The organism is Micromonospora sp. NPDC003197 (assembly GCF_053590565.1).
This window is the reverse complement of the sequence record NZ_JBSFTE010000007.1, coordinates 55,595-170,937: the sequence shown is the minus strand read 5'-3', so window position 1 is coordinate 170,937 and position 115,343 is coordinate 55,595. Positions and strand designations below refer to the sequence as shown.

The following is a 115,343-nucleotide window of genomic DNA, read 5'->3' as shown; positions in this document are numbered from 1 at the left end:
CCCTGCGGCACCGATTGCCCATCGGGCCGCTGCTGCTGCGGGTGCTGCGGGGAAAGTCACTGATGTTCGTCGGCAACGTGCTGGTTGGCCTCGCCGTGGTCACCCTGGTCGATCTCGACCCCCGCTGGCTGCTGCTCCTGCCCCCCGCACTGTGGGTGCTCCAGCAGACCTACCGCCACCAGCTACGGGCCGACGACGAACGTCGGACCTGGCGAGCCTTTGCCGAGGCCACCAGGGCGCTCAACCAGCTCGATGAACGCGGCGTTGCCACCGCCGGTATCGGCGGCGCGTTGGTTCTGTTCGGAGCGGAACTGGTCGACATCGACGTGCTGCGCCGAGACGGACGCTGGTGGCGCTATCGGGGCGACGCCAGCGGCCGAGTGGTGGACCGGGAATTGCCGGTGCCACCCCACCCGGAGGGCAGTGACCACGAACTGACCCGATCCCTGATGGTGGGTGCCGTGCACGTCGGGGAGCTGCGGGCGCGCTTCCCCCGCTCGATCCGGCCGGACGAGCGGGAGCAGGACGCCCTGTCGGCGTACGGGGATGCCCTCGGTGCCGCCCTGCACGATGCCGCCACCCATCGCGAACTGCGGAGGGTAACGGCCCGCTCCTCCTACGAGGCGTTGCACGATCCGCTCACCAACCTGGTCAATCGGGGAGCGATGCTCAGCAAGGGCGACCTGGCCCTGCACCAGCTCGGTCACGACCATCCGGTGGCGTTGCTGCTGCTGGACATCAACCACTTCAAGGAAGTCAACGACACGCTGGGGCACGCCGCCGGTGACGAACTGCTCCAGGTGGCCGGGGCCCGGCTGGCGGCGCTGGCCCGACCCGGGGAGTTGCTCGGACGACTCGGCGGGGACGAATTCGCCCTGCTGATTACCGGCCTGCCGATGCTCGGCGAGCCCGCATCCGGGGCCGATCGGTCCCCGCTGGCGTTGCCCGCATTGCGTCGGGCCCGGGAGATCGTGGACCGGCTCGCCGATCCGTCCGAGGTGGCCGGAGTACGGATGTCGGTGGAGGCCTCGGTGGGCGTGGTGGTGGCCGGTGCGGGCACCGCCGACATGACCGAGCTGCTGCGGCGGGCCGACATCGCCATGTACCAGGCAAAGGAGGGCGGCAGCAGCGTTGCTGCGTACGACAGCAGCCGGGACGCTGCCAGCACCGATCAGCTTGCGTTGCTCGCCGAACTCCGGGAGGCGCTGGAGAGCGACGACCAGCTCATCCTGGCCCTGCAACCGGCGGTCGACCTGACCACCGGGGCACCGACCGGGGTGGAGGCGCTGATCCGTTGGCAGCATCCCCGCCGGGGCTGGCTCAACCCGGCCGACTTCGTACGGCCGGTCGAAGGCAGTGAGCTACTGGGGGCGTTCACCCGCTACGTCATCGACAAGGCGCTCGCGGTGGCCGCCGAGTGGGCCCGGCACGGCCTCGACGTACCGATCTCGATCAACCTGTCGGCCCGCAGTCTGCTCGACCCCCGGCTGCCCGCCGAGGTGGCCGACACGCTGCGCCGCCACCAGGTGCCGCCGCACCGGCTCGTCCTGGAGATCACCGAGACGGTGATGATGAGCGAGCTGGAGGTCATCGACGATGTGCTCGCCGCCCTCCGGGCAATGGGCGTACAGCTCGCTGTGGACGACTTCGGCACCGGATTCTCGTCGTTGACCTTCCTGACCCGTATCACCGTGGACGAGTTGAAGGTGGACCGGTCGTTCGTAATGCGGATGGCCGAGTCGCCGGAGGCTGCCGCGATCGTCCGGACCACCGTGGAGTTGGGCCGGGAGCTGGGACTACGGGTGGTCGCCGAAGGCGTGGAGACGGCCGACCAGCGGGCGGTCCTGGCCGAGTTGGGCTGCACAGCAGCCCAGGGCTACCACTTCTTCAAGCCGATGCCGTCCGACAAGATCGTGATAGTGCTGCGTTCGCTGGTCGACTCCAGCCCGGCCCGGGTCTTCCCACTGCGCGCCGACGGAGCGTCTTAGTCGTACCCGGGAACCGGGGCTCCGCCCGCGCCGGACGCTGATCCCACGCCGGCCAGGCCGTGGTTGTTGATCCCACGCCGGGCGGCCTTCCCAGGGCGGACCGTGCGCGGGGCGGCTCGGGGCTGGATATGGTCGTCGGGTGAATCGACTGGCCAGCGCGACCAGCCCATATCTGCAACAGCACGCCGACAACCCGGTCGACTGGTGGCCGTGGTGTGACGAAGCCTTCGCCGAGGCCCGGCGGCGGGACCTACCGGTGCTGATCTCTGTCGGCTACTCCGCCTGCCACTGGTGCCACGTCATGGCGCACGAATCGTTCGAGGATGAGGCCGTCGGCCGGCTGCTCAACGAGAACTTCGTGTCGATCAAAGTGGACCGGGAGGAACGCCCGGACGTCGACGCCGTCTACATGACCGCCACCCAGGCGATGAGCGGGCAGGGCGGCTGGCCGATGACCGTCTTCGCCACCCCGGACGGCACCCCGTTCTTCTGTGGCACCTACTTCCCCCGCGCCAACTTCGTACGGTTGCTGGAATCGGTGACCACGGCGTGGCGTGACCAGCGCGAAGAGGTGCTGCGGCAGGGGGCCGCGGTGGTCGAGGCGATCGGCGGCGCGCAGGCCGTCGGCGGACCCACCGCCCCGCTCACCGCCGAACTGCTCGACGCCGCCGCCGACCAGCTCGCCAAGGAGTACGACTCGACGAACGGCGGCTTCGGCGGGGCACCGAAGTTCCCACCGCACATGAACCTGCTCTTCCTGCTGCGGCACTACCAGCGCACCGGCTCTGCTGAGGCACTGGAGATCGTCCGGCACACCTGCGAGGCGATGGCCAGGGGTGGCCTCTACGACCAGCTGGCCGGCGGCTTTGCCCGCTACTCGGTGGACGGGCACTGGACCGTGCCGCACTTCGAGAAGATGCTCTACGACAACGCGCTGCTGCTGCGGGTCTACACCCAGCTGTGGCGGCTGACCGGTGACCCGCTGGCCCGCCGGGTCGCCCAGGACACCGCCTGGTTCCTCGCCAACGATCTCCACCAGTCGGGGGGCGGGTTCGCGTCGGCGCTGGACGCCGACGCCGAGGGGGTGGAAGGGCTGACCTACGCCTGGACGCCGGCCCAACTGGTCGAGGTGCTCGGCGAGGAGGATGGGGCCTGGGCCGCGGACCTGTTCGGGGTGACATCCGACGGCACGTTCGAGCACGGCACCAGCGTGCTGCGGTTGGCTCGGGACATCGACGACGCGGACGCGGCGATCCAGCAGCGTTGGTGGAACGTCACCCACCGGCTGTTGGCGGCTCGGCTCAACCGCCCGCAGCCGATGCGGGACGACAAGGTGGTGGCCGCCTGGAACGGGCTGGCGATCACCGCCATCGCCGAGTTCAGCCAGTACGCCGACACGTTCGGCCCGGCAGGGCCCGACGACTCGTCGCAGACGCTGGAGAGCGTCGCCGAGGCGGCCTGGGGGGCGATGCGGAAGGCCGCCGAGGAACTGGCCAACGTGCACATCGTCGACGGTCGGCTGCGGCGGGTGTCCCGGGACGGGGTGGTGGGCGAGCCGGCCGGGGTGCTGGACGACTATGGCTGTGTGGCCGAGGCGTTCTGCGCCATGCACCAGATCACCGGCGAGGGCCGCTGGCTGGAGCTGGCCGGGCAGTTGCTCGACACGGCGCTGGCCCGGTTCGCCACCGGCAACGGTGGGTTCTACGACACCGCCGACGACGCCGAGCAACTGGTCACCCGGCCGGCCGACCCAACCGACAACGCCACCCCGTCCGGGCTGTCGTCGCTGGTTGCCGCGCTGGTGACGTACTCGGCGTTGACCGGGGAGCCGAGCTATCGGGAGGCCGCCGAGTTGGCGCTCGGCACGGTCGCGCCGATCGTCGGGCGGCACCCCCGGTTCACCGGTTACGCCGCCACCGTGGGCGAGGCGCTGCTCTCCGGCCCGTACGAGATCGCGATCGTCACCGTCGACCCGACCGAGGAGCCGCTGCTGCGGGCCGCCCACCGGCATGCCCCACCCGGGGCGGTGATCGTGGCGGGTACCGCTGACCAGGCCGGGGTGCCGCTGCTGCGGGACCGGCCGATGCTCGACGGGGCCCCGACGGCGTACGTCTGCCGTGGCTTCGTCTGCGACCGGCCGGTCACCTCAGCGGAGGAGTTGACCGCCCAGCTCAGCTAGCTCCGGCTGTTAGGGGTGTTAGGAAGGGCCCCTTCCTATGCAAAAAGCGATAAGAAGGGGCCCTTCCTAACACCTCAGGGCCAGAGCAGCTCGCGCACCCAGTCGCCGGTGTCGGCGGCCCGCCGGTAGCGCAGCCGAATGTGTTCACGCTGCCGATCGGCCTGCCAGAACTCGACGGTGTCGGGGTGTACGGCGTACACCACGTGGGTGTCGGGGGCCACGGTCGGGTCAGCGGCGGTCCTGGTCCGGGCCGCTGCCAGCGCCCCGGTCAGCTCCGCCCGGTCGGTCAGCACCTCACTCTGCCGGCCGACCAGGCTGGCGACCCGGGAGCCCTCCGGCCGGGCCAGGAAGTCCTGCCGGGAGACGGCCGGGTCGGCGCGCCGGGCGATGCCGCGTACCCGGATCTGCCGGCCCTGCTCCCGCCAGTGGAAGCTGAGCGCCACCCGGGGATTCGCGGCGACGTGCCGGCCCTTGACGCTGGTCGAGGTGGTCGCGAAGGAGAGGTTCCCCTCGGCGTCCAGGTCCTTGAGGATCAGCACCCGCGCGTCGGGCTGCCCGTCGGCGTCCACGGTCGAGAGGGTCATCGCATGCGGCTCGGCCACCCCGGCGGCGATCGCCTCGGTCAGCCAGTTGGTGAACAGTTCCGCCGGCTCCGGCGGGGCGGCCTCGACGTCGAAGTCCGGCATCGAATGGGCGAGTACGGGAAGACCGCGGAGAAGGTCACGCACCGGGTGCTCACTTTCTGGGCCAGCGATTGGGGGCGACTGCCTGGTCGACGCTACGCTGATCGCCGTTATGGATCCTCGTACCGGTCTTCCCGTAGTCGGCATGGTGGGCGGTGGCCAGCTGGCCCGGATGACCCACCAGGCCGCGATCGCCCTCGGCCAGTCGCTGCGTGTCCTCGCGCTCACCCCGGAGGACGGTGCCGCGCTGGTTGCCGCCGACGTCCGGTACGGCGAGCACACCGACCTCGCCGCCCTGCGTACCTTTGCCAAGGGCTGTGACGTGGTCACCTTCGACCACGAACATGTTCCTACCGAGTACGTCCACGCGCTGGCCGCCGAAGGCGTACCGGTCCACCCGGGCGCAGACGCGTTGATCTACGCGCAGGACAAGCGGGCCATGCGGGAACGGCTGTCGACGCTGGCACCGATGCCAGCCTGGCAGCCGGTGAACCTGCCCGAGGACGTGGTCGAGTTCGGCGACCGGGTCGGTTGGCCGGTGGTGCTCAAGGCGGCCCGGGGCGGCTACGACGGCCGGGGGGTGTGGCTGGTCGCCGACGCCCAGGAGGCGAACACGCTGGTCGCCGAGCTGATCGAGGCCGGCACTCCGCTGCTCGTCGAGGAACGGGTGGCGCTGCGTCGGGAGCTGGCCGTGCAGGTGGCCCGCTCACCGTTCGGCCAGGTGGCCGCGTACCCGGTGGTGGAGACCGTGCAGCGCGACGGCATCTGCATCGAGGTGCTCGCCCCGGCCCCGGCGCTACCCGAGGCACTGGCCCTGCGCGCCCAGCAGCTCGCCATCGACATCGCCAACGCGCTCGGCGTGGTCGGCGTGCTCGCCGTCGAACTCTTCGAGGTCGGGCCTCGAAGCGGCCAGCTCAGCGAGGTCGGGCCTCGAAGCGGCCAGCTCAGCGATGCCGAGACTGGCGGGAACGGCGAGTCGAAGTTGGTGGTCAACGAGTTGGCCATGCGACCACACAACTCCGGGCACTGGACCATCGAAGGGGCCCGGACGTCGCAGTTCGAGCAGCATCTGCGCGCGGTGCTCGACTACCCGATGGGGGATACCACGCTGACCGCGCCGGCTGTGGTGATGGCCAACGTGCTCGGCGGCCCGGACGGCGGGATGTCGATCGACGAGCGGCTGCACCACCTCTTCGCCGCCGATCCCGGGGCCAAGGTGCATCTCTACGGCAAGCAGGTCCGCCCCGGGCGGAAGATCGGGCACGTCACGGTGCTCGGTGACGACATGGAAGACGTACGGGCGCGTGCTGCGCGCGCCGCGCGGTGGCTGCGGGAGGGCAAGTGAGCCTGGTCGGCGTGATCATGGGTAGCGACTCGGACTGGGCCACCATGAAGGCGGCCGCCGAGGCGCTCGACGAGTTCGGCGTCGACTATGAGGTGGGCGTCGTGTCGGCGCACCGCACCCCGGTCAAGATGATCGAGTACGGCCGCGAGGCAGCCGACCGGGGGATCCGGGTGATCATCGCCGGGGCGGGCGGGGCGGCGCACCTGCCCGGCATGGTCGCGTCGGTCACCCCGTTGCCGGTGATCGGGGTGCCGGTGCCGCTCAAGTACCTGGACGGGATGGACTCGCTGCTGTCGATCGTGCAGATGCCGGCCGGGGTGCCGGTGGCCACCGTGTCGATCGGTGGTGCGCGCAACGCCGGCCTGCTGGCCGTCCGCATCCTGGCCACCAGCGACGACAAGCTGCGTACTCGGATGGCCGGCTTCCAGGCGGACCTGGAGACGTTGGTCGGCGAGAAGGACGCCGCCCTACGGGCCTCGCTGGCCTGAGCTGCGCGGCTGGATCCGGCTGAACCACCACGGCCCGGGACCGGCCGGCGGCGGGTGCCGCGCGACCTGTCCTGGGACCGAGGCTCAACGCATGCCGCGTAGTGCGCCCCGAAGGCGTTCCTGGGTACGCCGACGCCGCTCGTTGCTCGCCCCCAGCACCAGCAGCACGACGCCGACCGGGATCAGCACCAGCCACGGGCCGACCGTGGCGAGCGCGTGCAGCGCGGCGATCGCGGTGACCGTCGCGCCAACCACCACCGGTGCCTGCTGGCGACGCATCGACCCGAAGATGAGCGTGGCCACCGCACCGAGTAGCAGCAGCACCTGACGCAACGTGCTGGTGCTGGTGCTGATCACGATGACCAGGGTGGGCACGAACGCCGCGACCAGCGCCGGGCCGTACGCCACCCAACTGCTCAGGTCGGTCCGGTGACGCAGTTCCAGCACCCCGACGAGCAGGGCGAGCGCCGCGAACGGCAGCGTGTAGGCCTCCGGTAGAGCCACGTCGGAGACGGCCATCAGCAGCCACCAGCCAGTGATCTCGCAACCGACGGCGGCCCAGAACAGGATCCGCCGTTCCACGGCGCGCCGGCCGGGACGCGTCGCCGAGATGCCGAGCACCGCACCCCAGGCGGCCAGTAGCGCGGCGATGTGCCGAGGGGAGTCGAAGGCCAACGCCCCGGCGATCAGCGCGGCGGCGTACCCGCTCCATTCCACCGTCGCCGCCTCGCGGGTCGCCGCCGGGTCCCGGAGTCGGGGCAGGGTCGCGGCGGCCACCAGCAGCGCCGCCCCGACCGCCAGTACGCCGAACGCGGACCAGACCGGGGCCAGGCCGGCGACCAGACCGGCGGTGAGTACGAAGAGCTGCGCCATGATGGCGGCGAACAGCCAGCCGAGGATCCGGGCGGACTGGGTACGGCCGGCCAGCGCCGCCACCGCACCGACGCCCACCGCCGCGCCGAGGGTGAAGAGGGTGAGGTTCCGGGCGGCCAGGGCACCGGCGAGCCCCGCACCACCGGCGGCGAGTCCGATGGCGAAGACCAGCACCCGGGCGACGCGGAGCGAGCGGGCCCGCTCGGCGGGCGGTGGGGGTGGGGTGAGGGCCAGCCCGAGCATCGAGATCGTGAAGACGGCGAGCGCCGCCATGGTGCTGCTGGGCCAGCCGAAGCCCAGCGCGATCGGGGCGATGAGCAGGGTGATCGCCGCGCCGGGCAGGACCACCGGAACGGCCCGGGCCGGTCGGCCACCGGCGAGCCCCACCGCAGCGAGCGCGGCAGTGATGGTGAGCAGCAGCGCGGCCAGCACATTTGTGCCGTCCACCGCGTCAGCCGGCGGGTCGAGTAGTTGTGGCGGCGCTCCCTGCCAGATCCGGCCGAGTGTCCGGTACGGATCGAACAACGCGGCGACCAACGTCGGTGCGATGGCGAGGACGGCGAGGGCGATCGGCACCACGGCGGCAGCCAGTGCACCGGCGGCCGGGCTCACCGACCACTGGCCGCGTGACGACCGGCGAGGCATCCGACGCATCGCCTCGTCGAGCAGCATCGACCAGCGGCGGCTCGACCGGTGGGTTACGGCCGGCGGTGTCGTGGTGGACCGGATCAGTTCGGCGAGCACCCCCAGCAGGGCCGCCGCTGCGGCGTACACCCCGGTGGGCAGGCCGGCGGGCAGTGAGGCGATGGCGGTGATCGTCGCCCCGGCGGCGATGCCGAAGGTGGCGTACGGCAGGAACTGCGGCACCTGCCGACGGACCAGGGCCAGTACGGCGACACCCAGGCTCGATCCGGCGAGTCCACTGGTGACCACGATCCCGGCGGGCCAGCCGAGGGTGGCGGCCAGCGCGGCGACCGCGCCCGGTAGGGCCAGGAGTGCTCCGGCGGTGGCCGCCCCGCCGACCTGGGCCAGGTGGGCGGGCACCTCTTCCTCGTCCAGCCGGTCCGGTGGGCCGGCCAGTGACCGGGCGACCCCCGCGACGACCACCCCGACCAGCGCCACGGTACCGAGCGCGGCGGCGGTCGTACCGGGCCGGACCAGACTGACCCCGATCGCGTGCAGTGCGATGGCGACCGCCCCCGCAGCCCGGGCCAGCCCGGCCCGGGGATCGACGGCGGCGACGGCGGCGAGGCCGTACCCGGTGGCGACCGCGATACCGAGGACGATCGGCGACCACCAGGGCAGGCCGAGGGCGGCCGGGGCGCCGATGGTGGCGAGTCCCACCGCGACCACGGCGATGTCGTACTTCCACGGGCGGGGGAGCACGATCGCGGCGGCGGCGGCGAGCAGGAGCAGCGCCAGCGGGACCTGCCACGCGGTCGCGTCCGGGGAGCCGGTTGGCCAGTTGCCGAGGTCCGCTTCCCACAGCCGGCCCGGTGCGGTCAGCGCCCGGACTCCGTCGGGTAGTGCCGTGTAGGCGGCGATCAGGGCGATGACACCACCGCTGATCGACAGGCCGAGGATCGGGCCACGTCGCCACTCGACCGGCATCGCCCGTACTCCGGCGGCGATGACCAGGACGATCAGGGCAGCTGCGGCCAGTTTGGAGCCGGGTGCCAGGATCGTCGCGATCCGGGCGAGCGTGCCGACCAGGCCGGCGGTCGCCGCTGCGGCTGCGAAGTCGGAGCCGTCGAGCAGCCGGTCGGCTCGCCGGCCTGCGTCGATGGACGGGGCGAGGAAGAGCAGCACCGCCGCGACCAGTAGCAGCGCCCCCACCCAGGCGTCGGCGATGGTGGCTCCGGGGGCACCGAAGGCGGCAGCGGTCACCGTCAGGGCACCGAAGCCGGTGCCCAGGGCCAGTGGCAGGCTGATCTGCCGGTGCGAAACCTGGGCGACCGCGGCGAAGCCGAGGGTCGCGCAGACCGCCAGGAAGCTGGCGGCCAGCACCGGAGCGGTGGCGTCCTGTAGTGACGTGACGGTCGGCGTGGATTCGGCCGGCATGGTCGCCGCCACGAACGCGGCGACCGCCCCGGGCAGGGCGAACGCCGCCCCGCCGGCCGCCCAGGCCGCGATCAGCCCAGCCTGCTCCGGTGCGGTACGGATCGTCGGCAGCAACGAGATGAGTATTCCGGCGGCGGCCAGGGTGAACAGGACCGCTGCGGTGAGGCCGGGGCGGGCCAGCGCCGCACCGGCCCCGGCGAGGCCGACCAGGGCGGCGGCGATGGCATGGGTGAGCGCGACCCGGTCGGTCCGGGCCGACAGACCGATCACTCCGATACCGATGGCGGCCAGCACCGGCGGCCACGGCGCGAGGCTCCAGGCGAGCCCGAAGGAGGCGGGGATGGCGAGCGCGGTGAGGGCGGTACCGGTGATGGCGAACTCGCGCCGGATCTCCGACGGGAGGGCGAGCACTGCGGCGATGGTCAACAGGAAGGCGGTGGTGGCGAGCTGCCAGCCGGCCGTACCGACTGCGGCCTCGAGCTTGTCGGCGTAGAAGACGAGGTCGGCGTCCCAGGCCGGCAGAGCGGCCCGGATCGGGGCCAGCCCCGCCCGCAGGGCCCCACCGGCGACGACCAGACCAGTGACGCTGAGCGCCACGGCCGCCGCCAGTTGCGGCCCGCGTCGGGCGATCTCCGGCAGCGCTCGTACGCCGAGCCCGGCGAGGGCGATGACGGCGGCGACGACCAGCAGGGCCCGGCCGGGTAGGGCGACCGCCGCCATCCGACCGACGGCACCGATGACGGCCAGGGTCAGCACCCCGGCGGCGAGGTCGATCAGCGCCGCCCGCCCAAGGCCCAGCGCCCCGGCGAGCCCCACCCCGGCGGCAAACACCAGGGCGAAACCGGCCTGGGCAGCGGTGGGTACGGCGTCGGCACGGAGCAGGGCAGCGATGGCGAAGCCGAGGGCCACGACCACGGCGAGACCATGCAGCGCCCCGGTCAGGTCGATCAGCCAGCGGGTGATCCCCGGATCTGCCTGGACGCCGGCTCGTGGCGGCCCGCCGCGCGAGGGCCGGCCGATGGGCTCGGCGATGAGGACCGCGTCGTCTTCCTCCCGAGCGGCCTCTGGCCGATCGTTAGCGGCAGGCTTGCCGGGCGGATCGTCAGCATCAGGCTTGCCGGGCCGGTCGTCAGCGGTAACTCGATCCGGTCGACCCTGATCGGGGATGTGGCTCGGCCGGTCACGGTGGAGCAGGTGGACGAGATAGAGGTCGATCGCGGCGACCGCAGCCAGTACGAAGGCCCAGCCGACCGGACCGCTGATCCAGTTGTAGGCCAGCAGAGGCAGGATCGGCTGTACGGCGAGCACGCCGGCGAAGCGGGGCACGTTCAAGCCGGTCACGCGCGCGTAGCCACCAGCGATCACCGCGGTGACCAGGAAGGTGAGACTGGCGAGTACGTGGCCGGAGGCGCCGATGTCGCGTACCTGGTCGACGGTCCACAGGGCATAGCCGTCCAACGGCACCAGGAGCAGACCGACGGCGGCGATCGTCTCGGCGGTGGCCGTGAGTCCTCGTCGGGCCACCGCGAGCGGGGCGGCGAGCATCAGGGCGGTGGCGGTGACCAGGATCCCCAGTCGACTGAAGTCGTCGAGCGAGCTGAGCGCCATCGCGGCGAACACGACGGCGGCCACCCCGAGTAGCAGCGCGCCGAGGCCGAGCAGGATGTTCTGCACCTCGCGGGTGGAGGCCTCGGGGCGGGGCTGCGGGGCGTCCGGGTCCAGGAAGGCCGACTCATCGGACGGGATGAAGGGTGGTGGTGGACGATCTCGGCCGCCGGTGTGGATGGGGCCTTGTCGGGGGACACGGGGTCGGGCCCCGGGATCGGTGCCGGGGCGTACCCCCGGGGTGGTGACCGATCGCGTTCCGCCCTCGGCGGTTGGTGGGCGTTGCCCGGCCCGGCGGCGCAGCACCCGGCGCGGTCGGGTGGCCTGCCGGGCCCGCTCCTCGCCGGCGTGGGTCAGGATGTCGCGTTGGAAGAGCGCCGCCTGCATCTGCGCCGCGATCTGTCGCTGCTCGTTGCCGAGCGCCGCCTCGCGGGCCTTCATGTCGGCGATGGAGCGTTCGAGGCGGCCCAGGTCCTCGTACCACTCAGGTTGTTCGGCGTGACAGTGTGGACATTTTGGCGCCGAGGTGATCTCGCGACCGCACGACGAGCACTGGTACGTACTCATGGCACCTCCCGGACCCGGCCAACCCGCGGTATGGACTCTTCCCGAAGCATGCCGAAACTAAGCAACTCTTCGATAGTCCCTCGCCGGGGCGAGATCGGAAAAAGGCCGGCCGCCGACCCCGGAGAACGGGGCGGCGGCCGGCCGAGGTGTCAGTGGATCAGGGGCGGCCCATGCCCCGGTATTCCCAGCCGGCCTGGGTCCAGAGCGCCGCGTCCAGGCAGTTGCGACCGTCGACGACCCGTCGGCCGGCGACGAGTTCGCCCAGGGCGGCCGGGTCGGCGTTGCGGAAGTCGGCCCACTCGGTGAGCACGCAGACCAGGTCGGCGTCGCGTACCGCGTCGGTCATCGTGGGCTGGTAGGTCGGGGTGGGCAGCGTACGCCGTGCGTTCTCCATCCCCTGCGGGTCGTAGATGTGCACGTCCGCGCCGGCCTTGACCAGCAGCGCGGCGACGGCCAGCGCCGGGGCGTCCCGTACGTCGTCGGTGTTGGGCTTGAAGGTCGCGCCGAGCACGGCGATCCGGGTGCCGGAGAGGTCGGGGCCGGCCGGGCCGTAGCGGCGGCCGAGCAGGTCGGCGGCGAGCTGCAACACCCGGGTACGCCGACGCAGGTTGATCAGGTCGACCTCGTGCAGGAAGCGCAGCGCCTCGCCGGCGCCCAGTTCCTGGGCGCGGGCCTGGAAGGCCCGGATGTCCTTGGGCAGGCAGGCCCCGCCGAAGCCGAGACCGGCCTGGAGGAAGCGGTTGCCGATGCGCGGGTCGTAGCCGATGGCGCGGGACAGCTGGGTGACGTCACCGCCGGCGACCTCGCACACCTCGGCCATCGCGTTCACGAAGGAGATCTTGGTGGCGAGGAAGGCGTTCGCGGCGACCTTGACCAACTCGGCGGTGGCGAAGTCGGTGACCACCACAGGCACCTCGCGGTCCTCGGTGGTGGCCAGGTCGAACACGCCCTTGTGCGCGCTGTAGAGCATCGCGTGCGACCACTCGCTCTTGACCCCGACCACGATCCGGTTGGGGCGCAGCACGTCCTCGACGGCGAAGCCCTCCTGGAGGAACTCGGGGCTCCAGGCCACCTCGACCCCGAGGTCGGCCGAGGCGTACTTTCCGACCAGCTGCTCGACCCACTCCGCGGTGCCGACCGGAACGGTCGACTTGCCCACGATCAGGGCCTTGCGGGTCAGGTGCTGGGCGAGCCCGCTGACCGACGCCTCGACGTAGGAGAGGTCCGCGCCCATTCCGTCGGCCCGCTGCGGGGTGCCGACGCAGATGAAGTGGACGTCGCCGAAGTCGGCGGTCTCGGCGATGTCGGTGCTGAACCGCAGCCGCCCGGCGGCCAGGTTGCGCTTGAGCAGCTCGTCGAGGCCAGGCTCGTGGAAGGGAACCTCGCCACTGGCCAACTTGGCGATCTTGTCGGCATCGACGTCGAAGCCGATCACCTCGTAGCCGAGCTCGGCGAAGCAGATGGCGTACGTCGCACCCAGGTAGCCGGTGCCGAGGAAAGTCAGCCGGGGGCGGGACGCGCCGGACGGTGGGTTGACCGTTGGGATCGCCGACACGGGTTGGGTGTTCGGGTACGGGATCGTCACGCCTGTGTTCTCCGCTCGCACTGGGCGGCGCATCTTCGCGTCGCGTTTTGCTGCGGCGCCTCGGCCGGGCACCGAACAGGATCTTTCTGTATGTATCTGCCGCCGGGTTCGCAGGGCGACGATAGTTCGTGACCCTACGCGCCGGTAGGGATGCCTAAAGCTTGGTCGGTATCCTCACATCCACGCGGCAGGCCACGAGCAGACGCTACAGACACGCATGATAATCGGCGAGGGCCGACAACTCGCCAGGGGAGGGCCATAATGACGACAGAATCGGCGTTCGACGCCTACCGGCTTCCGGAGGAGCACGACGAGATCCGGGCAGCCGTACGAGCGGTGTGTGAGGCGCGGGTCGCGCCGAACGCCGCTGAGGCGGACGAGACGGGCGAATTCCCCAAGGCCTCGTACGACGCGCTGCGCGCCGCCGACTTCCACGCCCCCCACATCCCCGTCGAGTACGGCGGGGCGGGCGCGGACGCCCTCGCCACCGCCATCGTGATCGAGGAGGTGGCCCGGTCCTGCGCCTCCTCGTCGCTGATTCCCGCGGTCAACAAGCTGGGCACCATGCCGCTGCTGCTGGCCGCCTCGGACGAGCTGAAGCAGCGCTACCTGTCGCCGGTGGCCCGGGGCGAGGCGATGTTCTCGTACTGCCTCTCCGAGCCGGAGGCGGGCAGCGACGCCGCCGCCATGACCACCCGCGCGGTACGTGACGGGGACCACTACGTGCTCAACGGGGTCAAGCGGTGGATCACCAACGCGGGTGTCTCGGAGTACTACACGGTCTTCGCGGTGACCGACCCGAGCGCCCGGTCCCGGGGCATTTCGGCCTTCGTGGTCGAGAAGTCCGACCCGGGGGTGAGCTTTGGCGCGCCGGAGAAGAAGCTGGGCATCAAGGGTTCCCCGACCCGGGAGGTCTACTTCGACAACGTCCGGATTCCGGCCGACCGGATGATCGGTGAGCCGGGCACCGGCTTCGTCACCGCGATGCGCACCCTGGACCACACCCGGGTCACCATCGCCGCCCAGGCGGTGGGCATCGCCCAGGGGGCGCTCGACTACGCCCGGGGTTACATCCAGGAGCGCAAGCAGTTCGGCAAGGCGGTCGCCCAGTTCCAGGGCGTCCAGTTCATGCTCGCCGACATGGGCATGAAGCTGGAGGCGGCCCGACAGCTGACCTACGTCGCGGCGGGCAAGTCGGAACGGGGCGACGCCGACCTCACCTACTTCGGCGCGGCGGCCAAGTGCTTCGCCTCCGACGCCGCCATGGAGATCACCACCGATGCGGTCCAGCTCCTCGGCGGCTACGGCTACACCCGCGACTACCCGGTCGAGCGGATGATGCGGGACGCGAAGATCACCCAGATCTACGAGGGCACCAACCAGGTCCAGCGCATCGTCATGGCCCGGGAGCTGCTGAAGAACGCCGGACAGTAGGTCGGGGGACGTCAGGGCCGTCCCGAGCCGCCAGGGCGCGGCGAGGCCTCGTTCCGGGCCGGGGGGCCGGTCCGCGGCAGACTCTCGTCGTGGCAGGCCGGGTGGTCGTCGTAGCGGGCCTGGTGCTCTTCGGTCCACCGCTGGGCGATGGCCACGACACGGGCCGGCAGCCGTTCCCCCTGCCACTCGGCCAGCGTCCGCCGGGCCCCCTGGACCAGGTGCCGGCCTATCCGGCTCAGCCGTCCGGTGGTCAGGAGCAGGTCGGCGACCTCCCGGCAGGCCTCGCGCCAGCGGGCGTACTCCACCTGGGCGCGTAGGACGTGGTCGGCGTCGGACTCGTGCCGTGCCTGACGCCGCCAGAACGCGGCGACGCCCAGATGCGCGTACAGGCCCTGCAACAGGCCGGCCAGCGGGCGGCGGTCGGTCCGCCACGGCGCGTGGAAGCGGTCGTCCGGTCCGGGTTCGATGAGCGGGAAGAGGTTCATCAACGCGGACAGCTTGGTGTGTTGCAGCTCATGGACGAGGGTGACGGCCGCCGACCGGTGATCGGCGGGGCGGGACATCGCCACGCAACCGACCGCGTTGCGGAAGGTGCCGCTGACCTGGCCCCGGTCCGGGGTACGCAGCGGCGCGACCATGGTGATGGCGGCAGCGATCTCCTCCGCGTACGGGCGGTGCCCCTCGACGAGCAGCCGCCAGCCCGAGCCGATGAGCCGCTGCCATTCGCCCAGCTCGGCCCGGCTCATCGGCTCCGGGTTGGTCTCGCCAATCCCGGAGAACGCCCCCAGTTCGTCGAGCCGGAGGCGTAGGGCCAGGCCATCGTGGACGGTCGAGAGGTGGGGCACCGGCTGCCACAGCTTCTCGTCCGGCCCGGCCAGGCCTTCGTACGCGGTCGAACCGGCCGATCGAGCCGGGCTGCCCGCCACAGTCACCGCAACGCTCGCCCCGTCGATGGTGAGGGTCGCCCCATCGGCTCCGATGCAGGCCAGGACCGTCGCTGCCTCGGGTTGAGGTAGGCGCACCCGCCCCAGGGACGGTAGGGCGAGAACACCACCCGACCAACTCGTTCCCGGCAGGGTGATGGTCGCCGGCATCCGGGCCTGTAGGGCGACGGCGGTGGCGAGGGTGCCGATGCGACCGGGGTGCGTCGTGGCCACACCGTTGCTGAGCTGCACCATGGTGCTCATCGCCCAGGCGCTGACCGAGGGGTAGGTCAACACCGTTCGGGCGGCCTGCGGCGCGCACCGGCGGATTTCCTGGATGGACGAGTAGGCCTGACCGATCGCCACCAGATCACGGTGCCCGACTTCTGTCGCCAACTCGACTATCGCCCGCAGTAGCAGCAGGTTCTTACTGTATTGCCCGGCGAGTAACGACCGGATGACGGCGGGCCCTCCGCCGCCCCGGCTGAACTCGGCGAAGGCGTTGCCGGCTAGCTGGTGAAAAGGCGATTCCACTCAGGATTCTCCCGCGACTCGGCCGGATGAAGGTGGGCAATGGCGGGCCCTGGGCGGGCGGTGTCGGCGTTGGGGCGTACGCGCAGAGGCGGGCCATCGCATCGACGGACGCTACGATAAGCCATCGAGGCGGCGCATGTCCCGTTCGCCCCTGGAAACGGGGGTATCGCCGATAGGGACGAAAGTGGGGCCGGTCATGGGGAAACCTGTGGAACAGGACGAGACACGTTTTGTCTCCGAGCTGATCGACGCATCCGGGATGGGTACGGAAGAACTCGACGCGGTTCCGCGTACCGCCCTTCTGCGTTCCCTGCGTCGGCTCATTGCCGAAAGCCCGACCCCGGCCGAGGATTACGCCAGTTGGCAGAACTACGTGGACGTGGAGAATTTTGTCAAACCAGCTGCCGAGCGATGAGCTGATCGATATGTATGGGGCGGCGATGGGGCTGGGAAACAATGCTGGCGGCACCCCTGTTCACGGGCCGACCCGGGTGGTCTCGTTCGTGGCCGCGACCGGTAACACCGGACGCACCAGCATCGTGACCAACCTGGCCTGGATCCTGGCCAGCGCCGGCCAACGGGTGCTGGTACTCGACTCGGACCTCGAAGGCATGCGGGTACACCAGTACCTGCAGATGTACCACGTCGACGAGGGACGGACCGTCGACCTGCTACCGGCGAAGCTGGCCCAGGTGCTGGACATGCTGATGCTCCGCTCGATCGGCGTATCACCGCTGGACGGGGCCACTGCCCGGCCGTTGGTTCGCCGGTACGCCGCGCTCACCGGCGACGCCGGCCGGTTGGACGTGGTGTGGCTGCCCGTACCGCCGGCCGCCGGAGCACCATCCGGCACCAGCGAGGTCCCCCCGCCCGACCTGCCGCTGAGCGAGCTGCGCCGACAACTCCGCTCGGCCGACTACGACTACGTGCTGATGGACGAGCCGGCCGGGGTGAGCAACGCGGCGGTCACCCGGATCGCGACGGTCTGCGACGCGGTCGCGATCTGTTTCACGAGCCAGCGCGCTCGGCTCGACGGCGCGACCGAACTCGCCCGCCGGGTGCACCGGGAGGCCCCGGTCGGGGTGCAGGTCATGGTCGTGGCCACGCAGTTCGACGACAGTGACAGTCCGGAGGGCGAACGCAGCCGCAGTGACATCCGCCGGGCCTTCCTCGACGCCCTCGCCGACAACGGTGACGGCGCCGCTGACGACCTGGTCCAGGTCGAGCTGCCGCACCGGCCGTACGACCAGGTGCTGGCCCCGCTGATGGAGGACTCGCCGAGCCGGCACCGGCTGCTGACGGCGTACCAGCGGCTCACCCACGCGATCTCCAACGGTGCCGTCGACACCGTGCCGCTGGTCTCGGACGCCATGCGTCGCCGCTACCAGCGCAGTCTGGGGTTGCAGTCCGGCGACGGGCCGGAACAGATCTACCTCGTCTATCCCCCGGCCCAACGGCCCTGGGCGGACTGGATTCGGGCCCAGCTCGACGGTGCTGGCACCCGGGTCCGCCCGCTACCTGCGGACTGGCTCTGGGCCGACGTCGCCGAGCGGGCCACGGTGATGGTCGTGGCCCCGGCAGACACCCCGGACGCGTCGGCGGAGCTGGCCCGGTTGTTGCCGGCCGAACCAGCCTCCGGGCAGTCGCCCGACATCGTCGTCATCCGGACCGCTGCCGAGCCGGCGCCCCGATTCCGGTCCGGATATCGCAGCGCGGATATCGGCAACTGCGCGGAGGCGTTGGCACACAAACGGCTGCGGGCCGCGCTCGGCATGGCGGGCGTGCCGGCGATCCCGGCCGGCCCCGGGTGGCGGCCCCGCTTCCCGGCCGGCCCGCCGCCGTGGCAGCTCCGCTTCGAGCTGCCGCCCCGCCCGCTCACCTTCGTCGGCCGGGCCCAGGAACTCGAAGCGGTCCGCGATCATTTGCTGGCCTCCACCGAGGCACGGGAAGTCACCCTGTACGGCGAGCCGGCCGTCGGCAAGAGCGACATCGCCCGGGAGTACGCGCACCGGTTCGGCTACGACTACGAGCTGATCGCCTGGATTCCGGCCGAGGACCGGCACAGTGTCCGTACCGCCCTGAGCCGGTTGGCCGAGGAGTTGGGGGTCGAGCCGAAGGGCAATCCGGCGCAGGAGGTACTCAAGGAGCTTCGTCGACGGCGTACCCCGTGGTTGCTGATCTACGACGGGGCGGGCGCGGAGAAGCTGACCGACCTGCTTCCGGTGGGCGGTACGGGGCACGTGCTGGTGACCCGGGGACCGGCCCCGACCGAGGCGGCCAACGGCATCCGGTCGGATCTCACGGTTACCCCGTTGAGTCGGGCCGACAGCATCGCGGTCCTGCTGGCCCAGACCCCGAACCTTTCCGCCGACCGGGCCGCCGAGGTGGCCGAGGCGGTCGGCGGCATGCCGTTGGCGTTGCGGGCCACCGCCGGGGTGCTCTGGCAGGCCGGGATCCTGCTGCACGCCCGGCACGGGGTGGCCCGCTCGCAGGCCACCGACGTCGCAGTTCCCGCCTTTCTGGCCACCGTACGACCAGCGGCAGAGCCGGAGACATCGTCGGCCTCGGCCCGACCCGAGGCACTGGTCGGCCTGGGCGACATTCTGCGGGCGTCGTTCCAGTTGATGCGGGAGGACTTCGCTGGCCGGGTCGCCCACGCCCTCGCCCAGATGTGTGTCTTCGTGGCCACCGAGGGCATCACCCTGCGGGTGGTGCGCTCCCGCGAACTGCTCGCGCAGCTCGCTGACGCGGTGGACGAGGTAGCCGGTGCCGTCGACGACGCCGCCGGTGCCGTGGATGGGGAGCCCACCGGCGATACCGGCGGGGAGTTGCTGCGCCAGGACGGCTGGGAGGTCGAGCGGGGGTTGGCGGCCGGGGTACGCTTCGGCCTCTTCACCGTCGACTGGGGAGCCGACTCACGGCTGATCATGCACCCGGCGATGCAGGCCGCAGTAGCCGCGACGATGACCGCCGACGAGCGGCAGCGCCGCCAGCGACAGTTGCTCCTCGGACTGGCCCTGTTCGCCCCCGGCGCCGGCCTGGCCGAAGCGGGTGACCGCCGGACGGGTGACCTCGTCGAGCTACACCGGCACCTGCTGCGCTCCGGTGCGTTGGAAGCCGACGAACCCCCAGCGGTACGCCAGTGGGTGGTCACCCAGTTCGGCTACCTGAGCACGTCGACCCGGGGGGAAGCCCTGGCCGAGGGGGTACGCCTCGGGCAGCCGGTGCTGGACCGGTGGGTGGCCGTACACGGGTGGCGGGATCGGCTCACCCTTCGGCTGGCGACCGCCCTGGCCGACCTACGCCGTCTGCTCGGTCAGGAGGCCACCGCCTACGAACTGGACACCGTGGCGTTGGACGCCTCCTCGGCACTGCTCGGCCCCGACCACCTACGGACCCTGGTCACCCGCCGGGGCATGGCCGCCGACCAACGTGGACTGGGCCAGTTCCGGGCGGCGTTGATCGAGGACCGGGCCACCTGGCGGGGCTTCCGGGACGCACTCGGCAACGACCATCCGCAGACCCTGCGGGCCGCACACAACCTGGCGTTGGCGTCGTACCTGGCCGGGTTCACCGAGGAGGCGCTGGAACGGGAACGGGACACCCTGCACCGCCGGATCCGGCTCTTCGGCGAGGAGGACCCATACACCTGGTGGTCCGCCTCCGACGTTGGCACCTACGAGCGTGAGCTGGGACAACTCGACGCGGCCTATCGGACCCTGACCCGGGCGTACGCCCGGATGCTGCGCATCGGCGGCGACGACCATCCGGACACCCTGCGGATCATTCGCGCGCTGGCGGTCACCGAGCGGCGTCGGGGGGAACACAGCCGGGCCAAGGACCTCAACAGTCGGGCGCTGCTGGCGTACCGCCGGACGGTCGGCGAGCACCATCCGCGGACCCGGTCCTGCACGTTGAGCCTGGCGGCGGACTACCACCTGGCCGGTGAGACGGTGACGGCGGTGGAGATGGCGAGCCGGTGTCTGCGTGGCTACCGCGACGAGTACGACGACGCGCACCCGTTCACCCAGATCTGCCGGGTCAACCTCGCGGTCTTCCTGCGGGGTTGTGGCCGGGACGACGAGGCGGTCATCGCCGGCCAGGAAGGGCTGGACGGGCTGCGCGCCGGGCTCGGCGAGGAGGCGCATCCGTGGGCCCTGGCCGCCGCGATCAACCAGGCCGGAAACCTGGTCGCCGCCGGGGACCTGACCGCCGCCGCGACGCTGCTGCGTACCACCCTGGAGATCAGCCGGGATCTGCTCGGCACCGAGCACCGGTACGTGGAGGTAGCCGAGCGGGCACTCGGTGCGCTCGTCAGCCGGCGCGACGGGCTGGAGACGACCGGTGAGCGCGGCCTCTCCGTCGACTACCTCGATCTTGAGGTGCCGGGCACATGAACGATCGTCAGCCGGTGGACCGGAGCGAGGGGGAGTGGCCGGTGGACCGGAGCGAGGGGGAGAAGGTGGGCGTGGACACGGTCGGGCACGTCGATGGGCCGGACTCGGCGCGGTTCGTCGAATACCTGGGTGCCCACTACGGGTCGGGCCACCAGCGGGCGTTCGACCTGTGCCGTCAGTCGCTGGGCGACAGCCGGGACCTGGTGCACCTCGCGCAGTACACGGCCGGGGTCTGTGACTTCACGGTGGACCGGGTCGACGGATCCGACGACGGTGGCCCAGCGGAGAGGACGCTCGACGGCTACCGATCCGCCGGGCGAAACCTGGTGCACGACATGGCCGATCTGGACGAGGAACTGCAACAGGTGCAGAGCGGTGACCTGATCCGGCTGGTGGTGCACGCCGACCAGGCAGCGTTGTTCAGTTTCTCCGTACTCCGGAATCGGTTTCTGGTCGGACTGGCCCACCCCCCGCCACCCGGTGCGGAGCCCGGCCTGGCCCCCCGGGTGCCGGCCATCCGGGCGGCGGACATCGAGGTTTCGGCGCTGGTCAACCGGCTGCGGGCGGTGGTCAGCCAACGCCCCACCGATTACGGCGGCTGGCTGTGGCTCAGCGAGCGGGATTCGATCGACCCCGCCACGCTGGCCGCGCCGAACGGTTCGCCGGACACCCCGCCCACCCAGGTACGGGATCCGGACCTTCCGGAGGACGACGAGGACGTCCAGCGTCGGATCGAGCTGTGCCGGGACGCTCTGGACGTCCAGGACCTGCACTTCGTGGCGGTGTGCCGGTACGGGACGGTCAGCTTCTCCGTCGACGTGCTGGGCGACGACCGGTTGAGCCCCTTCTTCGGCAGCATCACCGTGGCCCAGCGGCGACGGTTCTACCGGGACTTCGGTGCCCGGGTCGAGTCCCGGGTACGAGCCCTGCTGCGCAGCGTCTACCCGGCGGTGGGGCGGCGACTGGCCCGAGCGGTCTTCGACGTCGAGCAGGGAGCGCTGTACTGCTATCCGATCCGTCCCGGGGAGTTCCTGCTCGGGGTGACCCTCGACCAGAACCGGGTCGGGCCCGCCGACGACAAGGCCGCCCGACTCGCCCGCGACCTCGGGGCCTGAACCGCGATGGCCGGCTCGACGGGGATATACCGCGCCGGAGCCGGCGCGTGGCGGTTCGGGCCGCTGTTGCCACCCCGGGTCGCGGAGGTGGTGTGGCCCGCCGCCCGGCGGATGTTGCTGTTCCTCACGGTGCTGGTCGGTGGATGGTTGGTCGCCCGGATCGGCGGGCTGACCGGGGTCCATCGGGAACCGGGTTACCTGTTGCTGGCCACCGCGTTGCTGGCCGTCGGCCTCTTCGCCAGCACGTACGGCATCGACCTGCGGGCGGCTCGGGGCAACGTACGGCTGGTGGCGGTCGCGGTCAGCCTCGGGGTGCTGGTCAAGGCCCTGCTGATCTCGGGCGTCCTCTACCTGGTCTTTCGTCGTCCCGAGTATCTGGTGCTGGGCGTGGCGGTGGCGCAGATCGACCCGCTCAGCTTCGCGGCGGCGCGTCTACAGAGCCGGATGTCGGAGCGGGCGAAGGCGATCCTGTCGGCCTGGGCATCGTTCGACGATCCGATCACCATCCTGCTCACCGTCTACGTCTCGGCCTGGGTACTGCCGATGCTCGACCCGATCGGCGGGCCGGTGGGGCAGTCGGAGCCGAGCGGCATCGCCGTCTTCGGTCTGTCCATCGCACAGAACCTGATCTTCGCGGCGGTCGCCTGTGGACTCTGGTGGCTGACCAGGTTGCCGACCAGCCCCCATGCCCGGTTGGCCGGGGGCACCATTCGGCGACCGGGCAGGTCAGGACGAGTCCGGCTGGCAGTCCAGTTGCTACTGCTGGTGGGGCTGGTCAGTTTCGCGGTGTGGCAGTTTCTGCTGCTGGGCTTGGCCATCGCCGGCCTCTTCTACCGGCCGCCGATCGAGCGAGTGCTGAACCGGCTCACCCAGGCGGCGTTCCTGTTGGCGACCTTCGCGCTCGGCCTGGTGTTGGTCGGTGGCATTCAGCCCGTACCGGGGATCGTGCTCGGGGCCGCCGCCTTCGTCGCCCATGTGCTGGTCGCCGCCGTGATCGGGGCCCGCCTACCCCGGCCGGACCGGATCGACTTGCTACTCGGTCAACAGAACGGCATCACCGCGATCATCCTGGCCCTGTTGCTGGAACCGAGTTTTCCCGGCACGGTGGCGGTGGTGGCACCCGCCGTGGTGACGATCAACCTGCTGCACGCGGTGAGTAACGGGATCCGCGAGGCCCTTCGGCGGCCAAGCGGCTCGGTCGGGCCGTCTGGCTCAGCTGGCAGTGGCGAAGGGGGTGAGGATCGTGTTTCGGACTCGTGAGCTGAGCCCACCGAGGACCTCTTGCGGATCTTGTGCGGTCCGCCCCGATGACAGGCCATCCGATTCGGTGCGGCCGGTGGCCTCCACGAAGTCCTGCAAGGTCTCCAGACGGTAGACCGGCAGGTGTTCGCAGGCTGCGTCGAAGAGCTGGCAGAGCGCATCCAGCTGGTCGCGATCGTGCGGGCGCAGTCGGGGCGGCTGCTCGGCCACGACCGACCGGTACCACTCGCTGACCGCGTCGCCGAACGTCTCGACCAGGGCGGTCAGCAACGTGGCCACCCCGGCGGCCTGCTGGACGTCGTCGCGGGGCAGCCGGGCCCGGACGGTCATCCGGGCATCGGTACCGACGTCGTCATCGTCCGGGTCGAACGCGTTGTGCAACACCGCCGCCACCGGCGTCAGTACGTCCACTGAGGCCAGCGCCTGGTCGAACAGGGCGGAGACCGCGTCTGGCAGGGGCGGTACGGTCGGCGCGGCACCGCTGCCCTGACCCGCTGCGGCGGGGAAGGAACGCCGAAGCACGTGCAGCTCGTGGTGGATGGCGGCGAGTTGCTGATCGGAGGCGGAGCGCAGCGAGTCCAGGTGCCCGGCCAGTCGGCCGAGGAGGTTCTGGGTGTTGGACTGTTGCCGGCCGAACCGCTCCAGCCGTTGCCGGAGGGTGTCCAGCAGGTCGTCACCGGGCAACTCCGCCAGCCGGTCCACCATCGCCTTGATCTCGACGCTGAACTGGTCGGCGAACGATCTTCGGGTGTAGCTCAACGGTTCCCGGCCGATCGCCGTGGTCAGCTCGCGCAGATATTTGTCGGGCAGCCGGCCCACGACCACCAGCAGCAGTTCACACTCGCGTAGTGCTCGGATGGCCAGCGCCCGGTCCCGGATCGTCTCCACGTCGGCGTCGTAGAGCAGTGACTCGGTCAGCAGTACGGCGCAGCCCCGGTCCGGGCCGCCAACCGGAAGCCAGTAGTCGACCTCCGTCTCCCGGGTGTCGCCGAGCAGGTGGGCGGTCCAGTATTCCCGGCCTTCGGCGACCAGCACCTGCCGGATGTCGGCGTGCGCGTCCTGGGCGTTGCCCGCGTCGTAGACGTCCCGGGCCACCTGCCGCACCATCGCGTGGGTGACCTGGCTGCGCTGTTCCCGGGCCCGGCGATAGAGGTGGTAGCAGAGCGAGATGATGCCGCGCGGCGAACCGTTCACCACCTCGACCAGGTAGCGGATGGTCTCGTCGGTGAAGGGCGCCAGTCGTCCGTTCTGTCGGGCGAGGATGTAGTCCCGGGCGTCGCCGGCGGTCAGCCGGGACATCCGGATCTGCGTCCCGATGCGTTCGCGTACGTCCCGACGGAGCACGTTCAGCAGGTCCGGCAGCCCGGCGAGAACGAGGAAGGCACCGGAGGCGGCGAAGACCGCCAGCAACTGCTTGAACGCCTCGATGGCCTCGCCCTCGCGCCGCCCGGCCGCCGTGAGCAGCTGGTCGAGTTCGTCGATCACCAGCACGAAGCGGTGTCGGCGGTGCCCGATCAGCAGGGCGAACACCCCCATTGCCTCCAGCGCGGTGGCCTCGCTGTCCACGATCGAGCTGGCGATGCCGCGTTCCCGCAGGATGTCGGCGGGCGGTCGACCGCTGAACCATTCCCAGACCGCGTCCTCGAAGCCGACCCGCAGCAGCAGGGTGAGGGCCTGGCTGAATGCGGCGTTGTCGGTCACGCCGCGCAGCTGTTCCTGGAGTTGTTGCAGGAACACGCTCTCCATCAGGCCGAATTCGCGGACGACCTGGACCGGGTCGATCTCTCCGGCACTGAGTTGCCGGGCCAGCTCGGCGGTCGCCTCGGAGCGGCCGAGGGTCTCGGCGACGATGTCGGCGTAGTACTGCCGGACCCGGGTGAGGACGATCTCCCGGCGTTGCTGGAGCTTGTCGATGAAGGTCTTGTAGAGGGAGACGAAGGTGTCCGGTGGGGCGTTCAGGTAGAGCGACTGGACCGAACTGCCCCTGCGGCGGGTGGCATAGCGCATGAGGTGGGTGGCCAGGTGGGTCTTGCCGGTGCCGAAGTCGCCGACCACGGCGATCACCTGGCCGCGTGGGGGATGACTCTCATCGTCATGGTCGTCCCGGGAGAGGTAGTGCTCCATCGCGGCGACCGCCTCGCGAATGGCGGGGGTCTGGATGGTTACCGAGGTCGAGCCGAATTCAGCGAGTTGGGCGACCGCGCTCGACGGATACGGGTTGACCTCACCGGTCATGCGTACGCTCTCGAAGCGGTCCATCAGTAACGGTTCCCTAAGAGTCTGGCTTTACGCAGATAGAACTCGCTGATGTATTGGTAGGTCACCTCTTCGGTGAGGTCCGGCTGCAGTCGGAGCTCCTCGTACAGACCGTAGAGTAACGTCTGCAACTCACCGATGGACATAGGTCGTTTCTCGGTTACCCGGTCCAGGGTGTCGGCGGTGACCGGGGGCAGTCGCGGACCCGCCGGTGACCTGCGCAACCGGTCGTGTGCGAAGCGCCCGGCGTCCTGCTTGGTCAGTGATCCGACGGTGAGATGGATCGGTGGGGCGGACCCGGCCTGCTCCAGTTCCGGCCGGACCGTATCCACGTACGACTCGTAGGAACTCTCCCCGAAGAACAGGATCTTGCTGTAGGCGTCCCGGGCGTACTGGACGAGTTCCCGGGCCAGTTCCCCGGAGGGGGGTAGGAGCACGATGGCGACGAACTTCTCCTGCACCGCACCGGCGAGGTAGAGGTACGCCTCGTCGGGCTGCCCGCGTAGCTCCAACAGGCGTTGATCGGTCACCGCCCCGGCCTGCCAGAGTCGGTCGATCAGCGCTCGGCAGACGCTTCGGCGGCGGTCCGCCTTGGTCTCGGTCAGCTCGACCAGCCGGGTCATGTCGAACACCAGCGCGCTGTGCCGCGAGCCGAGTAACCGTTCCTGCACCCAGTGGGCGCACCGGTTGATCAGTGCCGACTTGCCACACTGCTCCGGCCCGGCGACGATCACCAGCCGGCCGTCGGTGACCAGGCTGGTGGGATCGCTCAGCCGGTCCTGGAACAGGCGAAACGCCGCCGCCGTGTTGTCCACGTCGACGTAGTAGCTGATGTGTTTTCTTTCCCGTACCGGGTTGAGCGGATCGGCGGGCCGGTTCAACCCGGGTACGGCAAACGGGTTCATTGACATGTCGCTACCGCGCCCCACCTTGTCGCTCACCGTCGCCACATCCGGGTACGCGGCAGACCGGAACTCTGCACCGCTCGGGCCACCTGCTCCACCTCGGCGGCGAACCGGCCGAGCGCCGATCTGAGGGCCGTTGCCCGGCTGGCCCGGTCAGCGGTGTCGAGTGGGAACCAGTCCTCGGTCATCGCCGGGCCCAGGGGGGTGCCGGAGAGCGTTTCGCTGAGCCGTTGGGGCATTCGCCACCAGCGGCGCGCCGAGGCGACCTGGTCCAGCGCTGCGGCCAGCTCGACGCGACGGGTGTGCACCGTCTCGTCGTCGGGGGGTAGGCCGGCCTGCGCCGTCTGCTGCTGGCGGAGAAACGCCTCACCGGCGTCGACGAATGCTCGACTCGCCGTACGCAGCCCGTCGGCCTGCACCCGACGGGCTCCCGCCGTGGCCAGTTGGGCGCTGAAGAACCAGCCCACCGCGCCGCTGAGCAGCGCCGGCACCAGCAGGGCGAACAGGCCGTTCGACTGCTCGGTCGACGATCCGGTCTCGTGTCGCTGGGCTCCGATGAGGGCGGCACAGGCCCGGTCGAAGTCGGCCCGGTGGCCACTGCGCCACTGTTCGATGCTCCGGTCCTGGCCGTTGGTGGTCAGCCGGTCCGGGGCCGAGCCGGGGTGGGTCAGACCCAGGACCACGGCCGCCTCGACCAGGTGTGGACGCTGGTCTGCGGAGAGACAGAAGACGAGTGCGGCGTCCGCCCGGTCGTCGGCGGAGGCTGGTGTCGGTAGCGGGCCGACGGCGAGCAGGGCCGCTGCGGTGAGCGGAAGCAGGCCGCGTACGCCCGACCACCATCGATCCGTCGCCCCCGATCGCATAGACCGACACTGTAGTGTGCCGCCGCCAGGGTGCGGGACCCGGCGATCGGTCACCCGGTCCCGCACCCCCTTCGGTGTGGGCGGCTATTCGGTGTCGGTTCGGGTCGTACCGCGCGGCGGCGAGGACCAGGGCGAGGTGTTGCCTTCCCGGCGGGGCAACGGTGAGGTGGTGTCGGCGTCCGGGTAACCCAACGTCGGCGCAGCGATGTCGGGGTCGTAGGTTTCCGCGTTCAGCGCCGACCAGTCCGGCCGGGTCGGTTCGTCGTCATCGGTGGAAGTCGACGACGATGACGATGATGATGACGCCGGCGCGGGTGCCGGAACGGCGGCCTCGGCGCGCGCCGGCCACCGCCGCCAGCGCTGCCCGCTGAAGGTGGCGATCAGCAACAGCGCACCGATCAGGAACAGGGTGCCGTTCTGTACGGGCAGGAACAGCGGAAGCGGATCACCGCGGAACCGCAGATCGTCCGGGATCGCCTCCTGGAGTTTGAACGGGTCGATCAACAGGTTGACGTACGGGGTGACGAGCAGTAGCCCGGCGACCAGCGGCCCGAGTGGCGAGACCCGCAGTGTGCCGAGCAGACCGAGCAGGATGCCGGCGACCGCGAGGTAGACGGCTGGCTCGATCAGGTTTGCCGTGGTGAAGGTTCCGAGCTCCACCCAGCGGTCGACTGTCCGGCTTGACCCGTCTTGCCCCAGTGTGAGTAGCACCCAGGTGAGCGGCGCCACCACGATCCCGGCGAGAAAGCTCCAGAGATGTCGCATTCCGGCACCGTACCGTTTCCGGCATGACCGAGCAGCCAGCGCCCGACCTCTTGGGCAAGCCGACCTCGTATTCCCGGGTCACCCTGAGTCGCATCATGACGGCTGTCGATGTAAACCTGTACGGGACGGTACACGGTGGCGTACTGATGAAGTTCGTCGACGACGTGGCCGGAGCCGCCGCCGCACGACACTGCGGGGGCACGGCGGTGACCGCGGCCATCGACGAGATCGTGTTCTCCGAGCCGGTACGCGTCGGTGACCTGGTGCACGCGCACGCCCAGGTCAACTGGACCGGATACACCTCGATGGAGGTGGGGGTGAAGGTACTCGCCGAGCGCTGGGACACCGCCGGGGAGGAACCGGTCCGGGTGGCCACCGCATATCTGGTCTTCGTCGGGGTGGACGTGGCCGGCGGGCCACGGGCGGTCCGGCCGGTGTTGCCGGAGACCCCGGAGGACGAGCGACGCTACCGGGAAGCGGAGATCCGTCGGGCACACCGGCTGGCCAAACGCCAGGCCATCCAGGCGCACCGGGAAGTCACGACACCGGGCACGCAGGACAGCACGTCCGGGTAGGGCAAGATGTCGCCACGGGCCGGCACGGCGTGGTGCCGGACCAGGGGAGGGGTGGACTGTGGGTGAGCTGCTGTGGACGCCGCCGGCCGACGTCCGGGAGAAGTCGCGCATCGGTGACTATCTGCGCTGGCTGCGGGTCGAGCGGGGCCTCGACTTCGCCGACTACGACGAACTCTGGCAGTGGTCGGTGTCCGACCTGGCCGGCTTCTGGCGCTCGATCTGGGACTACTTCGACGTCCGGGCGTACGACCAGCCGACCGCGACACTGAGCGACGCCACGATGCCCGGCGCCCGCTGGTTCCCCGGCGCGACGCTCAACTACGCCGAGCACGTGCTGCGCATGCCCGGCCGCGCCGACACCGATTCCATCGTCATCGCCCACAGCCAGACCCGGGCACCGGTCACCCTCACCGTGGCTGAGCTGCGCGAACAGGTCCGCCGGGTGCGCGCCGGACTGCGCCGGCTCGGGGTCGGCCCGGGCGACCGGGTGGCGGCGTACGCACCCAACATCCCCGAGACGTTCGTGTTGCTGCTCGCCACCACCAGCCTCGGCGCGGTCTTCTCCTCCTGCGCCCCGGAGTTCGGCACCCGCAGCGTCACCGACCGGTGGCAGCAGATCGAGCCGAAGGTGCTGGTCGCGGTCGACGGCTACCGCTACGGGGACAAGTCGATCGACCGGCGCGCCGAAGTGGCCGCGATCCGTACGGCGCTGCCGTCGGTCGTACACACGGTGATGTTGCCCTACCTGGACCCGGACGCCGCGCTGCCGGCCGGCACCTCGACCTGGGCGGAGCTGGCGGGTCAGACGGACGAGGCCCTGGAGTTCGAGCCGGTGCCGTTCAACCATCCGCTCTACGTGCTCTACTCCTCCGGCACCACCGGCCTGCCCAAGCCGATCGTGCACGGGCACGGTGGCATCCTGCTCGAACACCTCAAGATGCTGGCCCTGCACCACGACCTCGGCCCGGCCGACCGGTTCTTCTGGTTCAGCACCACCGGCTGGATGATGTGGAACTTCCTGGTCTCCGGCCCGGCGGTGGGTGCGACGATCGTGCTCTTCGACGGCAACCCCGCCGTCCGGACCGAGCCCGGACAGCCGGCCGAGCCGGACCTGGACACGTTGTGGCGGCTCGCCGCCGACACCGGCACCACCTACTTCGGCACCTCGGCACCGTTCCTGCTGGCCTGCCGTAAGGCCGACCTGCGCCCCGGCGAGACGGTGGACCTCGCCGCGCTGCGCGGCCTCGGCTCCACCGGTGCGCCGCTGCCGGCCGAGGGCTTCACCTGGGTGTACGACGCGGTCGGCCGGAACCTCCAGCTCCAGTCGCTCTCCGGCGGCACCGATGTCTGCACCGGCTTCGTCGGCGGTGTGCCACTGCTGCCGGTGTACGCCGGGGAGATCGCCTGCCGGGCGCTGGGTGCCCGGGTCGAGGCCCGCTCGGCCGAGGGGAAGGCGGTCGTCGGCGAACTCGGCGAACTGGTCATCACCGCGCCGATGCCGAGCATGCCGGTGGGCTTCTGGAACGACCCGGACGGGCGGCGCTACCGGGAGGCGTACTTCGACGTCTACCCGGGCGTGTGGCGGCACGGCGACTGGATCACCATCAGCGAACGGGGCGGTTGCGTCATCACCGGCCGCTCCGACGCGACGCTCAACCGGGGCGGGGTACGCCTCGGCACCGCCGAGTTCTACTCGGTCGTCGAGGCGCTCGACGAGGTGGTCGACTCGGTCGTGGTGCACCTGGAAGATGCTGAGGGTGGGGCCGGTGACCTGCTGCTCTTCGTGGTTCTGGCGGACGGGCTCGAACTCGACGCGGCGCTGCGGACCCGGATCACCCGGGAACTGCGTACCGCGCTCTCGCCCCGGCACGTGCCGGACGAGATCCACCAGGTCCGGGCGGTGCCCCGGACGCTGTCGGCGAAGAAACTGGAGGTGCCGGTGAAGAAGATCCTGACCGGCACGCCGGTGGAGTCGGCGGCGGCCACCGGCGCGCTGGCCAACCCGGAGTCACTGGTCGCCTTCGAGCGGTTCGCCCGCGAGCGCACCGCCGACTGAACTGACGGCGGGACCGCCGAGGCGCCCTGCGTCTTCATCGGCCGGGCAGCTCAGTCGGCCCGGCCGCGGCCGGCTCAGTCGGCTCAGTCGGCTCAGTCGGCTCAGTCGGCCTGGGACAGGTCCACGGTCACCCGTTCGGTGGTCAACCGGTCGGCGAGCTTGGCTGGGTCGAGGTGTGCACACAGTACGACGCTCGCCCCGACGGCCAGCGGGGCGAGCAGCCAGTCCACCGGATCCGGGTGGCGGGCCGCGTCGACCAGCACCCGGTCCCCGGCGGCGATGCCGAGCGCGGTGGCCCGGTCGGCGGCGCGGGCACACAGCTCGGCGTCCTGCGGGCCGCCCGTCGGGTACGGCGTGAAGTGGTCGCCGTGACCGCGTACCTCCACCACGTAGTCGGCGAAGCCGGCGGGCACCGTACGCAGTGGCGCGGCGAGCGGGGCCAGAGCCAGGGCGTACCGCTCGCCGGCCGGCCAGTCGGCCACCGTGCCGATTCGGTCGGCGGCGGCGAAGAGCACCTCCACCGGCGCGCCCGGTACGGCCGTCACCTCCGCGCCCGCCGACCAACTACCGAGCAGCACGGCGGCGGACTGCCAGTGCGGCGGGAGCGACACGCCGACGAGGTCGCCGGAGGCCAGTCCCGCCGAGTCGACCAACAGGTTGGCGGTCTTGGCCACCCAGTTGTCCAGGGTCGCGCCGGACAGTTCGGTACGGTCGCCGGTCGCGTCGTCGTACCAGGTGAGCAGGGGTCGAGCCGGGTCGGGCGCGATCGCGGCGGCGAGCATCCGGGCAATGTTGTCGGCCATCGCGGGCACCATACCCGGTGTCGTCGGCGAGTGGTGCCGCCGGAAAGACAACCAACCGTCGGGTCGCAGTCGGCACGGCGAGAGCGGTCCAGCGTAGGCTTGGCCCGAGTGTTGTTTCACACAGTTCCTGCGAATTGAGGAGTTGCCCCGTGACCGCCGGCCGTCCGCCCCGCGTGCTCATCGACGCCACGAGCGTCCCCGCTGATCGTGGCGGTGTCGGTCGATACGTCGACGGCCTACTCGGCGCTCTCGGCAAGGTCGCCGGGACCGCAGTCGAGCTGGTCGTGGTCGGCCTGCGGACCGACACCGAGCGATACACCCGAATGCTGCCCACCGCCGAGGTGATCTCCGCCCCAGCCGCGTTGGCGCACCGGCCAGCCCGGTTGGCGTGGGAACAGACCGGCCTGCCGCTGCTGGCCCAGCAGGTGGGGGCCGAGGTGCTGCACTCGCCGTTCTACACCTGTCCGCTGCGGGCGGGCTGTCCGGTGACGGTGACCGTGCACGACGCCACCTTCTTCACCGAGCCGGAGCACTACGACAAGTCCCGCCGTACCTTCTTCCGCAGCGCGATCAAGACCTCGCTGCGCCGGGCCGACCGGGTGATCGTGCCCAGCAAGGCCACCCGCGACGAGCTGATCCGCCTGCTGGACGCCGACCCGACCCGCATCGACGTGGCCTACCACGGCGTCGACCAGGCGGCCTTCCACGCACCGACCGAGGAGGAAAAGGCCCGGGTACGCGCCCGGCTTGGTCTCGGCGGCGGCAGCTACATCGCGTTCCTCGGGGCCAAGGAACCCCGCAAGAACGTGCCGAACCTGATCCGTGGCTGGGTGCTCGCCGTCCAGGATCGACCCAACCCGCCGGCCCTGGTGATCGCCGGTGGGCAGGGCCAGGACGACGAGATCGACCGTGCCGTCGCTGAGGTCCCCGCCCACCTGCGGCTGCTGCGCCCCGGTTACCTGCGCTACGCCGACCTGCCCGGCTTCCTGGGCGGTGCCCTGGTCGCTGCCTACCCGTCGTACGGGGAGGGGTTCGGGCTGCCGATCCTGGAGGCGATGGCCTGCGCGGCTCCGGTGCTCACCACGCCCCGGTTGTCCCTGCCCGAGGTCGGCGGCGACGCGGTGGCCTACACCAGCGAGGATCCGGAGCGGATCGGTGCCGACCTCGGCGCGCTGCTCGACGACGAGACGCGCCGGTTGGCGCTGGCGAAGGCGGGCTTCGATCGGGCCAAGGAATTCACCTGGGAGTCCAGCGCAGAGGTGCACATCGCCGCTTGGACCCGGGCCCGCGCGTGACCGGGTCGGTGGTAACCGAACGTACTGATGTCGGTCCGTCCGGCATGATGTGCTGATGTTCTTCGCCGTCATCCCGGCCGGCGGTAGCGGTACCCGACTGTGGCCGCTGTCCCGCGCCGGACATCCCAAGTTCCTCCATCCGCTCACCGGCACCTCCTCGTCCCTGCTACAGGCGACGGTCGAGCGGGTCGCGCCGTTGACCACGCCGGACCGGACCATGGTGGTGACCGGCGTGGCCCATGTCGCCGCGGTGGCGCGGCAACTGACCGGCCTGCCGGAGGAGAACATCCTGGTGGAGCCCTCGCCGCGGGACTCCTGCGCGGCGATCGCGCTGGCCGCTGCGGTGATCGCGCTGCGCGAGCCCGAGGCGGTGATGGGCTCGTTCGCGGCGGACCACCTGATCGGTGACCCGGCACGCTGGGCGGAGACGGTACGGCAGGCCGTGGTGGGCGCGGAAGAGGGCCTGCTGATGACGGTGGGGATCACGCCCACCCGGGCCGAGACCGGGTACGGCTACCTGGAGTGCGGCGATCTGATCGACTCCGGTCCGCTGCGCCGGGTCCGGGAGTTCAAGGAGAAGCCGGCTGCCGAGGTGGCGGAGGGCTACCTGCGGTCCGGGCAGCACCTGTGGAACGCGAGCATGTTCGTCTGGCGGGTCGACGTGTTCCTGGCCGAGCTGGCCCGGCAGCAGCCGGCGCTGCACGCCGGGTTGACCGCCATCGCGCAGGCGTGGGGCACTCCGGAGCAGGACGATGTGCTGGGGACGGTCTGGCCGACCCTGCCCAAGATCTCGGTCGACTACGCCGTGATGGAGGGGGCTGCCGCCGCCGGCCGGGTGGCCACCGTACCGGGCGACTTCGGCTGGAACGACGTGGGCGACTTCCACACCCTCGGTGACGTGCTACCCGGTGACGACGCGGGCAACGTCGTCCTGGGCACCGAGGAGAGCGACAAGCCGGCGGTCCTGCTGCGGGACAGCGCCGGCCTGGTGGTGGTGCCGCACTCCGGGCGGCTGGTCGCCGCGCTCGGCGTACAGGACCTGGTCGTGGTGGACACCCCGGACGTGGTGATGGTCTGTCCCCGCGACCGGGCACAGGACGTCAAGAAGCTGGTGGACGAGCTCAAGACCCAGGGCGAAGAAGGGTACGTCTGACCGGGCCGGGGCCGCCGTCAGATACGTTCCGGCATCCCGACCCTGCGATAGCGGGTTCAGATCGCGACGATGGCGCTCTCGGCGCTGCCGGTGGGGGGCACCAGCAGGGACGATGACAGCCCCTCGGCGGCCAGCGCCACCCGGAGCCGGTGCACGTCGGCACCGAACCGGACCAGGGCGGCCGGATCGGTGCGGGCCGCCAGGCCACACCGGATCATGCCGGTGGCGGCCGGCGGCCACTCCGGCAGTGCGGTCGCGATCCGGTCCCGTACCTCGGGGTCGGTGACCGGGGTGAAGACCGTGCCGGGCGCGATCACGCCGGCCACCGTGGCGATCGCCCGGGTGACGGCAGCCAGGTCGGGGCTGACGGCGGCCGGATCCGGGTTGGCGTTGGCCGGATCCGAGGTGACCGGCACCGATCCGGTGGCCGGGTCCAGTTCGCCGAGGGTGGCCGCCGTCCGTAGGCCAGCGACCCGGGCCTCGGCGGTACCCAGGGAGAAGAGGTCGTGCTCGGCGTCCCGGACCAGTGCCGTGGCCCCGGCACCGTCCTCCGGGGTGGGCAGGCCGGGATAGCCGCGTACCACCGCCACCGGCACCTGGTCGCACTTGCCCTTGACCAGCTCGCCCGCGCCGGCCAGCTCGTCGACCACCGCCATCTGGGTGATGCTCAGCTCGTTGCCGTACGGGTCGACCTCGCCCCGGTGGTCGCGGACCGCGTCCATGCCGGCGACGCCGAGCGCGACATCGGTCAGCCCGTTGCGCCACGGCCGGCCCATCGTGTCGGAGACGATCACCGCGACGTCGGCACCGTGCCGCTCGCGCAGGGCGGCCCGTAGGGCGCGCGCCGAGGCGTCCGGGTCCTTCGGCAGCAGTACCAGTTGGGAACGGTCCACGTTGGAGGCATCGATGCCGGCCGACGCCATGACGAAGCCGTGATGGGTCTGCACGATCCGGGTCGCGCCCCGGGTGGCCACCGGCCGCGCGGTCTCGGCGACCAGGACCTCCTCGCGGGCCGCCGCCCGCTCCGGCCCGTCAGCCGGCACGTCGACCAGCTGGCCCTCCGCCTTCGAGACGATCTTGCTGGTGACCACCAGTACGTCGCCGTTGCGCAGCCAGGGTGCGGCGGTGGCGATCAGCTCCGCCAGGTCATCTCCGGGTACCACGTCACCAATGCCGAGCACCGGCAGGATTTCCAGCCTCATACCAGCCTCACCGCGGCGCGTACCATCTCGGCCGTCGCCGCCTCGTCGGTCATCCACAGCGGAGCGGCCCCCACCGTCACACCCGGGACTTCGGTCCCCGCGTCGGTGGTGTCCACCAGCCAGGCGTCCAGAATGCCAGCGTTGGACCGGGCACCATAGAGCGCGCCGACCCCGGCCGCGTCGCAGGGTACGCCGAGCACCGCCAGACACCGGTCGGCCATCCCGCGCACCGGAGCACCCCCGATGATCGGGGAGACCCCGACCACCGGTGCCCGACCGGCGACCAGCGCGTCCCGCAGCGGTGCCACGGCCAGGATCGGAGCGATGCTCACCACCGGGTTACTCGGGGCCACCAGCACCAGATCCGCCTCGGCGAGGGCGTCGAGGACACCGGCCGCCGGGGTCGCCGCGTCGGCACCGACGAAGACGAAGCGGTGGGTGGGCAGCTCGCCCCGGTGGCGTACCCACCACTCCTGGAAGTGGATGGCCCGCTGTTCACCGTCGACATTGGCTGTGCTGGCTTGGTTCGCGACTGCGGGGCTCTCTCGCTCCGCTCGTTCACTCCTCACGCTCACGATGGCGTGGGTCTCCAGGCGGTCGTCGCTGGCCGGCAGCAGCCGGATTCCGGGCTGCCAGCGGGCGCAGAGCGCCTCGGTCACCGCCGACAGCGGGTAGCCGGCGTTGAGCATCGTGGTCCGCACCAGATGGGTGGCGATGTCCTTGTCGCCCAGACCGAACCAGGTCGGCTCCGCGCCGTACGCGGCCAGCTCCTCCTTCACCGTCCAGGTCTCGCCGGCCCGTCCCCAGCCCCGCTCCGGGTCCGCCCCGCCACCCAGGGTGTAGAGCACACTGTCCAGGTCGGGGGAGATCCGCAACCCGTGTAGTACGACGTCGTCGCCGACGTTGACCACGGCGGTCACCTCGGCGCCCACCTCGCGGGCGTACGCACGTACCCCGACCAGGAAACGAGCCCCACCAATTCCGCCGGTCAGCACCACGATCCGCATCCGACCATCCTCGCCCATGCGATCCGGGCCGGCTCTCGCCGGGTTGGCAGACTAGGCTCTTCGTCGCCAATGTCCACCATTGCCCACAGGGGGAGACTTGACCAGCCCACCCGAGCCCACGCCGACCGGTGAGGCGCAGGCCAGTCAGCTAACCAAACCGCTCCGCGAACTCGCTGCCCTGATCCTGGTCGGGGCGAACGCCCTGATGCTCTTCGTCGCGTTGATCAACATGATGATCCCGCAGTTCGAGGGGTCGACCTTCACCAGCCGGGCTGGCAGCGCCTCCTTCGACTTCGTCGGCCTGCTGGCGATCGTGCTTCCGCTGTTGGCCGTACTGCTCGTCACCCACATCCAGCCGGCCACCGCCAAGGCCAAGCTGATCACGATCATCGCGCTGGTCGAGTACGCGGTGTCCGCGTTCTTCGGAGTGATCGCGCTACTCAGCTGGCTGATCGGCACGTTGGCCGACGTCGAACTCCGGGCCGCCTTCACCGGTCTACTGGTCCGGGTCGCCTACCTGGGGATCTTCGGAATCGCGGCGTTCGCGATCTTCAAGATCTGGCGGACCCTCTACTACGTGCCCAAGCCGAAGCCGCAGCCCGGCATGTACGGCCAGCCCCAGGCGTACGGCCAGCCGCAGCAGGGCTACCCGGCGGGTTACCCGCAGCAGCCCTACGGTCAGCCGCAGGAATACGGGCAGCAGCAGCCCTACGGCCAGCAGCAGGGTTACGGCCAGGGTTCGGTGTACGGTCAGCCGGGCGTGTACGGCCAGCCCGCCGCCGGGCAGGACGCTGGCGCGACGCAGTACGTCCCGCAGTACGGGGCAAACGCGCCGCAGTCGGCCCCGCCCGCCCCGCAGTCGGCCCCGCCGGCTCCGGCCTCCGCGCCTCCGGCCCCGCCGCAGTCCGCGCCCCCGGCCCAGCAGTCGGCACCGCCGGCCCCGGAAGTCACCCAGGTGCTCGGCCAGTCGGGCGGCGGGTCCGACGGCAGCGACCGTACCCAGTACCTCAACCCGGGTGGGCAGCCGCCGGCACCCGGATCGGGCTACGAACCGGGGTCCTACCCCCGGTGACCGTCCATCGGCCGGGGAAGGCGTCATACCGATGCCCTCCCCGGCCGATGTGTCGGTGGGCTCGGAGCCGGTCTGGGCTGACCGCCTAGGCTTTACAGATGTCCGATCACAATGTCTCCTCGCCCAGCCTGGCCAGCCTGCGGCGCGCGCTGCGTCGCGCGGCCGATGGTCGGGCTATCGACGCTGATGAGGCCGTGGCGCTGCTGGCCGCCCGCGGCGAACTCCTCGATGAGCTGCTCGCGATCGCCGGTGCGGTCCGGGACGCCGGACTACGCGACGCCGGCCGGCCCGGCGTGGTCACCTTCTCCAAGAAGGTCTTCATCCCGCTGACCCGGCTCTGCCGGGACCGGTGCCACTACTGCACCTTCGCCACCGTCCCGCATCGGCTTCCCGCTGCCTACCTCGACCGGGACGAAGTGTTGGCCATCGCCGCCGAGGGCGCGGCCCAGGGGTGCAAGGAAGCCCTGTTCACGCTGGGAGACCGGCCGGAGGAGCGCTGGCCGGCGGCCCGACAGTGGCTGGACGAGCGCGGCTACGACTCCACGGTGGACTATCTGCGGGCCTGCGCTGTGGCGGTGCTGGAGGAGACCGGCCTGCTGCCGCACCTTAATCCCGGTGTGCTCAGCTGGGCCGAGTTGCAGCGGCTCAAGCCGGTGGCACCGAGCATGGGCATGATGCTGGAGACCACCGCGACCCGGCTCTGGTCGGAGCCGGGTGGACCGCACTACGGCTCGCCGGACAAGGAGCCGGCGGTGCGGCTACGGGTGCTCCAGGATGCCGGCCGGGTGGGCGTACCGTTCACCACCGGCATTCTGATCGGCATCGGGGAGACCCCCGCCGAACGCATCGACGCGATCTTCGCGATCCGCCGGGCCCAACGGGAGTACGGGCACATCCAGGAAGTCATCGTGCAGAACTTCCGGGCCAAGCCGGATACGGCGATGCGGGGCATGCCCGACGCCGAGTTGCACGACCTCGCCGCCACGGTGGCGGTGGCCCGGATCCTGCTCGGCCCCGGGGTCCGGCTCCAGGCCCCGCCGAACCTGATCGACGGCGAGTACGACCTGCTGCTGCGCGCCGGGATCGACGACTGGGGCGGGGTGTCCCCGTTGACGCCTGACCACGTCAACCCGGAACGGCCCTGGCCGCAGTTGGACGAACTCGCCCGGCGCACAGCCGCTGCCGGCTTCACCTTGCGGGAGCGGTTGACCGTCTATCCCGGGTACGTCCGGCGCGGCGATCCCTGGCTGGACCCGCGCCTGCTGCCGCACGTGTCCGCGTTGGCCGATCCGGAGACCGGGCTGGCCGTCGAGGCGGCCCGTCCGACCGGCCGGCCCTGGCAGGAGCCGGACGACGCGTACGTGCCGGGTGGTCGTACCGATCTGCACGCAAGCATCGACACGACGGGGCGTACCGGCGACCGGCGTGGGGACTTCGACAGTGTCTACGGTGACTGGGCCGAGGTCGCCACCAAGATCCCGAGGAGCCGAACGGCGGAAGCCTCGATCGGTGACGCGGGAGTCCCCGCCAGCGCGGCGCTGGTCGGCTCGGCCGATGCCGCAGCCGGCCCGACTCAGTCCGTGCCGGCTGATGCCGCAGCCGGCTCGACTCAGTCCGTGCCGGCCGATGCGGACCTGCGTGCCGGCCTGCGGCTGGCCGCCGACGATCCGGCCGCGCTGCTGGAGCCGAAGCACGAGGCGGCGGCGTTGGCGCTCTTCGCCGCCGATGGCGTGGCCCTGGACGAGCTGTGTCGCATCGCCGACGACGTCCGGCGGGACGCGGTCGGTGACGACGTCACCTACGTCGTCAATCGCAACATCAACTTCACCAACGTCTGCTACGTGGGCTGCCGGTTCTGCGCCTTCGCGCAGCGGGAACGGGATGCCGACGCGTTCCGGCTCTCCGCCGAGCAGGTCGCCGACCGGGCCGAGGAGGCGTGGCAGGCCGGGGCGACCGAGGTCTGCATGCAGGGCGGGATCGACCCGAAACTGCCGGTGACCGCGTACGCCGAACTGGTGCGGGCGGTCAAGGACCGGGTCCCCGGGATGCACGTACACGCCTTCTCCCCGATGGAGATCGTCACGGCGGCGGCGAAGGCCGGAGTCCCGGTACGGGACTGGCTCACCCTGATGCGGGACGCGGGACTGGACACCATTCCGGGTACCGCAGCCGAGATCCTCGACGACGACGTGCGCTGGGTGCTCACCAAGGGCAAACTGCCGGCTGCCACCTGGGTCGAGGTGGTGACCACGGCACACGAACTGGGCATTCGATCCAGCTCCACGATGATGTACGGCCATGTCGACCATCCCGGCCAGTGGCTGGGACATTTCCGGGTGCTGGCCGGAGTGCAAGATCGTACGGGTGGGTTCACCGAGTTCGTGGCGTTGCCGTTCGTGCACACCAACGCCCCGATCTATCTTGCCGGTATTGCCCGACCCGGCCCCACGTGGCGGGAGAATCGCGTCGTACATGCCATGGCTCGGTTGCTGTTGCATGGCCGGATCCCCAACATTCAGTGCTCGTGGGTAAAACTCGGCGACGAGGGGGCCGCCGAGATGCTGCGTACCGGGTGCAATGACCTGGGCGGCACGCTGATGGAGGAGACCATTTCCCGAATGGCCGGTTCCGCTAACGGATCGGTGCGTACCGAGGCGCAGTTGGCGCGGATTGCGGAGCTGGCCGGGCGGTCGGCGCGGCAGCGGAGTACGGCCTACGGCACGACCGGCTGACCGGGAGCGTGTATACCCGGACATCGGCGTGGCGCCCCCGCGACACGCCGCTATCGCGGCAACTCGCCGGGGTGGGCGTTACCCCCGCCAGGGCTGAATCGATAGGGCAGGTTGCGAGGCTGTGCGGCTTTCCGAAGCCGTTGCAGGCGCACCGCGCGGGCGACCCCGCTTACCACGGTTCGGCTTGACGGCGCACGCATTACACGCGTGTAATTTCCGATGGGGTCGTTCGAACGGAGCGCATCAAATTGCCACCGGACGGACAAAAACACGCCTTCCGCGTGGGGGGTTGCAGCGGCGCTTGACGCCGATGCGCGATAAGGAGGCATCTGATGGACGGCCGACTTGAGGTGGCCGACCTGCTCGGGAATGCGCCAGAGTGGCAGGAGCGAGCGCTGTGCTCGCAGACTGACCCGGAGGCGTTTTTCCCAGAGAAGGGCGGCTCGACTCGCGAGGCGAAGCGAATCTGCTCTCGCTGCGAGGTCAAGGCCGAGTGCCTGGAATACGCGCTCGGGCACGACGAGCGGTTCGGCATCTGGGGCGGGTTGTCCGAACGCGAGCGGCGCAAGCTCAAGCGTCGGGCTGCCTGATCCGAGCGTGACGTGTGGGCGGACCGGAGGTTGGGGGCCTCCGGATCCGGCCCGCGTAACGCTGCGTAACGCTGTCGGCTCTGTTCGAGGCTCTGTCGGCTCTGTTCGAGGCTGTCAGCTCAGCGCGACGTTGTCAGCTCAGTTCGTCGGGATCCACTCCGAGCAGGTTGGCCACCTGTTCGATGATCACGTCGTGGATCAGATCCGCCAGATCGTCGTGGTCCGTTGCCCGGAATTCGAGCGGTCGGCGGTAGAGCACGATCCGGGGCGGGATCTCCTGCCGGCCGGGCCGGCCCGGAAGCAGTCGGGCGAGGGGCACCTCACCGTCCTCCAGGACGTCCGAGTCGTACACGTTGAGGTCTGGCGGCACGTCCTCGACGGCGAACTCGACCCCGGCCAACTCTCGGGCGAACCGTCGTTCCAGGGTCTCGACGGTGTCCAGCACAAGATCATCGAACACCTCGGCCTTGGTGCGAGCCAACGGCACGGTGGCCGGTACGAGTCGCCCGCGTAACCCTCGACCGTGACGGTCCCGTCGGGTGCGGCGTCCGGGGCTGGGCCGGCGGTGGTTCGGGCTGGTCATGGGCCCAGGGTATCCCCGCTTCATGGCGTCGACCGTCCGTGGGACCGCTCGTGTCGCGAGCGCCGTCATGCGAATTGTGATCTCCGTCTTCGGCGTGTCGGATCGGGAAGGCGGGCGCGGGAGCCGGTAATGGAGATACCGTGCCGCCGTGAGGTCAACCCGGCGTTGCTCCCGCAACGGCTGCCCCCGACAAGCCGTCGCTACGTTGACCTATGTCTACAACGAGTCGACAGCCGTTGTCGGGCCCCTCGCGGCGTTCGCCGAGCCACACACCTACGACCTGTGTGAGCCGCATGCCCGGAATCTGACCGCGCCCCGGGGCTGGGAGGTGGTCCGGCACGAGGGTGAGTTCCAGCCGCCGCCGCCGAGCACCGACGATCTGGTGGCGCTCGCCGAGGCGGTACGCGAAGCCGCCCGTCCGGTGCAGCGGCACGAGGAGATCGAACCCGAGTCGAACCCGGGGCAGCAGACCGGACGCCGAGGCCATCTCCGGGTGATCCCACCTTCGCGCTGACCCCATCCCACCTTCGCGCTGATCCCACCTCTGCGGTGACCGGGCTCGGCCTCAGGTGTTAGGAAGGGCCCCTTCCTATGCAAAAAGCGATAACAAGGGGCCCTTCCTTGCCGTTGACCGCATCGGCGATAGTTCGAGGGGACGCGCGACATCGTCGATCCCCGGGGGTCCACATTGCACGAAGAAGTAGGCCGTGCCGACCAGTTGGTCGCGCTGGCCGAGGATGACGCCCGCCCGATCCGGCGTTGGCTCACCCGGCAGCTGTGTGCGCCCACCGGACCCCTGGCCGAAGCCGACTTCGGGCTGCTCGACCGGATAGCGGTCTGGAGCGCCGAGGAGAACGACCCGAATCTGCACGGCCAGATCCTGACCACGCTCGACCGGATGTTGACGGCGGCGACCCGGGTCCCGGATGCCGCCCCACTGCTGGTGCTCTACCTGAAGTACCTGTGCGACCAGGCGTGGGAGCGGGCCTGGGACGTCGCTCCGATCCTGGACACCATGCGGTACGCCGCCCGTACCTGGACCGGCATCGTCGCCACCGGAACAGCCGTCGACGCGGAACTGACCACGCTGACCGTACGGATGCTCGATCTGCTCGACAGCGAAATGGCCACCTTCAACGCCGGGACCTGCGGCACCCTGGCCGCCTGGGCCAGGAGCGCCGCTGCGACGGCGGCCCGGGCCGAAGAGGTGGTGGCCGCGGCGGCCCGGGGCAAGCCGTCGCCGATAGCCGAGGCGGTGGCGGCCGAGGCGCACGGGGACCACGTCTACTACGCCGCGCTGGCCCGCGCCTCGCAGGCCGTACACGATCACTTCGCGGTCGGTGGCAGCGACCTGGTCGGCGCGGCCACGGCGCTGCGGGCAGCCGAGGAGTTCTTCCCGGACGGCATCCCACGCAGCGAACTGCGTGCCCATCGGTACAGCGTCGAGGCACTCATCGAGGTGGCCGATCAGCCGTGGCTCCTGCTGGACCAGGCGAGGTTCGTCTACCTCTATCCGTTCGGGCTGTACGAGGACCTGCGGCAGGTGCCAGCCGGCGCCGCCCCGGACCGCGCCGCCCCGGACAGCGTCGGGCCGGACGAAGATTCGGCCGCGTTCGCCGTACGGATGGTCGAGGTGGCTCGGCGGACGGCGGACCGGTGGCGGATCGCCGGCTGGGACATCGCCACCCACCCGGATGCTCTGGTGGCGGCGGAACTCCCACTCGACGACGTGTGGAAGGGCTCCGACCCACTCGGTCGGCAGTACCGGGGGATGGCGGTGACCCTGCCGGACGTCGAGCTGGTCGACCCCGATCGGCCCGACCATGATCCAATCACCTTCAGCGTCCAGGTGCGCCTGTCGGAGCTCGGCAACCACTACCTTCGCCTGGAGTGCGAGCTGTCCGAGGTGACACCGCAACAGGTGTACGCCGCTATGGCGCGGGTCGCGCCGGAGTTCGGCGATCTCGTCCACCTCGGTACGCCGCTACGCCCAGCCGACGCCGACGCCGACGACACGGAGTCGGAGAACGTCTGGCCGCGCCTCGCCGACTTCGCCACCGAGCTGACCGGTGACGTGTCGGTCGAGTTGGCCCGGCACAGCGGTCGGCAGGTTCGGCACAGCAGCCGGCCGGGCATGTACCACGTCCTGGTGTCGGTGGACCGGGCCACCCTGGTGGCCGCCGACGGCAGTCGTACGCCGGTCACCGACGCCGTCGACACGGCGAAGGCGGTCGGGGCGCAGCCGCTGTGCCATCCGGTCCGGCACGGGCTCAGTGCGTTGGCGGAGTGGCTCCGCTATCCGGTCGACGTCCCGGCGCTACCGGTCGTGGACGTGCCCGGCCTCGCCGGAGACCTGCTGCTGCGTACCTGCAACAGCACACTGATGGTGATCCCCGCCTCGCCGGAATACACGGTCAACACCGTGCAGGAGGCGGCGGAGTTCGTAGCCGCGCTGGAGGGCATGTTCGCCGGCTGGCAGGACCAGATCGCCGAGTACTACGACCACCTCCAGGTCCAGCTGGCCACCATGATCGTACGGCTGGAGCGGGGCGGGACGGCGCCCGATCCGGCGAATTTACGGTCGGCCGAGTACGAGCGGGTCACCCAGGAACTGGTCGAGATGCAGGGTGCCCTGGAGGCGCAGCATCTCCGGCTGCACCGGTTCGTCATGGCGAGCCGGCTCAGCCTGATGTTCGTCACCTCGCCGTCGCTGATGACCTCGCCGGTCGCGCGGCTGATCATCGACCGGCTCCTGGCAGCGGCGAAGTTCGACACCCTGCGGGGCGAGTTCGAGGGCATGATTGACAAGGTGCTCGGCGACCGGATCGGTGACCTGGTGGACGCCTCCGTACGTCGGCAGCAGGAACGCAACGACGCCTTGGCTCGGGCGGTCCGGGAGGAGCAGACCCGACTGGCGCAGATCGAGCGGGAGCGGCTGGCGCAGGAGGAACGGGACCGGGTGCTGCGGGAGAAGGAGGCAGCTGCCCGGCAGGAACGGCGGGACCGGGCCAACCAGCGCCGCAACGACGCGTTGCTGGGCGGTATCGCTGCCGTTGGCCTCTCAGGCCTGATGCAGATCGTCCAGGCTGGGTACGATCTGCGGCAGCTTGCCGCCATGGCCCTGGTCATGACGGTGCTGCTGACGGCCGGAGTGGTGGGCTGGATTCTGCACCGGCTGCACCCGGACAGTGTCGTTCGAGTGCTGGAGAAGCGGCAGCGACGTCGAGCCCCAATGGGTGGATCGGTCACGGAAGGGAACGCCAAGTGAGGATAGTCGATGTCATTGCTGGGCAGACCCTGAGTCGGATCTATACCGAGGTGCTGGAGCCGGCCTTCCCGCCGGACGAACTGGTGTCGTTGGAGGGCCTGCGGCGGGGCGTGGCCAGCGGGACGACCCAGGTATCGGCCGTGCTGGCCGACGACAGTCGGATCCTCGGTGCCGCCGTCGGCGACTGGTCACGGCCGTCCCGGGTGATGCTGTTGAGCTACCTGGCGGTCACGTCCGATGGCCGCGGCACCGGGATCGGCAGTCGACTGCTGACCACCCTCGTCACGCAGTGGCGGGAGCGCTACCAGCCCTGTTTGGTTTTGGCCGAGGTGGAACACCCTGGCCACCATGCCGGCAACCACGCGCACGGCGACCCGGTGGCGCGGCTGCGGTTCTACGGGCGACACGACGCCCGGGTGCTGGACCTGCCCTACTTCCAACCGGCGCTCGGTCCGGGCCGGTCGCGGGTGCCCGGCATGCTGCTGCTGGCGCTCTGGGCTGACCCGCAGTTTGCTGGCCCGGGCGGCGCGGACACCGTGGACGCGGGGCGACTGCGGGCGTTCCTCACCGAATACCTCCAGGAATCCGAGGGGCGGGTCGCCACTGACGACCAGACCGCCGCCCTCTGGCGGGCGCTGGACGTCCCCGGTGGGGTTCCGACCTGGCCGGTCACCGAGTACGCCAAGGTCGCGGTCTCCCAGCCCATCGGTTGACCACGAGCGGACAATCCTGCCCCACGACCAGACAATCGGGCCCCGAGGCCGGACTAGGCTGCGGGCGTGGAGCAGGTTTCGTTCTGGGTCGCGGGTCAGGCAGCCGACGGCGACGATGTGGTGACCATTCGGAATCCGTACGACGGTCGGGTGGTCGGTCGGACCACGAACGCCCGCCCGGAGCAGGTGGAGCAGGCCGTGGCTGCCGCCGTGGCGGTGGTCGACGAGGCCGCCGCACTGTCGGCGCAAGTCCGGGCGGCGGCGCTGGACCACGTGTCGCGTCGGCTGGCTGAGCGGGGCGAGGAGATCGCCCATCTGATCACCGGCGAGAACGGTAAGCCGCTCAAATGGGCCCGGGCGGAGGTCACCCGAGGTGTCTCCACGTTCCGCTGGGCGGCCGAGGAGGCCCGGCGCTACTCCGGCGAGTTGCAGCGACTCGACACCGATCCGACGGCGCTCGGCCGGCTCGCCCTGATCCGCCGGGTGCCCCGGGGCCCGGTGCTGGGCATCGCCCCGTTCAACTTCCCGCTCAACCTGGTGGCCCACAAGGTGGCTCCGGCGCTGGCGGTCGGCGCCCCGATCGTGGTGAAGCCGGCACCGACCACCCCGCTGACCGCGCTACTGCTCGGCGAGATCCTGGCCGAGACCGACCTGCCGGCCGGCATGTTCTCCGTACTGCCGATGACCAACGACCGCAGCGCCGAACTGGTCCAGGACCCCCGGCTGCCGGTGGTGTCCTTCACCGGCTCGGGACCGGTCGGGGCGAGCATCCGCCGGTCCGTGCCGGACAAGCACGTCACGCTCGAACTCGGCGGGAACGCCGCCGCGCTGATCTGCGCCGACTGGGCCTCGGACGAGGACCTCAACCGGGCCGCCGAGCGGATTGCCACCTTCGCCAACTATCAGGCTGGGCAGAGTTGCATCGCCGTGCAGCGGGTCTACGTATACGAGTGGCTCTACGACGGGTTCCTGCCCCGGTTGGTCGACGCCGTACAGGCGCAGCGGGTCGGGGACCCGTTCGACGAGGCCACCGACGTCGGGCCGCTGATCGACGAGAACGCTGCCCGCCGGGTGGAGCAGTGGGTGGACGAGGCGGTGACGGCGGGGGCCCACATCCTGGTGGGCGGCCGGCGCGAGGGAGCCACTTACCCGCCCACCGTGCTCACCGATGTACCGGCCGGGGCGAAGGTGGTCAGTGATGAGGTCTTCGGGCCGGTCCTGGTTGTCGAGCCGGTCGCCGACGACGCTGCCGGGTTCGCCGCCATCAACGACTCGGCGTACGGCCTCCAGGCGGGAGTCTTCACTCACGACATCGCCACCGCGTTCGCCGCGCACCGCACCCTCCAGGTCGGTGGCGTGATCGTCGGGGACGTGCCGTCGTTCCGTGCCGAACAGATGCCGTACGGCGGGGTGAAGGGCAGCGGCGTCGGCCGGGAAGGGCTACGCAGCGCCATGGACGACTACACCGAACCCCGCGTCCTGGTCCTCACCGGCATTGAGGTGTAAGGAATTGCGGTGTTAGGAAGGGCCCCTTCTTATCGTTTTTTGTATAAGAAGGGGCCCTTCCTAACACCCCCACCGCGCCGCACCCGCACCCGCGCTGTGCCGCGCTCTAGGGCCTCACCAGGAGCCGTCGTCGCGTACCCGGGCCGGTGCTCGTCCGACGAGCAGATTCGTCAGCGCCTCGTCGATATTGGCCCCGAGGAACCACTCGCCGGCCTGGTCCAGGGCGAAGATCCGCCCGTACTCGTCCACGGCGAGGATGCTCTCCCCACCCTCGGTGCCGATCGGAAACAGCCGTACGCCGATGATCGCCGCGAACGCGGCCAGGGTGTCGGCGGTGTGTGCCACCGCCACCGGATCGATCTCGAACCGGCTGATCCACACCTGCTCACCCGGCCCGCGCCGCCCACAGATCAGCCCCGGGAACGACCGCAGGGTCCGTTCGGCGGCCGGGAACACCTCGTGTCGATGGTGCCGGCCGGCCACCGCGCACACCCGGTCGATGATGTCGCTGGCCGTTGCCGAATCGGTACGGCTCGGCCGCCAGCCCGCATCCACCAGGGCGTCGGCCACCTGAGCCGGAAACCGGTGCGGGTCGGGCACCGGTTGCGGTGCGGGACGCCACTGCTCGGTGAAGGCCAGTTCCGACCAGGGCAGTACGCCGAAGTGGATCAGGGCGGTGAGGCAGGAGGCACATGGCCGTTCGACGATGCCGCCGAACGGGTCACCCGGCTCACGGGTTCGGATTACGTCGAGCTGGGCGGTGCCGAGCAGTTCCTGGGCCGCCTCTATGGCCAGCGCGGGTCGTTCGTTGGCTGCCTGACGCCGGTCGTACTCGTGCAGCACGTCGGAGAGGACGACCAGCTCGGCATGCCGTTCGCCGCCTCGGACGAGATGCCCCGTTGGCTGGTTGGCGAGGTGCTTCCGGACCAGCGGGTGGTGCCGGAACTTCGGGTCGCCCTTGACGCTGTGGGCGATGTGCAGCTCATGTTGGACGGTCAGGTACGCGATGGTGCCGGGTGCCGTCGGTGCACCAACAGCGCTACCGGGCGTCCATTCCACCTCCTGGCGGCTGATCATGTGCAAGTCTCCCCGTTCCCTGCCCAGCCGGCCTCTGCTGGCGACTATTGGTCACTGTCGTCAATTGGTCGCCCCACCGGCGCCGAAAGTACCCCACTTCGGGTGTGGTCATGGGGGCGCGCACTGCCCGGCATGGTGCGTGATGATCGTCCTGGCATGGTGCGTGATGATCGTCCGGTACGAGGTCGGGCAGAATGCCGGAGACCCATTGGCCCTATATGGCACCGGGTGGCTGTGCTCGGGCCGTACCGGCGAGGAGTGGATGTCGACGTGGCGGATTCGGCAGCGGACCGGCTGATGGCCGCTCCGCGTACGGTGGCCGAGGCGGAAGCCGTACAGGATCAGTTGCGTCCGATGGTCGATCTGGTCGGACCCGGGCCGACCAGCCCCCGTACCGTGGCCGGCCTCGACGTGGCGTACGCCGAGGACGGGCAGCGCCTCGTCGCGGCCGTGGTCGTGTTGGACGCGCGGACGTTGGCGGTGGTCGACTCGGCGGTGGTCGCCGGGCGGGTCGCCTTCGACTACGTACCCGGTCTGTTTGCCTTCCGCGAGCTGCCCACCCTGCTGGAGGCGTTGGATCAGCTCACCGTTGAGCCCGATCTGCTGGTCTGTGACGGGCACGGGCTCGCCCACCCGCGTCGGTTCGGGCTGGCCTGCCATCTGGGGGTGCTGACCGGCCGACCGGCGATCGGGGTGGGCAAGACACTGCTGGTCGGGGAGTGGGACGCCCCCGCAGGACAGCGGGGATCCTGGTCTCCGTTGCGGGACGGTCCCGAGACGGTCGGCCGGGTGCTGCGTACCCAGGACGGGGTGAAGCCGGTCTTCGTCTCGGTGGGACATCGGATGGACCTGGACAATGCCTGCGCGCAGGTGCTGGCGTTGAGCCCGAAGTACCGGTTACCCGAGACGACCCGGCAGGCCGACCAGTTGTGCCGGGTGGCGCTCGCCGAAAGAATCGTCGACGGCCTGGACTGACATCCCGGCCGCGCCGGAAGACGGCACAGAGTCCCGGCCGCTCCGGAAGGTGGCACAGGGGCGCGTATCGGAAGGCGTCACAGTCCGACTCCCAGGTTCGTGGCGAGCGCAGCGACCGGCGGCGGTGGTGTGCCAGGTAGGCCACGCAGCACATCACGCAGGACATCTCGGGCGACCGGACGGTGCCGGATCTCTCCCGGTGCCAACCGATCACCGTCCACCAGACACGTCCCGGCCTCGGTCATCGCTCCGAGTTGGGCGTGTGCCAGCGCCAGGGTGAGATGGTGGTTCGCTCGCCGTTCGGCGGGAAGGGCGCAAAGTACGTCGGCTGGAATCTGCCGACCTACCTCCACCGCCCGATCGGGCTGGCCCAGCACCACCAGTGCGGCGGCCTGGTGCAGTCGTACGTTGGTCGGGCCGAAGCTGGTCCAGTAGTGGTTCTGGTCCGAGCCGAGCTGGTCGGCAACAGCCTCGGCCCGGCTGATTAGCTCCCGGGTGGTCGGCTGGTCGTGGAGGTGCGCCGCCGACATCGCGCTGTGCAGCAGCAGGTGCCCGTACACGGAGATCTGTTCGGGGTGGGCGTGATGGCCGGTGTCCGGGGCGAGCCGGGTGGCGACCGCGATCTGTGCCGCAAGCGCAGGTCGTGGCCGGTCCATCGCGACCAACACCGCCCCCGCCTGGCCGGTGGCAGTCCCCGCCAGCAGGTTGTCTGCGGCGCGTTGTGCAGCCGCCACCGCTCGGTCGGCGGCCAGCCACGCCAGGTCGTGTTCGCCCAGCTTCCGGAGCACCGCCGCAGTGACCTGGTATACCTGCCCCACCAGGTGCGCGGCCTCTCGGGCGCGAGCGTCGGCGATTCGGTACGTCGTGTCGGCGACCTGCGCATCACGCAGCAGCGTCGGTAATGCCCGTACCAGCACGCCGTATCGGCCGTGTTGGAAGGTCAGCCAGGCGTGCCGCACCGACTTGCGTACCTCGCTGATCGGGGGCGGGTCGGCGGACAGGGCGAACGCCGGCAGACCGCCGCACTCCATCGCCGCCCGGATCGTTTCGGCATCGACCCGGTCGATGCAGTCGAGTGCACCGGTACGACGTGGCGGGCCGTCGCCGAGGAGGAGTTGGACGTCGATCCGTAACGCCTCGGCGATCTCGTGTAGTACGGAGAGCCGGTCCAGGCGGCGCTGTCCGCCCTCGATCTTCTCTACCCAGCTCGTGGACCGGCCGAGCCGGTCGGCGAACACCTGCTGCGACAGATGGCGACGCTTGCGCCAATAGGCCACCCGGCGTCCGGTGCTGATTTCGTCGACTCTCACGGCTGTGGTCCTGCTCCGATAGCCCGACGGAGGGCGGCCACCTTGACCCGCAGCTCGACACAGGGCGGATGATCGTCGGCTGACGGCCAGATGCATTCGAGGCCGTGTCCGGTGACCCAGACGGAGGTTCCGGTGGCGGTCGCGCTCTCCGAGTAGACCTTCACGACCACGACGATGTCGCGGAAGTAGTCGCCGTCTGCCCCGGTGGGGTGGTACCAGTCGCCGGAGCGCAGGTAGAGGCGGGTGCCCGGTGGAATCAGGGGTAGGCCGGTGGCGCTCACCGTCGGCTCCCCGCGTTCGGTATGCGCCGCTGCTGGGCGTAGGTGAGCGCCGGACCGATGAGTACGGTCGGGGCGTTCCAGGCGGGATTACGGTCGGAGTTGTTGGCCACCCTGTCCTCACGACGGTGCCGGCCCCGATAGTCGAGGCTGCTCCGGCGGCGGATCACTGTAGGTCTCCGCACATCCGAACCGGGCCGGGTGGCTCCGGTGGGTCCTCGCCGTCGTCGATCGGTCTGAACGGCGAGTGAGAAAGCGGCGGGGTGGGCGGCGGTGGCTCGTCCCGACCGTCGTCATCCTCATCGTGGGCCTTCAACCACCACTTCGCCATCGCACCCTCCCAGGTTTGGGGAGGGTGCGGCGGCCGTTCCCGTGACGTCAGCCGCCGCACCCGACGGGGGCGCGGCGGCGACAGTGGGGGAGAACGCAACGCCACGCCTGTGATTGCGACGCTACTGAGGGCGAGGGATGGTGCTGGAACACTTACGCACCACTGTTACTCGGCGACCCCCAACCGCTCGCACAGGCCACGGATCTCCGACCCGCTCTTGCCCCGCCGCAGCAACCCTCGCGCCGTTTCCCGGGCCGACGTAGCCGACCGGGTGTGCTGGGGGCCTACGCGCTCAGCAGCAAGCAGCATTCGTACCGCGTCACGGTCTTTTCCGAGCGCGGTCAACCCTCGGGCCATGTCCATGTAGCAGTACACCTGCCGTACCGGTGGAAGTCCCGCGAGCCGGATGCGGTCGGCGGTCGCCATGGCCTCTCCGGGGCGTCCCGAGTCCAGCAGGAAGGCCATCTGCCAGAGGGCGACGTTTCTCGGCCCCCACGTCATGTCGTAGTTGTCGGTCTCCCCGGTTCGTTCGGCGATCCGAGCGGCCTCTGCGAGGTGCGCCTCGGCGGTGACGACATCGTGCAGGCCGGCGCAGTGGTGGGCGCGGGTGAGATGGTGGAACCCGAGGAGATCCAGCGCGGCCGGCTCGGACAGGTGGGCTTGTAGGTCGAGTTCAGCCCGCTCACACAGTGACCGAGCCGGCCCGTACGCCCCGGAGTAGGCCATGACTCGAGCACGGTTCGTGGCGGCCACCGCGAGGGCGACCGCCGAATCGAGTTCTTGGGCGGCCTCCACGCATCGGTCGACCGCCAACCATGCCTGCGCGGCGTATCCGACGTTGATCAGGCAGCCCATCGCAGCTCCGTACACCGGCACCATCTGCTCAAGCGCGGCGCATTCCCTCTTGTTGCGATGCAGGACGGGGATCAGGCCGACCAAACGGTGCAGTGCCCCGGCGTAGTCGCATCGGGCATACAGGTCTCGTACCAGCATGGACTCTTGGACGAGTGCCTCGACCGGTGTCGGCGGTCCTGACGTGGCCTCTGTCAATGGGTGGGCCATCAACATGCGCCATACCCGTTCCGCGTCAATCCTGGCAGCCTCCAATTGCCGGTCAGCGGGCGCGTACGGCTGGCCCGTCAGTTCCGTCACGGAGCATTCGAGGGCGGCGGCGAGGTCGTTGACCATGTATCGGTCAGTACGTTGCGTACCGCGTTCGATACGTGACCACGAGGTGTGAGAAATGCCGGCGCGGGAGGCCGCATAGCGGACACTCCATCCACGTAGCTCTCGGCGGGCGCGTATTCGTTCCCCGATGGACGGGTCGGCAGGCACAGGACGTCGAGGCATAGACACCATCCGAGGTGGAGGATCGAGCGGCGGTCTGTCGTTCGCTGCCCGAGCGGTTCACCGCTTTGGACGCTACAGGATGTGGCTTCTTGGTCACGATTGTCCGCACCGACAGTCAGGACCTTGATGCCGCTGTCGGCCCTTGACCCGGTAGTTGATCAGCCCGCGGTCATGTAGGCACGCCAGGTGCTTCGATACCGTCGACTGCGCCAGCCCCAACTCGTCATGTCACCGCAAGCTTTATCGGTACGTACGGATCGTGCACGAGCGCCATTGCAGGATGATCACTCTCTACGGTTCGTGGTCTTCCGCCAGGTACTTGATGTGGGCTGCCCGCTGTCTCAACAGTCGGCGCAGGTACGGCACGATCAGTGCCCGGGTCACCACCGCGCCCAGCAGCCCTAAGGGGGCGGCGACGGTCATGCGGTCGGTCATTTTCGTTCCTGTGCCGTTGATGTCCTGGAACAGGTGCTCGTGATGCAGGACGCGGAAGGGCCCCGTGTCTGCTCGTCAACGAAGCGATATGGATGTTCGTAGAGGGTGATTCGACTGGTCATGCGCCAACGCAGCCCGAAGTGGCGGGCGCGGAAGGTGACCTCGTCCCCAAGTGCGAGTTGGCGTCGACCGCTGCTGGTAGTGGCTGTCTCTTGGCTGGTGTGCACGGACGCGGTGTGAACGTCCACATCAAGTTTCAAGTCGAACACTACGCTCGGGGCAGCATCAATGACGGACACGATCTCGATCAGCGCCGGCACATCGGGAGCCTAGCGTTACGCAAAACCGCCAGCCATCCGCTCATCAAGCAGATCCGCGCAGGTGACTCGGGCTTATCGCGTCCTACGGCGTGGCAGGCCGCTCAGCTGCAAGTGATCTACTCGGTGGGTGAGCAACCTGAGAGATCTCATCGTCCGTTGGCAGCGCGGCTGGGGCGCGGCGCGCGGGCTGCCCGTCGCCGAGGACGTGGGCGGCGCGTTGCGGGTCCGGTGCATGCAGCCCGGTCGCGACATCGAGTATGTCGCGCTCGATGCCGGCGAAGACCCCGCGTCGCTCGCCACGCTGGCTGAGCTAGTCGCTGGCGAGGATGCCGTCACCTGGCTGACCGTGCCCACCACCGACCCGGCGAAGGCGTCCTCGGCGCTGACCGCCGCCGGTCTGATCGTGCTCAAACACTCGGAACTGCTGATGACAGCGGCCGATCTTCGCGGGCATCCGCAGAACATTCCGCTGGCACCGTACCGGCTGCTGACCGAGGTCGAATCGCACGGAGGCGACAGCGTGGTTACGGCCACGGTATGGCACGAGTCGGGAGAGGCCGGTGCGCGCGGGACGATGGGACTGGCTGGTACGGATGCCGTCGCAGACCGGATCGAAACCATGCCGGCTCATCGCCGCAAGGGCCTGGCCAGCGCGGTCATGGGTGCACTGGCCCGTACCGCGACTGAAGAAGGTGCCGAAGAGGGCATTCTCGTCGCCAGCGAGGACGGTCAGCGTCTGTACCTGACGCTCGGCTGGCAGCCGGTGGCTGATGTGCTGATCGCAACGACGCCTGGCCACGCGTACCCCTCCTGAGCGGCGCAGATGGCCGCAGCCGACCTACCTGGGTTCCACGGCCGGCCATTTGTGCTGATCTGGCAGGATGCCCGGTCATGAGTCATCACGATCAATTCCGTCGTGTGGCGGTCGAACGTGGTATTTCGGAGGATGAGGTCGGCAGGTTCGCCGAGTTCCTCCGGTTCGCGATCTGGGCGAACGGGCGTCCCAACGGCGTTCCCGTCGGGCAACGCGGCGGGTTGCCCCGGCTTCCGGTGGGCGTGGAGTGGCCGACCAGCGAGAATGGGCGGCCGTTGCCGTTCATCGCCTCCTTCGACTGTGCGGCCCTTCCCCGAGTCGACGGCCTCGCCTTGCCGGTGGATGGCTCGCTGCTCTTCTTTCTGAACCGCGAGTTTGCCTTCAATGCCCGTACCACCAAAGGTTCTGTCGCCGCCGAGCAGCAGTACGCGCGGGTGGTGTATGTGCCTTCCGGTATCGACACCGCCTTGGTGGAGGCGCCCGCCAACCTTGGCTCCGTCGACCCGGAGCAGGACCTCTTCGGCATGGTCACCGTCGATCTGCCCTACTGGCTCGACGACTTCGATGACTTTGACCTCGACCCTTCCCGGACCGACAACGGGGAACACCTGGCTCGCGATCTGCCCCACCTGGAGGAACTCTGTGCGCTGGCCAGGGAGCTCTGGCCGCGGAGTAACTACGCCGACGTCTACCTCGGCGGGTATACCGGGGGCGCTGGTGGGCTTGTCACCGACTACATGGAAGAGACCCCGGAGCTCATCATGGCGGGCGACAACCTCGAGGCACGCCAGAAGGCCGGCGAAATCGTGATTCCGCCGGCCGAGTGGAGTCTGCGCTTGGAGGAGGAGACGCTTCGGGTGATGCGCGAGTGGGTACCGCTTGCCCAATTCGCGAAGGTAGACGCCTACTGGGGGTGTTTCCTCATCCGTTACGACGATCTCGCCGCCGGCCGATTCGGCAAGGCCGTCTCCCGTACGGAATTCACCGAATAGGCCGTCGCCGCCGTCGGCGTACGTCCCGCGGGGTACGTCCCGCGGCGTACGCCGACAGCCGCGCCAGACGGAGTCCGGGCAGGCGCAGCGCCGCTGCCCAATGGGGCCAGCCAGGGTTAGCGGCATCCCGGGGGGCCTTGGTGATCTGAACAGCAGAGGCGCTACGCGGGCCTCGTAACGCCTCTGGTGTTCAGATCACCTTTGTTGGCACCGTGTGCGGAACCGTGATCGGGCCGTACGGTGCCCCGCGACGTGCCGAGGGCCCGGTGTTGCGCTGGTGATGGCCCATCCCGGGTCTCGACGAGGTGCCAGTACGGCTCATGCCGGTGGGTGGGAAAGCTGCGAGTCCTTCGCGCTCGGGGCAGATCAGCCGCGAACTCCGCTCTAATTCTAAGAGCGTCGATGCCCCAAGTGGCTTGAGAAGATGAGACTTCCCGCAGGGGGCCTCGTAGGCGACGGGCCGAGCCGGTGGCGGCGGGCAGAGTAGCCTGTCGGCCGGATATGTTCCGGGAAACGGCGAGGTGATCATGCTGGTACGGCGTGTCGGGGCGCGACTCGCGGTGGTCGCCGGGCTGTCAGCCGGCCTGCTCGGGCTCGGTACGGCTCCAGCGGTGGCCGCCGACGACAAGGTGAAGGTCAGCGTCTCCAGCAGCATTGTTGCTGGTTCCTCCGCAGGTGCGGCGAACGTCTCGATGAGCCGCCGGGAGGACGGATGCGTGGACGTCCGGATCGGGCTGTCGATCAAGCTGTCGGGCCTCGAAGCGGACCAGGTGCGGGTGGCGATCGCGGTGGGCGGGGACTGGCAGCTGGTGGGGGTCTCCGGTGGTGGGGATGGCGTGGTCGCCGTCACGCCGACGGCCCCGAGTAAGCCCCGGGTCTGCAAGGGTAAGAGCGCCTCGCTCCGGTTCCGGCTGGCCTTCCTGCCCGGAGCGCCGGCCGGGCGAGCGACCGTGGTGGCGGAGGCGTACGACGAGGACGGGAGCGAGCTCGGCCGCGCTTCCGACACGACCAAGGTGGTCTCGACGGCGGTCAGCATCCCGACTAGTTCGCCCACCGCCTCGCCCACTCCGCCGCCGGTCGAGTCGCCGGACGCCGCTTCGGCCGATACCGAGGCGCCGACGACGCAACCGGCGCTGGCCGGTACGGCCGACAAGCAGGATGGCGGCGGTTCCGGCGTGGGCACCGTGGTGATGGTCCTGGGTGTGGCCATGGTCGGGATCGGAGTCGCCCTACTGGTGGTGCTGTTGCGCCGACGGAATCGGGAGGCGACTGCGGAGGCCCCGACGGGTGGTTCGGGCGTGTACCAGTCCGGCAGCCACCGACCCGGCGGTCACGGTCCCAGCGGTCACGGTCCCGGCGGTCACGGTCCCGGCGGTCACGGTCCTGGCGGCCAGCATTACCCGAACTACCCGCCACCAGCCGGCTCGAACTACCCGCCCCCACCTGGCCAGAGCTATCCGCCACCAGCGGGCCAGGGTTACCCGCCCCCACCTGGGCAGGGTTACCCGCCACCGGGCGGTCCGGGCTATCCACCACCAGCGGGGGGCGGCGACTCGACCGTGATCATGCCGAGGATGCCGCGCTGACCGAGGGCGGCCATCCGCCTTGGCCGAGCGACGGGCGGCGGCTCCGATACGCTCAGGCCGTTGACCGAGATGCGGCTGAGGAGCGAGACTGGTGTCTGACTTGTCCCTGATTGTCAAGGCATACGACGTCCGTGGGACCGTCCCGGAGCAGTGGGACGAGCGGACCGCCGAGGCGCTGGGGGCGGCGTTCGCGCAGTTGCTGACCAGCTCGGCCGACGGCCGGGACACGGTGTTGATCGCCCACGACATGCGGGATTCGTCGCCGGGGCTCGCCGCCGCGTTCGCCGCCGGAGTCCGGGCTGAGGGCATGTCCGTCATCGAAACCGGCCTCGGCTCCACTGACATGCTCTACTACGCCTCCGGGGCGCTCGACCTGCCCGGTGCGATGTTCACCGCCAGCCACAACCCTGCCCAGTACAACGGCATCAAGATGTGCCGGGCCGGGGCGCGCCCGATCGGCCAGGACAGCGGCCTGGCGGAGCTGCGCGACCGGGCCCAGGCGCTGCTGGACAAGTCGGACCCGGCGGAGAAGCAGGACCGTACGGAGGCGGCGAGCGAGACGCGGTCGTCGGCCGAGCGTCGGGACCTGCTCCCCGACTACGGTGCCTACCTGCGTGCCCTGGTCGACCTCTCGTCGATTCGGCCACTGAAGGTCGTGGTGGACGCCGGCAACGGAATGGGCGGCTACACGGTGCCGGCGGTGCTCGGCGACACCGTACTGCCGGCCCTGCCGTTGACCATCGTGCCGCTCTACTTCGAGCTGGACGGCTCCTTCCCCAACCACGAGGCCAACCCACTCGACCCGGCCAACCTGGTCGACCTCCAGGCGGCGGTCCGGGAGCACGGCGCCGACCTGGGACTCGCCTTCGACGGCGACGCCGACCGGTGCTTCGTGGTCGACGAGCGTGGTGAGCCGGTCTCCCCGTCGGCGATCACCGCCTTGGTCGCGGCCCGTGAGTTGGCCAAGCACCCCGGGTCCACGATCATCCACAACCTGATCACCTCCAGCGCCGTACCGGAGATCGTCCGGGAGTGCGGTGGTGAGCCGGTACGCAGTCGGGTGGGGCATTCGTTCATCAAGGCCGAGATGGCCCGGACCAACGCGGTCTTCGGCGGCGAGCACTCGGCGCACTACTACTTCCGGGACTTCTGGTTCGCCGACACCGGCATGCTCGCCGCGATGCACGTCCTGGCGGCGCTCGGCGAGCAGGCCCGCCCGCTGTCCGAACTGGCCCACGAGTACGAGCGGTACGTCGCTTCCGGCGAGATCAACTCCACGGTCGCCGACCAGGCGGGCAAGCTGGCCGAGGTCAAGCAGACGTACCCGGACGCGCAGACCGACGAGCTGGACGGCCTGACCGTCCGCTTCGACGACGGGGCCTGGATCAACCTGCGCCCCTCCAACACCGAGCCGTTGCTGCGGCTCAACGTCGAGGCACCGACCGGGCAGCGAATGGCGGCGCTGCGCGACGAGGTGCTCGACATCGTTCGCCGATAAGATCCCCTGCGCCGGTGGCCACCGCGGACCCGGCCAGCATTCCGCCCGACGTGGAAGGAGCCGAATCGTGGCCCTGGATCCGCAGTTGCTCGAAATTCTCGCCTGCCCGGACACACACCACGCACCACTCGACTACGATGCGGCGGCGCAGACCCTGACCTGCACCGAGTGCGGCCGGATCTTCGAGGTACGCGACGACGTGCCGGTGCTGCTGCTGGACGAGGCGCGCGGCGGCACCGCGCAGGAGGCGCAGTGATGGAGGGTACCGCCGGTATCCGTGGGCAGCGCATCCCTGACGAGGCGCTGCTCGACGACCCGGACAGGCTGACCGAGAACGACCCCGGCGGCATGCTGCGGTTCACCGCCTCGGCCGGCGCCCAGGTACGCGAGGCGGCTGCCCTGGCGGCAGAGGCCAACCTCTCGGTCCTCGCCGACGAGGGGCGCCCCCGGGCCGTGGTGATCGCCGGCATCGGCACCGCCGGTCGTACCGGTGACGTGCTCGCCACGGTCGCTGGCCCGCGCTGCCCGGTCCCGGTCATCCCGCACCGCAGCGCCGGGGTGCCCGGTTGGGTGGGTGCGGCCGACGTGGTGATCGCCATCAGCGCCTCGGGCCGTGGGCCGGAGGCGCTCGGCGCGGCCGAGGCCGCCGCCCGGCGAGGTGCCCGGCTGGTCGCCGTCGGCGCGCCGGACTCGAAGCTCCAGTCGGTCGCCGAGGGGGTACGCGCACCGTTCATCCCGGTGCCCCGTCGCGCCCCCGCCCGAGCCAGCCTCTGGGCGTTGACCGTTCCGGTTCTGCTCGCCGCCCGTACCCTCGGTTTGGTCAAGGTCAACGAGGCGGACCTGGCGGAGACCGCGGCCCGGCTCGACGCGGACGCCGACCGCTGCCGGCCGACCGCCGAGTCGTTCGTCAACCCGGCCAAGTCGCTGGCGCTGGGGCTGGCCGGCTCGATCCCGATCGTCTGGGGCTCGTCGCCCCTGGCCACCGTCGCCGCCCGCCGGTTCGGCGACACCCTGTCGGCCAACGCCCGCTACCCGGTGGTGGGCGGGGCGCTCGGCGAGGCCGGTCGGGGCCGGGTGGGCCTGCTCGACGGCGTCTTCGGCGGGCTGGCCGAGTCGACCCGGGACATTTTCGCCGACCCGGAGGAGGAGACCGGGGAATCCACCCGGCTGCGGGTGGTGCTGCTGCGCGACGGCGGCCTCAACGCCGACGACGACACCGACGAGCCACTCGCGGTGGAGGAACGGCGGGCCGACGCGGTGCAGACCCTCGCCGAGCGGCGCGGGGTGCGTTGCGACGTGGTCACCGCCGAGGGCGGTTCGGCGTTGGAACGCCTCGCCTCCCTGATCGCCGTACCCGACTTCGCGTCGATCTACCTGGCCCTGGCCCACGGGCTCGACCCGATGGCCGTACCGGCCGTAACTGAGATGAAGGAGCTGTCGAATCCGTGAGCGAGGTTAGCGAGCACACCGTCGAACGTGGACCGGCGGTGCCGGTCGGGGTACGACGTGCGGGAGTGGCGGAATGAGCGCCGGTGGGGGCACCAAGGCGATCGTCGCCGCGCTGGCAGCCAACCTGGGTATCGCGGTCACCAAGTTCGTCGCGTTCGCCCTGACCGCCTCCTCGTCGATGCTCGCCGAGGCGATCCACTCGGTGGCCGACTCCGGCAATCAGGCGTTGCTGCTGGTCGGTGGCCGTCGGGCCAGGCGCGCGGCCACCCCGCAACACCCCTTCGGGTACGGGCGGGAACGCTACATCTACGCGTTCATCGTCTCCATCGTGCTGTTCAGCGTCGGTGGCCTGTTCGCCCTCTACGAGGCGTACCACAAGTACCACGAGCAGCACGAACTCGGGCCGCACGGGATCGACAGCTGGCAGTGGGTGCCGGTGACTGTGCTGGTGCTCGCCATCATCATGGAGTCGTTCTCGTTCCGTACCGCGATCAAGGAGTCCAACGCGATCCGGGGCAACGCCTCCTGGAAGGACTTCGTCCGCCGGGCCAAGGCCCCGGAGCTGCCGGTGGTGCTGCTGGAGGACCTCGGTGCGCTGGTCGGTCTGGTCCTCGCCCTGGTCGGCGTCACGATGACGCTGATCACCGACAACGGCTACTGGGACGCGGCCGGTACTGCGGCGATCGGCATCCTGCTGGTGATCATCGCGATCGTTCTGGCGATCGAGACGAAGAGCCTGCTGCTCGGTGAGGGTGCCGGCCCGGAGCAGGTACGTCGGATCGAGCAGGCGATCACCGACGGCCCAGAGGTCAGCCGGATCATCCACATGAAGACGCTGCACCTGGGGCCGGAGGAGTTGCTGGTCGCGGTCAAGGTGGCGGTGGAGCCGTACGAGCAGGCCGCCGACCTGGCCCGCGACATCGATGCGATCGAGGCCCGGATCCGCGAGGCGGTGCCCATCGCCCGCATGATCTACGTCGAGCCGGACATCTTCTACAAGGCTCGGGCCGGCGCGACGACCGGGAGCTGACGTGGAGCCGATGAGCGGTCCGATCCGGGACTACGCCTGGGGTTCCCGGTCGGTCATTGCCGAGTTGCAGGGCCGACCGGTGCCCAGCCCCGGACCGGAGGCGGAACTCTGGCTGGGTGCCCACCCGGCGGCCTCGGCCACCGTGCAGCGGGACGGCGTACCGGTCAGCCTGGTCGACCTGCTCGTCGCCGAGCCACGTCAATGGCTCGGCGACGAGGTGGTCGGCCGGTTCGGCGTTCGGCTGCCCTTCCTGTTGAAGGTGCTGGCGGCAGAGGCCCCGCTGTCGCTCCAAGCACACCCGAACGCCGAGCAGGCCCGGGCCGGGTACGCCGCCGAGCAGGCCCAGGCCGAGACGGCCGCTGCACAGGCCCGGGCCGAGCAGGTCAGCGCGTCGGCGACGGTACGCCGAAACTACGTCGATCCGTACCACAAGCCCGAGATGCTGGTGGCCCTGACGCCGTTCGAGGCGTTGTGCGGGTTCCGCGATCCGAAGGTGTCGGCGGATGTCTTCGCCGCCTTCGAGGTGGCCGATCTCGACCCGGTGGTGGCCGCGCTGCGTACCGGTCCGGCCGGGCTTGCCGATGCCGTACACCAGTTGTTGACCTGGCCGGAGGGTGATCGGGCCGGGTTGCTGGCGGCGGTCCTGACGGCGGAGGTGACACCGCAGTTCGCCGCACCGGCGGCGCTGGCGCAGCGGCTGGCCGACTGCTATCCCGGGGACCCCGGGGTGCTGGTCGCCCTGCTGCTGAACCATGTTCATCTCGCCCCCGGCGAGGCGATCTGGATGCCGGCCGGCAACCTGCACGCCTATCTGTACGGTGCCGGCGTGGAACTCATGGCCGCCAGCGACAACGTGTTGCGGGGCGGCCTGACCCCCAAACCGGTGGACGTCGCGGAACTGTTGCGGGTGCTGCGGTTCGAGGTGCTCGACGATCCGGTGCTCACCTCGGTCGAGGTGGCACCCGGGGTGGTCACCTGGCCGCTGCCGGTCGACGACTTCGCCCTGCACGTCGTACGCCTCGACGCCGCCACGCCGAGCGTGGAGTTGGCCCTGCCTGGTCCTCGGGTGGTGTGGTGCCGCAGCGGTCGGATCGAGGCCCGGGACGGGACCGGTGCGACCGTCGTAGAGCCGGGCCGGGCGGCATTTGGGGCGGCGGACGATGCCTCGTTGACGCTTACCGGTGCTGGGGAGGCCTATGTCGCCTCGGTCGGCCCGGTTCACGGGTGACCCCCAAAGCCCGTTAGATGGGGCGAATAGGGTCCATCAGGCGAATCTGGCAGATCGGATATTTCCGAATTGCTTGACTAGTCCCCAGCGGAAGGTCAAGCTGTAATTACGCGGCGTCACCGTGACGGAAGGGGAACTCCCCGCCCGTCGTGGTTACGCGCGGGGGAACCAAACCGGGGGGATGCGCGGGGCGGGCGGATACTGGACGGGAGACCGTTCATGACCGACCGCCCCGCGCGCTGTCCGCCGACTGCCACCCGGGTCAGGTTGATCCGCCGGAGACCAGCTCAATCCGCGCCGGTAACCACTCGCGTCAGGGCCGATCCCGTGTGCCTTCTGCCGACCGGACGTTGGCCGCGCGTAAGGTGAAGGGTCGCGCAGCACATCCGTACGACAGGAGCTTTCATGACCAGCACCCTTCCGGCGCCCTCCGGTGGCGCGTCGACCGAGCCCCGACCACGCACCCTTGCCGAGGGCGACTTCAAGGTGGCGGATCTGTCGCTGGCCGCGTTCGGGCGCAAGGAAATCGAGCTGGCCGAGCACGAGATGCCTGGCCTGATGGCGATCCGCCGGGAATTCGCGCAGGCGCAGCCGCTGCGGGGGGCGCGAATCACCGGCTCGTTGCACATGACGATCCAGACCGCCGTACTCATCGAGACGCTGGTTGCGCTCGGTGCCGAGGTGCGGTGGGCGTCCTGCAACATCTTCTCCACCCAGGACCACGCGGCCGCGGCCATCGCCGTGGGCCCCGAGGGCACCCCGGAAGCCCCGGCCGGTGTCCCGGTCTACGCCTGGAAGGGCGAGACCCTCCAGGAATACTGGTGGTGCACCGAGCAGGCGTTGGCCTGGCCGGACGGGCAGGGCCCGAACATGATCCTGGACGACGGCGGCGACGCCACGCTGCTCGTACACCGGGGCGCACAGTTCGAGGGCGCCGGCGCGGTGCCGCCGGTGGAGAGCGCGGACTCCGAGGAGTACGCGGTGATCCTGGAACTGCTGCACCGGTCGCTGGCCGAGGACGACCGGCGGTGGACCCGGATCGCGGCCGGCATCAAGGGCGTCACCGAGGAGACCACCACCGGTGTGCACCGGCTGTACGAGATGCAGCGGGAGGGCACCCTGCTCTTCCCGGCGATCAACGTCAACGACTCGGTGACCAAGAGCAAGTTCGACAACAAGTACGGCTGCCGCCACTCCCTGATCGACGGCATCAACCGCGCCACCGACGTGCTCATCGGCGGCAAGGTGGCGGTCGTCCTGGGCTACGGCGACGTCGGCAAGGGCTGCGCCGAGTCGCTGCGTGGCCAGGGGGCCCGGGTCGTGGTGACCGAGGTCGACCCGATCTGTGCGTTGCAGGCCGCGATGGACGGCTACCAGGTGGCCACGCTGGACGACGTGGTGGAGACGGCCGACATCTTCGTCACCGCCACCGGCTGCTTCGACGTCATCACCAATGAGCACATGGCGCGCATGAAGCACCAGGCCATCGTGGGCAACATCGGCCACTTCGACAACGAGATCGACATGGCCGGCCTGGCCAAGCGTACGGACGTCGAGCGGGTCAACATCAAGCCGCAGGTCGACCTCTGGAAGTTCGCGGACGGCCACGCCATCATCGTGCTCTCCGAGGGGCGGCTGCTGAACCTGGGCAACGCCACCGGGCACCCGAGCTTCGTGATGTCGAACTCGTTCGCGAACCAGACCATCGCCCAGATCGAGCTCTTCACCAAGACCGACGAGTACCCGATCGGCGTCTACACGCTGCCGAAGCACCTCGACGAGAAGGTGGCCCGGCTGCACCTCGACGCGCTCGGTGCCAAGCTCAGCACGCTGACCAAGGAGCAGGCCGCCTACCTGGGCGTGCAGGTGGAGGGGCCGTTCAAGCCGGACCACTACCGCTACTGAGCAGGACCCTTCGCCAGTTCCACAAGGCGAGCGGAACCCGTATCCGGGCCGGCTGGACTTTCCAGCCGGCCCGGCTGCTTCGCCCCGCCGTACCAGGCTGTTCGAGCCTGCTGGCCGGGCTGTTGCACCCTGCCTTCTAGCGCGCCCGGTCGCTACTGCGCCGCTCGGCGCGGTCGCCGCGTACCCAGGTCCAGATGCAGTAGCCGAGCCAACCGACGGCTACGGCGGCGGCCAGGGGCCGTAGCCGTAGTGCGTTCAGCAGCATGATCACGGCGAGCACGGTGAGCCAGGGGAGGAAAGCCTTCATCGGGCAATTTCAGCATGCGGGCAGCGGTTCGTGGAGGGGCTGTTGTCGGCGGGTCGACCCGGCAACTGCGGGGGCGACCCGGTATGACAAGTCCGGGATTGTCGGGATCTTGGCACGGCTCAAAGCTGGTGACGGGTGGAGCGGTTCCCATGAACCGGATCAGGGATGAAATATTAGGTCCATGAGAGCCCGGGTTCTGGTGGTGGACGATGATCCTGCGCTGGCCGAGATGCTTGGCATCGTCCTGCGTAGCGAGGGTTTCCTGCCCTCCTTCGTGGCAGATGGCGAGCGGGCACTGGCCGCGTTTCGGGAGAGCCGTCCGGACATCGTCCTGTTGGACCTGATGCTGCCCGGGATGAGTGGCATCGACGTGGCCCGGGCGATCCGTTCGGAGTCCGGGGTCCCGATAGTGATGCTGACCGCCAAGAGCGACACCGTCGACGTCGTCCTCGGCCTTGAGTCAGGAGCCGACGACTACGTCGTCAAGCCGTTCAAGCCGAAGGAACTGGTGGCCCGGATGCGGGCCCGGCTGCGGCGCGGCGAAGACGCCGCACCGGAGATGCTGACCATCGGCCCGCCGGGTAACCAGATCAACATCGACGTGCCGGCGCACACCGTCAGCCGGGACGGCGACGAGGTGAAACTGACTCCACTGGAGTTCGACCTGCTGGTCGCCCTGGCCCGCAAGCCGCGTCAGGTCTTCACCCGGGAAGTGCTGCTGGAGCAGGTCTGGGGTTACCGGCACGCGGCCGACACCCGCCTGGTGAACGTGCATGTGCAGCGGCTCCGTGCCAAGATCGAGCCCGACCCGGAGCGGCCCGAGATCATCCTGACGGTCCGTGGGGTGGGCTACAAGGCGGGCACGGGATAGGCCGGCACACGATAGTGCGGCCACATCTCGGAGCACCGGATAGCCTGGGAGCATTGTGACCCGACGCGTGACCGCCCTCCTCGCTCGGCTGCGGGCGTTCTGGCACGCTGTGGCCGCCCGCAGTGCCGCACTCTTCGCTGGGCTACGCCGAACCTGGCGGCGATCGTTGCAGTTGCGGGTCGTCAGCATCACCCTCGTCGCGTCGAGCCTGCTGGTCGGCGGATTCGCCTACCTGGTGGCCGACAACATCACGAACATCCTGCTGGAGAACGCCACCGAGGACGTGAAGGTGCGGCTGGAGAGCGGGCGGGACTACGCCACCAACCAGCTGGACATCCACACCGGGGCCTACGAGTCGAACCTGCAACGCACCTTCGAGCGCACCGTCGACTACCTGGCTGGCGGCGATCCGAAGCAGATCGGGGGCGCGGTAGTGGCATTGACGGCCGAGCAGCACCCCCGCTCGATCAAGACCGCCACCTCACCCGCCGTCGACGTCCAGCCGATGATCAGCCCAGAGCTGCGACAGTCGGTCGCCAACGGTCAGGTGGCGCACCAGATCCGTACCGGCGATCTCGGCAGCGGCCGGCTCAAATACCTCGTCTACGGCTCGCCGGTGCCGACCCGTTTTGGTCAGGTCGAGCTCTACTACTTCGTACCCCTCAACCGGCAGGACGAGACCGCCGCCCAGGCGCGCTCCACGGTGCTGGCCACCGGGGTCGCCCTCGTTCTGCTGCTCGGCCTGGTCTCGGCCCTGGTCACCCGGCTGGTGGTGAACCCGGTACGGGTTGCCGCCCGGACCGCCCAGCGGTTGTCGGCCGGCCTGCTGGACCAGCGGATGGCGGTCACCGGCGAGGACGACCTGGCCCTGCTCGCGGCGTCGTTCAACCAGATGGCGACCAGCCTGCAGAGCCAGATCCTCCGGCTGGAGGAGATGTCCCGCCTGCAACGGCGGTTCACCTCTGACGTCTCCCACGAACTGCGTACGCCGCTGACCACCGTACGGATGGCCGCTGATCTGATCTTCGCCGAGCGCGACGAGTTCGATCCGGCGGTGGCCCGCAGCGCCGAGCTGCTCCAGGCCGAGTTGGACCGGTTCGAGAGCCTCCTCACCGACCTGCTGGAGATCAGCCGGTTCGACGCGGGCTTCGCCGTACTCGACAGCGAGCCGACCGACCTCGTACCGGTGGTGCAGCGGGTGGTGGACCGGCTCGGCTCCGTGGCCGACCGGGCCGGGGTGGCGCTGGAGCTACGGGTGCCGGACGCCCCGGTGATCGCCGAGGTCGACCCGCGCCGGGTGGAGCGGATCCTGCGTAACCTGGTCGGCAACGCCGTCGAGCACGGTGAGGGACGGCCGGTCGAGGTGACCCTGGGCGCGGACGAGACCGCAGTGGCGGTCACCGTTCGGGACCGGGGCGTGGGCCTCAAACCGGGCGAGGAGAAACTGGTCTTCAACCGGTTCTGGCGGGCCGATCCGTCCCGGGCGAGGCAGACCGGCGGGACCGGCCTGGGGTTGTCGATCAGCGTGGAGGACGCCCGGCTGCACGGCGGCTGGCTGGAGGCGTGGGGTGCCCCGGGCCAGGGGGCCCAGTTCCGCCTCACCCTGCCGGCCCGGGCCGGCGACCGGCTGACCAGCTCGCCGCTGCGGCTGGTGCCGGAGGATGCGGCGGTGACCGGTTCGGGCCCGGTACGGCGACCCGGTGGGGCCCTGGCTATCGGCCCGGCGCCGGCGGTGGGCGAGGACGCCCGAGCGGAGGTGTAGGCAACATGACGCGTCGACTCCTGACAGCGGCGACTGCGGCGACGATCCTCGTCACCGGGGTTGCCGGCTGCGGCATTCCCGACGAGACCGGGGTGCAGATTTCCGGCCCCGGCCCGGCCCAGAAGTACGGCGCGGACGCCGCGATCGGTGGCCAGCCGCCAGACCGGCTGGACAGCCTCGACGACTCCAAGCAGTTCGTGAGCAACTTGCTGGCGGCGGCGGCGGGGGAGACGAGCGGTGCCTACGGTCGGGTCGCCGCCTTCATCGTGCCCAACCAGCGGGGGGCGATGAAGGAGAAGCAGGGCAGTGACGTCGCGATCAACGTGGTGCGGCCGATCGAGGAGACGCCCCGCTCCGAAGAGCAGCAGGATGGCATCAACCTGGTCACCATCCGGGTGCAGCAGGTCGGGGTGCTCCGGGCGGACGGCACCCTCACCGCACCGGTGGCCACCGAGACGTCGTACACCTTCCGGGTCGGCCGGGACCGGTGGTCCGGTGAGACGGCCAGCCAGGGGTTGTATCTGCTCGACCCGCCCCCGGCGCTGCTGATGAGCACCCAGGCGCTGAAGACCTACTACCAGCAGCAGACGATCTACTTCTGGAACGCCGACCGGACCGCGCTGGTGCCGGATCTGCGCTACCTGCCGCTGGCACTACCCCGCCAGGGGCGGGCCAACACCGTGCTGGACTGGCTCACCGGGGGCCCGGCCGACTGGCTGACCGCAGCCGCGCTCCGGCTACCCGAGGGGACGGACTCGATCGGCAACGTGTTGCAGAACGGCGACCGGATCGAGGTGAATCTCTCCACCCTGGCCGGTCCGGACGAGGAAGCCGAGCTGCACCGACTCGCCGTACAGCTCGCCTGGTCGCTACAGGATCTGAGTAACGAGATCGAACTGAAGATCCGCAACCAGAGCCGGGAAATGATCGACGTCCCCGCCTACCGTGAGGAGAACAAGGCATACCAGCTCGACGGCAACGCCCTGCGGTTCTGCGTCTACGACGACTCGGTGCACGCGTTGCTGGATTCCGGCACCAGCGCCGCTTCGGTGCCCATCGCCGAGGAGAGCAACCGCAACGTGGTCTCCGCCGCCCTGAACCGGGGCGGTGCCGGCGTACTGGCGGCACTGGTGACCAAGACCGGGAACGACCGGCGTCGCCTGTCGACAGGTACCGGCAAGGACCTGGTGCAGACCTTCGCCCAGAGCCCTGAGACGTACGAGACGATGAGCCGCCCGGTGTGGTTGAAGGGGACCGAGCCCGGGCAGTCGGTCGGCCTGGTCGTGGCCGACGGCACGCTCTACCGCTTCGGTACGGACGCCAAGCTGACCGAGGTCAGGGTGCCCAACGCCCCGGCGGACGTCTCCGCCGTGGGGGCGTCCCTGGACGGGCATCGGATCGCGTTCATCGCCGGCGGCGACCTCTATGTCGCCGCCATGACGGTCGACAACGGCATCGCCACCCCGGGACCGGCCCGACGTCTGGTCACCTCGTTGGGGGAGCTTTCCGCGGTGGAGTGGAGCGGGGAGAACTCCCTCGTCGTGGCCGGGGTCCGGAGCCGGCCGGCGATCTACGAGATCACGGTCGACGGGGCCCTGGAGCTGACCTTCGACAACGACACCGAGACGCGGGTGACCCATCTGGCCACCTACCCGAACAACCCGGTGGTCCCGCCCTCCCTGGGTCGGGTCATGTACGAGGCGAACTCGATCGCCCGTGCGGACCGGTTCTCCACGTTCGAGCGGATCGGTCCGGACCAGGTCGCCGATCGCAGCACGGGGTCTCCGACCGGGTCGCACAATCCCAGCGCCCCGTTCTTCTTCTACTGATCGCACCACTGATCGAGCCGGCGCACCGATCGTACGGACGGCGAACCGACATGACCGGAGTCTGGGCCGAACTGGCCGACCTGCTCTTGCCGGCGGAGTGCGCTGGTTGCCGGGCCAGCCGGACCCCACTGCGGTACGGCGTCTGCGCTGCCTGTGCCAGTGCGCTGGAGGCACTTCGGCCCCGGCTGGTACGCCCCGACCCGGCCCCGCCCGGCCTGCCCGCCTGTGTGGCCCTCGGCGGGTACGACGGCCAGCTGCGGGAGGCTCTGCTGTCGTACAAGGAACGGGGTCGGCACGGGCTGGCCCGGCCGCTGGGGCGGCTGCTCGCCGAGGTGGTGGCAGCGGCGGTGGGTCCACGAGGTCCGGTCCTTCTGGTGCCGGTGCCGACCACCGCGCGGGCCGCCCGCACCCGGCACGGGGATCATCTGCGCCGGCTCACCCGGCACGCCGCCGGGCGACTGCGTCGGGCCGGCTGGTCGGTCGAGGTGGCTCGGCCGCTTGTCGCCCTCCCTCGGCCTGACTCGGTGGAACTGGACAGCGCGGGCCGGAGTGCGGCAGCGGCTTCGGCGTTCCGGTTACCACCCGGTCGGGTGCCGGCGCTGCGTCGGTCGGCGGAGGGGCGGATGGTGGTGCTGCTGGACGACATCGTGACCACCGGGTCGACGCTGGCGGCTATCAACCGGCTGCTGGTCGGCGATGGGGTCATGGTGCACGCGGCGGCGGTGCTCGCGGCGACCCAACGACGGTACTCGCGGCCGCCCAGTGCGTTACACCCGCGCTGAGAGAATCCGCCAGCGACACGCCGGGTGACTCTCCGTATCGCCTGTTTCCCCTGATCGTGGTGGATGTGGGAATCTTCTCGAAAGGTCTTGGCTGGGAGGGGTGACTGGGTAGGAAGGAGGCGTTAGCGTTTGTTTTAGCAGGGGTACCAAGGGTGTTCCACCCGCCCCCGGCGCTGAAAGGAGGCGTGCCGTCAACAAACCGGCCGACGCCGAAGGGAAGCCCCGGGGGATCGGCGGCCGGAAAAGAAGTTCAAACCGACCATCCGATCATTTGGAGGTCATCCGTGGATATCGTGGTCAAGGGCCGCAACGTCGAGGTTCCGGAGCATTTCCGGGTTCATGTCGCCGACAAGCTTGCGAAGATCGAACGGTACGACCACAAGCTGATTCGTGTTGACATCGAACTTTTTCACGAGCGCAATCCGCGACAGTCGGAGCACTGTCAGCGAGTAGAAATCACCTGTGTTTCCCGAGGGCCAGTCATCCGTGCAGAGTCGTGCGCCAAGGACTTCTACAGCGCGCTGGATGTGGCGATCACGAAGCTGGACACCCGGCTGCGTCGGGCCGCCGATCGCCGCCGAGTGCACCATGGTCGACGCGCACCGGTCTCCGTCGCTGCCGCCACGGCGGACCTGCCGGTGGTAGAAGCCGGTGCCGTCGGCTCGCTGGCCACCCTGGAAGAGGCGCCGCCAGAGAGATCCGAGGAGTCGGCCTACCTTGCCGACACGGATCCGGTCTACGACGAATACGACGACGACCAGCCCTGGCACATCGCCCGGGAAAAGGTGCACCCGGCCGAGCCCATGACCGTCGACGATGCGCTGTTCCAGATGGAACTCGTCGGCCACGATTTCTACCTGTTCCTCGACAAGGAATCCGGGCGGCCCAAGGTCGTCTATCGGCGTAAGGCGTACGACTACGGGATCATCTCCCTCAGGACCTGACACCGAACGGTACGACACCGAGTGGTACGACACCGAGTGGTACGACCCGGACGGGTCAGGCCGAGCGGAAATCCGCTCGGCCTGACCCGTCTGATTCTTGTCACCACCGCAATTATGCGGTCAGCGGATGCGACATCGGTCAGTCGGTGTGCTGCCGGTCGGTAGGCAGCAACGCGGCGACCCACCCGTCGACTCGTCGACCCCGCTGGGTGAGAGCACTTCGGGCGACACCTTCGAACACGAAGCCGGCCTTCTCCGCTGCCCGTCGAGAGGCGGTGTTGCCGACGTGGGCCCGCCATTCGATCCGCTCCAGCCCCAGCGCCTCGAATCCCCAGTCGCAGAGCGCCACCAGCGCGGCCGGCACGTAGCCTCGGCCGCGTACCCACGGTGCGGCCATGAACCCGACGTCGGCCAGGCCGGGGTCGGTTGGTGAGAGGCGCAGGGAGATGGATCCGGCGTAGCTGTCGTCCGGGTCGACGATGGCGAACTCGGCTCCGGAGCCTCGGCGCCAGGCGGTCGGGACGAAGTCCCGGATGAAGGAGTCCGCGTCGGTGCGCTGGTAGTTCTCGGGGAGCGTGGTCCAGCGCAACGTTTCCGGGTCACGGCAGGTGGTGAGGAGGGCGTCCGCATCCCGCTCGGCCAGCGGCCGCAGCCGGATCTTGACGTCTCCGGCCGTGCCGGCCAGCGTCGGCTGGGGCCGACCGAAGACACCGGCCCGGCGGGTTTCGAGCGATCCGGGCCCGGCCGATCCAGGTGCCGGAGAGTCGGGGCCGGCCAGCTCGGCTGCGGGCGAGTCGGGGTCGGCCGCTCCAGCTGCTGGCGGCCCGGTCAGATCACCGGGAAGCAGCGAGCCCACCCAGCCGTCCGGCCCGCCTCGCGGGTGGGGGTCGGCGAGCCGCAGTCGGCCCTCGACCTGGAAACCGGCCCGCAGCGCCACCAGCCGGGAGGCGTGGTTGCCCACCTCGGCCTGCCAGATGAGCCGCCGGAGGCCGAGTACGTCAAAGGCCCACCGGCTGATCGCCCGGGTCGCGCGGACCGCCACCCCCCGCCCTCGGGCCCAGGGGGCGGTCCAGTAGCCCACCTCGGCGGAGCGCAGGACCGGGTCGATGGTGACCAGTCCGCAGGAGGCGAGCACCTCGCCGGTCTCGGCATCGCAGACGGCGAACGGGGCGAAGGTCTGCTGCGCCCAACCGGCCGGAGCCATGGTGCTCACGAACCCGACGGCATGTTCCATCAGGTACGGCGAGGGAACGGTGGTCCAGCGCTGGATGTCCGAATCCTGGCAGGCCCGGTACACCGCGTCGGCGTCGGCCGGACGCCAGGGCCGGAGCAACAGACCGTCGGCGTGGAGTTCGGTGGGTTCCAGTTCCATAAGCCGAGTCTTCCGGTCTGTTCGCACTCGGCGTAACTCATTTTTCCCCTCGAATCAGGGGAGAGCAGGGTGGAATGTCTGATTCGATCAACCTGGTCAGCGGCGCGGCTGACGAATGCCCCGATACAGCGCCTACGATGGTTCGGCAGACTGTCTAGGGGAGCGTTGATCCGTGTCGATTCTGGAAAAGGTCCTCCGCGCTGGCGAAGGCCGTATGGTGCGCCGGCTCAAGGCGATCGCCGCTGCCGTCAACTCGATCGAGGACGACTACGTCGATCTCACCGACGAAGAACTGCGTGGCCTGACCGATCAGTACCGCGAGCGGATCGAGGCCGGCGAGACTCTCGACGATCTACTGCCGGAGGCGTTCGCCACCGCCCGGGAGGCGGCGCATCGGGTGCTCGGCCAGCGCCCCTACGACGTACAGGTGATGGGTGCTGCGGCGCTGCACTTCGGCAACATCCCGGAGATGAAGACCGGTGAGGGTAAGACCCTGACCTCGGTCATGGCGGTCTACCTCAACGCGCTCTCCGGCAAGGGCGTGCACGTCATCACGGTCAACGACTACCTCGCCGAGCGGGACGCCGCCTGGATGGGCCGGGTGCACGAGTTCCTCGGGCTGACCGTCGGGGTGGTCCTGCCCAACCGGCCGTCGGCCGAGCACCGGGCCGCCTACCAGTGCGACATCACCTACGGCACCAACAACGAGTTCGGCTTCGACTACCTACGCGACAACATGGCCTGGTCGAAGGAGGAACTGGTCCAGCGGGGCCACAACTTCGCCGTCGTCGACGAGGTCGACTCGATCCTGATCGACGAGGCCCGGACGCCGCTGATCATCTCCGGCCCGGCCGAGCACTCCGCCCGCTGGTACGGCGAGTTCGCCCGGGTGGTCGCCCGGTTGCAGCCGGGTAAGGACGGCGAGGGCGACTACGAGGTCGACCACGCGAAGCGTACGGTCGCGGTGACCGAGCGCGGTGTCGCCAAGGTCGAGGACCGGCTCGGCATCGACAACCTCTACGAGTCGGTGAACACGCCGCTGGTCGGCTATCTCAACAACGCCATCAAGGCCAAGGAACTCTACAAGCGCGACAAGGACTACATCGTCAGCGATGGCGAGGTCCTGATCGTCGACGAGTTCACCGGCCGCATCCTGCACGGCCGTCGCTACAACGAGGGCATGCACCAGGCCATCGAGGCCAAGGAAGGCGTGGAGATCAAGCAGGAGAACCAGACCCTCGCCACCATCACCCTGCAGAACTACTTCCGCCTCTACAACAAGCTCGGCGGCATGACCGGTACCGCGCAGACCGAGGCGGGCGAGTTCAACAAGGTCTACAAGGTCGGTGTCGTGACCATCCCGACCCACCGCCCGATGGTGCGGCTCGACCGGCCGGACGTCATCTACAAGACCGAGAAGGCCAAGTTCAACGCGGTGGTGGAGGACATCGCCGAGCGGCACGAGATCGGCCAGCCGGTGCTGGTCGGCACGGTTTCGGTGGAGAACTCCGAGATCCTGTCGCAGTTGCTGCGCCGCCGGGGCATCCCGCACTCGGTGCTGAACGCCAAGTTCCACGCCAAGGAAGCCGAGATCGTGGCGCAGGCGGGCCGTAAGGGTGCGGTCACGGTGGCCACCAACATGGCCGGTCGAGGCACCGACATCCTGCTCGGCGGCAACCCGGAGTTCCTCGCCGCCAACGAGTTGCACCAGCGGGGCTTGGACCCGGTCGAGCACGCCGACGACTACGCGAAGGCGTACGAGGAGATCCTGCCGCAGTGGAAGCAGGAGTGCGACGCGGAGGCCGATGAGGTCGCCGCCGCCGGCGGGCTCTACGTGCTGGGCACCGAGCGGCACGAGTCGCGGCGGATCGACAACCAGCTGCGTGGTCGGTCCGGCAGGCAGGGTGACCCGGGTGAGTCCCGGTTCTACCTGTCGTTGCAGGACGATCTGATGAAGCGGTTCCGGGCTGGTGCGGTCGAGGCCGTGATGGAGCGGTTCAACATCCCGGAAGACGTGCCCATCGAGTCGAAGATGGTCACCCGGCAGATCAAGAGCGCGCAGAGCCAGATCGAGGGCCAGAACGCCGAGATCCGCAAGAACGTCCTCAAGTACGACGAGGTGCTCAACAAGCAGCGCCAGGTGATCTACGCCGAGCGCCTTCGGGTGCTCAACGGTGAGGACCTGCACGACCAGGTGCAGAACATGATCGATGACGTGATCACGGCGTATGTGACGGGGGCGACCTCCGAGGGCTACCCCGAGGACTGGGACCTTGAGCAGCTCTGGACCAACCTCAAGCAGCTCTACCCGGTCGGCGTCACCATCGAGGACCTGGAGGAGGAGGCCGGCGGCGAGCGCAACAGCCTGGACGTCGACTTTTTGATCGTCCAGCTCAAGGAAGACGCGCACGCCGCCTACGAGCGGCGCGAGGAGCAGCTCGGTACGGAGGCGATGCGACAGCTGGAGCGGATGGTGCTGCTCCAGGTTATCGACCGTAAGTGGCGTGAGCACCTCTACGAGATGGACTACCTCCAGGAGGGTGTCGGTCTGCGGGCCTACGCCCAGCGGGACCCGCTGGTGGAATACCAGCGCGAGGGCTTCGACATGTTCGCCACCATGATGGACGGCATCAAGGAGGAGACGGTCGGCTTCCTCTACAACCTGGACGTCCAGGTCGAGGAGGCGCAGCCGGAGCCGGCCGAGGAGGAGACTCCGGTCGTGCTCAACCAGCCGCCGGTCGAGATCCGGGCCAAGGGCCTGGGCCGGGCCGCCCAGCCGAGGGGCCTGCAATACTCCGCCCCCACCATCGATGGCGAGGCGGGAGCTGGCGGGGTGACCGTGCAGCAGCCACAGTCGCAGGCACCAGCGCTCGGGGTGGGCAAGGCGTCGCCCGTACCGCCGGGGGCCCGGCGTCCCGAGCCGAGCCAGGCGAGCAGCGGCAACGGCCCGTCGCGCAACGCGCCCTGCCCGTGCGGCTCGGGCCGCAAGTACAAGCGCTGCCACGGTGCGCCCGGCGGGGGCGCCTGACCGACATCCGGGCTGGCCAAACGCCTGACCCGGGTGGCGTACGACCTCAGGACCCGGGGCTTCACCTCGTACGACAGGTGGAGCCCCGGGTTCCGTCGTTTCTGCCCGCCACGGTTTACAGCAGCTGGATCACCGTACCGAGCCAGCTGCCCTGGCGGCGTTCGAGTCGGAACGCCATTGCCCAGCTACGGCCGGCGGCGTGCAGCACCGCCGCCGCTTCCGCTATCCCGGGTCGGGGTTCGCAGACTCGGACCAGGCGGAGCTGGATCCCATCGGCGGGCCGGTTGGCGGGGTGGAACGCCGCCAACCGCCGGCTACCGGCGGCCAGCTGTCCGATGATCGTGGTGGCTTCGGCGGACTGGACCAACGGCCGGATCTGGTTCGCCGGTCGGTAACCGTTGAGGATTTCCAGGCAGGTGCCGAGGAATCGACGAGCCGCCTGCCGGGCCGCCGTCGAAGCGGCGGCCAGCGCCTCGACCGGCAGCGTGGGCGGGCCGGTGGGCGTGGGAGGACTGCCCGGCGTGGGCGGGCCGGTCGGTGTGGGCGGGCCGCCCGGCGGCCGTCCGCGTCCGGGTCGGCCGCCCCGCGAGGAGGCCAGCTCGAAGGTGAGCTGGTCGGCGGAGCCCCGGGACCAGGCCGGCGGGGTGGACTCGTCGTCGTAGGGCGGGTCGAGCGGTGGTGCGGCACGTAGTCGTACGGCGGGACGGACTGGGGGCCTGGACCGGACGGCACGCATCCCCGCTCCTTATGATCTTGCGTTTGCTTTCGTTTGCCTCCGACAGGCTCTATTTGTAGCCAAGATGGTGGCAGGCGTCAATGCGGTCGAGCCGGCAGCAGTCGGCTTCGACCTTGGCAATTGCGGGAAATGAGGCGATTTGTTACTGATCTGGCTCGCGCTCGACGAGCGGGTTGGTGCGTACCCAGTCGGCGGTCTCGGTGTACTTCTGCTGGATGTACTCCTCCAGCCGGGCCCGTTCGACCCGCCACTGACCCCGGCCACCCACCTTGATCGCCGGCAACTCGCCGCTGCGCACCATGTGGTAGACCTGCGAGTCCGACACGTTCAGCTCGGCGGCCACATCGGACAACTGCAGGAACCTGGGCGTCACATGCACTCCCGTGGTAGTGGGCGATTGCCTCAGTTTGCCATCGACTGCCTGGTTGCCTCCACAGCGAGAACCCGACCAGGTAGCGGGCTCGAATAGACCACGCTGGTGGTGACCGCGCCCAGGCCGCCGATCCGCCCGGTCACCTCCTCCAGATGACGCATGGACCGGGCGACCACCTTCATCACGAAGCAGTCCTCGCCGGTGACGTGATGCGCCTCAACGATCTCCGGCGTCGTGTCGAGCAGGGCATGGAACGGTCGGTAGTTGCCGGTGGGATAGCGGAGCCGGACGAAGGCGAGGATCTCCAGGCCGACCCGTTCGGCGGGCACCACGGCTCGGCGCCGTTGATCACTGGTTCCTGCGGGCCGCCGCTCCGCGTACTTTTTGCGGCATGACACAGGGCCACGTGGCATCGAGTACTGGATTCGCGAAGGGTTCCCGGTGCGGACCGAGACGGGAGTCCTGACCCATGCAGCCGACCCGCTCACCACGCCAATCGGATAGCCGACCATCGAGCGGCGCTGAACACACCCGGGACGGATGAGTTTGGCGGCCGGGCCGGTCCGGTGTAGGACAGGGGACGGTGCCGTACGTGATCGGCGCCGCGCGGCCGAGGCCGTGCGCAACGGCGAACCAGGAGTCCTCCAGTGGTGTCACAGCAAGCCGTCCGGGTGTACCTCCCGGCCACCGTCCCGCTCCTGGCCGAGCTACGGCGGGCGGGGGTACTCGCCGTCGTCGAGGCACACGCCGTCACGCCGACCCTGCGGGAGTGGTACGCCGAGGGAGACGAGGAGGAACTGGAGTACGTCGCCTTCACCCGGGCCGCGCAGAGCGCCCTGCGGCTGCTGCACGCCGACCCGATGGCCCCGCCACGGCGGGTGGTGGTCTCGGTGGACCTGCCGGCCGACCGGGTGCACCGTACCGACACCGAACTCGGCTCCAGTACGGTACGGGTGGATGGCCCGGTCGACCCCCGATCGGTGGCCGCGCTCCACGTCGACGGGTCGGAGGCGGTCGACGCCGTCGTCGCCGCCACGGCGGTGGTGGAGCAGGCGCTGGCCGGTGACCCGGACGCTCAGTTCACCGTCGACGGCACCGAGGACCACGAGCTGGAGTGGTACGACGTCTCCGAGCTCGACCTGCTGCTACACGAAGTCGGCTGAGCGGGGAGCGGCTCGGGTCGAGGCTTAGTCGCTCTGTGGGCGGCCAGCGCCGACCGCAGGCTGCTTCTCGGGCTGTGCCGGGTCCACCTCTCCCGCCTCCTCCACCGGATCCGGTGCCGCCGGGCCCAACGTGCGGCCGAAGGCGATGAGGGCGACGAACCCGCCCACGAAGAGCACCCCGAGTGCGTAGTCGACCCGGGACGTGCCGAGCATGCTCTGCACCGCCCGGTCGGCTTCGCTGAGCGCACCGGCCAGCTCCAGCACCCGGGCCCCGGCGGTCCGGGTGAGCACCTCCGCGATGACCAGCAGCAGGCCCGGTCCGGCACCCGCGATCAGGTAACCGGTCCAGCGCAGCGGGGCGTGTCCGGCGTCACGGGCCAGCGCCCGGCGTCGGGCCCAGCGTAGGTAGCCGAACGCGACCAGGCCGGCGACCAGACCGCTGATGATCCAGCCAGTACGGGAGTACCAGTTGGCGGCGGCGAGCCGGGACGCCTCGGTCTCGCCGGCACCGTAAAGGTCCATCAGCGGGCCTTCGAAGAGGTTCAGCAGCGGGGCCACCACGTACGCCGCCAAGCCGGCGGTGACCACGGCACCAACCGGTGGCGCGTTGCGCAGTCCGCCGGCGATGCCTCCGAGGGTGGCCGCCGCAGCGGCGGTGCCGGCGAGCACCATGATTGTCGGGCCATCGCCGTAGCTGAGGGTCACGGCGAGCGCGGCCAGCAGACCGGTGACGAGGCCTCCGCCGACCGCCCCAGCAAAGCGCGGCGTGGCCCGGGTCACGCCCCAGTACGCCAGCAGGTTGGTCAGGGTGAGACCGACGGCGGCACCGCCGATCAGGCTGGCGGAGATCACCCCGGGCAGCGCGTACGCCGTGGAGGTGATCGTCATCGCGTCGACGCTGGATGAGGAGATGGTCCGCTGCGCCGACCAGAGCATCGCGGCGAGCCAGGCGATGGCGAGGACGGCGAGGATGCTCGCGGCGGGGGCGCTGATCACGTCGGCGTCGCCGGCGGGGGACGCCTCGTCGTCGGCCTTCTCCGCCGGCTCGTCCTCGGCCTTCTCGGCTTTCTCCGTCAGCTTGTCCTCGGGCTTCTCGGCCGGATCGTCCTCGGTGTCCGAGGCGACCGTGTTTCGCCCGGCCTCGCTCGGGTCGTCCGCGTTCAGTTCGGCCTCGCTCGGGTCGTCCGCGTTCCGCCCGGGCTCGATTGAGCTCTCGGGGCACGGGACCTCGGTGGCACCGGACTGCTTCGTCATCTTCTCCCCTTCAACGGGTGCCCGGGTCGCCGCACCGGTAGGGCGGCGGGACACGGCGTTCGTGGGCCGCCGGCTGTTCAGCGTACGCGGGCATCCTGTGTGGTCCGCGCGGTGCCGGTCCGCGCCGGCGCTGGGTCGGCACCGCGTGATCGTGGGGTCGGACATGCTGGCGGTCGATGGGATGATTGGCGCGGGTCCCGCCGTGTCTCCGACCAACCCTGGGGCCGGCGGCGGGTCCGATTTCGTCTTTGTCGTCGAGATCGACCAGGAGCCTGTGATGGACGGCGTCTTCTCCGTACCGGAACCACGCAACGAACCGGTCCGCGGCTACGCAGCGGGTAGCACCGAGCGGGCCGGGCTGCGCCGGCGGCTCCGGGAACTCGCCACCGACCAGCTGTCGTTGCCGATGAGCATCGGCGGTGAGCAGCGGATGGGCGGGGGTGCGGCGATTGACGTCGTGCAGCCGCACCGGCATCAGCACGTGTTGGGGGTCACCCACAACGCAACCAACGCGGATGCGCGGGCGGCGGTGACGGCCGCCATGGAAGCCGCCCCGATGTGGCGTGATTTGTCCTTCGAGGAGCGGGCTGCGGTGTTCCTCCGTGCGGCGGACCTCCTCGCCGGACCGTGGCGGGACACCCTCAACGCCGCGACCATGCTCGGCCAGTCGAAGACGGTCGTCCAGGCGGAGATCGACTCCGCCTGCGAACTGATCGACTTTTTCCGGTTCAACGTCGCATTCGCCCGGAAGTTGCTGGCCGAGCAGCCGGCCTCGGCACCCGGCACGTGGAACCGGTTCGACCATCGGCCTCTGGAGGGGTTCGTCTACGCGATCACCCCGTTCAACTTCACCGCCATCGCGGCGAACCTGCCGGCCGCGCCAGCCCTGATGGGTAACACCGTGGTGTGGAAGCCGGCCCCAACCCAGCAGTTCGCCGCCCACTTCACGATGCGGTTGTTCGAGGCGGCCGGCCTCCCGCCCGGCGTGATCAACATGGTCACTGGTGACGGGCTCGCCGTCTCCGAGGTGGCCCTGGCCGCCCCGGACCTGGCCGGCATCCACTTCACCGGGTCGACCCGGGTGTTCCAGCAGCTGTGGCGAACGGTCGGGCAGCACATCGCCAGCTACCGCAGCTATCCGAGGCTGGTCGGCGAGACCGGCGGCAAGGACTTCGTCGTCGCGCACGCCAGTGCGGACACAGCTGCCCTCTGCACCGCGCTGGTCCGGGGAGCCTACGAATATCAGGGGCAGAAGTGTTCGGCGGCGTCCCGGGCCTACCTGCCCCGCTCGCTCTGGGAGAACGGGCTGCGGGACCGGCTCGTGGCAACCGTCGAATCGCTGCGGTACGGCGACGTCACCGACTTCACCAACTTCGGTGGTGCGGTGATCGACGGGCGGGCGTTCGCCCGGCAGACCGCCGTGCTCGACCTGATCTCCACCGCCGACAGTTGCCGGGTCCTGGCCGGGGGCAGCGCCGACGACTCGGTGGGCTATTTCGTCCAACCGACCCTGTTCGAGTGCGACGACCCGGAGCACGAGTCATTCGCCACCGAGTACTTCGGCCCGATCCTCGGTGTGCACGTCTTCGACGACGCCCGGTTCGAGGCGGTGGTGCGGCAGGCCGAGGCGGTGGCCCCGTACGCGTTGACCGGCTCGATCTTCGCGACCGACCGCCGGGTGATCGAGTGGGCGGCCGGGGAGCTGCGGTACGCGGCCGGAAACTTCTATGTCAATGACAAGCCCACCGGGGCGGTGGTGGGGCAGCAGCCGTTCGGCGGGGCTCGGGCGAGTGGCACCAACGACAAGGCCGGCTCCTGGCACAACCTGGTGCGATGGACGTCACCCCGGACGATCAAGGAAACCTTCGTGCCGGCGACGGGCCACCGCTACCCGCACATGAGCTGAGCTCCCCAATCGGGGCAATGCCCGGGGAACCCCGCGCGGGATCCGTCCGATTTGCTTAGCCTGGCTGACGCGGATGCGGCAAATAGTACTATTTGAGGTAATTTTCTTCGAGGATTGGGTCCGGCTTGGTCGGCGGCGCCGAGCGTGCGGCGTCACACCGAGTGTGCTTCGCCGCATGGCTATTTGATCGATCAAGCTCGCTCGCAGATATCGATCGTCCTCACCGGACAGTCCGCCACAGACAGTGCACATTGGAACACGAACCGGTGGCGATTATGTCAAATCCTGGACGGGACGACTGCAAAGTGGCAGCGTATGGGGCATGGCGGAATCTGGAATCAACCCAACCGCAGCCGCGCTTCTGGGGCTGCTTCACGAAGGACCGATGACCGGCGGGCAACTGATGGCCGCCGCCGAACGTCGGCTTGCACCGTTCTGGTCGATGACCCGCAGTCAGGTTTACCGGGAACTGCCAGCGTTGGCAGAGCAGGGCTACGTACGACTCGGGAAGCCCGGTCCACGTTCCAGCCAGCCGTACGCGATCACCGCCGCCGGCAAGCGGACCTTCTCCCGTTGGCTGGTCGAAAACCCCACCGGGGGTACGGTGCGCAACCCCATCGCCCTGCGGGTCGCCTTCGGTGAGCAACACTCGGGTAACCAGCTGCGCAACCTCTACGCCACGGCGGGGGAATACCACACCGCAGCCCTGGCCAGCGCCCGTGAGCAGGCCAAGGACGCGAAGAAGGCGGGGGACACCTACGGAGCCGCTGCCCTGGAGTTCGCTGTCGCCTACCACAAGGCCGCACTGTCCTGGCTGAAGACCGCACCCACCAGCTGACCATCGCCGGCTGATCTCTCGGCGAGACGCTGGTTGATCACCAGCGAGACGTTGGTGGATCGGTAGTGAGCTGCTGATTGATCATCGGCGGACCGTTCGTTGATCGCCGGGGAGATGCCCAGTCGATCGTTGGTGAGGTCGATGGTCGTGGCAGGTGCCCTGGTCTCGGACCGGGCCACGTACTCTTGACTGTCGTGACCGCTGCCGATTACGCCGAACAGCTCAAGGACCTCGACGCCACGCTGCGCAACATCGAGGCAGTGCTGGATCTTGACCGGCTGCGCCGGGACAAGATGAAGCTCGAAGAGGAGGCCTCCGCGCCGGACCTGTGGGACGACCAGGCCCGTGCGCAGCAGGTGACCTCCAAGTTGTCGTACGTCAACGGCGAGATCAGCAAGCTGGAGAGCCTGCGCTCCCGGCTCGACGACGCGCGCGTGCTGCTGGAACTGGCCGAGGCGGAGGGTGATTCCGGTGCCCTGACCGAGGTCGAGACCGAGATCGGCGGGTTGGGCAAGGCGATCCAGGAGATGGAGGTTCGTACCCTGCTGTCCGGGGAGTACGACTCCCGCGAGGCGCTGGTGGCGATCCGGGCCGGGGCCGGTGGCGTTGACGCAGCGGACTTCGCGGAGATGCTGCTGCGGATGTACCTGCGCTGGGCCGAGCGGCACGGCTACCCGACCGAGGTCTACGAGACCTCGTACGCCGAGGAGGCCGGGCTCAAGTCGGCCACCTTCGCGGTCAAGACCCCGTACGCCTACGGCACGCTCAGTGTCGAATCGGGTACGCACCGGCTGGTGCGAATCAGTCCGTTCGACAACCAGGGGCGGCGGCAGACCAGCTTCGCCGGTGTGGACGTACTGCCCGTGACCGAGCAGACCGATCACATCGACATTCCCGAGAACGAGATGCGGGTCGACGTCTACCGTTCGTCGGGTCCAGGTGGACAGAGCGTGAACACCACCGACTCTGCCGTCCGGATAACGCACATTCCGACCGGCATCGTGGTCACCTGTCAGAACGAAAAGTCGCAGCTGCAGAACAAGGCGTCGGCGCTGCGCGTGCTCCAGGCCCGGCTGTTGGAGCGCAAGCGCCAGGAGGAGCAGGCCAAGCTCGAAGGGCTCAAGGTCGACGTGGCCGGTTCGTGGGGCGACCAGATGCGGTCCTACGTCCTGCATCCTTATCAGATGGTGAAGGATCTGCGAACCGAGCAGGAGACCGGCAATCCGACCGCCGTCTTCGATGGCGAACTGGACTCCTTCATCGAAGCGGGAATCCGCTGGCGGAAGCAGCAGCAGCTCGAAGCCGAGGCGCGCTGACCCGAGTTTGGCTCACGCCAGGGCTGTGACCAGGGAATGCTCCCTTCCCGACAAAACGGGCGGGGAGCACGGGCGTCGGACTTGGCGTTTTTGTCACAGCGCGTAGACTCACCACCCGTGATTCAGCTTGAGCAAGTGACGAAGACGTACCCCAAGGCGTCCCGGCCATCGCTGGACAACGTTTCGGTGTCGATCGAGAAGGGTGAGTTCGTCTTCTTCATCGGTCCCTCCGGCTCCGGTAAGTCGACGATCATCAAGCTGCTGCTACACGAGGTCAGCCCGAACAAGGGGCGGGTCGTCGTGAACAGCCGCGACGTCACCGCGATGCGATCCTGGAAGCGACCAGCCTTCCGACGCTCAATCGGCTGCGTGTTCCAGGACTTCCGACTGCTGCCGAACCGGACGGCGTACGAGAATGTCGCATTCGCGTTGGAGGTCATCGGCAAGACCAAGGCAGTCGCCCGACGGGTGGTGCCAGAGGTGCTCGAACTGGTCGGGCTCGGTGGTAAGGAACACCGTTACCCGCACGAGCTCTCCGGTGGTGAGCAGCAGCGTGTAGCCGTAGCCCGGGCGTTCGTGAACCGGCCGCTGATCCTGCTGGCCGACGAGCCCACGGGAAACCTCGACCCGGATACCTCGATCGAGATCATGCGCCTACTGGACCGGATCAACCGCACCGGTACGACCGTCGTGATGGTCACGCACGACTCCAACATCGTGAACCAGATGCGCCGCCGGGTCATCGAGATCGAGAGCGGTCGCATCGTTCGTGACCAGGCTCGCGGCGTGTACGGGTGAGCCGGCTCTGCGCCGCGCCGACCGGTTGGCACTGACCCGACCTCCGTTCGGCCCGAGCGTCGCCCAGTCCTGGGCGACGCGGCGGCCGGATTCCGGTCGATGACGACGAACAACTCTTGCGGAGATCCGGAAGGAACCCCCGATGCGCTTGAAATACGTCCTGTCCGAGGTGCTCGTCGGGCTGTGGCGCAACGTGACCATGTCCATCGCGATGATCATCACGATGGCGGTGTCGTTGACCATGCTGGGTGCCAGTGGTCTGATGTATCTGCAGGTCAACAGCATGAAGGAGTGGTACTTCGACAAGTTCGAGGTGGCCGTCTTCCTTGACATCGCGATCCCCGACGCGCAGCGTACCGACCTCAACTCGCAGCTGGAGGCCGATCCACTCGTCGACGAGGTGCGGTACGTCTCCAAGGAGGAGGCGTACGAACAGTTCAAGGACATGTTCCGGGACGCCCCGGATCTGGTGAACAACGTCAAGCCGGATCAGTTGCCCGAGTCATTCCGGGTCAAGCTGAAGAATCCCCAGCAGTACGAGCAGATCTTTGAGAACTTCAAGGACAAGGACGGCGTCGAGGAGATCGTCGACCAGCGGACACTACTCAACAAGATCTTCGCCATTCTCGGGTCCGTACAGAACATGGCTCTGGTCGCCGCCTCGGTGATGGCGATTGCCGCGCTCCTGCTGGTCGGTAACACCATCCAAGTCGCCGCCTACAGCAAACGCCGCGAGGTGGCGGTCATGAAGCTGGTCGGTGCCTCCAACTGGTTCATCCAGGCACCGTTCGTGCTGGAAGCGGTGGTGGCCGGTCTGTTCGGCTCGATCCTCGGCTTCGGTGCCCTGGTGGTGGCCAAGATCTTCCTGCTCGACGGGGCGCTACGGGACCTGACCACACTGATGACTCCGGTGGAATGGAGCAGTGTGCTGCTTATGTTCCCGGTGATGGCCGGTGTCGGTGGCCTGTTCAGCGCGATCACCGCCTGGGTCACCCTGCGGTTCTACCTGCGGGTCTAGCTTCGCCTTGAGGTTAGGAAGGGCCCCTTCCAACGCAAAAAGCGATAACAAGGGGCCCTTCCTTTCGGGGTAGCATGGCGCGGCTGTCCGGCGCGGAACCGTCCGCCGGGGAGCTGTCGTTACCCGGCGGGAGCTGACCGCCGGGGAGCTGTCCAGCGAGAAGCGGAAGGGGTGGGGACGCAAGATGCCACGGGAGAAGGGGCGGAAGGTCGTCGCCTCCAACCGGAAGGCGCGTCACGACTACGCCATCGTTGACACCTACGAGGCGGGTCTGGCACTGACCGGAACCGAGGTCAAGTCCCTGCGCGCCGGTCACGCCTCACTGGTCGACGCATTCGCGCAGGAACGCGACGGCGAACTCTTCCTGTACGGGATGCACATCCCGGAGTACACCCAGGGCACCTGGACCAACCACGAACCCCGGCGTACTCGCAAGCTGCTGCTCAACCGGATCGAGATCAGCCGGCTGACCGGCAAGCTCCAGGAGACCGGGGTCACCCTGGTTCCGCTGTCGGTCTACTTTTCCGATGGCTGGGCCAAGGTGGAGATCGGGCTCGCCCGAGGCAAGAAGTCGTACGACAAACGGCAGGACCTGGCCAAACGGGACGCCGAGCGAGAGATTCGGCGGGCCGCAGGTCGCCGCGACAAGGGCATGGAGTAGCTCCTGCGGCTTGTCATCCTCTGAGATCTTCGTCACGTCTGGGTGGTTTTGTCTGGCCGGTCAGCCGTTGGCCGCTCAACCCGGCGATATCCGGGATGAGATCGTGCGGCGGAGGCGTTAGTCTTGGATAGCTGCGACACACAGTGGCAGCCAACTAGGGGGTGACTGGTTTCGACTTCGTACGTTGCGGCAGGGGAAGCGAGCCGAGGAAGCCGACGTCGTCTCGTGAATCGGTCGTCGGAAACCAATAAGCGCCAAGCAAAATCGCGCTGACTTCGCTCTCGCCGCCTGAGGCGAGTAGCAAGTCTGTCGGCCTGGGAGCGCCTTCGACCCAGTTTGCCGGCATCAGCTAGAGGGCTGGCCAATCGAACCCGGTCGCGGGGTTCGTGCGGCGAGATTAATCAGCGACTGGGCCCGTCACACCGACTCGCTCGCGTGATCGGAGGGGCCGAGTAGAGGCATAGCGAGCTGCGCTCGGAGAAGCCCTGTCAAGGCGCCGAAGGACCCGGGTTCGATTCCCGGCACCTCCACGGACGACACTGCGGCCCCGGTCATCCCGACCGGGGCCGCAGTGCTTTCTGTCGTACCGACCGCGGCCGTAGCGCTTCCTGCCAGACCGAGCGGGGCCGCAGTGCTTCCTGCCAGACCGAGCGGGGCCGCAGTGCTTGCTTCTTCGGGCCTGATCCCTTCACTGCGGGTCTGTTTGTCAACGGGGTCGGTTCACCCTTCTGGCGGGTCTTTTCCCCCGTCCGAGGGTCTCTGTCGTGCCGGTGGAACCAGGTCCCGGGCGGTCACGTCTCACCTGGCATGCGCCGGTTCTCGGTCCTGCTGGGCCTTCCGCTGTTGATGACGATCGCCGCCTGCGCGCAGCAGGCTGGCCCCGCCCCTGGCGACTCGCTGCCGGACCGAGGTACGGCAGGCTTCGAACAGCGGGCATCGGACGTCGCGGCCGCTTGGCGTACGGCACCGAACCGGCAACCCTGGCAAACCGGGTACGTCCCGGTGCAGGACGCCACCGTGTTACCGGCCGCCCCGAAGTTCTCCGACGACACCCGACAGGCGTTCCTCGCTGGTTGGTACCGCCAGCAGGTCGAGTTGCCGTCGACCAGTCCGGCAGATGGGACCATCAACTTCCCGGACGGCAGCCTCACCGTGCCGCTGGTGAGCGCCGTTGACGCGTACCGGCAGATCGACCAGGGCGACCCGCCACCATGCCCGGCGCGGGCGGCGACCCCGCCGCCCACCACCGCGACCGGGCCGGATGGCAGCGTCAGCTCGACCCCGAGCACCGCGTGTATCCCGTTGACCGTGACCGGGGCCCAGCTTGGCACCGTCGCCATCCGTACCAGTCGGGGCGAAGCCCAGGTGCCAGCCTGGCTGTTCACGGTCGAGGAGCTGTCCTCGCCGGTGGCCCGGGTGGCGGTCGCGTCATCGGCCGTCGGGGCGGTACCGTCGCCATCCGTCGCGCCGCTCCAGCCCGGCACCGACCTCGTCTCAGCGCAGAGCGTCGCAGCCGTGGACGGCAACAAACTGACCTACCGGCTCGGCGTCGGTGCCTGCGACAAGGACATCACCCCGCTGGTGCTGGAACGCGACGACACGGTGGTGGTGAGCGGCCGGGTGACCCGCCCGAGCGGGGTGTGCACGGAACAACTGGTGATCCATCCGGTTACGGTCACCCTCGCCACGCCGTTGGGACCCCGTACGGTGCTCGACGCGGTCACCGGCGCACCGTTGCTGCTCACCCACAGCTGATTCCGGCGCACCGTTGCCGCTTACCCACAGCTGATATCTGGCCATCTGGCTGGAGCGAGTGCGCGTCTTCAGGCTTTCGGGTGTTAGGAAGGGCCCCTTCCTATGCAAAAAACGATAAGAAGGGGCCCTTCCTTACAACAAGCCGGATCAGCGGGCGGCGCCTTCCAGGATCGGCGGCACCTCGGTGCTGATCGGTACGGCGAGTACGGTCGGCCCGTCGACGGCCAGGGCGGTACGCAGTGCTTCGGCGATCTCGTCGGGCGTCTCGACCCGGCGAGCCTGGCAGCCGAAGCCGGCCGCGATCGCCGGGATGTCGAGCCCGGGCAGGTCCAGCCCGGGTACTCCCGGCGCGTGTTTGAACTCGGCGAACGCCTTGAGGATCGCGTACTGCGAGTTCACCGGTACGACGAACACCACCGGCAGCCGGAGCTGCGCCGCGGTCCACAACGCCTGAATCGAATACTGGAACGAACCGTCGCCGATGACCGCGATGACGGGTCGGTTCCGGCCGGTGTGCCGCTCGCCGAGGGCGATGCCGATTGCGGCCGGCAGACCGAAACCCAGCCCGCCGCTGGCCATGGTGAAGTAGGACGCGGGGCGGGTGATCGGCAGGTGGCGCCGCAACGCGGTCAGGTTCGACGGGGTCTCCTGCACGAGTACGCCGTCGGCCGGCCAGTTGCCGGCCAGCGTGGCGAAGAGCGCCTCCGGCGACAGTGGCAGCCCGTCGGCCGGGGCCGGTGCCGCCTGGCGGGGCGAGGGCATCGGCCGGTCCGAGTCGGGCAGCAGCTCGGCCAACTCCGTACAGGTGACCGTCGCGTCGCCGAGCAGGCTGTCGCCAACCGGGGCGCGGGCCGCCTCGTCGGGGTCGTCGGTGACGTGTAACAGCCGGGTGCCCGGAGGCAGGTAGTCGCCGGGCACGTAGGGGTAGTAGCGGAAGACCGGTGCCCCGACCACCAACACCACGTCGTGGCCGCGCAGCCGATCCGCGAGCGGCCCGATGGCGTACGGCAGGACGCCCTGGAACTGCGGGTGGTCCTCGGGGAAGCTGGCCCGTTCCGGGGCGGGGGAGGACCATACCGGGGCGCGTAGCTTCTCGGCCAGCCGTACCGCCGCCGGCCAGCCGCCGCCCCGGTCCACCGCCGCGCCGGTCACCAGCAGCGGCGTACGGCTGCGGGCGAGCAGGTCGGCGAAGTGTCGCAGCCGTTGCGGGTCGGGGGCGATCCGGGTGCTCACCTGACGTACGACGGGGGTGCCGTCGGCTGGCTGGTACCAGTCGTCCAGGGGCAGGGAGAGGAAGACCGGCCCGGCGGGCGGCTGTACGGCCATGGCGTAGGCGCGCATCATCGCCGCCGGGATGTCCTGGGCCCGGACCGGTTCGTAGCTCCACTTCATGTACGGCTGGGCCAGTTCGGTTGCCCGGGGACTGGTCAGTCGGGGTTCGAGCAGCAGCATCGGGCGGGCCTGCTGCCCGGCTGTCACGATCAGCGGGGTCTTGTTGTGCCAGGCGGTGACCAGGTTGCCCATCCCGTTGCCGGTGCCCGGTGCGGTGTGCAGGTTGACGTGGGCGGGCTTGCCGGTCGCCTGGGCGTACCCGTCGGCCATTGCGACCGCTGACGCCTCCTGGAGAGCGTGTACGTAGGTGAAGTCGGCGGGAAACTCCTGGAGGAATGGTTCCTCGGTGGAGCCGGGGTTGCCGAAGACGGTGGTCAGGCCAAGGTCACGCAGCAGGTCGTAGGTCACGTCCCGCACCGTTGCCATGACCGCCTCCCGCCCCCGGCGAACCGTAGCTTTCCGCGACTGCGTTTCACATCACCCTAATCGGGTGTAGCGGAATAATGGGGCAGTCCGCTCACGGCAGCTCGAACGGTCAGGGCAGCTCGAACGGTCGAGGTAGCTCGAACGGTCAGGGCAGCTCGAACGGAAGCGTGATGCCGTCCAGTGCGTGGACGCACGGACACTCGCGGGTGAGCGGCAACGCGGCGACCGCGTCCAGCAGCAGGTCCCGCAGCCGGGCGCTGTTCTCCCCGAAGACCCGGAACACCTCCTCCTGGGTGACCCCGTGTTCCCCCTCCACCCCGGCGTCCAGGTCGGTGACCAGGGCGATCGAGCTGTAGCAGAGGGCCAGCTCGCGGGCGAGCACCGCCTCCGGGTGCCCGGTCATGTTCACCACACTGCCGCCAATCGCCGTGTACCAGCGGGACTCGGCCCGAGTGGAGAAGCGTGGCCCCTCGACCACCACCACCGTCCCGCCGTCGGTGGCCGCGATACCCCGTTGGCCGGCCGCCGCCAGCAGCGTGCTCCGGCCGGTCGGGCAGTACGGGTCGGCGAAGGAGATGTGCACCGCGCCCTGGTCGTAGTAGGTCTGCACCCGGCCCGAGGTCCGGTCGATGAGCTGGTCGGGCACCACGAACGCGCCCGGACCGAACTCGGGACGGAGGCCACCGACCGCACACGGGGCGAGAATCTGCCGTACGCCGATGGAGCGCAGCGCCCACAGGTTCGCCCGGTACGGGATCAGGTGCGGTGGGTGGCGGTGATCCCGACCATGCCGGGGCAGGAACGCCACCGTACGGCCGCCGAGCTCGGCGATCGTGATCGGGTCGGACGGTGCGCCGTACGGTGTCTCGACGGTGTGTTCAACCGCCTTGTCCAGCAGGGCGTAGAGGCCGGAGCCTCCAATGACGGCGATTTCTGCTACAGGACCCACGGGCCTCCCCTTCGTACACAATCCGTCTGGCCGCCTCCAGACCTTAACCACCGCCAGTCGGACAAGTAGGGTGCGATGCATGGCGTTGACAGCGCGCATGGTGACCATCGACTGCGTCGATCCCGGACAGCTGGCGAAGTTCTGGGCCGAGGCGGCCGGCTACGAGCTGAAATGGCAGCACGAAAACGAGTTCGTGATCCTTGGTCCACCCGCCGACGATGACCGGGTGAAGATCGGCCTCCAACGGGTCGCCGAGCCCCGGGTCGGCAAGAACCGGGTGCACGTCGACTGGTTGGCCGACGATCCTGCGGCAGAGGTCGCCCGGCTCGTCGGCCTCGGGGCGGCAGTCCTCCGGGATCCGAGCACATCCGGGCTGACCTGGACGGTGCTCGCCGATCCCGAGGGCAACGAGTTCTGCGTATCGGCGCACGGATAGTGGCGTCTGGCATGCATGGGGAGGGGCAGGCGATCGGGGGACGGTCCATGGAGTCGATGACCGGGCGGTTGCTGGTGGCTACGCCCGCGCTCAAGGATCCCAACTTCGACCGCACCGTGGTGCTGCTCGTCGCGCACGAGGCCGGCGGTGCGCTGGGCGTCGTACTCAACCGGGCGACCGAGGTGGCGGTCTCCGACGTACTCGGGGACTGGGGTGCGTTGGCCCGCGACCCGGCGGTGCTCTTCGAGGGCGGGCCCGTCCAGCCCGAGTCGGCGATCTGCCTGGCCCGGATGCGTACCCCGGTGCGTCGGTTGAAGGGCTTCCACCCGATCACCGGCGCGATCGGTACGGTCGACCTCTCCGCCGACCCGGACCGGCTCCGGGGGGAGGGCATCAGCGGAATCAGGGTCTTCGCCGGTTATGCGGGTTGGTCGCCGGGTCAACTGGAGGCGGAGATTTCCGGCGGGTCGTGGTTCGTACTGGACGCGCTGCCCGGCGACGCGTTCGTGGAACGGCCGGAGGACCTGTGGTCGATGGTGCTGCGCCGGCAGGGCGGGATCATGTCCGCCGTTGCGCACTTCCCGTCAGATGTGGCGCTGAACTGACCCGACTGAACTGGTCTATAGCGGGATGAAGCGGGCGGCCAGTCGGAGGGGGACCCCTCGAAGATGACGGGGCCGCCGGGCATGTGTAATATTCTGCGCGGGCCTGAGAGATCAGGACGAAGCCGAGAGGTCAGGGGCGAGAGTCGCTGACATCGAGGCAAGCAGTAGGGGGCCGTGGCGCAGCTGGTAGCGCACCACACTGGCAGTGTGGGGGTCAGGGGTTCGAGTCCCCTCGGCTCCACCCTTATGAAACGCCCTGGTGAGGGACAGAATCCCACCACCAGGGCGTTTTTCGTTCTATCTGCTCCTAGCGCAGTGTCTGATCATGCGATGCCGTGCCAGATCATGCGACCGATCTTGACTTGACTCTCGTTGGTCGAGTCACGCCTCTGACGCGGCAATATCCACGCGTGTGCTTGCCCCTGGCAGGATTTGCTGACTGGCCGGGCAGCGCGGCGGGAATGTCAACGTCGACTCGACGCTGAAAGAGCAAGACGAAGCATTGGGTTTCGTATTCTGTAGTGCCACCGCCGGTAGCGTTACTTGCCGCGAAGAAGGTCTACCACTTGTGGTGGAAGATGGACGAGGTTTTTCCCGAACTCCGCGCCCGTGAACTGCGCTGCGACGACATTCCCGCCCCGAGTTTGGTCAACCGGGGAGAACATCTGAATCCGGCGGATACCGGCTATCGGTGCCAGGCTCTGCGGGAGCGAAGAAACGCCAGCGGAGACTACTGGCAATGGGTCGACACGAGAGTGCGCGTCAGTGACAACGAAGATGTCACGCTTGTCCCCTAGTATCCGAACCTCATGCTCGTCGATCGTGTCTTGGTCGTGCGAGTTGCCGGCCCGTAGCATTGAGCGTCGGCGTGTTGGCCGAGCGTGGACGTACCGGGTGAGGATGGTTGATGGAGTTCGACGACCTGGAGTGGCTTCGTCGAAACAGCCATGCCTGGCGGCTGCTGCGTGCCGACCACGCCGCGTTGGTGCTCAGCTTTCTCGGGCGGGTGTTCGTCGAGGAGAACGTCCGCTCCATCGCCGCGCCGGAGCTGGCGGCGCGACTGGACGACGAACTCTTCGCACTCAACGAGCGACTTGGCGAAGGCACGTTTCCGCGTACGGCAAAGGCATACCTGGACGACTGGGCTCAGCCGGAGGTCGGCTGGTTGCGCAAGTACTACCCGCCCGGTTCCGACGTGGTGCACTTCGACGCGACCCCGGCGGTCGAGCGTGCGTTGACCTGGGTGCATTCCCTACGCGAACGCTCCTTCGTCGGTACGGAGTCCCGGCTGAACATCGCGCTGGAGTTGCTGCGGCAGATGGCCTTCGGCGCGGAAACCGATCCGGAGCTGCGGCTGCGGGAGCTGGAGGCCCGACGCGCGGAAATCGACGCCGAGATCGCCAAGGTCCAGGCGGGCGAGGTCGACCTGCTTGACCCGGCGGGACAACGCGACCGGTACCAGCAGTTCGTGTCGACTGCGCGCGGCCTGCTCGCCGACTTCCGCGAGGTCGAAGCGAACTTCCGTATCCTCGACCGAGGGCTGCGGGAACAGATTGCCACCTGGGACGGATCGAAGGGGCAGCTCCTCGACGAGGTGGTGGGCAGCCGCACCGACATTGCCGAATCTGACCAGGGCCGCAGTTTCCACGCCTTCTACGACTTCCTGCTTTCTCCGCAGCGCCAGCAGGAGTTCAGCGATCTGCTTACCCGGGTGCAGTCCCTGGACGTGATCGGCGAGTCCGACCCGAGGATGCGACGTATCCACTATGACTGGCTGGACGCGGCGGAGCGTACCCAGGCCACGGTACGACTCCTGTCGGAGCAGCTGCGCCGGTTCCTGGACGACCAGGTCTGGCTGGAGAACCGTCGGGTGATGGACATCCTGCGCGGCATCGAGTCGAAGGGCCTGGCCCTTCGGGACCAGTCGACCGCCATGATCACGTACGAGATCGACGCCATGGCACCGCAGATCGTGTTGCCGATGGAACGCCCGCTGTACCAGCCGCGGGTGAAACAGGTGCTGGACAGCAGCAGCGTCGACGCCGAACCGCTCGACGTGGACGTGTCGGCGTTGTTCGAGCAGGTGCACGTCGATCCGGTGCGGCTGGGCGGGAACGTCCGCGCCGCGCTCGTCGGAACCACCCAGGTCTCACTGCCCGAGTTGGTGGCCGAGTACCCGTTGGAGCAGGGGCTGGCGGAGCTGATGACCTATCTGTCGCTGCACGACGACGACTTCGACGTCGTGTTCGATGAACGGAATCGGGAGCAGGTGCGCTGGCGCGACAGCGACGGTCAGCTCCGCGAGGCGGCGACACCTGCCGTGGCATTTGTCCGTAGAACTGCGTAGAGCGGGTGAGTATGACCAGGGCAGCCCGGCAGGCGGAGCCGGACCTTTCGATTGCGGTGACCCACCTGATGAAAGGGGCGGTCTACCGCGATGCTCATCCGGTCCCGTGGCAGCACCTGACGCAACTACAGCCCCAGGTCCGGGACTACGTCGCGGTGCTGGGGCTGACCGTCGTGATCGACGAGGCCGAGGGGTACGCCTTTCTCCGTTCCCGCCCCGAGGAGGCCGATGCCGAAGCGTCGGCGGTGCCCCGACTGATCCCCCGCCGGTCGCTCTCCTTCCACATCAGCCTGCTGCTGGCCCTGTTGCGCAAGAAACTGGCCGAGTTCGACACCAACAACAGCGACACCCGGCTGGTCCTCACCCGGCAGCAGATCGTCGACATGCTCACGACCTTCATGCCGACCTCGATCGGCGAGGCACGACTGATGGACCAGATCGACACGCACCTCGGCAAGGTCGTGGAACTTGGCTTCCTGCGCCGGATCAACGACGGGGACGCCAGCTACGAGGTGCGGCGCATCATCAAGGCCTTCGTCGACGGCCAGTGGCTCGCCGAATTCGACGCCCGCCTGGCGGAGTACGCCGCCGAGCTCGACCCTGACCATGCCAGTAACAGTGACCGGAGGGCCGCTCGATGACCGAACCATCGACGCCGGACGCGATCGCACCGCTTGCCGGATTCCGGCTACTGCGGCTGGAGCTGCGCAACTGGGGCACCTTCGACGGGCGAGTCTGGACCTTTCAACTGGGTACCGCCAACGCGTTGCTCACCGGCGACATCGGGTCCGGCAAGTCGACCGTGGTGGACGCGATCACTACTCTGCTACTTCCGGCGCACAAGATTTCGTACAACAAGGCGGCTGGGGCCGAGACCCGGGAGCGTTCGCTGCGCTCGTACGTCCTGGGTTACTACAAGTCGGAGCGCAACGAAGCGACGGGTGCCTCCCGTCCGGTCGGGTTGCGCAGCGGCAGCAGTTACTCGGTCATTCTCGGCGTGTTCCAGAACCCGGCCACCGGGGCCACGGTCAGCCTCGGGCAGGTCTTCTGGACCCGGGACGGTAGCCAGGGGCAGCCGGACCGGTTCTTCGTCACGGCCAGCAGTGAGTTGACCATCGCGACCGACTTCACCGACTTCGGTACTGAAATCGCGCAGCTCAAGAAGCGGCTACGGCAGGGCGGCGCGCGGGTCCACGACCACTTCCCGGAGTACGGCAAGGACTTCCGTCGTCGCCTCGGTATCGCCTCGGACCAGGCGATGGACCTGTTCCACCAGACCGTTTCGATGAAGGCGGTCGGCGACCTCAACGACTTCGTCCGCAATCACATGCTGGAGCCGTTCGACGCCGCTGACTGGATCAAACGGCTTGTCGACCATTTCGACGATCTCACCCGGGCACACGAGGCCGTGGTGAAGGCCCGCGAACAGCTCGCCGATCTGAAACCGCTGCTGGACGCCTGCGACGCGTACGACACGCACGAGACGCAGATCAGGCTGCTCGACGCCCAGCGCGCCGCGTTGCCCTACTACTGTGCCCGGGGCCGGGCCGAGCTCTTCGACGCCCAGGTCACCGCCCACCGGAAGATGCTTGCCGAGCAGCAGGACCGGCTTACCGAGGTCAAGCTGCGCCTCGGTGACCTGGACGCCGAGCGGGGCAGGCTGGAGTTGGAGCGTGCCGGGCACGGCGGTGCCCGGATCGCCGACCTCGAACGGCAGATCACCGATACCGAACGCATTCGGACGGAACGCCAACAGCGCTTCGACCGCTACAACAGTCTGCTCACCGAGGCCAGCCTGGAGCGGATCGAGGTTGCCGAGCAGTTCACCGTACGGCGGCAGGAGGTCGTCGACGAGCTTGCCCGCGGCGAGCAGGACCGCGCCGAGCGGCAGAATGCGCTGACCGACGCGTCTGTCGTGGTGCGGAGCCTGGAGGAGCAGGAGGCAGAGGTCAACGCCGAGCTGCGCAGCCTCCGCGAGCGGCGCAGCAACATCCCCCGGCGACAACTCGACCTGCGGGCCCGGATCTGCGAAACACTCGACCTGCCGGAGTCGGCGCTGCCGTTCGCCGGTGAGCTGATCCAGGTACGCCCCGCCGACGCCGACTGGGAAGGCGCGGCCGAACGGGTTCTGCACGGGTTCGCGTTGTCGTTGCTGGTGCCGGACGAGCACTATGCGGCGGTCGCGGACTGGGTCGACGGTCATCATCTGGCGGGCCGACTGGTCTACTACCGGGTGCCGGCCGTCCTGCCCCGCCAACCCGACTCGGGGCTAAGCGATCCGCAGGGGATGCTCTTCGCAAAACTGATGCTCAACGAGTCGCCGCTGCGGCCCTGGCTGGACCGCGAACTTCGCCGTCGGGCGGGTTACCAGTGTGTGGACTCGATGGTCGAGTTCCGTCGCGCCGACCGGGCGGTAACCCGGGCCGGGCAGGTCAAGGATGCCGGCGGCCGGCACGAGAAGGACGACCGGTCACGTATCGACGACCGTAGCCACTATGTGCTCGGCTGGAGCAACGAACAGAAGATCGAGGCGCTGGTCGCGAAGGCGGTGGCGCTGACCGGGCAGAAACAGCGGGCGGTAGCCGCTCGGGACCGGCTAGTGGCCGGGCTCAACCAGCTCACCCAGCGGCTCGGCATCCTGAGCAAACTCGTCGAGTTCACCTCGTTCACCGAGCTCGACTGGCCGTCGTCCGTTGGCCGGGTCCAGCAGTTGCGTCAGGAGAAGCAGCAGTTGGAGGCCGCTTCGGGCGAGTTGGAACGGGTCACCTCCCAACTGCGGCTGGTGACCGACGAGATAACTCGACTCGACGCCGAGCGTGACCAACTACAGGGCCGGATCGGGCAGGTCAGGGAGCAACTCGACCGGGCTGAGCGTGGGCAGCGGGACGCCGAACGGTTGCTGCGTGACCCCGGTTACGACGCTGCGGCCGAGTCGTTCGAGGCGCTCACCAGGCGGATCGGTGGCACCGCGCCCACCCGGCCAGAGGGCTACGACCAGCTCCGGTACGACGTGGAGCGGCAACTCACCGCAGACCGGGACGACGCCAGCCGGAAACAGGGGCTGGCGAGTAACCGGGCGGTGGGCCGGATGGCGGAATTCCGCCGGAAGTATCCGGTGGACACGGCCGAGCTCGACAACTCGATGCAGGCCGCCGGAGAGTATCGGGCGCTGCGTGAGCGGTTGGTTCGCGACGACTTGCCGCGGTTCGAGGCGGAGTTCAAGACCTACCTGAACACGAACACGATTCGGGACATCGCCGGCTTCCAGTCGCAGCTGCACAAGCAGGCCGACCTGATCAAGGAACGTATCGAGATCATCAATCAGTCGCTGGTGGACATCGACTACAACCACGGTCGGTACATCAAGCTCGACGGAAACCCCACGCCCAACGTCGAGGTCCGCGACTTCGTCAACGAGCTGCGGGCCTGCACCGACAACACGCTCGCCCGGGACGACTCCGACCAGTATTCGGAGCAGAAGTTCCTCCAGGTCAAGCAGATCATCGAGCGGTTCCGTGGCCGGGAGGGCTACACCGACGTCGATCGGGCCTGGGCGCGACGGGTGACCGACGTGCGGAACTGGTTCGTCTTCTCCGCCTCGGAGCGGTGGCGGGCCGATGACACCGAGCACGAGACGTACACCGACTCCGGTGGCAAGTCCGGGGGACAGAAGGAGAAGCTGGCGTACACCATCCTGGCGGCATCGCTGGCCTATCAGTTCAAGCTTGACTCGGCCCCGGCCGGGGTCAGCACCTTCCGTTTCGTGGTGATCGACGAGGCGTTCGGCCGAGGTTCGGACGAGTCCACCCGGTTCGCGCTCGCCCTGTTCCAGCGCATCGGCCTGCAACTGCTGATCGTGACCCCATTGCAAAAGATTCACGTCATCGAGCGGTACGTCGACGCCGTCGGATATGTCGACAACCGCAACGGCAATTACTCGCGGTTGCAGAGCCTGACCATCGCGGAGTACCGCGAGCAGCGGCAGACGCACGAGCGTGGCCAGACGCTGGTGGGCGGTGCGTGAGATGGCTCGGAGTGAGCCCCGCCGGCCGGCACCATTGACCGGGCGGGCGTTGACCGGGGCGGCCTGGACCGAGCCGGCGGATCTGCTGGCCAAGCTGCGCAAACGCTGGGACTCCGGCGAGCTCCTCGGGGCAATGTCCCGGCAGGAACCGTGGGAGCCGCTGGTCGTACCGCTGCGGGCACCGACGGCGAGGGAACTGGCCGACCAGTTCGGTGCCGCCCAGGACTGGGTCGCTCGCTGGCACAAGATCGACCCCAAACTCGTACGCCTGGAATATCGGACCATCGGCGGCCGACGTGTCGGCAGCAACCAGGTGCCCAGCCGAGCGGTGATCGAGGAGCGGCAGCAACTCTGCGTCTTGCTTGGTGTCGCCGGTCAGGTGCAGACGTTCACCCGCCTGCTCGACGCCACCCGGGCCACCGCACCCGCCCTGGTCGACTGGATGACGGACCACCCGATGAAGGTCCTCGATCAGGCGAGCCGCTGGTCACGCCTGGTGGAAACGGTCATCTGGATCGACCGCAACGCGCGGGCGGACCGGTATCTACGCCAGGTCGACGTGCCGGAGGTGGACACCAAGTTCATCGAGCAGCACAGGGGTCTCCTGGCTGCGCTGCTCGACTGTCAGCTCGCCCCCGAACGAGTTGCCCCGGACTACCCGCCGGCCCGGTTCGCCGAGCGGTACGGATTCCGGGTCAAGCCGGTCTACGTACGGTTCCGGGCACTGGGCGATTTGCCGTCGGCGCTGGGGCCGTACCGGGAAATGACGCTGCGCGTCGAGGAGCTGGCGGCGACGCCGCTCGATGTAGCTCGGGTGATCGTGGTGGAGAACGAGGTTACCTACCTGGCCCTGCCGCCGGTGCCTGACTCGATCGCCGTGCTCGGCGGCGGCTACGCCCTCTCCGGACTACGGCCGCTGAGATGGTTGCACGACCGTGAGTTGATCTACTGGGGTGACATCGACACGCACGGCTTCGCCATTCTGGACAGGCTGCGCCAGGTGTTCCCGCACGCCCGATCGGTTCTGATGGACCGGGAGACGCTGCTGGCCCATCGGGTGCACTGGGGGAGCGAGCCGACCCCGGTTCGGGCGGATCTCGTCCACCTGCGGCCGGACGAGGCCGAACTCTATGCCGAACTGCTCGCCGGCACCTTCGGCCCAGCGCTGCGCCTCGAACAGGAACGGGTTCGGTTCAGCACGGTCGAAGCCGCGCTGTTCGCCTCCTAACAACCAGGGCACACCGATTGCCTGCCCATTTGGGCAGCTCAGCGTGGCACCCCACTGCGTATCCTTTGGAAAGAACAGCGTCTCTTTTTGAGTGAACAGCGTCTTTCAATCAGGGATTGGGACGCTGCGGCCTCGGACCGAGGTGGGTCGATGTCGGAACGCACAAAGCGCCACCAGGGCAAGTTTTACTCGCCCCGCAGCGGACGCCGCGTGGGCCGCGATCCGGATGACGCCGAGTATTCGGGCGTCGAATTGGGCCTGCTCACTCCCGGGAACGCGCCGGCTTGGCAGCGCGCCGCCGGTAACCGGGCCGTCGACGGTGCGCTGCGGAACGCGCGGGAAAGCACCGCCGCCGCGCCCGTACCGGTCCAGCGCTGGGCGTGGGTCGGCGCTACCCAGATCAAACCGGACGACCCCGCCCTCGACCCGCAGATGAAGGCGTTGGCCAGCGACAAGCTGGTGCACGACTACGCCAGCGACGCCGAGTTTCGCGAGCACGCGGCCGGGCAGACGGACCATATCGGCAACCTGCGCGGCCCGGCCAGCACCGGTACCTGGGTACGCTTCGCTCCCGGCGGCACCAACCTGCTCGGCGAGAACCACACCCACGTCACCCTGGAACACGTGGCGGCGGCCGTTGGCTCCAGGAACTTCATCTACGAACCGTTCTCGGTCGACAAGATGTCATCGGGCTCCGCGATGAAAGCCGCGTACGAGGCGGAAAACCAGGACCGATTCAATCAGTTCGGTGTCGGCGGGGTCGCCGACAAGCAGCAGTTCGGCGCGGAGTCCCTGTTTCCGAAGATGGGGTACGGATTGAACCTGCTGGTGCCGTACCTCGACCCTTCCGGCAGCTTCGACGATCTCAAGTCCGGCGGGTACGTCGGGCAGCCAGTCCAGCGCTATCTCAAGATCGCCTGGGGGCATGGCAAGGACATCGAGGCCAAGGTGGCGAACCTTAACAAGATCCAAAGGCTCACCATATCGAAGGAAATGAAGAAACTGTCGAAGGTGGTCAGCGCGACCAAGGCGGCGCTCGAGCCGTTCATCACGCCACTGCCGGTCGACGGTTACCTGGGCGACCCCCTCGACTCCGTGGCCGGCCGAGCCGTCGTGCCCAAGCTGCGGGAGTTCTGCGAGGCGTTCGTCAACGCGATGCTCGCTCAGGCCAGCACCGACGAGGGCCTGACCAAGCAGGAGCGCAAAGAGCTGGGAAAAATGCCCAAGGCGAGCGGGGACGAACGCGAAGAAGTCTTCGGGAAATGGCGTAACCTGCACTTCTCGCATGCCGTACGGGACGCGGCGCAGCGGGGCGTTCGCTATGCCGGGATGGGGCGGTTCCATCTTGACTACCTGATGGCTGAGGGCCTCCCGCCGAACAGTCGGGGGTACGACATGTCCGGCAAGGACCTCGCCGACTTCGAGACCCTGACCAAGAACCTGGCCGCGTCAGCGACCAAGTCACCATAGAGGGCGGCATGCGTACGAATCCCTATCCCACGGTCCAGGCCCGGCTCCGGCGCAGCGGGCACCTCCCCGGCGTGCCGCCGTCCCGTACGGAGCTGCTGATCTGGTTCGACGCCGACCGGTTCCTGGTCCGTGACGAGAATGGCCGACCGTACGCCGAGATTGTTGGCGATGTAACCGCAGCACGCGGATTCGGGCTGGTTCCCCGCACGATGGAAGGGCTGATGGATGCCGCGAGCGCCGCCCGTCATCCGCGCCGGCACGGCCCGACCGAGTTGTCCGGTGACTGGGCCACCGGCCAGGCCATCGTCCGCGAGGCGGGCCGTCCCCCGTGGAGCATCGACATCTCCACGGTGGCACCGGTCGCCGAGCAGTTGCTCAGCACCGGCCGGGAAGCCCTTCTCCCCGCCGGAAACGAGTCGACCTTCCTGGATCGCCCGTGCCGGGAGTACCGCTTCGCGATCGAAGGGGACGAGGACGGCACTCCATTCCGCAGCGAGGTCCGCTGGCTGGTCTCCGCCCCGTACGTGCTGCTGCGGGAGGTCCGGGACGCCCGGATTTCGGAGCTGTCCGCGACGACCGAGGTCATCGAGTTGGCGGAGGGCGCGGCGGCCGGACCCATTCCACGGCTCTGACTTCGACGACTCACTCGGCGTAGCGACGTGAACGGGTGCCTGGGGTGGGCGCGAACCGCATCCCACCCCAGGCACCCGTCGTTCACATACCCCGTACCCGGATGTTGCGGAACTCGATCACGTCGTTGTTGCCGTGGTTCTGCAACCCGAGGAAGCCACTGACGAACTGCCGCAGATCGGTGGGCGGATCGCCGGCGCGGGACGACTGCTTCCCGGGCGTGTTGTCGAACTCGCTGATCACCACACCGTTACGGATGATCGTGTAGTGCTGCCCGATCACTCGGATCTCGTAGTCGTTCCACTGGTTCTTCGGGGTCGCACCGGCCTTGTCCAGGCTGTTCGGCGCGAAGTTGTAGACCGAGCCGGTCTTCTGCGGTTCACCGCTCTCACCGTCGTAGATCTGGATCTCGTGACCGCAGTAGATCGCCACCCAGGCGGGTGAGGAGCGAGCCGAGCCCACGGTGCCACAACTGCCCGGTGGTCGCTGCGCCAGCGGGGTTCGCGGATCCGGGAACCGGACGAAGACCCCGCTGTTGGCCCGGAAACCCTCCGGGGAGATGTCGCGGAACTGCAAGCGGATCGAGTAGTCGGCGAACTCCCGGCCCGCGTACCAGAACATTCCCAGCCCGCCGGAGCTGCGGATGGAGCCGTCCGGGCGCAGCGCGAACGACCCGCCGGGTGCCTGCCGCCAGCCCGCGAGCGAGTACGCCGAGCCGTCGAAGATCGTGTCGTAGCCGGTGGTGAACCCGATCGGGGACTGTTCGCCCGCCCGCCGTAGCGTCGTCGCCTCGCGGTTGTCGATGACGTGCGCGGTGGTCAGCTCGGTGAGCACCTCGTCGAGGTGGCTGACGAACGCCCCGTGGTTTGGCCAGGCACCCTCGTCGTTGATCAGGTCGTTGACCGTGCAGCCGCCGCCGGCCGGGTGGTTGCCGACGCCGGTGTCGGTGTTCAGCATCCAGACCGTCGGCCGGGCGTCGGCTGCGGCACAGCCGGCGTTGACGGCGACCTTCGAGGTGACGACCTCACCATTGGCGTACGTCACCTTCAACGTCGCCTCGAAGGTGCCGTACCGCTTGTAGGTGTGGGTCGGGTGGGGTCGCGTCGCCACCGCGCTGCCGTCGCCGAAGTTCCACTCCCAGGCCACGCCCCCCACCCGGTTGCTGGAGAACGCTATCTTCCTCGGTTCACTCGGCGAGACCGACTGCGCCGTGGCCAGGCTCGGGTGCGGGGTGGCCGGTCCGCCCTGATACGCGATGCGGATCAACTTCTGGTTCGGGTGGAGGGTGAAGAAGCCACCGGCGTAGTCGAGCAGGTAGAGCGCACCATCGGGCCCGAACTTGGCGTCCATCCAGGATTGCAGCTGGGTGGTGCCGGTGCCGGGCTGGATGATGCTGCGCAGGTCCTCGGCGAACGCGGGCGGATGGGCCTCGGCGACCTTGTCCGGGTCAACGGTCACCGCGATCCGGTTGTTGCTGTTGGACTGGTCGCCAATGAACCACTTGTTCTCCCAGTACGCCGGCCAGGCGATGCCACTGTTCGTGTCCACCTTCGCGCGGTGGTAGGTCGGCCCGTCCATCACGGCCTGCCCACCGCCACTGAGGTACGGCTGCGTGTAGGTCGAGTCGTTCACGTCGTACGTCGGCACGCCACTGCCGTCGTTGCGCTCCGGGAAGACCGGGCCACCGCCCTGCGGCGAATACCAGATCATGTTGTCCCGTACCGGCGGAAGGTCGACCAGACCGGTGTTGCGCGGTGACTCGTTCTTCGGGTTGTCACAGTCGTACCAGCCGGTCAGCTCGGTGGCGTCGGTGTTGCTGCGATCGCGGTACGGCTGCCGGTTGCCCATGCAGTACGGCCAGCCGTGGTTACCCGCCGAGGTGATGATCGTGGCGGTCTCGTACTTTGCCGGCCCCAGATCCGGGTTGGGGGCGCTGGCGTCCGGGCCGACCCAGGCGGCGGTCAGCCAGTTGTTGACCGGGTCCCAGGCGATCCGGGAGACGTTACGTACGCCCATGACGTAGATCTCCGGCCGGGTTTTGCCGCCGCCCTGCTCCAGCCCGGTGAACAGGTTGCCGTCGGGAATCGTGTACGTCCCGTCCGGCTCCGGGTGGATTCGTATGATCTTGCCGTTGAGGTCGTTGGTGTTACCGGCGGTACGCCGGGCGTCCTGGAACGAGATGCCCTGATACTCCTGGGTCCAGTTGTTGCCCGAGTAGCCGTCCGAGCCGCCGGACGAGTTGCTGTCGCCGCTACCGATGTAGAGGTTGCCCGACTCGTCGAAGGCCATGCCGCCGCCCGCGTGGCAGCAGCTGTGGATCTGGGTCTCCCAGTGCAGCAGATCCTTCCGGGTGCCCTGGTCGATGCTCTGCTGCTCGCGGTCGTACGTGAACCGGGAGACCGTACGCTGGCCGACCCGCCGCTCCCGGTCGATCGACTCGTGCGGCATCCAGTAGAGGTAGATCCAGTTGTTCTCCACGAAATTCGGGTCGAGGGTGATCCCGAGCAGGCCCTCCTCGTTCTTGACCAGCTCACTGCCACTGCCCCGGTTACCCATCACGGCGAGCGTGGTCAGCAGCTTGACCTGCTTGGTACGCGGATCCCACTGGTGGACCGTGCCGCAGCCCAGGCCGACGTTCGGGTTGCTCCACTCGACGACCGGCCCGGTCGCACACGCGGCCCGGCCGATGTAGAAGACCGTGCCATCCGGTGCGATGGTCAACCCGTGCGGCTCCGCGATCTGGTCGAGCTGCCCCGACTGGTTGGTGGTGGTCAACCGCTCGGTCCGGTAGTTCGCCGCGATGGTCGCCTGGCAGTCGCCGCGCACCGTTCCGCTCGTCCACTGGATCGCGCCGAGCAGGTGACTGCGGAACTGGGTGTCCGTGGTGTAGCTCGCCGCGGTACGGCCCATGCCGGTGTAGAACGACCGACCGCCGTCGTAGTCCCGGCACCACGAGATCGGGTGGAACGGCCCGTTGCCGCTCAGGCCCGCCTGGTAGGTGTGCTCCTGGACCTGCGCGATGGTGTGCACCCGGCCGACCGGGCTCGGGTCCCAGTTGATCCACTGATCGGATCGGGTCCAGGTGAGCGGCAGACCCTTGTTGGCCGGGTGCTGCCGGTCGGTGACGCTGACGACGGCCTGCTGCACCTTGCTCTCCGGCGGGGGCCCCGCGTCCGGGCCGATCAGCCACAACTCGGCCAACTGAATCAGCGGTTCCCCGCTGTTGGCGGTGATGTTGAGCCGGTAGTACTGGTACGCCTGGCTGTTGTCGAAGGCGTACTGCTTGGTCTGGAACCGTTGCGCGAAGGTCTCCCCGGTGCGGGTGTCCAGGTCCGTCCAGTTCTGCCCGTCCGACGAGCCCTGCAGGGTCCAGTCCTTCGGGTCCCGTCCCGGGAAGTCGTTCGCCGAGGTCAGGGCGTACCGCGCCACGGTGACCGGCGCGGCGAGCTTGGCCACCACCCACCCGGTCGGGGTACGGGTCAACCACTTGGTGCCCACCGACCCGTCCACCAACTTGTCCTCGGTCTCGCTCGGCGGGTTGTTGCCGCTCGCTGTGATCTCCTCCACCTCTTCCGCGTTCGGCAGGCTCGCGGCGGGACGGGTACCGATCAGGCCGGTGAACCACTCGGAGCTGGGCTGCGCCCGAGCCGCGTCGTGGACTCCGACGAAACCACCACCACCCTTGATGTACGCCTGGAACGCCGCCTCCTGCGCGTCGTTGAGCGTCACCCCGTTGGCGGAGAGGAATATGACGCTGCGGTAGCGGGCCAGGTTGTCGGCGTTGAAGACCGTCGGGTCGGTGGAGGTGTGGACGTAGAAACCGTGTTCCTGGCCCAGCTGTCTGATGGTGCTGACGGCGCGGTTGACCGGATCCTCCTGATCAGCGGCCGCACCGTGGAACACCAGTACGTTCACCGCGTTGGGGCCCCAGGCGGGTGCCACCGCGTTTGCCGCAGTCTTGGCGGCAGCCGTTGCGGCGGTCTTCGCGGCAGCCGCGGACTCCGCAGCGGCTGACGGCGGTGCCGTCACCAGCCCGAGCGTTAGCGTGACGACCGACGCTGCGGCAACCGCCCGCCGCCGGGTCGCGGCGGGGGTACGACGTCTCGGCTCGACCCCCTCGGCCGGCACCGGGGGTGGTGGATTGGTGGGGCCGCGACGTAGCCAGCCGGCCCATCGGGACATCGGATAGTGGCGTTGGTGGACCATTTCTGCTCCTCCTGCGGGGGTGAAGATCCTTCAGGGGATGGGATGGCCGTCAGTGGTGGTTCCCGTGGCCGGCGGGTGCTGGCAGCACCGCGCCGGTCTCATCCAGGACGTGCAGCATCGTCGACATGCCCAGGTCGGAGTGGAACTGCATGTGGCAGTGCAGCATCCAGTGCCCCGGCCCCACCGAATCGCCAGCGACAACCTGCACGCCGAAGCTGTCACCGGGACCGAGCGTCTTGTTGTCGATGACCGGTATCGAGTCGACGAGCGCCTTGCTGCCCGTGGCCACGCCGGTACGGGTGTCCGCCCAGGAGTGTCCGTGCAGATGGAAGGTGTGCATGTCGTCGCCGATGCCGATCACGATGAACTCGACCCGTTCGCCGACCCGGGCCACCAGGCAGGTCGGGCCGGGCTGCGGGTTCTGCGGATCGCAGGTGTCGGCCTCGGTGCTGCGCCGCAGGTTGATGGTCTGGCGGTCACCGAAGGCAGTCACGTACGTCCGCGCCGGTTGCGGATCGCCCTGGCGGCGTACGACCAGCCCGCCGAAGAGCCCCGAGCCGATGCCCCGGGTCCCGTGCGGTCCGCCAACGACATGATCGTGGTACCACCAGTAGCCGGCCGTGCCCTGTGCTCCGGTGGTTTCGTTGCGCGGCTTGGCGAACCAGATGTACGTACGCGAACCACCCGGCGGCACGTAGGAATTGCCGTGCACCGTGCCGTCGGAGAGTTGGGTGTACTTGACCCCGTGCGTGTGCAGCGAGACCGCGAGCGGGTGGTTGGGATCGGTGCGTAGCTGCTCCAGGGTCGCGACCGGCACCTGATTGTGCAGGGTGATCGCCAAGCACTCGCCCTCGATCATCTCGATCGTCGGGCCCGGGTAGGAGGCGGTCTGCGGTGTCAGGCCGTACCCGAGCCGAACCTGGTTGGTCACCGGATCCCGGGGCAGCTCCACCGCGTACAACTGCATGCGGCGATCCGGCTGGACGCAACCCTCGGGGCGTTCAGCCGACTGTGCGGCGGTCTGCTCGGTTGTCTGCTCGGTTGTCTGCTCGGTTGTCTGCGTACCGGCCTCGCGGGCGAGGGCCAGTCCGCCCGGGGCGGTGTCCCCGCCGGACGGGGACCGACCCGGGTCGCCTTCGCGGGCGATGGCCAGGCCGCTCACGCCGGCGAGTGTCACCAGCAGCACCGCTCCGACCGCCAGCAGCCGACCAACGCTCGATCCAGGTTCCTGCTGATTCTTGGTTTCCTTGTCCAAGGCCGTATCCAATCGTTCGGCCCACCGCGACAGTCGGGACAGTCGCGGGGGAAGGGACGATGCCGGGTTCGGCGTGGATGTCACGGGGTCAGCGGAGCGACCCGGATGTTGCGGAAGCTCACGATGTCGGTGGCACCGTGGTTCTGTAGGCCGAGGTAGCCGGCCACGTTCTGCCGTCCGGCACCGCCCGGATCGTCGGGACGAGGCGGGTTGAAGACGGCGTCGGGGTCGTTGACGTACTCGTTGATGAGCACCCCGTTACGGAAGATGGAGTAGTGCTGGCCGACGACGCGAATCTCGTAGTCGTTCCAGGTGCCCTTCGGGGTGACACTCGCGCTGGGCAGGTCGACCCCGTCGAAGCCGTACACCGATCCGCTCTTGTACGGGTCACCGTCGGTCCGGTCGTTGATCTGAAGTTCGTGGCCGTACTTGATGGCGACCCACTCCGGGCGGGACTCGGCAGGATGCTGGTGCACCTGCGGGAAGCGGACGAAGACCCCGCTGTTGACCCGGCCATCGCCGGGGGCGTCGTCCCGCCACTGGAGCTTCAGCGAGAAGTCGCCGTAGGTGCGGATGGGGAACCAGAGCATGCCGAGCCCGGAAACGGGGCGGCTGGTGATCGAACCATCGGCGTTACGGGCGAAGCCGCCCCCACCGACCTGCTCCCACAGGTTGAACGAGGCAGCCGAGCGGTCGAGCAGCGGCTGGTATCCCTGGGTGGCGTCGGAGTTGCCGACCCCGGAGTCGCGGGCGGTGCGTACCAGCTTGTTGTGCTGGTTGAGGGTGATCACACCACGGTGGAACAGGCGCTCGGCGATCGCCTGGACGTGCGCTACGAACTCGCTGTGGCTGAGCCAGCTCCGCTCGTCCTCGATGAGGTTGTTGATCGTGCAGCCGCCTTCGGCCGGGCGGTTGGGAACGCCGCTGTTCAGGGTGCCGATCCAGACCGTCGACCGGGTGTCGGTGACCCGGCAGTCCGGCGGCGGTGGTCCGCTCTCCACCACGGTGAACGTGATCGACGCGGTGCCCGAGACGTTGCCCGCCCGGTCGGTGGCCCGGTAGCTGAACGTGTGCTCGCCCAGGGTGTTGACCGTGAGCGGCCGGGTGTAGACCGTATAGCCGCGGCCGTCGAGGGCGTACTCGATGCGGAGCACCCCCGATTCGGTGTCGGTGGCGGCGAGCGTGATGGTGGCACTGCCCACGTACGCCCAGCTTCCGTTCTGCTGCCCGGTGATGGCGGCGGTTGCGGTGGGCGGCGTGGTGTCCGGGTCGGGGGTTTCTACGACTTGGATCGCGGTCGATTGTGGAGTGGACGTGTTGCCGGCCTGGTCGGTGGCGCGGTAGCTGACCGTATGTTGGCCGGGTTGGTTGATGGTGATGGGGGCGGTGTATTCGGCGTATGCCTGGCCGTTGAGGGAGTATTCGATGCGGTCGACGCCGGATTGGGTGTCGGTGGCGGTGAGGTTTACGGTGGCGGCCCCGATGTACGCGCCATCCTGGTTACGGTTTCCGGTTACCGATGCGGATACCGTCGGCGGGGTGTTGTCGGGGTCAGGGGTTTCTGCCACTTGAAATGCCACTGATTGTGGTGTCGAGGTGTTGCCGGCCTGGTCGGTGGCGCGGTAGCTGACCGTGTGCTGGCCGGGAGAATTGACGGTGACCGGGCCCGAATATGTTTCGTAGGCCGCGTTGTCGAGCGCGTATTCCACCCGAGCGACGCCGGATTGGGTGTCGGTGGCGGTGAGGTTTACGGTGGCGGTGCCGATGTATGCGCCGTCTTCGTTTTGGTTGCCGGTGATGGCGGCGGTGACCGTGGGTGGGGTGGTGTCGGGGTCGGGGGTTTCTGCTATTTGGAATGCCACTGATTGTGGTGTTGAGGTGTTGCCGGCTTGGTCGGTGGCTCGGTAGTTGATGGTGTGTTGGCCGGGTTGGTTGATGGTGATGGGGGCGGTGTATTCGGCGTATGCCTGGCTGTTGAGGGAGTATTCGATGCGGTCGACGCCGGATTCGCTGTCGGTGGCGGTGAGGTTTACGGTGGCGGTGCCGATGTATGCGCCGTCTTCGTTTTGGTTGCCGGTGATGGCGGCGGTCACCGTGGGCGGGGTGGTGTCCGGGTCGGGGGTTTCTGCTATTTGGAATGCCACTGATTGTGGTGTTGAGGTGTTGCCGGCTTGGTCGGTGGCTCGGTAGCTGATGGTGTGTTGGCCGGGTTGGTTGATGGTGATGGGGGCGGTGTATTCGGCGTATGCCTGGCTGTTGAGGGAGTATTCGATGCGGTCGACGCCCGAGCCGCTGTCGGTGGCGGTGAGGTTTACGGTGGCGGTGCCGATGTATGCGCCGTCTTCGTTTTGGTCGCCGGTGATGGCGGCGGTCACCGTGGGCGGGGTGGTGTCCGGGTCGGGGGTTTCCACTACCTCGAATGCCGTCGACTGTGGTGTTGAGGTGTTGCCGGCCTGGTCGGTGGCGCGGTAGCTGACCGTGTGCTGGCCGGGCGAATTGACGGTGACCGGAGCCGAGTACGTTCCGTATGGCCCGTCGTCCAGTGAATACTCCACCCGGGCGACCCCCGACCCACTGTCGGTGGCGGTCAGGTTCACGGTGGCGGCCCCGATGTACGCACCGTCCCCGTTGCGATCACCAGTTACCGAAGCAGTAACCGTCGGTGGTGTGGTGTCCTCACCGCCGTCGCTGACGGCCAGCAAACCGGTCATGCTCCCGTGACCCGGAATCGCGCAGAAGTAGCGGTAGGTGCCAGGCGTGAGTACGACATCGACGGTCCATCGACCCTGATTGCTGTCGTACGGATCGGCCAGGATGTTCACGTCTACGTCGCTGTTGTACGCGGGATTTCCGGTGTCGAACGTCAGCGTGTGCTGCATGCCGGTGGTGTTGCCGGTCGCGGCGCTGTTCTCGAACACGAGTGTGGCCGGCCCGGCGACGGCAGTGGTGGGGGCGGAAGCGTAGGCCTGCATGTCGTCGCCCGCCGTCCAGGTGAGCACCTGGGCCTGTAGTTGTCGGGGCGGCGCGGGCGTGGTGGCTCCGCCTGGCTCGACGTCAACGGGGCGAGCGCTCGCCGAGCCCGGGGCGATGGCGGTTCCGCCCAACAGGAGGGCCATTGCCGCGAGCATCGTCAACGGCCGACTGCGTCGACGCATGAGGAACCGGCTGGCCGGTCGGGGTGCAGGACGGTGGGCGCGCTTGTGTGGGCGACCTGGTGAACCGCGCCTAGCAGGGAAGATAGACATGTCCGGCATAACCTTTCGCGAGTCTGCCTGGGGCTTTCGAGGGACCGGTTGGGACTTCGCAAGGATCGACGGATGGCATGGTTTGGGCGCAGGCGTCACCCAGACCGCGGTGCTGGGGCCGAAGTGGTGGACGAGGTGGCGGGCGCTGCGGCGGCCGGATGCCTGATCACGCCGCCGGGTGCGGGACTGTGGGGGTCAGGGTGGCTTAGTCGCAGACGCTACCGACTTAGCATTGACATGTCTATATCTTTCGATCTGAGAGTGAACGCTTTTGTTATTCCAGACGAAAGGGTGTGCCAGATGTGCCGGGCACGGCCGAGTTCTGGCAAAGCGGCCGAAGGTGTGCCAGCGGTGGGAAGGTGCTGCTGGTGGCTGAAGCTGCTGCCAGCCGGCCAACGGTGCTGTGGAGGTGCTTCAGTTGGCGATGGAGCCCATGACTAGCACGCCAGTGGCGATGAGCGGGACGGCGACGAACAGGAAGATGCCGATGCCGGTGAGGACCTGACCGCCTGTTGCGTCCTCCCGTTCTGGCTGCGCCCCGAGGAAGGCTCTGACCTCCCTGGTCTCCAGTCGACTCAACTGAAGGCCGCCGCCGGTCAGGGTGAGGAGAACGCCGCCGGCAATCAGGAGTACGCCGAATCGCCAGCGGAAGCTGCCGTCGTCCGCCAGGGTCCAGGCGCCCGCACCCAGTAGGGCGATGACCAGGCCGAGCGCATACAGAACCAGGGCTTCCAGTAGTCCACGTCGTACTGCCATCGCCGGCTCCTCCCAGCCTCGGTCGTACCAGTGTCCCCGTGTCGCTGGCTGCGCTATGCTGACCGTGTCTTTAAACCATCTAGTTGAAAACAGGACGTCGATGCCGATCGACACCATGTCCAAACTCTTCGCTGCCCTCGCTGACCCGACGCGCCGCGACATGGTGGCCAGGCTCTCGGTTGCCGACGCCACGGTGAACCAGCTCGCCGAGCCGTACCGGATGAGCCTGCAGGCGGTCTACAAGCACCTGCGGGTGCTGGAGGAGGCGGGTGTGGTGAGCCGGCCACCAGGCCCGCAGCCACGCTCGGTACACCTGGAGATCAGGGCGTTCGACCTACTGGACGAGTGGATCGAGAGGTACCGCCGCCAGGCCGAAGACCGTTACCAGCGGCTCGACCGGGTGTTGGCCGCTATGAACGAGACCGACGACGACGAGGAGCGCCAGCCATGGTGAAGGTGGAGGCGGATCCCAAGAGGGGCGCGACGCCTGGCTGCGCAGCGGTATGGAGATCGGTATGGAAGACGGATACACCAAACTTGAAGGGATGCTAGTCAATGGCACTGTCTGACCTCAGCCCCGCAGAGCGGCACCGCCATATCGCGGGCACGTTCACCGACCGCGTACGCGGCACCAAAGATTGGGACGCCCCCGCGCCGGTGGACGGGTGGACAGCCCGTGACGTGGTACGCCACCTCGTCGAATGGCTCCCATCCCTGCTCGCCGCCGGTGCCGGCGTCGAGCTGCCCAGCGGGCCGAGCGTGGACGACGATCCGGTCGCCGCCTGGCAGACCCACTGCGACGGGGTGCAGGCGCTACTGGACGACCCGGAGACCCCGCACCGGATGCTGGTCAACCAGCACATCGGCGAGATACCGCTGGCCCAGGCGATCGACAGGTTCTACATCTCCGACATGTTCATGCACACGTGGACCTGGCCCGTGCTACCGGGCAGGACGATCGGCTCGACGCCGACTTCTGTGCGTTGCTGCTGGCCGGGATGGAGGCAGCCGAAGACATGTTGCGCTCGTCCGGCCAGTACGGCCCACGCGTACCCACCCCTGCCGACGCCGACGCCCAAACCCGGCTGCTCGGGTTTATCGGCCGCGACCCGTTCTGGACCCCCGCCTAGCCCGGCTGCCCTCCGACGGCGACGGCCTCCCTGCCGAGGTGTTAGGAAGGGGCCCTTCCTATACAGAAAGCGATAAGAAGGGGCCCTTCCTTACATGCACGGGGTGTGCGAGGTCGGCGTACCTGGTACCGGCAGACTGGGCGGATGAGTCCTGTGAGTCGTGGTCGGAAAGGCAAGTCGAAGAACCGGGCACAGCGGCGCTCCGCGCCACTGGTGGTGGTTGGTGCGCCGGAGCCATGCGACTGCCCGGGGTGCTCCGGGTAGGAGCTCGACCCGGAGGCCCAGATCGATAGCCTGCTGGCCGGCGCGGTCGAGCTGCTCGACACTGACGATCCGCTGGATGCGGAGACGGCCGGCGCTTCCCTGCTGGCGACCGTCATGCTGGCGGAACCAGATTTCGAGGAGCTGCTCGTGGGCGGGCTCATCCCGTCGATCGAGGCTCGGGCCACGTCGGAGGCGCTGGCGATGCTGCTGGCCATCGGCTCGGTCGCCCAATATGGCCGGGTTGCCAAGGCGGCGTCGGCGGCTGCCGACCGGATTGCCGAAGCCGGCATTTCTCGGCCGGTGTGGGCGGCGGAGCTGAACGAGCCGGTGACGATCACCGACTGCCGACGACTGAGCGATCCGCAGGAGGCCGGCGCGATGCTCTCCGGGGTGTTCCACCGAGGCGGCCGTTCCTTGGCGATGCTGATGAGTGTGGATACTCCTGACTGCGGGGCGGCGAGTCAGGTTCTGCTGATCGGGGCGGACGACCTATCCGAGGCGACGCAGATGATGCGGGACGGCCTCGAACAAGGCGGGATGAGCTTCGTGGAAGTGGAGCTGGACGCGGCCGAGTTTCGCTGGCAGGTGGAGAACGCCTTTGAGGTGAGAGCCGCGCACGACCATGAGTTGGGCTCGTTTAGCGGGGTCGACTTCTCGGAAGACGAGGAGATCCTCGACTACACCATCCTGTCGGTGCTGGTGGGGGGCGAGGTTGACCCAGCTACCGGCGTCCAGCAAGCCTGTTCCGCCGCATGACAAGAGGTGACTGAGGATTTGTCCGTTCTGCGCTGAGTCGAGTTCTGTCCTCAGGCGTCACTGGAACACCAGGTACGTTATCCCGCTGGAAAGACGTACCTGGTGTTCCAGCGACCCGTCGCAGTCAGGGGCCGACACATACCTCGGCGATGTCCGGCGTGCAGTCAGACGGAGCCGGCGTGGCGTTTCATTGTTGTCCGGGTACACAGTTGTTGCTCGTACGCTCGACCGTGTATTCCCGGTCGTCGTGGGTGATGCTGGACGGTACGCCGTCGAAGTGGGTCTCGACCTTCTCCCAGCCTCGCCGCTGCTCGTAGTGCAGGTGCGGAGCGCCGGAGTTGCCGGTGCTGCCCACCCGTCCGATCTGTTCGCCCTGGGCGACTCGCTGACCTTCCTCGACCAGCGGCGGTTCGAGTAGGTGGAGGTACTGGGTCTCCCACTTGCCGCCGTGGTCGATTTTCACCCAGTAGCCGCCGCCCCGGCCGCGCGGGCCGTCCGGGTTTTCGGGAGTACGCCCGCCCAGCGTTCCGTTGATCCCCGCTTCGGTGACCGTGCCGGCGTAGGACGCCAACACCGGTCGTCCCCATGCCCTGCCCTCGGTCGGGAAGAGGTCGACGTCGTAGTCGTCGTGGCCGGGGTAGGTGCCAAGCTGCCAGGTCTCGCCGCAGGCGACCGGGAGTTGGAAGAGCGGGCGTGGGCCTGCTGGTCGCACCAGCGGCACGACGACCAGGGCGATGACCAGAGCGATGGCGAGGACGATCGCGCTTGTCGTGATCGCAAGAACGAGGCGCAGGGTACGGCGTCGGGGCGGGCGGCCGGTCGTCACCGCCTGAGCATTCCAGACACGGGCAAGGCCACCACCTCAGGCCGGCGAGGTGGCTTTCTGGGGAGCACTGTGTCGTACAGCCGGAGGCGGAAAGATCCACTCTGAAGTACAGTCCAATGCTCTTGGATGCTTGATTTTGCGCGGTGTGCCCAGTGACGTCCGCTGGTCAGTCAGTCCAGGATGGGGTTTGGGCGGATTGGAGATGTGAGATGACCTTTACCCGTCTTGTGTCACTCGACGACGCTGAGGCGCTGGCAGCTCAGCTGACGGCAAACCGTGCTTTTCTTGAGCCGTGGGAGCCGGCCCGCGATGACGAGTACTTCATTGTGGATGCTCAGCGAGCAGTCCTGGAGATGGAGCTTGAGCTTCACGCGTACGGAACCATGCTGCCGCGCGTAGTCGTTGACGAGGGTGACCAGGTCATTGGGCGGATCAACCTGAACGGCATCACCCGGGGTGCGTTCCAGTCCGCCAGCATCGGCTACTGGGTGAGCGGATCACACAACGGCCGCGGGATCGCGTCCGGTGCTTTAGCCGAGATCGTCACCATCGCCTTCCAGAAACTCAAGCTGCATCGGCTCCAGGCCGAGACGCTCCTGCACAACACCGCGTCCCAGCGCGTGCTGACCCGCAACGGTTTCCGGCCGTACGGGGTGGCTCCGTCGTACCTGAAGATCGCCGGGATGTGGCAGGACCACATCCTCTTCCACCTGATCAATCCCGAGATCTGAGCCGTCGAGCCGAGCCACTCGACCTGACCGGGGCTAGCCGCGAAGCCGTACCGGAGAGGCCAGTCAGTGCCGGTTGCGCCATGCCTTGGCGCGGCGCATGTAGCGAATGATCCCGGCTGGGCCGGTCGAGACCGGCCAGTCGTCGGTACGGAAGTAGGCGTCGGATCCGCCGTCCAGGAAGATCACCGATCCGCAGAGGAAGTCGGCAGCCGGCGACAGCATGAACGCCACCCACTCGCCGACGTCCGCCGGGTTGCCGCGCCCACCGATCGGCACGGCCAGCTGCTCGACCGAAGCCTTCTCGCCACGGGCGATCTGCTCGTCGAGCAGCGGTGTGGCGATGATGCCGGGGGCGAGCACGTTGACCCGGATGCCGGCACCGGCCCACTGCGGCGAGATCGCGGCGTGGCGGGCCCACCGCGTCACGGCCAGCTTGGAACTCGCGTACGCGAAGGGCGCCGAGCGTTTGCCGAAGCGTCCCACCACGCGCAGTGCCTTGGCGGGGTCCCGGTCGAGCAGGGCCCGTACAGCGCGTTCCGGCACCATCGGGGTGAGGGTGACCGAGTTCGACCCGAACACCACGACCTTGCTGTTGCCCACTGCGGCCAGTGCGGGCCGCCATGCTTCGAGCAGGTCCACGACGCCGAAGTAGTTGACCTGCTGGACGAGGCTGTCCCGTCCCGGGATGCCGCCGAGCCCGGCGGCGCAGACCGCGCCGTCGAGCCGGCCGCCGGCCCGGTCCAGCACCTCGGTCGCCGCTGCCGTACGCCCCTGCGGCGTGGACAGATCAGCGATGACCTCGACGTTACGCAGGTCCACGCCGATGACGGTGTGCCCGTCGCGACGCAGCCGTTCGGCTGCCGCCTTGCCCATGCCGGAGGCGGCACCGGTCACCGCGTACGTACCCATCTCGGTTCCTTCCTGCTTCGCCAGCTTGCCGTTACCACTCCCCGTGACGACGAAGATCCTGCCGAGGGGGTCCGCATGGGAACGTCTTCTGTTGAGATCAGTGGCCGGCAGGCTGGGCCTGGGCCTGGGCCTGGGCAGGGAGTTTGCCTGCCGCATGACGCCCGACGATGTAGCCGTAGACGAGGCCCTGCCCGATGGTGGCGCCGGCTCCAGGGTACGTCCGGCCGAAGGCGTTGGCGGCGGCGTTGCCGATCGCGTACAGGCCGGGGATGGGATCCCCCGCTGCGGACAGCGCCCGCCCCAGGCCGTCTGCCTGGATCCCGCCACAGGTGCCCAGGTCGGACAGGACGACCTTGACGGCATACAGGGTGCCGGAGAGGGGCCTGAGGTTCGGGTTGGGCGTCACCGTCGGATCGCCGTAGTAGCGGTCGTACGCGCTGGCCCCACGGTGGTAGTCGTCGTCGCTGCCGGCGGCGGCGAGCTGGTTGAACCGCGCCAGGGTGGTGCGCAGCGCGTCGGCGTCCACGCCCATGGACCGGGCGAGGTCCTCGGAGTTGCCGGCGCGATGCGCGATCCCCCCGTCGTACCAGGATTTCGGCAGCGGACCCCGAGGGAAGTGCGCTCCGGCGAAGACGTAGCTGTTGCGGTACTTCTGGTCGAAGATCAGCCACATGCTGGGTAGGGAGCCGTTTTCATGGGCGTGGGCGAGCGTCGTCTGGCCGAAGGTCATGTAGTCGCAGGATTCGTTGATGAACCGGCGACCGGTGCCGTCCACCATGAGCGAGCCTGGCAGGGAGCGTTCGGCGAGGAGCACCTGTGGTGCGGCGTCGCCGACGGGCGCGACGGCGGGGAACCACCACACCTGTTCCATGAGATCGGTGCCGGCACCCGCCTCCTGGGCGGCGCGTATTCCGTCCCCGGTGTTGGTGTCCGCACCGAGGCTCCAGTCCTGCAGCTCGGGGTGGTGGTGGGCGTGCCGGAGGGGCAGGTTGTGGTCGAAGCCACCGGTGGCGAGTACGACGCCGCGTTCGGCGCGTACGGTGAGCGTGTCGTCGCCGTGGCACAGTTCGGCCCCGACAACGCGGCCCTGCTCGACCACGAGCCGCTCAAGTGACGTCTCGGTCCAGACCGGGATGCCCGCTCGGCGGACGCCAGCGAACATGCCTGCCGCGATGGCCTGCCCGCCGGCCGCGTATTCGCGCCCCAGCACGATGCCGCCGACCCCCTGGGCCAGGCGGGTCGCGATGCGGGGGATTGCGCGAAGCGGGGTCTTGGCCATGAGGTTGAGCCACTTGTAGTCCGCGCCAGTGACCGGCATCGGTACGGGTGCGGAGAGGACGGCGGGGCGCAGGCGCTTACGGTCGGCACCGAGGAGCTTGAGGTCGAGGGGGCGGCATTCGCAGGTGCGCCCGACGGCGGCACCGCCAGGCAGTTCGGGGTGGTAGTCGGCGTAGCCGCGAGCCCAGAGGAACCGCATCGGGGTGGTCCGCCGGAGCATCTCGACGGTCGCGGTGCCGTGGGCGAGGAAGTTGCGCCACCGTTCCGCCGGCGCGGAGCCGGCAACCACGGCCTCCAGGTACGCGGCACCGCGCTCGGGCGTGTCGCCGGAGCCTTCGTCGGCCAGCACTGGGTTTGCGGGAATCCAGAAGGCACCGCCGGAGCGTGCGGTGGAGCCGCCGACCCAACGGGACTTCTCTATTACCACGACCGACAGACCGGCCTCGTGGGCGCTGAGTGCTGCGGCCAGGCCGGTGCCGGAGCCGATGACGACGAGGTCGACCGTGGTCGACTGGGGGTGGCGGGGGACGGGCATCGGGGAACTCCTCTCCTAGCCAGCGACGGGTCGGGTGCCGGCGTTGACCAGTGCGGTGGTGCCTTCGGCGTCCAGCGGGCAGTGGGTGCCGGTGAAGATGCTGGCGGCGCAGAGGTTGCAATGGGTGCAGAGCGATCGGGCGGTGCGGTCCTGCTGGATCCGGTTGATCAGGTTGGGTTCCCGCAGCAGGGCGCGGGCCATGGCGACGTACTCGAATCCGTCGCTCATGGCGGTCTGCATGCCATCCAGGTCGGTGACGCCGCCGAGGAGGATCAGCGGCATGGACAGCGCGCTGCGGAACTGGAGCGCGAGGTCGCGGAAGTAGAGCGGCTC

At 69.1% G+C, this 115,343-nt stretch carries 91 protein-coding genes, 1 tRNA gene, 1 other RNA gene and 2 pseudogenes (2 of these 95 running past the window's edge); 59 read left to right on the top strand and 36 right to left on the bottom strand.

Going from position 1 to position 115,343, the window contains the following annotated elements:
• Together ACWDV4_RS10565 and ACWDV4_RS10560 are read left to right on the top strand one after the other, a co-directional pair.
• Window positions 1-1,988: the 3' portion of a putative bifunctional diguanylate cyclase/phosphodiesterase gene (locus tag ACWDV4_RS10565; protein WP_449976571.1), read on the top strand. Its footprint begins 565 nt before the window's first position; the window shows 1,988 of its 2,553 coding nt (coding positions 566-2,553); its start codon lies beyond the left edge, outside the window; the stop codon is at window positions 1,986-1,988.
• Window positions 1,989-2,127: 139 nt separating this feature from the next.
• Window positions 2,128-4,167, top strand: coding sequence for a thioredoxin domain-containing protein (locus tag ACWDV4_RS10560; protein ID WP_449976568.1), 2,040 nt, complete (start codon window positions 2,128-2,130; stop codon window positions 4,165-4,167).
• A gap of 74 nt (window positions 4,168-4,241) precedes the next feature.
• Here the strand turns inward: ACWDV4_RS10560 and ACWDV4_RS10555 are convergent, their stop codons facing one another.
• Entirely contained in the window at window positions 4,242-4,895 is a 654-nt protein-coding gene (locus ACWDV4_RS10555) for a pyridoxine/pyridoxamine 5'-phosphate oxidase (protein ID WP_449976566.1), read from the bottom strand.
• 67 nt (window positions 4,896-4,962) lie between these two features.
• On the opposite strand from ACWDV4_RS10555, the gene ACWDV4_RS10550 reads away from it, so the two are divergent.
• Together ACWDV4_RS10550 and purE are read left to right on the top strand one after the other, a co-directional pair.
• Window positions 4,963-6,195, top strand: a complete 1,233-nt coding sequence (locus ACWDV4_RS10550) for a 5-(carboxyamino)imidazole ribonucleotide synthase (protein ID WP_449976565.1) — start codon at window positions 4,963-4,965, stop codon at window positions 6,193-6,195.
• Window positions 6,192-6,683 (top strand): 5-(carboxyamino)imidazole ribonucleotide mutase, encoded by a 492-nt coding sequence (gene purE / locus ACWDV4_RS10545; protein ID WP_449976563.1) that lies wholly within the window; start codon window positions 6,192-6,194, stop codon window positions 6,681-6,683. Before ACWDV4_RS10550 ends, purE begins: the two co-directional genes overlap by 4 nt.
• A gap of 84 nt (window positions 6,684-6,767) precedes the next feature.
• On the opposite strand, the gene ACWDV4_RS10540 is transcribed toward purE, so the two are convergent.
• Together ACWDV4_RS10540 and ACWDV4_RS10535 are read right to left on the bottom strand one after the other, a co-directional pair.
• Complete coding sequence (locus tag ACWDV4_RS10540) at window positions 6,768-11,789, bottom strand: DUF2157 domain-containing protein (protein WP_449976560.1); 5,022 nt, start codon at window positions 11,787-11,789, stop codon at window positions 6,768-6,770.
• 157 nt (window positions 11,790-11,946) lie between these two features.
• Window positions 11,947-13,374 carry a UDP-glucose dehydrogenase family protein gene (locus ACWDV4_RS10535; RefSeq protein ID WP_449976558.1) on the bottom strand — a complete coding sequence of 476 codons (1,428 nt, stop codon included), beginning with the start codon at window positions 13,372-13,374 and terminating at the stop codon, window positions 11,947-11,949.
• Window positions 13,375-13,635: 261 nt separating this feature from the next.
• Between ACWDV4_RS10535 and ACWDV4_RS10530 the strand changes: the two genes are divergently transcribed.
• Entirely contained in the window at window positions 13,636-14,808 is a 1,173-nt protein-coding gene (locus ACWDV4_RS10530; protein ID WP_449976556.1) for an acyl-CoA dehydrogenase family protein, read from the top strand.
• A gap of 11 nt (window positions 14,809-14,819) precedes the next feature.
• Here ACWDV4_RS10530 and ACWDV4_RS10525 read toward each other — a convergent pair whose 3' ends face one another.
• On the bottom strand, window positions 14,820-16,265 hold the full coding sequence (locus ACWDV4_RS10525) for an HEXXH motif domain-containing protein (RefSeq protein ID WP_449976554.1): 1,446 nt from the start codon (window positions 16,263-16,265) through the stop codon (window positions 14,820-14,822).
• A 196-nt stretch (window positions 16,266-16,461) separates the two neighbouring features.
• Between ACWDV4_RS10525 and ACWDV4_RS10520 the strand changes: the two genes are divergently transcribed.
• Genes ACWDV4_RS10520 through ACWDV4_RS10505 form a run of 4 tightly spaced genes read left to right on the top strand, consistent with a single transcriptional unit; the run spans window position 16,462 to window position 23,037 of the window.
• Window positions 16,462-16,680, top strand: a complete 219-nt coding sequence (locus ACWDV4_RS10520; protein ID WP_449976552.1) for a hypothetical protein — start codon at window positions 16,462-16,464, stop codon at window positions 16,678-16,680.
• Window positions 16,655-20,662 (top strand): FxSxx-COOH system tetratricopeptide repeat protein, encoded by a 4,008-nt coding sequence (gene fxsT / locus ACWDV4_RS10515; RefSeq protein ID WP_449976549.1) that lies wholly within the window; start codon window positions 16,655-16,657, stop codon window positions 20,660-20,662. The genes ACWDV4_RS10520 and fxsT overlap by 26 nt, the downstream gene beginning before the upstream one ends.
• Entirely contained in the window at window positions 20,659-21,777 is a 1,119-nt protein-coding gene (locus ACWDV4_RS10510; RefSeq protein WP_449976547.1) for a hypothetical protein, read from the top strand. The genes fxsT and ACWDV4_RS10510 overlap by 4 nt, the downstream gene beginning before the upstream one ends.
• A gap of 6 nt (window positions 21,778-21,783) precedes the next feature.
• Window positions 21,784-23,037, top strand: coding sequence for a hypothetical protein (locus ACWDV4_RS10505; protein ID WP_449976544.1), 1,254 nt, complete (start codon window positions 21,784-21,786; stop codon window positions 23,035-23,037).
• Here ACWDV4_RS10505 and ACWDV4_RS10500 read toward each other — a convergent pair.
• From ACWDV4_RS10500 to ACWDV4_RS10485, 4 genes are all read right to left on the bottom strand, one after another.
• Window positions 22,990-25,296, bottom strand: a complete 2,307-nt coding sequence (locus ACWDV4_RS10500) for a hypothetical protein (protein ID WP_449976541.1) — start codon at window positions 25,294-25,296, stop codon at window positions 22,990-22,992. The two genes, ACWDV4_RS10505 and ACWDV4_RS10500, sit on opposite strands and share 48 nt — an antisense overlap.
• Window positions 25,296-26,234 carry a hypothetical protein gene (locus ACWDV4_RS10495; RefSeq protein WP_449976540.1) on the bottom strand — a complete coding sequence of 313 codons (939 nt, stop codon included), beginning with the start codon at window positions 26,232-26,234 and terminating at the stop codon, window positions 25,296-25,298. The genes ACWDV4_RS10500 and ACWDV4_RS10495 overlap by 1 nt, the downstream gene beginning before the upstream one ends.
• Complete coding sequence (locus tag ACWDV4_RS10490) at window positions 26,231-27,061, bottom strand: hypothetical protein (protein ID WP_449976537.1); 831 nt, start codon at window positions 27,059-27,061, stop codon at window positions 26,231-26,233. Before ACWDV4_RS10490 ends, ACWDV4_RS10495 begins: the two co-directional genes overlap by 4 nt.
• A gap of 84 nt (window positions 27,062-27,145) precedes the next feature.
• Complete coding sequence (locus ACWDV4_RS10485; RefSeq protein ID WP_449976535.1) at window positions 27,146-27,826, bottom strand: hypothetical protein; 681 nt, start codon at window positions 27,824-27,826, stop codon at window positions 27,146-27,148.
• Between the two features lie 23 nt (window positions 27,827-27,849).
• On the opposite strand from ACWDV4_RS10485, the gene ACWDV4_RS10480 reads away from it, so the two are divergent.
• Window positions 27,850-28,401: an acyl-CoA thioesterase gene (locus ACWDV4_RS10480; protein ID WP_449976533.1), complete on the top strand. Its 552-nt coding sequence runs from the start codon at window positions 27,850-27,852 to the stop codon at window positions 28,399-28,401.
• Between the two features lie 58 nt (window positions 28,402-28,459).
• Window positions 28,460-30,457, top strand: a complete 1,998-nt coding sequence (locus tag ACWDV4_RS10475) for an acetoacetate--CoA ligase (protein WP_449976532.1) — start codon at window positions 28,460-28,462, stop codon at window positions 30,455-30,457.
• A 101-nt stretch (window positions 30,458-30,558) separates the two neighbouring features.
• On the opposite strand, the gene ACWDV4_RS10470 is transcribed toward ACWDV4_RS10475, so the two are convergent.
• The gene (locus tag ACWDV4_RS10470) at window positions 30,559-31,260 is read right to left on the bottom strand and encodes a TIGR03089 family protein (protein ID WP_449976529.1); all 702 of its coding nucleotides are present in this window, start codon (window positions 31,258-31,260) and stop codon (window positions 30,559-30,561) included.
• Between the two features lie 149 nt (window positions 31,261-31,409).
• Here ACWDV4_RS10470 and ACWDV4_RS10465 point away from each other — a divergent pair, with 149 nt between their 5' ends.
• Together ACWDV4_RS10465 and ACWDV4_RS10460 are read left to right on the top strand one after the other, a co-directional pair.
• The gene (locus ACWDV4_RS10465) at window positions 31,410-32,555 is read left to right on the top strand and encodes a glycosyltransferase family 4 protein (protein ID WP_449976527.1); all 1,146 of its coding nucleotides are present in this window, start codon (window positions 31,410-31,412) and stop codon (window positions 32,553-32,555) included.
• A 55-nt stretch (window positions 32,556-32,610) separates the two neighbouring features.
• Window positions 32,611-33,708 carry a mannose-1-phosphate guanylyltransferase gene (locus tag ACWDV4_RS10460; protein WP_449976525.1) on the top strand — a complete coding sequence of 366 codons (1,098 nt, stop codon included), beginning with the start codon at window positions 32,611-32,613 and terminating at the stop codon, window positions 33,706-33,708.
• Window positions 33,709-33,764: 56 nt separating this feature from the next.
• Here ACWDV4_RS10460 and ACWDV4_RS10455 read toward each other — a convergent pair whose 3' ends face one another.
• Window positions 33,765-34,910 carry a coenzyme F420-0:L-glutamate ligase gene (locus ACWDV4_RS10455; RefSeq protein WP_449976522.1) on the bottom strand — a complete coding sequence of 382 codons (1,146 nt, stop codon included), beginning with the start codon at window positions 34,908-34,910 and terminating at the stop codon, window positions 33,765-33,767.
• Window positions 34,907-35,917 (bottom strand): 2-phospho-L-lactate transferase CofD family protein, encoded by a 1,011-nt coding sequence (locus tag ACWDV4_RS10450; protein WP_449976519.1) that lies wholly within the window; start codon window positions 35,915-35,917, stop codon window positions 34,907-34,909. Before ACWDV4_RS10450 ends, ACWDV4_RS10455 begins: the two co-directional genes overlap by 4 nt.
• A gap of 97 nt (window positions 35,918-36,014) precedes the next feature.
• On the opposite strand from ACWDV4_RS10450, the gene ACWDV4_RS10445 reads away from it, so the two are divergent.
• The 3 genes from ACWDV4_RS10445 to ACWDV4_RS10435 all read left to right on the top strand — a co-directional run bounded on the left by ACWDV4_RS10445 (window position 36,015) and on the right by ACWDV4_RS10435 (window position 40,311).
• Window positions 36,015-36,989 (top strand): hypothetical protein, encoded by a 975-nt coding sequence (locus tag ACWDV4_RS10445; RefSeq protein ID WP_449976518.1) that lies wholly within the window; start codon window positions 36,015-36,017, stop codon window positions 36,987-36,989.
• A gap of 98 nt (window positions 36,990-37,087) precedes the next feature.
• Complete coding sequence (locus tag ACWDV4_RS10440) at window positions 37,088-39,721, top strand: bifunctional FO biosynthesis protein CofGH (RefSeq protein ID WP_449976515.1); 2,634 nt, start codon at window positions 37,088-37,090, stop codon at window positions 39,719-39,721.
• A gap of 332 nt (window positions 39,722-40,053) precedes the next feature.
• Entirely contained in the window at window positions 40,054-40,311 is a 258-nt protein-coding gene (locus ACWDV4_RS10435) for a WhiB family transcriptional regulator (RefSeq protein ID WP_184534144.1), read from the top strand.
• Window positions 40,312-40,444: 133 nt separating this feature from the next.
• Here ACWDV4_RS10435 and ACWDV4_RS10430 read toward each other — a convergent pair whose 3' ends face one another.
• Window positions 40,445-40,894, bottom strand: coding sequence for a metallopeptidase family protein (locus tag ACWDV4_RS10430; RefSeq protein WP_449976512.1), 450 nt, complete (start codon window positions 40,892-40,894; stop codon window positions 40,445-40,447).
• Between the two features lie 148 nt (window positions 40,895-41,042).
• Between ACWDV4_RS10430 and ACWDV4_RS10425 the strand changes: the two genes are divergently transcribed.
• The 4 genes from ACWDV4_RS10425 to ACWDV4_RS10410 all read left to right on the top strand — a co-directional run bounded on the left by ACWDV4_RS10425 (window position 41,043) and on the right by ACWDV4_RS10410 (window position 46,381).
• A complete protein-coding gene (locus ACWDV4_RS10425) occupies window positions 41,043-41,408 on the top strand; it encodes a DUF3499 domain-containing protein (protein WP_449976509.1) in 366 nt (121 codons plus the stop codon).
• Window positions 41,409-41,582: 174 nt separating this feature from the next.
• Window positions 41,583-44,162 carry a hypothetical protein gene (locus ACWDV4_RS10420; protein ID WP_449976506.1) on the top strand — a complete coding sequence of 860 codons (2,580 nt, stop codon included), beginning with the start codon at window positions 41,583-41,585 and terminating at the stop codon, window positions 44,160-44,162.
• Window positions 44,159-44,875: a GNAT family N-acetyltransferase gene (locus ACWDV4_RS10415; RefSeq protein WP_449976504.1), complete on the top strand. Its 717-nt coding sequence runs from the start codon at window positions 44,159-44,161 to the stop codon at window positions 44,873-44,875. The genes ACWDV4_RS10420 and ACWDV4_RS10415 overlap by 4 nt, the downstream gene beginning before the upstream one ends.
• A gap of 66 nt (window positions 44,876-44,941) precedes the next feature.
• Complete coding sequence (locus tag ACWDV4_RS10410; RefSeq protein WP_449976501.1) at window positions 44,942-46,381, top strand: aldehyde dehydrogenase family protein; 1,440 nt, start codon at window positions 44,942-44,944, stop codon at window positions 46,379-46,381.
• A 114-nt stretch (window positions 46,382-46,495) separates the two neighbouring features.
• On the opposite strand, the gene ACWDV4_RS10405 is transcribed toward ACWDV4_RS10410, so the two are convergent.
• Entirely contained in the window at window positions 46,496-47,458 is a 963-nt protein-coding gene (locus tag ACWDV4_RS10405; RefSeq protein WP_449976499.1) for an SUKH-3 domain-containing protein, read from the bottom strand.
• 297 nt (window positions 47,459-47,755) lie between these two features.
• Here ACWDV4_RS10405 and nfi point away from each other — a divergent pair, with 297 nt between their 5' ends.
• A complete protein-coding gene (gene nfi, locus ACWDV4_RS10400; RefSeq protein WP_449976724.1) occupies window positions 47,756-48,433 on the top strand; it encodes a deoxyribonuclease V in 678 nt (225 codons plus the stop codon).
• Between the two features lie 77 nt (window positions 48,434-48,510).
• Here nfi and ACWDV4_RS10395 read toward each other — a convergent pair whose 3' ends face one another.
• The 7 genes and pseudogenes from ACWDV4_RS10395 to ACWDV4_RS10365 all read right to left on the bottom strand — a co-directional run bounded on the left by ACWDV4_RS10395 (window position 48,511) and on the right by ACWDV4_RS10365 (window position 52,457).
• Window positions 48,511-49,743: a helix-turn-helix domain-containing protein gene (locus tag ACWDV4_RS10395; protein WP_449976497.1), complete on the bottom strand. Its 1,233-nt coding sequence runs from the start codon at window positions 49,741-49,743 to the stop codon at window positions 48,511-48,513.
• Entirely contained in the window at window positions 49,740-50,024 is a 285-nt protein-coding gene (locus ACWDV4_RS10390) for a hypothetical protein (protein WP_449976495.1), read from the bottom strand. The genes ACWDV4_RS10395 and ACWDV4_RS10390 overlap by 4 nt, the downstream gene beginning before the upstream one ends.
• On the bottom strand, window positions 50,021-50,191 hold the full coding sequence (locus ACWDV4_RS10385; RefSeq protein WP_449976494.1) for a hypothetical protein: 171 nt from the start codon (window positions 50,189-50,191) through the stop codon (window positions 50,021-50,023). Before ACWDV4_RS10385 ends, ACWDV4_RS10390 begins: the two co-directional genes overlap by 4 nt.
• A 326-nt stretch (window positions 50,192-50,517) precedes the next feature.
• Window positions 50,518-51,669: a helix-turn-helix domain-containing protein gene (locus ACWDV4_RS10380; protein WP_449976722.1), complete on the bottom strand. Its 1,152-nt coding sequence runs from the start codon at window positions 51,667-51,669 to the stop codon at window positions 50,518-50,520.
• Window positions 51,670-51,834: 165 nt separating this feature from the next.
• Window positions 51,835-51,927 (bottom strand): annotated as a pseudogene (locus tag ACWDV4_RS10375) (ArsR family transcriptional regulator); the annotation flags it as partial.
• 66 nt (window positions 51,928-51,993) lie between these two features.
• Window positions 51,994-52,137, bottom strand: a complete 144-nt coding sequence (locus tag ACWDV4_RS10370; protein ID WP_449976493.1) for a hypothetical protein — start codon at window positions 52,135-52,137, stop codon at window positions 51,994-51,996.
• Window positions 52,134-52,457 carry a hypothetical protein gene (locus tag ACWDV4_RS10365; protein WP_449976490.1) on the bottom strand — a complete coding sequence of 108 codons (324 nt, stop codon included), beginning with the start codon at window positions 52,455-52,457 and terminating at the stop codon, window positions 52,134-52,136. The genes ACWDV4_RS10370 and ACWDV4_RS10365 overlap by 4 nt, the downstream gene beginning before the upstream one ends.
• A gap of 127 nt (window positions 52,458-52,584) precedes the next feature.
• Between ACWDV4_RS10365 and ACWDV4_RS10360 the strand changes: the two genes are divergently transcribed.
• From ACWDV4_RS10360 to ahcY, 9 genes are all read left to right on the top strand, one after another.
• Window positions 52,585-53,271 carry a GNAT family N-acetyltransferase gene (locus tag ACWDV4_RS10360; RefSeq protein WP_449976487.1) on the top strand — a complete coding sequence of 229 codons (687 nt, stop codon included), beginning with the start codon at window positions 52,585-52,587 and terminating at the stop codon, window positions 53,269-53,271.
• A gap of 77 nt (window positions 53,272-53,348) precedes the next feature.
• Entirely contained in the window at window positions 53,349-54,263 is a 915-nt protein-coding gene (locus ACWDV4_RS10355) for a DUF1963 domain-containing protein (RefSeq protein ID WP_449976484.1), read from the top strand.
• 527 nt (window positions 54,264-54,790) lie between these two features.
• A complete protein-coding gene (locus ACWDV4_RS10350; RefSeq protein WP_449976483.1) occupies window positions 54,791-55,849 on the top strand; it encodes a hypothetical protein in 1,059 nt (352 codons plus the stop codon).
• A gap of 91 nt (window positions 55,850-55,940) precedes the next feature.
• Window positions 55,941-57,347 (top strand): phosphomannomutase/phosphoglucomutase, encoded by a 1,407-nt coding sequence (locus ACWDV4_RS10345; protein ID WP_449976481.1) that lies wholly within the window; start codon window positions 55,941-55,943, stop codon window positions 57,345-57,347.
• A gap of 67 nt (window positions 57,348-57,414) precedes the next feature.
• Complete coding sequence (locus ACWDV4_RS10340; protein WP_449976478.1) at window positions 57,415-57,603, top strand: Trm112 family protein; 189 nt, start codon at window positions 57,415-57,417, stop codon at window positions 57,601-57,603.
• Complete coding sequence (locus tag ACWDV4_RS10335) at window positions 57,600-58,796, top strand: SIS domain-containing protein (RefSeq protein WP_449976476.1); 1,197 nt, start codon at window positions 57,600-57,602, stop codon at window positions 58,794-58,796. Before ACWDV4_RS10340 ends, ACWDV4_RS10335 begins: the two co-directional genes overlap by 4 nt.
• A 73-nt stretch (window positions 58,797-58,869) precedes the next feature.
• Window positions 58,870-59,826, top strand: a complete 957-nt coding sequence (locus ACWDV4_RS10330; protein WP_449976473.1) for a cation diffusion facilitator family transporter — start codon at window positions 58,870-58,872, stop codon at window positions 59,824-59,826.
• Window position 59,827: 1 nt separating this feature from the next.
• A complete protein-coding gene (gene manA, locus ACWDV4_RS10325; RefSeq protein WP_449976471.1) occupies window positions 59,828-61,054 on the top strand; it encodes a mannose-6-phosphate isomerase, class I in 1,227 nt (408 codons plus the stop codon).
• A 405-nt stretch (window positions 61,055-61,459) separates the two neighbouring features.
• Window positions 61,460-62,959: an adenosylhomocysteinase gene (ahcY, locus tag ACWDV4_RS10320; protein ID WP_449976469.1), complete on the top strand. Its 1,500-nt coding sequence runs from the start codon at window positions 61,460-61,462 to the stop codon at window positions 62,957-62,959.
• Between the two features lie 136 nt (window positions 62,960-63,095).
• On the opposite strand, the gene ACWDV4_RS10315 is transcribed toward ahcY, so the two are convergent.
• Window positions 63,096-63,266, bottom strand: a complete 171-nt coding sequence (locus tag ACWDV4_RS10315; RefSeq protein ID WP_449976466.1) for a hypothetical protein — start codon at window positions 63,264-63,266, stop codon at window positions 63,096-63,098.
• A gap of 181 nt (window positions 63,267-63,447) precedes the next feature.
• Between ACWDV4_RS10315 and mtrA the strand changes: the two genes are divergently transcribed.
• The 5 genes from mtrA to hpf all read left to right on the top strand — a co-directional run bounded on the left by mtrA (window position 63,448) and on the right by hpf (window position 69,454).
• Complete coding sequence (mtrA, locus tag ACWDV4_RS10310) at window positions 63,448-64,137, top strand: MtrAB system response regulator MtrA (RefSeq protein ID WP_184534127.1); 690 nt, start codon at window positions 63,448-63,450, stop codon at window positions 64,135-64,137.
• Between the two features lie 67 nt (window positions 64,138-64,204).
• On the top strand, window positions 64,205-65,899 hold the full coding sequence (gene mtrB, locus ACWDV4_RS10305) for an MtrAB system histidine kinase MtrB (RefSeq protein WP_449976720.1): 1,695 nt from the start codon (window positions 64,205-64,207) through the stop codon (window positions 65,897-65,899).
• 5 nt (window positions 65,900-65,904) lie between these two features.
• Window positions 65,905-67,728, top strand: a complete 1,824-nt coding sequence (locus tag ACWDV4_RS10300) for an LpqB family beta-propeller domain-containing protein (protein WP_449976462.1) — start codon at window positions 65,905-65,907, stop codon at window positions 67,726-67,728.
• 50 nt (window positions 67,729-67,778) lie between these two features.
• Entirely contained in the window at window positions 67,779-68,510 is a 732-nt protein-coding gene (locus ACWDV4_RS10295) for a ComF family protein (protein WP_449976459.1), read from the top strand.
• 284 nt (window positions 68,511-68,794) lie between these two features.
• A complete protein-coding gene (hpf, locus tag ACWDV4_RS10290) occupies window positions 68,795-69,454 on the top strand; it encodes a ribosome hibernation-promoting factor, HPF/YfiA family (protein ID WP_449976718.1) in 660 nt (219 codons plus the stop codon).
• Window positions 69,455-69,593: 139 nt separating this feature from the next.
• On the opposite strand, the gene ACWDV4_RS10285 is transcribed toward hpf, so the two are convergent.
• On the bottom strand, window positions 69,594-70,826 hold the full coding sequence (locus ACWDV4_RS10285; protein ID WP_449976457.1) for a GNAT family N-acetyltransferase: 1,233 nt from the start codon (window positions 70,824-70,826) through the stop codon (window positions 69,594-69,596).
• Between the two features lie 172 nt (window positions 70,827-70,998).
• Between ACWDV4_RS10285 and secA the strand changes: the two genes are divergently transcribed.
• Window positions 70,999-73,854 (top strand): preprotein translocase subunit SecA, encoded by a 2,856-nt coding sequence (secA, locus tag ACWDV4_RS10280; protein ID WP_449976455.1) that lies wholly within the window; start codon window positions 70,999-71,001, stop codon window positions 73,852-73,854.
• 115 nt (window positions 73,855-73,969) lie between these two features.
• Here the strand turns inward: secA and ACWDV4_RS10275 are convergent, their stop codons facing one another.
• From ACWDV4_RS10275 to ACWDV4_RS10265, 3 genes are all read right to left on the bottom strand, one after another.
• A complete protein-coding gene (locus ACWDV4_RS10275) occupies window positions 73,970-74,590 on the bottom strand; it encodes an Rv3235 family protein (RefSeq protein WP_449976452.1) in 621 nt (206 codons plus the stop codon).
• A 142-nt stretch (window positions 74,591-74,732) separates the two neighbouring features.
• Complete coding sequence (locus ACWDV4_RS10270; RefSeq protein ID WP_449976451.1) at window positions 74,733-74,963, bottom strand: helix-turn-helix domain-containing protein; 231 nt, start codon at window positions 74,961-74,963, stop codon at window positions 74,733-74,735.
• Between the two features lie 29 nt (window positions 74,964-74,992).
• Window positions 74,993-75,292 carry an Lrp/AsnC family transcriptional regulator gene (locus ACWDV4_RS10265; protein WP_449976449.1) on the bottom strand — a complete coding sequence of 100 codons (300 nt, stop codon included), beginning with the start codon at window positions 75,290-75,292 and terminating at the stop codon, window positions 74,993-74,995.
• A 321-nt stretch (window positions 75,293-75,613) separates the two neighbouring features.
• Between ACWDV4_RS10265 and ACWDV4_RS10260 the strand changes: the two genes are divergently transcribed.
• Window positions 75,614-76,126 (top strand): DUF6912 family protein, encoded by a 513-nt coding sequence (locus tag ACWDV4_RS10260; RefSeq protein WP_449976446.1) that lies wholly within the window; start codon window positions 75,614-75,616, stop codon window positions 76,124-76,126.
• A 24-nt stretch (window positions 76,127-76,150) separates the two neighbouring features.
• On the opposite strand, the gene ACWDV4_RS10255 is transcribed toward ACWDV4_RS10260, so the two are convergent.
• A complete protein-coding gene (locus tag ACWDV4_RS10255) occupies window positions 76,151-77,380 on the bottom strand; it encodes a hypothetical protein (RefSeq protein ID WP_449976444.1) in 1,230 nt (409 codons plus the stop codon).
• Window positions 77,381-77,657: 277 nt separating this feature from the next.
• Between ACWDV4_RS10255 and pruA the strand changes: the two genes are divergently transcribed.
• From pruA to ACWDV4_RS10215, 8 genes are all read left to right on the top strand, one after another.
• On the top strand, window positions 77,658-79,286 hold the full coding sequence (gene pruA / locus ACWDV4_RS10250; protein ID WP_449976442.1) for an L-glutamate gamma-semialdehyde dehydrogenase: 1,629 nt from the start codon (window positions 77,658-77,660) through the stop codon (window positions 79,284-79,286).
• Window positions 79,287-79,608: 322 nt separating this feature from the next.
• A complete protein-coding gene (locus ACWDV4_RS10245) occupies window positions 79,609-80,124 on the top strand; it encodes a helix-turn-helix transcriptional regulator (RefSeq protein WP_449976439.1) in 516 nt (171 codons plus the stop codon).
• Between the two features lie 194 nt (window positions 80,125-80,318).
• Window positions 80,319-81,440 (top strand): peptide chain release factor 2, encoded by a 1,122-nt coding sequence (prfB, locus tag ACWDV4_RS10240; RefSeq protein WP_449976436.1) that lies wholly within the window; start codon window positions 80,319-80,321, stop codon window positions 81,438-81,440.
• A 117-nt stretch (window positions 81,441-81,557) separates the two neighbouring features.
• Window positions 81,558-82,238: a cell division ATP-binding protein FtsE gene (gene ftsE, locus ACWDV4_RS10235; RefSeq protein ID WP_449976434.1), complete on the top strand. Its 681-nt coding sequence runs from the start codon at window positions 81,558-81,560 to the stop codon at window positions 82,236-82,238.
• A 142-nt stretch (window positions 82,239-82,380) separates the two neighbouring features.
• Window positions 82,381-83,256, top strand: coding sequence for a permease-like cell division protein FtsX (ftsX, locus tag ACWDV4_RS10230; protein WP_449976432.1), 876 nt, complete (start codon window positions 82,381-82,383; stop codon window positions 83,254-83,256).
• A gap of 184 nt (window positions 83,257-83,440) precedes the next feature.
• On the top strand, window positions 83,441-83,917 hold the full coding sequence (smpB, locus tag ACWDV4_RS10225) for an SsrA-binding protein SmpB (RefSeq protein ID WP_449976429.1): 477 nt from the start codon (window positions 83,441-83,443) through the stop codon (window positions 83,915-83,917).
• A gap of 157 nt (window positions 83,918-84,074) precedes the next feature.
• Window positions 84,075-84,450: a transfer-messenger RNA gene (gene ssrA, locus ACWDV4_RS10220) on the top strand.
• 274 nt (window positions 84,451-84,724) lie between these two features.
• On the top strand, window positions 84,725-85,672 hold the full coding sequence (locus tag ACWDV4_RS10215; RefSeq protein ID WP_449976427.1) for a hypothetical protein: 948 nt from the start codon (window positions 84,725-84,727) through the stop codon (window positions 85,670-85,672).
• Window positions 85,673-85,819: 147 nt separating this feature from the next.
• Here ACWDV4_RS10215 and mdlC read toward each other — a convergent pair whose 3' ends face one another.
• Together mdlC and ACWDV4_RS10205 are read right to left on the bottom strand one after the other, a co-directional pair.
• A complete protein-coding gene (mdlC, locus tag ACWDV4_RS10210; protein WP_449976425.1) occupies window positions 85,820-87,430 on the bottom strand; it encodes a benzoylformate decarboxylase in 1,611 nt (536 codons plus the stop codon).
• Between the two features lie 145 nt (window positions 87,431-87,575).
• Entirely contained in the window at window positions 87,576-88,379 is an 804-nt protein-coding gene (locus tag ACWDV4_RS10205; RefSeq protein ID WP_449976423.1) for an S-methyl-5'-thioadenosine phosphorylase, read from the bottom strand.
• A 79-nt stretch (window positions 88,380-88,458) separates the two neighbouring features.
• Between ACWDV4_RS10205 and ACWDV4_RS10200 the strand changes: the two genes are divergently transcribed.
• The 9 genes from ACWDV4_RS10200 (at window position 88,459) to ACWDV4_RS10160 (ending at window position 99,121) form a co-directional block, all read left to right on the top strand.
• Entirely contained in the window at window positions 88,459-88,815 is a 357-nt protein-coding gene (locus ACWDV4_RS10200; protein ID WP_449976421.1) for a VOC family protein, read from the top strand.
• An 11-nt stretch (window positions 88,816-88,826) separates the two neighbouring features.
• A complete protein-coding gene (locus ACWDV4_RS10195) occupies window positions 88,827-89,420 on the top strand; it encodes a YqgE/AlgH family protein (RefSeq protein ID WP_449976419.1) in 594 nt (197 codons plus the stop codon).
• 168 nt (window positions 89,421-89,588) lie between these two features.
• Window positions 89,589-89,661: transfer RNA gene (locus ACWDV4_RS10190), tRNA-Ala, on the top strand.
• A gap of 666 nt (window positions 89,662-90,327) precedes the next feature.
• Entirely contained in the window at window positions 90,328-91,767 is a 1,440-nt protein-coding gene (locus ACWDV4_RS10185) for a DUF3375 domain-containing protein (protein ID WP_449976417.1), read from the top strand.
• Window positions 91,768-91,778: 11 nt separating this feature from the next.
• Window positions 91,779-92,408, top strand: a complete 630-nt coding sequence (locus ACWDV4_RS10180; protein ID WP_449976716.1) for a DUF4194 domain-containing protein — start codon at window positions 91,779-91,781, stop codon at window positions 92,406-92,408.
• Entirely contained in the window at window positions 92,405-95,791 is a 3,387-nt protein-coding gene (locus ACWDV4_RS10175; protein ID WP_449976416.1) for an ATP-binding protein, read from the top strand. The genes ACWDV4_RS10180 and ACWDV4_RS10175 overlap by 4 nt, the downstream gene beginning before the upstream one ends.
• Before the next feature lies 1 nt (window position 95,792).
• Window positions 95,793-97,019: a Wadjet anti-phage system protein JetD domain-containing protein gene (locus tag ACWDV4_RS10170; protein ID WP_449976414.1), complete on the top strand. Its 1,227-nt coding sequence runs from the start codon at window positions 95,793-95,795 to the stop codon at window positions 97,017-97,019.
• 150 nt (window positions 97,020-97,169) lie between these two features.
• On the top strand, window positions 97,170-98,489 hold the full coding sequence (locus ACWDV4_RS10165) for a hypothetical protein (RefSeq protein ID WP_449976412.1): 1,320 nt from the start codon (window positions 97,170-97,172) through the stop codon (window positions 98,487-98,489).
• 8 nt (window positions 98,490-98,497) lie between these two features.
• The gene (locus ACWDV4_RS10160; protein WP_449976410.1) at window positions 98,498-99,121 is read left to right on the top strand and encodes a hypothetical protein; all 624 of its coding nucleotides are present in this window, start codon (window positions 98,498-98,500) and stop codon (window positions 99,119-99,121) included.
• Between the two features lie 82 nt (window positions 99,122-99,203).
• On the opposite strand, the gene ACWDV4_RS10155 is transcribed toward ACWDV4_RS10160, so the two are convergent.
• The 4 genes from ACWDV4_RS10155 to ACWDV4_RS10140 all read right to left on the bottom strand — a co-directional run bounded on the left by ACWDV4_RS10155 (window position 99,204) and on the right by ACWDV4_RS10140 (window position 108,581).
• The gene (locus ACWDV4_RS10155; protein WP_449976408.1) at window positions 99,204-103,325 is read right to left on the bottom strand and encodes a ThuA domain-containing protein; all 4,122 of its coding nucleotides are present in this window, start codon (window positions 103,323-103,325) and stop codon (window positions 99,204-99,206) included.
• Between the two features lie 49 nt (window positions 103,326-103,374).
• Complete coding sequence (locus ACWDV4_RS10150; RefSeq protein WP_449976406.1) at window positions 103,375-104,580, bottom strand: multicopper oxidase domain-containing protein; 1,206 nt, start codon at window positions 104,578-104,580, stop codon at window positions 103,375-103,377.
• A gap of 80 nt (window positions 104,581-104,660) precedes the next feature.
• Window positions 104,661-107,735: an OmpL47-type beta-barrel domain-containing protein gene (locus ACWDV4_RS10145; RefSeq protein WP_449976404.1), complete on the bottom strand. Its 3,075-nt coding sequence runs from the start codon at window positions 107,733-107,735 to the stop codon at window positions 104,661-104,663.
• Between the two features lie 504 nt (window positions 107,736-108,239).
• The gene (locus tag ACWDV4_RS10140; protein ID WP_449976402.1) at window positions 108,240-108,581 is read right to left on the bottom strand and encodes a hypothetical protein; all 342 of its coding nucleotides are present in this window, start codon (window positions 108,579-108,581) and stop codon (window positions 108,240-108,242) included.
• Between the two features lie 100 nt (window positions 108,582-108,681).
• Here ACWDV4_RS10140 and ACWDV4_RS10135 point away from each other — a divergent pair, with 100 nt between their 5' ends.
• From ACWDV4_RS10135 to ACWDV4_RS10120, 4 genes and pseudogenes are all read left to right on the top strand, one after another.
• Window positions 108,682-109,035, top strand: a complete 354-nt coding sequence (locus ACWDV4_RS10135; protein ID WP_449976400.1) for an ArsR/SmtB family transcription factor — start codon at window positions 108,682-108,684, stop codon at window positions 109,033-109,035.
• A 101-nt stretch (window positions 109,036-109,136) separates the two neighbouring features.
• A pseudogene (locus ACWDV4_RS10130) lies at window positions 109,137-109,268 on the top strand (TIGR03086 family protein); the annotation flags it as partial.
• Between the two features lie 239 nt (window positions 109,269-109,507).
• Window positions 109,508-109,711, top strand: coding sequence for a hypothetical protein (locus ACWDV4_RS10125; RefSeq protein ID WP_449976738.1), 204 nt, complete (start codon window positions 109,508-109,510; stop codon window positions 109,709-109,711).
• 465 nt (window positions 109,712-110,176) lie between these two features.
• On the top strand, window positions 110,177-110,731 hold the full coding sequence (locus ACWDV4_RS10120) for a hypothetical protein (protein WP_449976398.1): 555 nt from the start codon (window positions 110,177-110,179) through the stop codon (window positions 110,729-110,731).
• A gap of 187 nt (window positions 110,732-110,918) precedes the next feature.
• On the opposite strand, the gene ACWDV4_RS10115 is transcribed toward ACWDV4_RS10120, so the two are convergent.
• On the bottom strand, window positions 110,919-111,557 hold the full coding sequence (locus tag ACWDV4_RS10115; RefSeq protein ID WP_449976396.1) for a M23 family metallopeptidase: 639 nt from the start codon (window positions 111,555-111,557) through the stop codon (window positions 110,919-110,921).
• 209 nt (window positions 111,558-111,766) lie between these two features.
• On the opposite strand from ACWDV4_RS10115, the gene ACWDV4_RS10110 reads away from it, so the two are divergent.
• Window positions 111,767-112,288, top strand: coding sequence for a GNAT family N-acetyltransferase (locus ACWDV4_RS10110; RefSeq protein ID WP_449976394.1), 522 nt, complete (start codon window positions 111,767-111,769; stop codon window positions 112,286-112,288).
• A gap of 63 nt (window positions 112,289-112,351) precedes the next feature.
• On the opposite strand, the gene ACWDV4_RS10105 is transcribed toward ACWDV4_RS10110, so the two are convergent.
• The 3 genes from ACWDV4_RS10105 to ACWDV4_RS10095 all read right to left on the bottom strand — a co-directional run.
• Window positions 112,352-113,197, bottom strand: a complete 846-nt coding sequence (locus tag ACWDV4_RS10105; RefSeq protein ID WP_449976392.1) for an SDR family oxidoreductase — start codon at window positions 113,195-113,197, stop codon at window positions 112,352-112,354.
• A gap of 97 nt (window positions 113,198-113,294) precedes the next feature.
• Window positions 113,295-115,010 (bottom strand): 3-ketosteroid-delta-1-dehydrogenase, encoded by a 1,716-nt coding sequence (locus tag ACWDV4_RS10100; protein ID WP_449976389.1) that lies wholly within the window; start codon window positions 115,008-115,010, stop codon window positions 113,295-113,297.
• A 15-nt stretch (window positions 115,011-115,025) separates the two neighbouring features.
• Window positions 115,026-115,343, bottom strand: partial view of an NADH:flavin oxidoreductase gene (locus ACWDV4_RS10095; protein WP_449976387.1) — the 3' end only. Its footprint extends 909 nt past the window's final position; only the last 318 of its 1,227 coding nucleotides appear in the window; its start codon lies off the right edge, out of view; its stop codon occupies window positions 115,026-115,028.

Excerpts from the sequence above, each read along its gene's own strand:
- ACWDV4_RS10550 (WP_449976565.1), top strand. The coding sequence starts at position 4,963 with ATGGATCCTCGTACCGGTCTTCCCGTAGTCGGCATGGTGGGCGGTGGC.
- ACWDV4_RS10540 (WP_449976560.1), bottom strand. The coding sequence starts at position 11,789 with ATGAGTACGTACCAGTGCTCGTCGTGCGGTCGCGAGATCACCTCGGCG.
- ACWDV4_RS10530 (WP_449976556.1), top strand. The coding sequence starts at position 13,636 with ATGACGACAGAATCGGCGTTCGACGCCTACCGGCTTCCGGAGGAGCAC.
- ACWDV4_RS10520 (WP_449976552.1), top strand. The coding sequence starts at position 16,462 with ATGGGGAAACCTGTGGAACAGGACGAGACACGTTTTGTCTCCGAGCTG.
- ACWDV4_RS10510 (WP_449976547.1), top strand. The coding sequence starts at position 20,659 with ATGAACGATCGTCAGCCGGTGGACCGGAGCGAGGGGGAGTGGCCGGTG.
- ACWDV4_RS10505 (WP_449976544.1), top strand. The coding sequence starts at position 21,784 with ATGGCCGGCTCGACGGGGATATACCGCGCCGGAGCCGGCGCGTGGCGG.
- ACWDV4_RS10500 (WP_449976541.1), bottom strand. The coding sequence starts at position 25,296 with ATGGACCGCTTCGAGAGCGTACGCATGACCGGTGAGGTCAACCCGTAT.
- ACWDV4_RS10490 (WP_449976537.1), bottom strand. The coding sequence starts at position 27,061 with ATGCGATCGGGGGCGACGGATCGATGGTGGTCGGGCGTACGCGGCCTG.
- ACWDV4_RS10485 (WP_449976535.1), bottom strand. The coding sequence starts at position 27,826 with ATGCGACATCTCTGGAGCTTTCTCGCCGGGATCGTGGTGGCGCCGCTC.
- ACWDV4_RS10480 (WP_449976533.1), top strand. The coding sequence starts at position 27,850 with ATGACCGAGCAGCCAGCGCCCGACCTCTTGGGCAAGCCGACCTCGTAT.
- ACWDV4_RS10470 (WP_449976529.1), bottom strand. The coding sequence starts at position 31,260 with ATGGCCGACAACATTGCCCGGATGCTCGCCGCCGCGATCGCGCCCGAC.
- ACWDV4_RS10460 (WP_449976525.1), top strand. The coding sequence starts at position 32,611 with ATGTTCTTCGCCGTCATCCCGGCCGGCGGTAGCGGTACCCGACTGTGG.
- ACWDV4_RS10455 (WP_449976522.1), bottom strand. The coding sequence starts at position 34,910 with ATGAGGCTGGAAATCCTGCCGGTGCTCGGCATTGGTGACGTGGTACCC.
- ACWDV4_RS10450 (WP_449976519.1), bottom strand. The coding sequence starts at position 35,917 with ATGCGGATCGTGGTGCTGACCGGCGGAATTGGTGGGGCTCGTTTCCTG.
- ACWDV4_RS10440 (WP_449976515.1), top strand. The coding sequence starts at position 37,088 with ATGTCCGATCACAATGTCTCCTCGCCCAGCCTGGCCAGCCTGCGGCGC.
- ACWDV4_RS10435 (WP_184534144.1), top strand. The coding sequence starts at position 40,054 with ATGGACGGCCGACTTGAGGTGGCCGACCTGCTCGGGAATGCGCCAGAG.
- ACWDV4_RS10430 (WP_449976512.1), bottom strand. The coding sequence starts at position 40,894 with ATGACCAGCCCGAACCACCGCCGGCCCAGCCCCGGACGCCGCACCCGA.
- ACWDV4_RS10405 (WP_449976499.1), bottom strand. The coding sequence starts at position 47,458 with ATGATCAGCCGCCAGGAGGTGGAATGGACGCCCGGTAGCGCTGTTGGT.
- nfi (WP_449976724.1), top strand. The coding sequence starts at position 47,756 with ATGGCCGCTCCGCGTACGGTGGCCGAGGCGGAAGCCGTACAGGATCAG.
- ACWDV4_RS10370 (WP_449976493.1), bottom strand. The coding sequence starts at position 52,137 with ATGACCGACCGCATGACCGTCGCCGCCCCCTTAGGGCTGCTGGGCGCG.
- ACWDV4_RS10355 (WP_449976484.1), top strand. The coding sequence starts at position 53,349 with ATGAGTCATCACGATCAATTCCGTCGTGTGGCGGTCGAACGTGGTATT.
- ACWDV4_RS10350 (WP_449976483.1), top strand. The coding sequence starts at position 54,791 with ATGCTGGTACGGCGTGTCGGGGCGCGACTCGCGGTGGTCGCCGGGCTG.
- ACWDV4_RS10330 (WP_449976473.1), top strand. The coding sequence starts at position 58,870 with ATGAGCGCCGGTGGGGGCACCAAGGCGATCGTCGCCGCGCTGGCAGCC.
- ahcY (WP_449976469.1), top strand. The coding sequence starts at position 61,460 with ATGACCAGCACCCTTCCGGCGCCCTCCGGTGGCGCGTCGACCGAGCCC.
- ACWDV4_RS10315 (WP_449976466.1), bottom strand. The coding sequence starts at position 63,266 with ATGAAGGCTTTCCTCCCCTGGCTCACCGTGCTCGCCGTGATCATGCTG.
- mtrA (WP_184534127.1), top strand. The coding sequence starts at position 63,448 with ATGAGAGCCCGGGTTCTGGTGGTGGACGATGATCCTGCGCTGGCCGAG.
- ACWDV4_RS10300 (WP_449976462.1), top strand. The coding sequence starts at position 65,905 with ATGACGCGTCGACTCCTGACAGCGGCGACTGCGGCGACGATCCTCGTC.
- ACWDV4_RS10295 (WP_449976459.1), top strand. The coding sequence starts at position 67,779 with ATGACCGGAGTCTGGGCCGAACTGGCCGACCTGCTCTTGCCGGCGGAG.
- ACWDV4_RS10285 (WP_449976457.1), bottom strand. The coding sequence starts at position 70,826 with ATGGAACTGGAACCCACCGAACTCCACGCCGACGGTCTGTTGCTCCGG.
- ACWDV4_RS10275 (WP_449976452.1), bottom strand. The coding sequence starts at position 74,590 with ATGCGTGCCGTCCGGTCCAGGCCCCCAGTCCGTCCCGCCGTACGACTA.
- ACWDV4_RS10255 (WP_449976444.1), bottom strand. The coding sequence starts at position 77,380 with ATGACGAAGCAGTCCGGTGCCACCGAGGTCCCGTGCCCCGAGAGCTCA.
- pruA (WP_449976442.1), top strand. The coding sequence starts at position 77,658 with ATGGACGGCGTCTTCTCCGTACCGGAACCACGCAACGAACCGGTCCGC.
- ACWDV4_RS10245 (WP_449976439.1), top strand. The coding sequence starts at position 79,609 with ATGGCGGAATCTGGAATCAACCCAACCGCAGCCGCGCTTCTGGGGCTG.
- ftsX (WP_449976432.1), top strand. The coding sequence starts at position 82,381 with ATGCGCTTGAAATACGTCCTGTCCGAGGTGCTCGTCGGGCTGTGGCGC.
- smpB (WP_449976429.1), top strand. The coding sequence starts at position 83,441 with ATGCCACGGGAGAAGGGGCGGAAGGTCGTCGCCTCCAACCGGAAGGCG.
- ACWDV4_RS10215 (WP_449976427.1), top strand. The coding sequence starts at position 84,725 with ATGCGCCGGTTCTCGGTCCTGCTGGGCCTTCCGCTGTTGATGACGATC.
- mdlC (WP_449976425.1), bottom strand. The coding sequence starts at position 87,430 with ATGGCAACGGTGCGGGACGTGACCTACGACCTGCTGCGTGACCTTGGC.
- ACWDV4_RS10200 (WP_449976421.1), top strand. The coding sequence starts at position 88,459 with ATGGCGTTGACAGCGCGCATGGTGACCATCGACTGCGTCGATCCCGGA.
- ACWDV4_RS10195 (WP_449976419.1), top strand. The coding sequence starts at position 88,827 with ATGCATGGGGAGGGGCAGGCGATCGGGGGACGGTCCATGGAGTCGATG.
- ACWDV4_RS10185 (WP_449976417.1), top strand. The coding sequence starts at position 90,328 with ATGGAGTTCGACGACCTGGAGTGGCTTCGTCGAAACAGCCATGCCTGG.
- ACWDV4_RS10180 (WP_449976716.1), top strand. The coding sequence starts at position 91,779 with ATGACCAGGGCAGCCCGGCAGGCGGAGCCGGACCTTTCGATTGCGGTG.
- ACWDV4_RS10175 (WP_449976416.1), top strand. The coding sequence starts at position 92,405 with ATGACCGAACCATCGACGCCGGACGCGATCGCACCGCTTGCCGGATTC.
- ACWDV4_RS10170 (WP_449976414.1), top strand. The coding sequence starts at position 95,793 with ATGGCTCGGAGTGAGCCCCGCCGGCCGGCACCATTGACCGGGCGGGCG.
- ACWDV4_RS10165 (WP_449976412.1), top strand. The coding sequence starts at position 97,170 with ATGTCGGAACGCACAAAGCGCCACCAGGGCAAGTTTTACTCGCCCCGC.
- ACWDV4_RS10160 (WP_449976410.1), top strand. The coding sequence starts at position 98,498 with ATGCGTACGAATCCCTATCCCACGGTCCAGGCCCGGCTCCGGCGCAGC.
- ACWDV4_RS10155 (WP_449976408.1), bottom strand. The coding sequence starts at position 103,325 with ATGGTCCACCAACGCCACTATCCGATGTCCCGATGGGCCGGCTGGCTA.
- ACWDV4_RS10145 (WP_449976404.1), bottom strand. The coding sequence starts at position 107,735 with ATGCGTCGACGCAGTCGGCCGTTGACGATGCTCGCGGCAATGGCCCTC.
- ACWDV4_RS10140 (WP_449976402.1), bottom strand. The coding sequence starts at position 108,581 with ATGGCAGTACGACGTGGACTACTGGAAGCCCTGGTTCTGTATGCGCTC.
- ACWDV4_RS10135 (WP_449976400.1), top strand. The coding sequence starts at position 108,682 with ATGCCGATCGACACCATGTCCAAACTCTTCGCTGCCCTCGCTGACCCG.
- ACWDV4_RS10120 (WP_449976398.1), top strand. The coding sequence starts at position 110,177 with ATGCTGCTGGCCATCGGCTCGGTCGCCCAATATGGCCGGGTTGCCAAG.
- ACWDV4_RS10110 (WP_449976394.1), top strand. The coding sequence starts at position 111,767 with ATGACCTTTACCCGTCTTGTGTCACTCGACGACGCTGAGGCGCTGGCA.
- ACWDV4_RS10105 (WP_449976392.1), bottom strand. The coding sequence starts at position 113,197 with ATGGGTACGTACGCGGTGACCGGTGCCGCCTCCGGCATGGGCAAGGCG.
- ACWDV4_RS10100 (WP_449976389.1), bottom strand. The coding sequence starts at position 115,010 with ATGCCCGTCCCCCGCCACCCCCAGTCGACCACGGTCGACCTCGTCGTC.